At 70.7% G+C, this 115343-nt stretch carries 80 protein-coding genes, 4 pseudogenes and 1 riboswitch (2 of these 85 cut by a window edge); of the genes and pseudogenes, 54 read left to right on the top strand and 30 right to left on the bottom strand.

Annotated features, from left to right (window positions below):
* Positions 1-357: the 5' portion of a sucrase ferredoxin gene (locus tag ABZS71_RS04120; protein ID WP_356207451.1), read on the bottom strand. 621 nt of this gene lie to the left of the window's left edge; only the first 357 of its 978 coding nucleotides appear in the window; the start codon lies at positions 355-357; its stop codon lies beyond the left edge, outside the window.
* Positions 358-547: 190 nt separating this feature from the next.
* Between ABZS71_RS04120 and ABZS71_RS04115 the strand changes: the two genes are divergently transcribed.
* A complete protein-coding gene (locus tag ABZS71_RS04115; RefSeq protein WP_356207449.1) occupies positions 548-952 on the top strand; it encodes a tetratricopeptide repeat protein in 405 nt (134 codons plus the stop codon).
* Between the two features lie 83 nt (positions 953-1035).
* On the opposite strand, the gene ABZS71_RS04110 is transcribed toward ABZS71_RS04115, so the two are convergent.
* On the bottom strand, positions 1036-3486 hold the full coding sequence (locus ABZS71_RS04110; RefSeq protein ID WP_356207447.1) for a DNA topoisomerase IV subunit A: 2451 nt from the start codon (positions 3484-3486) through the stop codon (positions 1036-1038).
* A gap of 271 nt (positions 3487-3757) precedes the next feature.
* On the opposite strand from ABZS71_RS04110, the gene ABZS71_RS04105 reads away from it, so the two are divergent.
* The 4 genes from ABZS71_RS04105 (at position 3758) to ABZS71_RS04090 (ending at position 8717) form a co-directional block, all read left to right on the top strand.
* The gene (locus ABZS71_RS04105) at positions 3758-5119 is read left to right on the top strand and encodes a pitrilysin family protein (RefSeq protein WP_356207444.1); all 1362 of its coding nucleotides are present in this window, start codon (positions 3758-3760) and stop codon (positions 5117-5119) included.
* Between the two features lie 20 nt (positions 5120-5139).
* A complete protein-coding gene (locus ABZS71_RS04100; RefSeq protein WP_356207543.1) occupies positions 5140-6522 on the top strand; it encodes a pitrilysin family protein in 1383 nt (460 codons plus the stop codon).
* 218 nt (positions 6523-6740) lie between these two features.
* A riboswitch (cyclic di-AMP (ydaO/yuaA leader) is annotated at positions 6741-6904 on the top strand.
* A gap of 14 nt (positions 6905-6918) precedes the next feature.
* Entirely contained in the window at positions 6919-7713 is a 795-nt protein-coding gene (locus ABZS71_RS04095; RefSeq protein ID WP_356207442.1) for a M23 family metallopeptidase, read from the top strand.
* Positions 7714-7952: 239 nt separating this feature from the next.
* Complete coding sequence (locus tag ABZS71_RS04090) at positions 7953-8717, top strand: GntR family transcriptional regulator (RefSeq protein WP_356207440.1); 765 nt, start codon at positions 7953-7955, stop codon at positions 8715-8717.
* A 161-nt stretch (positions 8718-8878) separates the two neighbouring features.
* Here ABZS71_RS04090 and ABZS71_RS04085 read toward each other — a convergent pair whose 3' ends face one another.
* Entirely contained in the window at positions 8879-9160 is a 282-nt protein-coding gene (locus ABZS71_RS04085) for an HPr family phosphocarrier protein (RefSeq protein WP_355846019.1), read from the bottom strand.
* A gap of 197 nt (positions 9161-9357) precedes the next feature.
* Here ABZS71_RS04085 and ABZS71_RS04080 point away from each other — a divergent pair, with 197 nt between their 5' ends.
* The 4 genes from ABZS71_RS04080 to ABZS71_RS04065 all read left to right on the top strand — a co-directional run bounded on the left by ABZS71_RS04080 (position 9358) and on the right by ABZS71_RS04065 (position 14831).
* On the top strand, positions 9358-12189 hold the full coding sequence (locus ABZS71_RS04080) for a GNAT family N-acetyltransferase (protein ID WP_356207437.1): 2832 nt from the start codon (positions 9358-9360) through the stop codon (positions 12187-12189).
* 74 nt (positions 12190-12263) lie between these two features.
* Complete coding sequence (locus ABZS71_RS04075) at positions 12264-12860, top strand: DUF5998 family protein (RefSeq protein WP_356207435.1); 597 nt, start codon at positions 12264-12266, stop codon at positions 12858-12860.
* Positions 12860-14098, top strand: coding sequence for a nucleotide pyrophosphatase/phosphodiesterase family protein (locus ABZS71_RS04070; protein WP_356207433.1), 1239 nt, complete (start codon positions 12860-12862; stop codon positions 14096-14098). The genes ABZS71_RS04075 and ABZS71_RS04070 overlap by 1 nt, the downstream gene beginning before the upstream one ends.
* A 67-nt stretch (positions 14099-14165) precedes the next feature.
* Entirely contained in the window at positions 14166-14831 is a 666-nt protein-coding gene (locus ABZS71_RS04065; RefSeq protein ID WP_355846007.1) for a thymidine kinase, read from the top strand.
* 19 nt (positions 14832-14850) lie between these two features.
* Here the strand turns inward: ABZS71_RS04065 and ABZS71_RS04060 are convergent, their stop codons facing one another.
* Positions 14851-15627, bottom strand: a complete 777-nt coding sequence (locus ABZS71_RS04060) for a VOC family protein (protein WP_356207431.1) — start codon at positions 15625-15627, stop codon at positions 14851-14853.
* A gap of 286 nt (positions 15628-15913) precedes the next feature.
* On the opposite strand from ABZS71_RS04060, the gene ABZS71_RS04055 reads away from it, so the two are divergent.
* Positions 15914-16750 (top strand): sulfurtransferase, encoded by an 837-nt coding sequence (locus ABZS71_RS04055; RefSeq protein WP_356207428.1) that lies wholly within the window; start codon positions 15914-15916, stop codon positions 16748-16750.
* Between the two features lie 75 nt (positions 16751-16825).
* Here ABZS71_RS04055 and sepH read toward each other — a convergent pair whose 3' ends face one another.
* Positions 16826-17875, bottom strand: coding sequence for a septation protein SepH (gene sepH / locus ABZS71_RS04050; RefSeq protein ID WP_355845998.1), 1050 nt, complete (start codon positions 17873-17875; stop codon positions 16826-16828).
* Positions 17876-18244: 369 nt separating this feature from the next.
* On the opposite strand from sepH, the gene ABZS71_RS04045 reads away from it, so the two are divergent.
* Positions 18245-19108, top strand: a complete 864-nt coding sequence (locus ABZS71_RS04045) for a hypothetical protein (protein WP_356207425.1) — start codon at positions 18245-18247, stop codon at positions 19106-19108.
* Between the two features lie 6 nt (positions 19109-19114).
* Here ABZS71_RS04045 and ABZS71_RS04040 read toward each other — a convergent pair whose 3' ends face one another.
* Both ABZS71_RS04040 and ABZS71_RS04035 read right to left on the bottom strand, forming a co-directional pair.
* Complete coding sequence (locus ABZS71_RS04040; RefSeq protein ID WP_356207423.1) at positions 19115-20440, bottom strand: D-arabinono-1,4-lactone oxidase; 1326 nt, start codon at positions 20438-20440, stop codon at positions 19115-19117.
* A complete protein-coding gene (locus ABZS71_RS04035) occupies positions 20394-21647 on the bottom strand; it encodes an MFS transporter (RefSeq protein WP_356207421.1) in 1254 nt (417 codons plus the stop codon). Before ABZS71_RS04035 ends, ABZS71_RS04040 begins: the two co-directional genes overlap by 47 nt.
* 119 nt (positions 21648-21766) lie before the next feature.
* Between ABZS71_RS04035 and ABZS71_RS04030 the strand changes: the two genes are divergently transcribed.
* Both ABZS71_RS04030 and ABZS71_RS04025 read left to right on the top strand, forming a co-directional pair.
* Positions 21767-22909 (top strand): ferrochelatase, encoded by a 1143-nt coding sequence (locus tag ABZS71_RS04030; RefSeq protein WP_356207419.1) that lies wholly within the window; start codon positions 21767-21769, stop codon positions 22907-22909.
* A gap of 78 nt (positions 22910-22987) precedes the next feature.
* On the top strand, positions 22988-23788 hold the full coding sequence (locus ABZS71_RS04025) for an inositol monophosphatase family protein (RefSeq protein ID WP_356207416.1): 801 nt from the start codon (positions 22988-22990) through the stop codon (positions 23786-23788).
* Between the two features lie 144 nt (positions 23789-23932).
* Here the strand turns inward: ABZS71_RS04025 and ABZS71_RS04020 are convergent, their stop codons facing one another.
* Complete coding sequence (locus tag ABZS71_RS04020; RefSeq protein ID WP_167542486.1) at positions 23933-24100, bottom strand: hypothetical protein; 168 nt, start codon at positions 24098-24100, stop codon at positions 23933-23935.
* 317 nt (positions 24101-24417) lie between these two features.
* Here ABZS71_RS04020 and ABZS71_RS04015 point away from each other — a divergent pair, with 317 nt between their 5' ends.
* The 4 genes from ABZS71_RS04015 (at position 24418) to ABZS71_RS04000 (ending at position 27773) form a co-directional block, all read left to right on the top strand.
* On the top strand, positions 24418-25071 hold the full coding sequence (locus ABZS71_RS04015) for a response regulator transcription factor (protein ID WP_355845978.1): 654 nt from the start codon (positions 24418-24420) through the stop codon (positions 25069-25071).
* 6 nt (positions 25072-25077) lie between these two features.
* Entirely contained in the window at positions 25078-26319 is a 1242-nt protein-coding gene (locus tag ABZS71_RS04010; RefSeq protein ID WP_356207413.1) for an ATP-binding protein, read from the top strand.
* Positions 26320-26739: 420 nt separating this feature from the next.
* Positions 26740-27042, top strand: coding sequence for a DUF4193 domain-containing protein (locus ABZS71_RS04005; protein WP_009714537.1), 303 nt, complete (start codon positions 26740-26742; stop codon positions 27040-27042).
* Complete coding sequence (locus ABZS71_RS04000; RefSeq protein ID WP_355846201.1) at positions 26961-27773, top strand: hypothetical protein; 813 nt, start codon at positions 26961-26963, stop codon at positions 27771-27773. The genes ABZS71_RS04005 and ABZS71_RS04000 overlap by 82 nt, the downstream gene beginning before the upstream one ends.
* 22 nt (positions 27774-27795) lie before the next feature.
* On the opposite strand, the gene ABZS71_RS03995 is transcribed toward ABZS71_RS04000, so the two are convergent.
* Positions 27796-28239 (bottom strand): DUF3093 domain-containing protein, encoded by a 444-nt coding sequence (locus ABZS71_RS03995; protein ID WP_356207411.1) that lies wholly within the window; start codon positions 28237-28239, stop codon positions 27796-27798.
* 59 nt (positions 28240-28298) lie between these two features.
* On the opposite strand from ABZS71_RS03995, the gene ABZS71_RS03990 reads away from it, so the two are divergent.
* The 7 genes and pseudogenes from ABZS71_RS03990 to ABZS71_RS03960 all read left to right on the top strand — a co-directional run bounded on the left by ABZS71_RS03990 (position 28299) and on the right by ABZS71_RS03960 (position 32550).
* Positions 28299-28883: a PaaI family thioesterase gene (locus ABZS71_RS03990; protein ID WP_355845968.1), complete on the top strand. Its 585-nt coding sequence runs from the start codon at positions 28299-28301 to the stop codon at positions 28881-28883.
* Complete coding sequence (gene dut / locus ABZS71_RS03985) at positions 28880-29395, top strand: dUTP diphosphatase (RefSeq protein WP_356207408.1); 516 nt, start codon at positions 28880-28882, stop codon at positions 29393-29395. The genes ABZS71_RS03990 and dut overlap by 4 nt, the downstream gene beginning before the upstream one ends.
* A 1-nt stretch (position 29396) precedes the next feature.
* The gene (locus ABZS71_RS03980; protein WP_356207406.1) at positions 29397-30173 is read left to right on the top strand and encodes a DUF3710 domain-containing protein; all 777 of its coding nucleotides are present in this window, start codon (positions 29397-29399) and stop codon (positions 30171-30173) included.
* A gap of 205 nt (positions 30174-30378) precedes the next feature.
* Positions 30379-30537 (top strand): hypothetical protein, encoded by a 159-nt coding sequence (locus tag ABZS71_RS03975; protein ID WP_356207404.1) that lies wholly within the window; start codon positions 30379-30381, stop codon positions 30535-30537.
* Between the two features lie 311 nt (positions 30538-30848).
* A pseudogene (locus ABZS71_RS03970) lies at positions 30849-31112 on the top strand (histidine kinase); the annotation flags it as partial.
* Positions 31113-31299: 187 nt separating this feature from the next.
* Positions 31300-31710 (top strand): OB-fold nucleic acid binding domain-containing protein, encoded by a 411-nt coding sequence (locus ABZS71_RS03965; protein ID WP_355846198.1) that lies wholly within the window; start codon positions 31300-31302, stop codon positions 31708-31710.
* A gap of 3 nt (positions 31711-31713) precedes the next feature.
* A complete protein-coding gene (locus ABZS71_RS03960; protein ID WP_356207402.1) occupies positions 31714-32550 on the top strand; it encodes a DUF3159 domain-containing protein in 837 nt (278 codons plus the stop codon).
* Between the two features lie 77 nt (positions 32551-32627).
* On the opposite strand, the gene ABZS71_RS03955 is transcribed toward ABZS71_RS03960, so the two are convergent.
* The 3 genes from ABZS71_RS03955 to ABZS71_RS03945 all read right to left on the bottom strand — a co-directional run bounded on the left by ABZS71_RS03955 (position 32628) and on the right by ABZS71_RS03945 (position 34259).
* A complete protein-coding gene (locus ABZS71_RS03955) occupies positions 32628-33305 on the bottom strand; it encodes a TrkA family potassium uptake protein (protein ID WP_356207400.1) in 678 nt (225 codons plus the stop codon).
* Positions 33306-33417: 112 nt separating this feature from the next.
* Positions 33418-34086 (bottom strand): TrkA family potassium uptake protein, encoded by a 669-nt coding sequence (locus ABZS71_RS03950; RefSeq protein ID WP_355845950.1) that lies wholly within the window; start codon positions 34084-34086, stop codon positions 33418-33420.
* Between the two features lie 5 nt (positions 34087-34091).
* The gene (locus ABZS71_RS03945) at positions 34092-34259 is read right to left on the bottom strand and encodes a hypothetical protein (protein WP_355845947.1); all 168 of its coding nucleotides are present in this window, start codon (positions 34257-34259) and stop codon (positions 34092-34094) included.
* A gap of 411 nt (positions 34260-34670) precedes the next feature.
* Between ABZS71_RS03945 and ABZS71_RS03940 the strand changes: the two genes are divergently transcribed.
* From ABZS71_RS03940 to ABZS71_RS03865, 16 genes are all read left to right on the top strand, one after another.
* Positions 34671-36152, top strand: coding sequence for an ATP-binding protein (locus ABZS71_RS03940; RefSeq protein ID WP_356207397.1), 1482 nt, complete (start codon positions 34671-34673; stop codon positions 36150-36152).
* Positions 36149-36577, top strand: a complete 429-nt coding sequence (locus tag ABZS71_RS03935) for a roadblock/LC7 domain-containing protein (RefSeq protein ID WP_355845941.1) — start codon at positions 36149-36151, stop codon at positions 36575-36577. The genes ABZS71_RS03940 and ABZS71_RS03935 overlap by 4 nt, the downstream gene beginning before the upstream one ends.
* Positions 36574-36930 carry a DUF742 domain-containing protein gene (locus ABZS71_RS03930; protein ID WP_355845938.1) on the top strand — a complete coding sequence of 119 codons (357 nt, stop codon included), beginning with the start codon at positions 36574-36576 and terminating at the stop codon, positions 36928-36930. The genes ABZS71_RS03935 and ABZS71_RS03930 overlap by 4 nt, the downstream gene beginning before the upstream one ends.
* The gene (locus tag ABZS71_RS03925; RefSeq protein WP_355845935.1) at positions 36908-37519 is read left to right on the top strand and encodes an ATP/GTP-binding protein; all 612 of its coding nucleotides are present in this window, start codon (positions 36908-36910) and stop codon (positions 37517-37519) included. Before ABZS71_RS03930 ends, ABZS71_RS03925 begins: the two co-directional genes overlap by 23 nt.
* Before the next feature lie 110 nt (positions 37520-37629).
* Positions 37630-39000 carry a cytochrome P450 gene (locus ABZS71_RS03920; RefSeq protein WP_356207542.1) on the top strand — a complete coding sequence of 457 codons (1371 nt, stop codon included), beginning with the start codon at positions 37630-37632 and terminating at the stop codon, positions 38998-39000.
* On the top strand, positions 38982-40100 hold the full coding sequence (locus ABZS71_RS03915; protein ID WP_355845932.1) for a cytochrome P450: 1119 nt from the start codon (positions 38982-38984) through the stop codon (positions 40098-40100). The genes ABZS71_RS03920 and ABZS71_RS03915 overlap by 19 nt, the downstream gene beginning before the upstream one ends.
* A 76-nt stretch (positions 40101-40176) precedes the next feature.
* Positions 40177-42246 (top strand): APC family permease, encoded by a 2070-nt coding sequence (locus tag ABZS71_RS03910; protein WP_356207394.1) that lies wholly within the window; start codon positions 40177-40179, stop codon positions 42244-42246.
* Between the two features lie 97 nt (positions 42247-42343).
* Positions 42344-43687 carry a TRAM domain-containing protein gene (locus ABZS71_RS03905; protein ID WP_356207391.1) on the top strand — a complete coding sequence of 448 codons (1344 nt, stop codon included), beginning with the start codon at positions 42344-42346 and terminating at the stop codon, positions 43685-43687.
* A gap of 453 nt (positions 43688-44140) precedes the next feature.
* On the top strand, positions 44141-49429 hold the full coding sequence (locus ABZS71_RS03900; RefSeq protein WP_356207389.1) for a hypothetical protein: 5289 nt from the start codon (positions 44141-44143) through the stop codon (positions 49427-49429).
* 434 nt (positions 49430-49863) lie between these two features.
* Positions 49864-51690, top strand: a complete 1827-nt coding sequence (locus tag ABZS71_RS03895) for a DUF262 domain-containing protein (protein WP_356207386.1) — start codon at positions 49864-49866, stop codon at positions 51688-51690.
* Positions 51690-52730 (top strand): CBS domain-containing protein, encoded by a 1041-nt coding sequence (locus ABZS71_RS03890; RefSeq protein ID WP_356207384.1) that lies wholly within the window; start codon positions 51690-51692, stop codon positions 52728-52730. Before ABZS71_RS03895 ends, ABZS71_RS03890 begins: the two co-directional genes overlap by 1 nt.
* Before the next feature lie 162 nt (positions 52731-52892).
* Positions 52893-54134: a serine/threonine-protein kinase gene (locus ABZS71_RS03885; protein ID WP_356207382.1), complete on the top strand. Its 1242-nt coding sequence runs from the start codon at positions 52893-52895 to the stop codon at positions 54132-54134.
* Positions 54135-54231: 97 nt separating this feature from the next.
* Positions 54232-57486 carry a DEAD/DEAH box helicase gene (locus tag ABZS71_RS03880; RefSeq protein WP_356207380.1) on the top strand — a complete coding sequence of 1085 codons (3255 nt, stop codon included), beginning with the start codon at positions 54232-54234 and terminating at the stop codon, positions 57484-57486.
* Complete coding sequence (locus ABZS71_RS03875) at positions 57483-63122, top strand: hypothetical protein (protein WP_356207379.1); 5640 nt, start codon at positions 57483-57485, stop codon at positions 63120-63122. The genes ABZS71_RS03880 and ABZS71_RS03875 overlap by 4 nt, the downstream gene beginning before the upstream one ends.
* Positions 63119-69955, top strand: a complete 6837-nt coding sequence (locus ABZS71_RS03870) for a DEAD/DEAH box helicase (RefSeq protein WP_356207376.1) — start codon at positions 63119-63121, stop codon at positions 69953-69955. The genes ABZS71_RS03875 and ABZS71_RS03870 overlap by 4 nt, the downstream gene beginning before the upstream one ends.
* A complete protein-coding gene (locus ABZS71_RS03865; protein WP_356207374.1) occupies positions 69952-72291 on the top strand; it encodes a UvrD-helicase domain-containing protein in 2340 nt (779 codons plus the stop codon). The genes ABZS71_RS03870 and ABZS71_RS03865 overlap by 4 nt, the downstream gene beginning before the upstream one ends.
* A 62-nt stretch (positions 72292-72353) precedes the next feature.
* Here the strand turns inward: ABZS71_RS03865 and ABZS71_RS03860 are convergent, their stop codons facing one another.
* Both ABZS71_RS03860 and ABZS71_RS03855 read right to left on the bottom strand, forming a co-directional pair.
* Positions 72354-72551, bottom strand: coding sequence for a DUF397 domain-containing protein (locus tag ABZS71_RS03860; RefSeq protein ID WP_356207372.1), 198 nt, complete (start codon positions 72549-72551; stop codon positions 72354-72356).
* Positions 72548-73414, bottom strand: a complete 867-nt coding sequence (locus ABZS71_RS03855) for a helix-turn-helix transcriptional regulator (RefSeq protein ID WP_356207369.1) — start codon at positions 73412-73414, stop codon at positions 72548-72550. Before ABZS71_RS03855 ends, ABZS71_RS03860 begins: the two co-directional genes overlap by 4 nt.
* A 144-nt stretch (positions 73415-73558) precedes the next feature.
* Here ABZS71_RS03855 and ABZS71_RS03850 point away from each other — a divergent pair, with 144 nt between their 5' ends.
* The 4 genes from ABZS71_RS03850 to ABZS71_RS03835 are packed head-to-tail and all read left to right on the top strand — an operon-like array spanning position 73559 to position 82444.
* Positions 73559-75580: a TIGR02677 family protein gene (locus ABZS71_RS03850; RefSeq protein WP_356207366.1), complete on the top strand. Its 2022-nt coding sequence runs from the start codon at positions 73559-73561 to the stop codon at positions 75578-75580.
* Entirely contained in the window at positions 75577-76848 is a 1272-nt protein-coding gene (locus ABZS71_RS03845) for a TIGR02678 family protein (protein ID WP_356207364.1), read from the top strand. Before ABZS71_RS03850 ends, ABZS71_RS03845 begins: the two co-directional genes overlap by 4 nt.
* A gap of 8 nt (positions 76849-76856) precedes the next feature.
* Positions 76857-81095: a TIGR02680 family protein gene (locus tag ABZS71_RS03840; RefSeq protein WP_356207362.1), complete on the top strand. Its 4239-nt coding sequence runs from the start codon at positions 76857-76859 to the stop codon at positions 81093-81095.
* The gene (locus ABZS71_RS03835; RefSeq protein ID WP_356207359.1) at positions 81086-82444 is read left to right on the top strand and encodes a TIGR02679 family protein; all 1359 of its coding nucleotides are present in this window, start codon (positions 81086-81088) and stop codon (positions 82442-82444) included. Before ABZS71_RS03840 ends, ABZS71_RS03835 begins: the two co-directional genes overlap by 10 nt.
* An 855-nt stretch (positions 82445-83299) precedes the next feature.
* Here ABZS71_RS03835 and ABZS71_RS03830 read toward each other — a convergent pair.
* The 3 genes from ABZS71_RS03830 to ABZS71_RS03820 form a co-directional block, all read right to left on the bottom strand.
* The gene (locus ABZS71_RS03830; RefSeq protein ID WP_356207540.1) at positions 83300-84673 is read right to left on the bottom strand and encodes an NAD-dependent succinate-semialdehyde dehydrogenase; all 1374 of its coding nucleotides are present in this window, start codon (positions 84671-84673) and stop codon (positions 83300-83302) included.
* Between the two features lie 109 nt (positions 84674-84782).
* The gene (locus ABZS71_RS03825; protein ID WP_356207356.1) at positions 84783-86441 is read right to left on the bottom strand and encodes an NAD(P)/FAD-dependent oxidoreductase; all 1659 of its coding nucleotides are present in this window, start codon (positions 86439-86441) and stop codon (positions 84783-84785) included.
* Between the two features lie 46 nt (positions 86442-86487).
* Positions 86488-87411, bottom strand: coding sequence for an alpha/beta hydrolase (locus ABZS71_RS03820; RefSeq protein ID WP_356207353.1), 924 nt, complete (start codon positions 87409-87411; stop codon positions 86488-86490).
* A gap of 464 nt (positions 87412-87875) precedes the next feature.
* Between ABZS71_RS03820 and ABZS71_RS03815 the strand changes: the two genes are divergently transcribed.
* Positions 87876-88955 (top strand): alcohol dehydrogenase, encoded by a 1080-nt coding sequence (locus ABZS71_RS03815; RefSeq protein WP_356207351.1) that lies wholly within the window; start codon positions 87876-87878, stop codon positions 88953-88955.
* Positions 88955-90784: a helix-turn-helix domain-containing protein gene (locus tag ABZS71_RS03810; protein ID WP_356207348.1), complete on the top strand. Its 1830-nt coding sequence runs from the start codon at positions 88955-88957 to the stop codon at positions 90782-90784. The genes ABZS71_RS03815 and ABZS71_RS03810 overlap by 1 nt, the downstream gene beginning before the upstream one ends.
* Positions 90785-91017: 233 nt before the next feature.
* Here ABZS71_RS03810 and ABZS71_RS03805 read toward each other — a convergent pair.
* The 6 genes and pseudogenes from ABZS71_RS03805 to ABZS71_RS03780 all read right to left on the bottom strand — a co-directional run.
* Positions 91018-91755, bottom strand: a pseudogene (locus tag ABZS71_RS03805) (electron transfer flavoprotein subunit alpha/FixB family protein); the annotation flags it as partial.
* A 23-nt stretch (positions 91756-91778) separates the two neighbouring features.
* Positions 91779-91880: pseudogene (locus ABZS71_RS03800) on the bottom strand (electron transfer flavoprotein subunit beta); the annotation flags it as partial.
* Positions 91881-91942: 62 nt separating this feature from the next.
* Positions 91943-93100, bottom strand: a complete 1158-nt coding sequence (locus ABZS71_RS03795) for an acyl-CoA dehydrogenase family protein (protein WP_356207346.1) — start codon at positions 93098-93100, stop codon at positions 91943-91945.
* A gap of 41 nt (positions 93101-93141) precedes the next feature.
* Positions 93142-94683 (bottom strand): 3-hydroxyacyl-CoA dehydrogenase NAD-binding domain-containing protein, encoded by a 1542-nt coding sequence (locus ABZS71_RS03790; protein WP_356207345.1) that lies wholly within the window; start codon positions 94681-94683, stop codon positions 93142-93144.
* A 17-nt stretch (positions 94684-94700) separates the two neighbouring features.
* Positions 94701-95489: a CoA-transferase gene (locus ABZS71_RS03785; RefSeq protein WP_356207342.1), complete on the bottom strand. Its 789-nt coding sequence runs from the start codon at positions 95487-95489 to the stop codon at positions 94701-94703.
* Between the two features lie 76 nt (positions 95490-95565).
* A complete protein-coding gene (locus ABZS71_RS03780; protein WP_356207340.1) occupies positions 95566-96546 on the bottom strand; it encodes a CoA-transferase in 981 nt (326 codons plus the stop codon).
* Between the two features lie 139 nt (positions 96547-96685).
* Between ABZS71_RS03780 and ABZS71_RS03775 the strand changes: the two genes are divergently transcribed.
* The 3 genes from ABZS71_RS03775 (at position 96686) to ABZS71_RS03765 (ending at position 99454) form a co-directional block, all read left to right on the top strand.
* Positions 96686-97597, top strand: coding sequence for a LysR family transcriptional regulator (locus ABZS71_RS03775; protein WP_356207337.1), 912 nt, complete (start codon positions 96686-96688; stop codon positions 97595-97597).
* A gap of 104 nt (positions 97598-97701) precedes the next feature.
* Positions 97702-98925, top strand: a complete 1224-nt coding sequence (locus tag ABZS71_RS03770; RefSeq protein ID WP_356207335.1) for an acetyl-CoA C-acetyltransferase — start codon at positions 97702-97704, stop codon at positions 98923-98925.
* A 70-nt stretch (positions 98926-98995) separates the two neighbouring features.
* A complete protein-coding gene (locus ABZS71_RS03765; RefSeq protein ID WP_356207333.1) occupies positions 98996-99454 on the top strand; it encodes a MaoC family dehydratase in 459 nt (152 codons plus the stop codon).
* A gap of 69 nt (positions 99455-99523) precedes the next feature.
* Here the strand turns inward: ABZS71_RS03765 and ABZS71_RS03760 are convergent, their stop codons facing one another.
* Positions 99524-100732, bottom strand: a complete 1209-nt coding sequence (locus ABZS71_RS03760; RefSeq protein WP_356207330.1) for a hypothetical protein — start codon at positions 100730-100732, stop codon at positions 99524-99526.
* Positions 100733-101379: 647 nt separating this feature from the next.
* Between ABZS71_RS03760 and ABZS71_RS03755 the strand changes: the two genes are divergently transcribed.
* Complete coding sequence (locus ABZS71_RS03755; protein ID WP_356207327.1) at positions 101380-102195, top strand: SigB/SigF/SigG family RNA polymerase sigma factor; 816 nt, start codon at positions 101380-101382, stop codon at positions 102193-102195.
* Positions 102196-102408: 213 nt separating this feature from the next.
* Here the strand turns inward: ABZS71_RS03755 and ABZS71_RS03750 are convergent, their stop codons facing one another.
* Entirely contained in the window at positions 102409-102735 is a 327-nt protein-coding gene (locus tag ABZS71_RS03750) for a plasmid stabilization protein (protein WP_356207324.1), read from the bottom strand.
* Positions 102736-102927: 192 nt separating this feature from the next.
* Here ABZS71_RS03750 and ABZS71_RS03745 point away from each other — a divergent pair, with 192 nt between their 5' ends.
* Together ABZS71_RS03745 and ABZS71_RS03740 are read left to right on the top strand one after the other, a co-directional pair.
* Positions 102928-104235: an ATP-grasp domain-containing protein gene (locus ABZS71_RS03745; protein WP_356207321.1), complete on the top strand. Its 1308-nt coding sequence runs from the start codon at positions 102928-102930 to the stop codon at positions 104233-104235.
* Positions 104236-104322: 87 nt separating this feature from the next.
* A complete protein-coding gene (locus ABZS71_RS03740; protein WP_356207318.1) occupies positions 104323-106362 on the top strand; it encodes a CocE/NonD family hydrolase in 2040 nt (679 codons plus the stop codon).
* A 51-nt stretch (positions 106363-106413) separates the two neighbouring features.
* On the opposite strand, the gene ABZS71_RS03735 is transcribed toward ABZS71_RS03740, so the two are convergent.
* The 3 genes from ABZS71_RS03735 to ABZS71_RS03725 all read right to left on the bottom strand — a co-directional run bounded on the left by ABZS71_RS03735 (position 106414) and on the right by ABZS71_RS03725 (position 112687).
* The gene (locus ABZS71_RS03735; protein ID WP_356207316.1) at positions 106414-107049 is read right to left on the bottom strand and encodes a hypothetical protein; all 636 of its coding nucleotides are present in this window, start codon (positions 107047-107049) and stop codon (positions 106414-106416) included.
* Positions 107050-107216: 167 nt separating this feature from the next.
* Positions 107217-112334: a caspase family protein gene (locus ABZS71_RS03730; RefSeq protein WP_356207313.1), complete on the bottom strand. Its 5118-nt coding sequence runs from the start codon at positions 112332-112334 to the stop codon at positions 107217-107219.
* Positions 112331-112687 (bottom strand): hypothetical protein, encoded by a 357-nt coding sequence (locus ABZS71_RS03725; RefSeq protein ID WP_356207310.1) that lies wholly within the window; start codon positions 112685-112687, stop codon positions 112331-112333. The genes ABZS71_RS03730 and ABZS71_RS03725 overlap by 4 nt, the downstream gene beginning before the upstream one ends.
* A gap of 139 nt (positions 112688-112826) precedes the next feature.
* Here ABZS71_RS03725 and ABZS71_RS03720 point away from each other — a divergent pair.
* A pseudogene (locus tag ABZS71_RS03720) lies at positions 112827-113684 on the top strand (3'-5' exonuclease); the annotation flags it as partial.
* Between the two features lie 136 nt (positions 113685-113820).
* Here the strand turns inward: ABZS71_RS03720 and ABZS71_RS03715 are convergent.
* On the bottom strand, positions 113821-114345 hold the full coding sequence (locus ABZS71_RS03715; RefSeq protein WP_355850664.1) for a hypothetical protein: 525 nt from the start codon (positions 114343-114345) through the stop codon (positions 113821-113823).
* A complete protein-coding gene (locus tag ABZS71_RS03710; RefSeq protein WP_356207308.1) occupies positions 114338-114880 on the bottom strand; it encodes a DUF402 domain-containing protein in 543 nt (180 codons plus the stop codon). Before ABZS71_RS03710 ends, ABZS71_RS03715 begins: the two co-directional genes overlap by 8 nt.
* 211 nt (positions 114881-115091) lie before the next feature.
* Here ABZS71_RS03710 and ABZS71_RS03705 point away from each other — a divergent pair, with 211 nt between their 5' ends.
* Positions 115092-115343, top strand: the 5' portion of a protein-coding gene (locus ABZS71_RS03705) for an ATP-binding protein (protein ID WP_356207305.1). Its footprint extends 894 nt past the window's final position; the window shows 252 of its 1146 coding nt (coding positions 1-252); the start codon lies at positions 115092-115094; its stop codon lies off the right edge, out of view.

The raw sequence follows: 115343 nt of genomic DNA, 5'->3' as shown, positions 1-115343 counted from the left end.
CGGGTCGCCCGCGCCCAGTGCGGCGAAGTCGAGGGCGAGCAGCCGCCCGGGGTCGTCGAGGGCGGTCGTACGGATCCAGGAGCGGCCGGGCCGGGTGTGCGCGACGAATACCCGGTGCCGTGCGCCGGTGTGCAGATCGGCGTGCCGGCCCGGGCGGCGGATCAGCGCGACCCGTACGCCGGTGTCCTTGGCGGCGCGCTCCAGGGCGCGCCCGACGGCCGCGTCGAGATGGCTGGCGGTGAGGGCCTGGGTGCCCCAGGGGCCGGGCTGTTCGAGAAGCAGCCAGGTGGGGGCGGTGGCCGCCGTCCCGGCGAGCGGCTCGGACAGGTCCCGGGAGGCGGTCGCGCAGGTGCTCACGAAGGTAAGCCTAACCTCTCTCGATCGTCTTGGCGTGCGGTGCCGGGACAGGGGGAGACTTATGAGCCACACCTCATCGCCCGTGACCCATGGCCGGAGCCTTGCGATCCGTATCCGGGGGCGCACATGCGGTTCCGTGGCGCGGGGGCGAGCGGGAGAATGGCGCTCCGGGGGGCGGAGGGGGGCTCGGATGGGCGGATTGTGGGCGCGGTGGCGCGGGCGCCGGGGGAGACGAGGGGCCCGGCCGCTGGACCCCGCGCTGAAGGCGATGGTGAGGGCGGCCTACGACGAGGGGCGGCCGATCCCCGAAGCGCTCGCCCGTGAGGCGGCGCACGCCGGCGATCCGCAGGGCATGACGGTCTACGGCATCGGCCTCGGCAACCGGGGCGTGTACGACGAGGCGGTGCACTGGCTCGGCAAGGCGATCGCCGCGGGGGACGTCACGGCGATGGTGGTGCTCGGCACCCTGCACATGGATCTCGGCAATCCGGGCGAGGCCGAGCGGCACTTCCGCCGGGCGGCGGAGCGGGGCCACTCGGGCGCGCGCGTCGCCCTCCAGCAGTTGCGCGCCCGCCGCAACGGCAGCGGTCTCTGAGGCCGCCTTCAGGGCCCGGCAACGTGCAGGGGGCGCCGCACCCCGCGGTGTCGCGCCCCTGTGTGTCCGTACGACGGCCGCCGCTACACCGGCCCGGCCACCACCGCCACCGCCTTGACGAGCGGCATGCCCGAGCCGTCACGGCGCGGGTCGGGCTCCGGCAGCACCGACGGGGCGCCGCTCGCCGCCGCCGCGCGGGCCGGGGTCGCGCCCGCCCAGGCCATGACCAGGCAGTCCTCGTCCTTCAGGAACCGCTGGCAGCGCACCCCGCCCGTCGCCCGGCCCTTGCGCGGGTACTGGTCGAAGGGGGTGAGCTTGGCCGTCTGCTGCACCGAGTCGTCGAGCGTGCCCCGCGCGCCCGCGATCGTGAACACCACCGCGTCGGCCGCCGGGTCGATGGCCGTGAACGAGATCACCTTGGCGCCGGAGCCGAGCTTGATGCCCGCCATACCGCCCGCCGCGCGGCCCTGAGGCCGCACCTGGCTCGCGGGGTACCGCAGCAGTTGCGCGTCGTCGGCGATGAAGACCAGGTCCTCCTCACCGGTGCGCAGCTCCACCGCGCCCACGATCCGGTCGCCGTCCTTGAGGCTGATGATCTCCAGCTCGTCCTTGTTGGCCGGGTAGTCGGGGACCACGCGCTTGACGACGCCCTGCTCCGTGCCGATCGCGAGCCCCGGCGAGGACTCGTCCAGGGTGGTGAGACAGATCAGCTCCTCGCCCTCCTCCAGCGGGAGGAACTCGGCGATCGGCGCCCCGCCCGCCAGATTGGGGGGCCCGGCCGTCTCCGGGAGCATCGGAAGATCGATCACCGGGAGCCGCAGCAGCCGCCCGGTGGAGGTCACCGCCCCCACATCGGCGCGGGCCGTCGCCGGCACCGCCGAGACGATCACATCGTGCTTCGCCCGCTTGACCTTCTCCTCGCCCGCCAACGGCTCCCCGTTGGCCGTACGGGCCAGCAGCCCGGTGGAGGACAGCAGCACCCGGCACGGGTCGTCCGCGACCTCCAGCGGCACCGCGGTCACCGGCGCGTTCGACGACTCCAGCAGCACCGTGCGGCGCGGGGTGCCGAACTTCTTGGCCACCGAGGCCAGTTCGGCGGAGACCAGCTTGCGCAGCTCGGCGTCCGAGTCGAGGATCCGGGTGAGCTCCTCGATCTCCGTGGTGAGCCTGTCGCGCTCGGACTCCAGCTCCAGCCGGTCGAACTTGGTCAGCCGGCGAAGCGGAGTGTCCAGGATGTACTGCGTCTGGATGTCGGAGAGCCCGAAGCGGGCGATGAGCGACTGCTTCGCCTCCGCCGCGTTCTCGCTCGACCGGATCAGCCGGATGACCTCGTCGATGTCGAGGAGGGCCACCAGCAGCCCCTCGACCAGGTGCAGCCGGTTGCGCCGCTTGGTGCGGCGGAACTCGCTGCGCCGCCGGACCACCTCGAAGCGGTGGTCGAGATAGACCTCGAGCAGCTCCTTCAGCCCCAGCGTGAGCGGCTGGCCGTCGACCAGCGCCACATTGTTGATGCCGAAGGACTCCTCCATCGGCGTGAGCTTGTAGAGCTGCTCCAGCACGGCTTCCGGGTTGAAGCCGTTCTTGATCTCGATCACCAGACGCAGACCGTGCTTGCGGTCGGTCAGGTCCTTGACGTCCGCGATGCCCTGGATCTTCTTCGCGCCGACCAGGTCCTTGATCTTCGAGATGACCTTTTCGGGGCCCACGGCGAAGGGCAGCTCGGTGACGACCAGGCCCTTGCGGCGGGCCGTCACGTCCTCCACCGACACCGTGGCGCGGATCTTGAAGGTGCCGCGCCCGGTCTCGTACGCGTCCCGGACGCCGCCGAGGCCCACGATCCGGCCGCCGGTCGGCAGGTCGGGACCCGGTACGAACCGCATCAGCGTCTCGAGATCCGCGCCCGGGTGCTTGATCAGATGGCGGGCGGCCGCGATCACCTCGCCCAGATTGTGCGGCGGCATGTTCGTCGCCATGCCGACCGCGATCCCGGACGTGCCGTTGACCAGCAGGTTCGGATAGGCGGCGGGGAGGGCGACGGGCTCTTGCTCACTGCCGTCGTAGTTCGGTGAGAAGTCGACCGTGTCCTCGTCGATCGACTCGGTCATCAGCGAGGTCGCCGAGGCCATCCGGCACTCGGTGTACCGCATGGCCGCCGGCGGGTCGTCGTTCCCCAGTGAGCCGAAGTTCCCATGGCCGTCGACCATGGGCAGCCGCATCGAGAACGGCTGGGCCATGCGCACCAGCGCGTCGTAGATCGACGCGTCGCCGTGCGGGTGGAGCTTTCCCATCACCTCGCCGACGACCCGGGCGCACTTCACGAAGCCGCGCTCGGGGCGCAGCCCCATCTCGTTCATCTGGAAGAGGATGCGGCGGTGCACCGGCTTCAGCCCGTCTCGGGCGTCGGGCAACGCGCGGGAGTAGATGACCGAGTAGGCGTACTCGAGGTAGGAGCCCTGCATCTCATCGACGACGTCGATGTCGAGGATGCGCTCCTCGAAGTCGTCCGGCGGGGTCTTCGTGCTGCGGCGGGCCATCGCGCTTGCGGCTCCTTCAACTGCCGATGCGGGATCCTGACGCCGACCATTGTGGACCGGTCCACCGACAACTGTGGAACGGGCCGGGGACAAGGGCGGCCGCGAGACGCCCGGAAACCGCCCCAGAACCCCGCTGAGGGGGTCGCCGCAACGGTCCGCCGGACCTTCGCGGGACGGGAACTTCGCCAGATGTCCGTGCGCTTGCATACAGTGACAGAAGCGCTCAGCACGCGGCTCGCACGCGCTCCATCACGCGATCGAAGGGACGTACATGCCCATGGGTCACACGGCCACGCAACAGGCCGGTTCCGGCGGCCTGAAAGCGACCGAGCACCGCCTGGCCAACGGCCTGCGCGTGGTGCTCTCCGAGGACCACCTGACCCCGGTCGCCGCGGTCTGCCTCTGGTACGACGTCGGCTCGCGCCATGAAGTCAAGGGGCGTACGGGGCTGGCTCACCTCTTCGAGCACTTGATGTTCCAGGGCTCGGCGCAGGTGACGGGCAACGGCCACTTCGAGCTGGTGCAGGGGGCCGGCGGCTCGCTCAACGGCACCACCAGCTTCGAGCGCACCAACTACTTCGAGACCATGCCCACCCACCAGGTGGAGCTCGCCCTGTGGCTGGAGGCGGACCGGATGGGGTCCCTCCTGACCGCGCTGGACGAGGAGAGCCTGGAGAACCAGCGCGACGTCGTCAAGAACGAGCGCCGCCAGCGGTACGACAACGTCCCGTACGGCACGGCCTTCGAGAAGCTCGTCGCGATGGCCTACCCCGAGGGCCATCCGTACCACCACACCCCGATCGGCTCGATGGCCGACCTGGACGCCGCCTCGCTGGAGGATGCGCGGGCGTTCTTCCGTACCTACTACGCCCCGAACAACGCCGTCCTGTCGGTCGTCGGCGACATCGACCCTGAGCAGACGCTCGCCTGGGTCGAGAAGTACTTCGGCTCCATCCCGTCCCACGACGGCAAGCGGCCGCCCCGCGAGGGCACGCTCCCGGATGTGATCGGCGGGCAGCTGCGCGAGGTCGTGGAGGAGGAGGTCCCGGCCCGCGCCCTGATGGCCGCCTACCGGCTGCCGCACGACGGCACCCGTGAGGCCGACGCCGCCGACCTGGCGCTGACCGTCCTCGGCGGCGGGGAGTCCTCCCGGCTGCACAACCGCCTGGTGCGCCGCGACCGCACCGCCGTGGCCGCCGGATTCGGGCTGCTGCGGCTGGCGGGCGCGCCCTCGCTCGGCTGGCTGGACGTGAAGACCTCCGGCGGCGTCGAGGTGCCCGCCATCGAGTCCGCCGTCGACGAGGAGCTGGCCCGCTTCACCGAGGAGGGGCCGACCCCGCAGGAGATGGAGCGCGCCCAGGCCCAGATCGAGCGCGAATGGCTGGACCGGCTGTCCACGGTCGGCGGCCGGGCCGATGAGCTGTGCCGGTTCGCCGTGCTGTTCGGCGACCCCCAGCTGGCGCTGACCGCCGTGGAGCGGGTGCTCGACATCACCCCCGAGGAGGTGCGGGCCGTGGCCGCGGCGCGGCTGCGCCCCGACAACCGCGCCGTGCTGGTCTACGAGCCCGTGCAGGGCGCGGACGCCGCCGCCGAAGCCGACGACACCGACGCAGAAGGGGAGGCGGCCCAGTGAGCGACGCCGTCACCGCGACCATGACGTTCCACCCGCAGCCGCAGGGCGGTGCCCCGAAGCCGTGGGCCTTCCCGGCCCCCGAGCGCGGTGAGCTGGCCAACGGCCTCACCGTGCTGCGCTGCCACCGCCCCGGCCAGCAGGTCGTCGCCGTCGAGATCAATCTGGACGCCCCGCTCGACGCCGAGCCGGCCGGGCTCGACGGCGTCGCCACGATCATGGCGCGCGCCCTGTCCGAGGGCACCGACAAGCACGACGCCGAGGAGTTCGCCGCCGAGCTCGAGCGCTGCGGCGCCACCCTGGACGCACACGCCGACCACCCCGGCGTCCGCGTCTCGCTGGAGGTCCCGGTCTCCCGGCTGCCCAAGGCGCTCGGCCTGCTCGCCGACGCCCTGCGCGCCCCCGCCTTCCCCGACAGCGAGGTCGAGCGGGTGGTGCGCAACCGGCTGGACGAGATCCCGCACGAGCTGGCCAACCCCGCCCGCCGCGCCTCGATGGCCCTGGCCAAGGAGCTGTTCCCGGCCGAGTCGCGGATGTCCCGGCCGCGCCAGGGCACCCAGGAGACCATCGAGGGCATCGACGCCGCGGCCGTACGGGCCTTCTACGAGGCGCATGTCCGGCCCTCCACGGCGACCGCCGTCGTGGTCGGCGACCTCAGCGGCGTGGACCTCGAGAAGGCGCTCGCCGACACCCTCGGCACCTGGAAGGGCGGCGCTGCCGCGCCGCGCCCCGTCCCCCCGATCATCGCCGACGACACCGGCCGTGTGGTGATCGTCGACCGGCCGGGCGCGGTGCAGACGCAGCTGCTCATCGGGCGGATCGGCGCCGACCGCCACGACCGGATCTGGCCCGCGCAGGTGCTGGGCACGTACTGCCTGGGCGGCACCCTCACCTCCCGGCTCGACCGCGTGCTGCGCGAGGAGAAGGGCTACACCTACGGCGTGCGCGCCTTCGGCCAGGTGCTGCGCTCGTCGCCCCCGTCGCCCGCCGGCGGGTCCACGGGCGCCGCGATGCTGGCGATCAGCGGCTCGGTGGCCACCGAGGTCACCGGGCCCGCGCTGGAGGACCTCTGGAAGGTGCTGCGCACGCTGCAGGAGGAGGGTCTGACGGATGCCGAGCGCGATGTCGCCGTGCAGAACCTCGTCGGTGTCGCCCCGCTGAAGTACGAGACGGCGGCGGCCGTCGCGGGCACCCTCGCCGATCAGGTCGAGCAGCACCTTCCGGACGACTTCCAGGCGCAGTTGTACGCCCGCCTCGCGGAGGCCGGGACGGTGGAGGCGACCGCGGCGGTGGTGAGCGCCTTCCCCGCGGACCGGCTGGTCACGGTGCTGGTCGGGGACGCCTCGGTGATCGCGGAGCCGGTCAAGGCGCTGGGCATCGGCGAGGTGCGCGTCATCTCGGGCTGATTCGCCCGGAGTCGGCACGGCGGGCCGACGAGCCATCAGCGGAAGGACCCTGGCGTCGCATGAGACGCCAGGGTCCTCTCGTATGCCCGTTTTATAGAGAGATCGCTTGTTTGGTTTGTGGCGAGAGCAACAAAAACCCGGATCTGTTTGGTGATCGAAAGATGCCCCGTTTAGCGTCAGTCCGGCTGTTCGCCAGTTGCACGCCGCACCCGCGGCACGGACAGCCATCGCCGAGTCCCCGTACGGCGCGAGCCAGGGGAGCCGGGGACCCACATGTCCCCAGGGGTGAATCGTGCGCCTTCCCCGGCCGGGGGAGGGGCTCGTAGGAGACCTTCCTGCTCCGAACCCGTCAGCTAACCCGGTAGGCGAGAAGGAAGGAAAGGAGTGCGCCAGCCTATGGCGTCCACCAGTGCCGCCGGGAAGCACCGCCGTCCCCGCAGGGCCACCGTCCGCACCGGCGCGAACTTCGTGGGCATCACCACGGTCGCTTCGGGTGTCGTCGCCGGGATCGCCGGACCGGCCTTCGCGGCATCCGATGAGGCCCCCGCTCCCCAGGACACCGGTCTGCGCCAGGCGATCGTGATCGGCGACGGGCTCGCCGGCCACATCGAGGAGCAGGCGCAGGCCCAGGAGAACGCCGCCGCTCAGGCGGCGGCCAAGGCGCGGGCGGAAGCGGTCGCGCGCCAGGAGGCCGCCAGAAAGGCGGAGGCGGCGGCGAAGAAGGCCAAGGCGGAGCGCGAGGTCAAGGTGCGCGCCGCGCGGGAGGCCGAGCGCAAGCGTCTCAACACCTTCGTGTCGCCGGTCACGGGCTCCTACGTCTCCACCGGCTACCAGGCGTCCAGCGGGCTGTGGTCCTCCGGCAGCCACACCGGGATCGACTTCCACGCCGCGTCCGGTACCTCGGTGCACGCTGTCGGCTCCGGCGAGGTCGTCGAGGCGGGCTGGGGCGGCAGTTACGGCAACAACGTCGTCATCAAGATGAACGACGGCACCTACACCCAGTACGGCCACCTCTCGTCGATCGGCGTCTCGGTCGGCCAGAAGGTCACCCCCGGCCAGCAGATCGGCCTGTCGGGCGCCACCGGCAACGTCACCGGCCCGCATCTGCACTTCGAGGCCCGCACCAGCCCGGACTACGGCTCGGACATGGACCCCGTGGCGTACCTGCGCTCGCACGGCGTCAACGTCTGACCGTCGCCAGGACTCATCGCGAGCACTCACCGCGAAGACGTGACGCGAAGGCCCCGTCCGGCTCTTGGGTTCCAGGGACGGGGCCTTCCGCATGTCCACTGCACGGTGACCAAAAAATATCCATGAAATCCCTCCCGCCATCGGAAATTCCGGCCGCTTGGAATAGAGTCGTCAAACGCGTGCCAATCAGGTGCGTTTCGCGGGCATTAAGGCGGAGGTTCGACAATGCGGGTCCGTAAGTGAGCGGGGATACGACCGCGATCCAGGGCGGCCGGCGGATTTCGGCACACGCGGTGTGCACCGCGATCCGCGACGACATCGTCTCCGGAACCTTCGCGCCCGGCAGCCGGCTCACCGAGGAACTTCTCGCCCGGCGCTACGGCGTTTCGCGGGTGCCCGTCCGCGAGGCGCTGCGCACCCTGGAGTCCGAGGGCTTTGTGACGACCCGGCGCCACGCGGGCGCGTGCGTCGCGCAGCCCTCCGAGCGCGACGCGGCCGATCTGCTCGACATCCGCGCGCTGCTGGAGCCGCTGGGCGCCGCCCGCGCCGCCCAGCGGCGCACCGAGGCGCATCTGAAGGTGTTGCGCGGCCTGGTCCGGCTCGGCCAGGAGCGGGCCCAGCGCGGCCAGTTCAGTGAGGCGCGGTCGCTGGGCGACTGGTTCCACGAGACGCTCGCCCAGGCGTCCGGCAGCCCGAGCCTGGCCGGGCTCCTCGTCCAGCTGCGGCGCAAGACCGCGTGGGTGTACGCGGTCGATCCGGCCCGGCAGATCGTGCCGCCCCCGGCGCCGGGCGGTGCGGGGCGCCCCGATCCGAGGGTGCGGGCCGTCGAGTCCTGGGCGGAGCACGGCGCGCTGGTGGACGCTGTCGCGCGCGGTGACGCGGACCGGGCGCGGGCGCTCGCCACGGCGCATACCGAGCGCGCGCTGTCGGAATTCCGGTTGCGCCGCCCTGTTCCGGTGAGAACTTCGAAACATTCCGTAAACACGGCAAGCGGCCGGAATTAACAGCGGTCCCGTATACAGCTGAGGGGGGGAATTCTCGGCGCGCTATCGCGGCTCGGTCTTCGTCGCCGAGTCCGGCCGGAATGAGAAAAACAACAAATGGGGCCGCGGTGACCTGAATGGTCACCGCGGCCCCGTCCCTCCGAATGCGGATTCGGAGGGAATCAGACGGTCTCCGGAAGCTCCTCCAGGCCCTCCGCCACCAGCTTCGCCAGACGGTCGAGCGCGACCTCGGCGTCCTCGGCGTCGGACGCGAGAACGACCTCCTCGCCGCCCTGAGCGCCCAGGCTGAGCACGGCCAGCATGGAAGCGGCGTTGACCGGGGTGCCGTCAGCCTTGGCGATCGTGATGGGGACGCCGGCGGCGGTGGCCGCCCGGACGAAGATCGACGCAGGGCGGGCGTGCAGGCCCTCGGCCCAGCCGATGTTGATGCGGCGCTCAGCCATGGTGTTGCCCTTCAGGTGTGGCGGGTTGCTGTTGTCTAGACCAAAATCATACGGTGTCCGTATGCATCCGGGCCATGCCCGAGTGAGTCCGGGCATGCCCGGACCGGCCCGATACGGACCTTCCCCCGACACCCGCGCTCAACGCAAGGGTGTCCATCATTCGGACCCCCCTGTACCAGGCCCGTACCCTGGGCCGCATGCGGATCCCGTCGGACCACCACGCCTACCCGACCCACTGGGAAGCCGACGTGGTGCTCCGGGACGGCGGCACCGCCCAGATCCGCCCCATCACCCCCGACGACGCGCAGCGGCTGGTCAGCTTCTACGAGCACGTCTCGGACGAGTCGAAGTACTACCGCTTCTTCGCGCCCTACCCCCGCCTCTCCGACCGCGATGTGCACCGCTTCACGCACCACGACTACGTCGACCGGGTCGGCCTGGCGGCCATCGTCGGGGATGAGTTCATCGCCACCGTCCGCTACGACCGCATCGACGGCAACGGCCGGTCGGCCACGGCACCCGCCGACGAGGCCGAGGTCGCCTTTCTCGTCCAGGACGACCATCAGGGCCGCGGTGTCGCCTCCGCCCTCCTCGAACACATCGCCGCCGTCGCCCGCGAGCGCGCCATTCGCCGCTTCGCCGCCGAGGTGCTGCCCGCCAACGCCAAGATGATCAAGGTGTTCACGGATGCGGGCTACACCCAGAAGCGCAGCTTCGAGGACGGGGTCGTCCACCTCGAATTCGACCTCGAACCCACCGACCGCTCGCTGGCCGTCATGCGCGCCCGCGAGCAGCGGGCCGAGGCCCGCTCCGTCCAGCGGCTGCTCGCCCCCGGCTCCGTCGCCGTCATCGGCGCCGGCCGCGCCCCCGGCGGCGTCGGCCGCACCGTGCTGCGCAACGTCCTGGACGGCGGCTTCAAGGGCCGTACGTACGCCGTCAATCGCGCCTTCCCCGAAGGCCGCACGCTGCTCGACCCCGAGGGCGTCCCGGCCCACCGCTCGCTGCGCACTGTCGAGGAACCCGTCGACCTGGCCGTCGTCGCGGTCCCCGCGGAGCAGGTGCCCGCCGTCGTCGCCGACTGCGGGGAGCACGGCGTCCAGGGACTCGTCGTCCTCTCCGCCGGGTACGCCGAGAGCGGGCCCGAGGGCCGCGCCCGGCAGCGCGACCTCGTCCGCCAGGCACGGACCTACGGCATGCGCGTCATCGGCCCCAACGCTTTCGGGGTCATCAACACCTCCGACGGCGTCCAGTTGAACGCCTCCCTCTCGCCCCAGCTGCCCAACCCCGGCCGGCTCGGCCTGTTCACCCAGTCCGGGGCGATCGGCATCGCGCTGCTGTCCGGGCTGAATCGGGGCGGCGCGGGGCTGTCGAGCCTCGCCGGAATCGCGGGGATATCGACCTTCGTGTCCACCGGGAACCGCGCCGACGTCTCGGGAAACGACCTTCTGCAGTACTGGTACGACGATCCGCAGACCGACGTCGCCCTGATGTACCTCGAATCGATAGGCAACCCCCGGAAGTTCACCCGGCTCGCCAAGCGCACCGCCGCGGTCAAACCCGTGGTGGTCGTCAAGGGCGGCCGCCACAGCGGCAGCGCCCCCACCGGCCATGCCGTGCCCACCACCCGGATCCCGGACGCCACCGTCTCCGACCTGCTGCGACAGGCGGGCGTCATCCGCGTGGACACCGTCACCGAGCTGGCCGACGCCGGGGTCCTGCTCGCCTCCCAGCCGCTCCCGGCCGGCTCGCGCGTCGCCATCCTCGGCAACTCCGAGTCCCTCGGCCTGCTCACCTACGACGCCTGTCTCACCGAGGGGCTCCGCCCCCTGTCGCCCCGCGACCTCACCACGGCCGCAGAGCCGGAGGACTTCCGGCGCGCCCTCACCGAGGCGCTCGCTGACGACGCGTGCGACTCCGTCGTCGTCACCGCCATCCCGTGGGTCGGTGACACCTGTGCGGCCGGCCTCGCCGCGGCCGTGCGCGAGGCGGCGGTCGAGGCCCCCGGAGCAGGTGCGGCCAAGCCGGTGGCGGCGGTCCATCTGGAGATCCCGGAGCTCGCGGCGGCCCTGGCCGGCACGCGCGACGAGGCCGCCCCGGGGACCCCTCGGATTCCCGCGTATCCCGCCGCCGAGCGGGCCGTACGGGCTCTCGCCGAGGCCGTGCGGTACGCGCGCTGGCGGCGGGAGGCGGCCGAGCCCGGACGGGTGCCGGAGTACGACGACATCGACGAGGCCGGGGCCGCCGCCGATATCGAGGTGCTGCTCGCCCCGGCCGACGGCGCCCCGCGTCCGGAGCCCACGGCGCCGGACGGGATCCCCGGCGAGGCCGGGGCCGAGGAGACCGGTGTCGAGCTCTCCGCCGCGGACACCCAGCGCCTTCTCGCCCGCTACGGCGTCAGCGTGCTGCCCGCCCTCCCCGCGCCCGACCCCGGCACCGCCGTCCGCGCCGCCGTGCGGCTCGGCTTCCCGGTCGCGCTCAAGCCCACCGCCCCCCATCTGCGCCACCGCACCGACCTGGGCGGCGTACGGCTCGACCTCGGCAGCGAGGCGGAACTGCGCCGCGCCTACACCGAGTTGACCGACTACCTCGGCCCGCCCGAGGAGCTGGGGCTGGTCGTGCAGCGGATGGCGCCGCGCGGCATCGACACCGTCGTACGGGCCGCCATCGACCCCGCCGCCGGGGCCGTGCTCTCCTTCGGGCTGGCGGGCGCCCCCTCCGAGCTGCTCGGCGACACCGCCCACCGCCTCGTTCCCGCCACCGACCGGGACGCCGCCGGGCTGATCCGGTCCATCCGGACCGCGCCGCTCCTCTTCGGCTGGCGGGGCTCCAAGCCCGTCGACACCGCGGCGCTCGAAGAGCTGCTGCTGCGGGTGTCCCGGCTGGTGGACGACCATCCCGAGGTGGTCGCCGTCCACCTCGAACCGGTCGTCGTCGCCCAGCGGGGCCTGTCCGTGCTCGGCGCGTCCGCGCGCCTCGCGCCGCCGCCCGTGCGCACCGACCTCGGCCCGCGCCACCTGCCCGCCTACTGACAGCGCCCGCAGGCCCGTCCGGACCGTGGCGGGCATGGGCGCCGGTGTCGGTACGGGCCCGTAGGATGGTGCACATGGCGAAGACCGGTACGACGACCCAGGGGCTGCGCGCGGCGATCGAGCGCAGCGGCTATTACCCGGCACTCGTTGCCGAGGCGGTGGAGGCCGCCGTGGGCGGTGAGCCCATCGTGTCGTACCTGGTCCACCAGGAGACCACGTTCGACGCCAACGAGGTCCGCCGCCATGTCACGGTCCTCGTCCTCACCGACCATCGCTTCATCGTCAGCCACACCGACGAGCAGGCCGCGGACGGCACCTCCCCGTCGCCGTACGCCACCACCTCCACCGAGTCCGTGAAGCTCCAGCGGATCTCCTCGGTCGTGCTCAGCCGGGTCGTCGCCAACCCCGAGTCGTACACCCCGGGCACGCTGCCCCGCGAGGTCGTGCTCACCATCGGCTGGGGGGCGGTCAGCCGCCTCGACCTGGAGCCCGCCGCCTGCGGCGACCCCAACTGCGAGGCCGACCACGGCTACACCGGCTCCTCCACCGCCGACGACCTGAGCCTGCGCGTCAGCGAGGCGGGCGACGGCCCCGACAGCGTCCGCCAGACCCTCGTCTTCGCCCAGGCACTCTCCGAGGCCACCGCGGCCACGCCGGACGCCGGCCGCTGATGTCCGGCTCCGCCACCGGCCCCACCGCCACCGGCTCCCTCTGGCCCGAGCCCGCCCTGCTCGACCCCCGTTCCGCCCCCGCACCGCGCTACGGCACCGGGTCGCTCGCCGATCTGCTGCCCGCCGTCGGCACGGGCCAGGAGGTCCCGGGGCTCGCCTCCGGGCTCGCCCTCGCGCCCGCCGACCGCGTCTGCGTCTTCCTGATCGACGGCCTCGGCTGGGAGCTGCTGCGCGCCCACCCCGCCGAGGCGCCCTTTCTGACCTCGCTGCTGCCCAGCTCGCTGAACCGCACGGGGGCGCCGCTCACCGCGGGCTTCCCGTCCACCACCGCGACGTCGCTCGCCTCGGTCGGCACGGGCCTGCCCCCCGGCGCCCACGGCCTGCCCGGCTATACGGTGGTCAATCCCGCCACCGGCGCCCTGATGAACCAGCTGCGCTGGCAGCCCTGGACGGATCCGCACGCCTGGCAGCCGTATCCGACCGTCTTCCAGCGCGCCGACGCCGCGGGCGTGCACACCTGCCAGGTCTCCGCCCCGACCTTCGAGGAGACCCCGCTCACCAAGATCGCGCTGAGCGGCGGCACCTTCCACGGCCGGCTCTCCGGCGAGGAGCGGATGGATCTCGCGGCCGAGCAGCTCGGCGCCGCGGGTCGCTCGCTCGTCTACACGTACTACAGCGAAGTGGACGGCAAGGGTCATCGCTTCGGCGTGGACTCCGAAGAGTGGCGTGACCAACTGCGCTACGTCGACCGGCTGGCCCAGCGGCTCGCCGAGCGCCTCCCGCCCCGCGCCGTGCTCTACGTCACCGCCGACCACGGCATGATCGACATCCCCTTCGACCCCGAGTCGCGCATCGACTTCGACGAGGACTGGGAGCTGCGGGCGGGCGTCGCGCTGCTGGGTGGCGAGGGCCGCGCCCGGCATGTGTACGCGGTCCCCGGCGCCGCCGGCGATGTGCTGGCCGTATGGCGCGAGGTGCTGGGGGAGCGGATGTGGGTGGCGAGCCGTGACGAGGCCATCGAGGCGGGCTGGTTCGGGCGGCCCGGCGGTGGCGACGGCGGCGGCAAGGGCGTGGACGACCGGGTGTACCGGCGGATCGGCGATGTGGTGGCCGCCGCGTGTCAGGACGTCGCGATCGTCGCCTCGGAGACCGAGCCGAAGGAGTCCACGATGGTCGGGCTGCACGGTTCGATGACCCCGGTGGAGCAGCTGGTGCCGCTCCTCGAAGTACGCTCCTGAGCGGTCCCTCCCGCGCCTCTTCCCCTCGCTCCTTCCCCCGTTCCGTACGAAAGGCGCTGCCACCCCCATGCCCGAGCTGGTGTTCTTCTCCGGAACCATGGACTGCGGAAAGAGCACCCTCGCTCTGCAGATCGAGCACAACCGCTCGGCGCGCGGGCTCCAAGGGATGATCTACACCCGGGACGACCGGGCGGGGGAGGGCAAGCTCTCCTCGCGGCTCGGTCTGGTCACCGAGGCGGTCGAGGCGGGCGAGGACCTGGACTTCTATGCCCATGTGGTCGGGGTGCTGACGGCCGGGGGCCGCGCCGACTATGTGATCGTGGACGAGGCGCAGTTCCTCGCCCCGCTCCAGATCGACCAACTCGCCCGCGTCGTGGACGATCTGGACGTGGACGTCTTCGCCTTCGGTATCACCACCGACTTCCGCAGCAAACTCTTCCCGGGCTCACAGCGCCTGGTCGAGCTCGCCGACCGGGTGGAGGTGCTGCAGGTCGAGGCGTTGTGCTGGTGCGGCGCGCGGGCGACGCACAACGCCCGTACCGTCGGCGGCCGGATGGTCGTCGAGGGCGCCCAGGTCGTCGTCGGGGATGTCAACCAGCCGGAGAGCGAGGTCGGTTACGAGGTGCTGTGCCGCCGCCACCACCGGCGCCGGATGACGGCCGCAGGAGCGCACGCCGCCGCCCTGTCACCCGATGTGCTGCCGGTCGACTCGCTCTCCGGCCCGCCGGCCTAGGCCACGCGTCGCCGCGCCGTCATCGGCGACCGGCCTGGACGACGGTGAAGGCGGCGCCCTCCGGGTCCGCCACCGTGGCCGTGCGCCCGGCCCTGCCGTCCGACGGCGGTCGCACCACCCGGCCGCCCGACGAGATCACCCGGCGCACCGCGTCGTCCACGTCCGCCACCGCGAAGTGCGTCATCCAGTGCGGTCCACGGTCGCGCGGCAGGGCGCTGCCCACGCTCTGGAGCGCGCACACCGGCCGCCCGTCCAGACGCAGCGTCCGGCAGCCGGAGTCGGGCGAGGGCGCCGACTCCGCCTGGTAGCCGAAGACCATCCGGTAGAACTTCACGACCCCGGTGGAGTCGCGGGTCATCAACTCGTGCCACACCGGGGTGCCCGGCGCCCCGGACTCGCTCGCCTCCGCGTACTCGCCCTGCTGCCACACCCCGAACACGGCGCCCTCCGGATCGGAGGCGATCAGCATCCGGCCGGACTCGTCCGCGTCCAGCGGGCCCACCGCGACGGTGCCGCCGCAGGCGCGGATCATCTCCGCGGTCTCATCGGCGTCGTCGGACGCCAGATAGGTCATCCAGGCCACCGGCAGGTGGCGTTCCGGAGGCAGCTCGCTCAACCCGGCGACCGGCCGTCCGCCCTGGGCCGCCCGGACGTACGCGCCGAGCTGTTGTGGGCCCGGTGTGAACTCCCAGCCGAACAGGGCGTGATAGAAGTCCTGTGTCGCGGCAAGGCTGTGCACCATGAGACTCGTCCAGCAGGGCGTGCCCGGTGTGCGCCGAGTCGCTGCCTCGGTCATACGTCAATCTCTCCTCGGACCATCATCGTCGTGGCCGTGCGGCCCCGGGCCGGTCGGCGGCGCGGGGCGTCGTGCGGAGGTGCTGCGGGGGGCCCGACAGATATTTGCACCACCTGTCGCACAGCGCGCCCCGGCCGCACCGCAATTCGCGGGTTCCCGCAGGAGAATGCCCGATTTACCACCGCATATCCGTTTCGGCTTCATTGCGGTCGTGTGGCCATCAGCAGTACGTGGGGTGATTGGGTCGTCCAAATGTCGCAAGGATATCTACGTAAGGATGGTTCCCATGAATGCCATCATCACCGCATCCGATCTCATGAGCGAATGGGTGGGGGAGCAGCCCCCGCTCCTGCTTGACGTGCGCTGGCAGCTCGGCGGCCCACCCGGCCGCCCCGCGTACGAGGCGGGGCATCTGCCCGGTGCCGTCTACGTCGACCTCGACACCGAGCTCGCGGGCCCGGCCGGGCCGGCGGGCCGCCATCCGCTGCCCGATCTTTCCGCGTTCGCAGCCGCGATGCGTCGGGCCGGGGTCGGCCGCGAGCGGCGCGTGGTGGCGTACGACGGCGGACAGGGGTGGGCGGCGGCGCGCGCGTGGTGGCTGCTGCGCTGGGCGGGGCATCCGTCCGTACGGGTACTCGACGGAGGTCTGCCCGCCTGGACGGCGAACGGCGGCTCCCTGACCACCGACGCCCCCGCCGAGCCCGAGGGCGACTTCGTCCCGGAGCCCGGGGCCCTTCCGCTGCTGGAAGCGGACGACGCGGCGGCGCTCGCGCGGCGCGGGGTGCTGCTGGACGCACGGGCGGCCGAGCGCTACCGGGGCGACGTCGAGCCGATCGACCGCGTCGCCGGCCATATCCCGGGCGCGGTCTCGGCCCCCACGGTGGACAACGCGACCGGCGACGGTCACTTCCTGCCCGCCGACCGGCTGGCCGAGCGCTTCGCGGCGCTGGGTGCCACCCGGGACGCAGAGGTGGGGGTCTACTGCGGCTCGGGCGTCTCCGCCGCGCATGAGGTGCTGGCGCTGGCCGTCGCGGGCATTCCGGCGGCCCTGTACGTCGGTTCCTGGAGCGAGTGGTCCGCCGCCGGCGGCCGTCCGGTGGCCACGGGCCCCCAGCCGGGCTGAGCGCGTCTGTGGGCCCTGCCAGGAGATGGCAGGGCCCACAGAACGGGATACAGCGAGCGGGAGCGCGCCCGGCGGCTACTCCTGCTTCTTCCGGCGTGTACCGAAGACGATCTCGTCCCAGCTCGGCACCGCCGCCCGGCGGCCCGGACGGACGCCGTCCGCCTCCGCCTGGCGGTCGGTCGTACCGGTCAGCCGGTCGCGGTGGCCCGCAACCGAACGCGGCATCAGCACATCGGCGTACGCCGAACCCGCACTCGCCGCCGGGGCGGGCGGCTCGACGGCCTCAGCTTCCTCGGCGGGCTCGTCCGGCAGAGGCGCCGGTGCGACCGGCGCCTCGGGCACGACCATGTCCCCCCGGAAGTTGGGCACGGCCTCCAGCAGACTGGTGAGCGAGTCCCGCTCGCCGCCGAAACCGTCGTCCATCGCTGCGGACGCCGGCTCGTTCTCGTCGCCGAGGTGCTCGGGCGACGCACGGTCGCGGTCTCTTTCTCTGTCCCGGTCGCGTGGCAGCCGGGCGATGCGCGGCACGAACGGGAAGCTCGGCTCGGGCGTGTCATCGGCCTCGCCGATCAGCGCCCGCGCCTCGTCGTCCACCGCCTGGACCAGCCGCCGGGGCGGGTCGTAGGTCCAGCTCGCCGAGTGCGGCTCACCGGCGACCCGGTAGACCAGCAGCACCTCCCAGGTGCCGTCGTCGCGCCGCCAGGAGTCCCACTGCGCGGTGTCCTTCTCGGCGCCGCGCAGCAGCAGCCGCTCCGCGACGGCCTCGCCGAGCTGCGGTCCGGTGTTCTCGCCGGGGCGGCGCACGGGGGTCTTGCGGGCGCGCTCGGCCATGAAGGCGCGCTCCGCGAGCACCGGGCCCTCGAAGCGGCGCACGCGGTCGACGGGGATGCCCCCCATCTGCGCGACCTCTTCGGCCGTGGCGCCGGCGCGTATACGGGCCTGGATGTCACGGGGCCGCAGATGGCTCTCGACCTCGATCTCGATCTGGCCGAGCCGAGCGCGGTCATTGCGCACCGCGGCGCGCAGTCGCTCGTCGATGGGAAGTGTGTACTCCGTGCTGTCCGCAGCCTTGAGCACCAGCCGTGTGCCGTCGTTGCTGACGGCCACGACACGCAGTTCGGGCATGGGGACCTCCCGGGTGGTGCCTGCCGACGTCACGGTTGCGTCGCTGCTCTCCCGCTAGACGAGTGTGACCTGCCCGGGTGCAGCCTGCCACAACTTTGCCGAGTTGCCCGGGCCGGTTGGTTGCCGCCATTCGGCCCCTCCCGTTGGGTCCGGGCGGCCGGACGGGACAGCGGGACCAGGGCTCGCCACAGTACTCCATTCGGGCCGCCCGGGTGGAGCGGCGCGCCAGCCGAGTTCCCGGGCGGCACGGGGATCGGACGCCCAATCCTTCGAAGTAGCACGCGATGTGGGTGGGAAGTTTCACAGAAACGTCAGAATCGGAACGATCCGCTTCGTTTATCGGTCACTTCCCTCTGCGGGGTGGAACGAATGTCCAAGCAAGGGCGGGAGATGTACGGCAAGTCCGAGAGCGACGGGCAACACACGAACAGGCGGCTGGAGCTGAACGTCCCCCAGGTCGCCGGGAGCGCGCTGGCCGCCGTGGCCGCCGCGGTGCTCGCCTCCAAGCTCGGCGTCTACGGGACGATCATCGGCGCGGGCGTGGTGAGCGTGGTGGCGACCGCGGGCGGCACCGTCTTCCAGCATCTGTTCCGGCGCACCGGTGAGCAGATCAAGGAGGTGCGGGTCCAGACGCGGCCGAAGGGGCGTGGCCGCCGCGGCGCCGCGGCGCCCGCGCCGGGAGCGGAGCCCGTTGCTCCCGGTGAGTACGGCGAGCCGACCACGCACGGCACCCGGCTGCGCGGTGCGAAGCGCCCCATCCTCGGGGCGCTCGCCGTCTTCGCCGTCGCGATGAGCGCGATCACGGGGATCGAGTGGTTCTCCGGCGGTCCGGTCTCCAATGTCTGGGGCGGTGACGGCGGCGGTACGACCGTCAGTGAAAGCGTGACCGGTTCGTCGGGGTCATCGGGCTCGAAGCCCGCCCCGGCCTCCTCGCGCCGGGACTCGACGACGCCGTCCCCGGACTCGTCCCGGAACGGTGACGCCCCGGCCTCGCGCACCTCCCGCGGCGGCGGCGCGTCCGGTACCGCGACCTCGACGCCGAGCCCCTCCGGATCGTCCGGCACCGGCACGGGCTCCGGCGGCGGAAGCGGTGCCACGGACCGGAGCACGCCCGGCACCTCCGCGCCCGCCACCCCGGCCCCGTCCTGGACCCCGTCGGGTGGCGCCACCGACAGTGGTACGGCCGGCACGGGCAGCACCACGCCCCAGCCGGACGTCACCGCCGGGCAGTGAGCCGCCTCAGTCGCCGAGCACCCGGCGCAGATAGTCGTTGGCGAACAGCCGGTCCGGGTCGAGCCGGTCGCGTACCGCCGTGAACTCGCCGAATCGCGGATAGACCCCGGCCAGATAGGCGGCGTCGCGGCTGTGCAGCTTGCCCCAGTGCGGCCGGCCGCCGTGCGCGGTCATGATCTGCTCGGCCGCCGTGAAGTACGCCCGGTGCGGGGTGCCCCGGTAGAGATGGACGGCGATGTACGCGGTGTCCCGGCCGGAGGCGGTGGACAGCGGGATGTCGTCGGCGGGCGCGGTGCGCACCTCCACCGGGAAGCCGACCCGCAGCCCGGACCGCTCGACGGTCGCCTTGAGCTCGCGCAGTGCCGTGACCGCGGCCTCGCGCGGTACCGCGTACTCCATCTCCAGGAAGCGGACCCGGCGCGGGCTGGTGAAGACCTTGTACGGGATGTCCGTATAGCTGCGGGCGGACAGGGCGCGGCTGGAGATCTTGGCGATACCGGGGATGGTGGCGGGGACCGCCCGGCCCACCGAACAGGCCACCTGGAAGATGCCGTTGGAGAGCAGCTCGTCGTCGACCCAGCCGCTGACGCGGCCGACCGGGGCGGCGGGGCCCGTACTACGGTTGTTGCGCTTGGTGTTGCAGTTGCCGGTGTGCGGGAACCAGTAGAACTCGAAGTGCTCGTTCTCGGCCGCGAGTTGCTCGAAGTCCGCCATCACGCGGTCGAAGGGCATGGGCTCCTCGCGCGCCGTGAGCAGGAACTCCCGCTCCACGCCGAAGGTGATCGCGCTGACCACGCCGAGCGCGCCCAGCCCGATCCGGGCGGCCGCGAAGATCTCCGGGTTCTCCCGTGCCGAGCAGCGCAGCACCGAGCCGTCCGCCGTCACCAGCTCGATCCCCCTGATCTGGGCGGCGATCGAGGCGCTGTCGCGGCCGGTCCCATGGGTGCCCGTGGAGGTGGCCCCGGCCACGGTCTGCTCCATGATGTCGCCCATATTGGTGAGCGACAGACCGTGGGCCGCCAGCGTCTCGTTGAGCTGCTTGAGCGGGGTGCCGGCCGCGACGGTCACGGTTCCGGCCTCGCGGTCCAGTTCACGGACGCCCACCAGACGGTCGGGGCGTATCAGCAGACCGTCGGTGGCCGCCGCGGTGGTGAAGGAGTGGCCGGTGCCGGCCGGCTTCACCTTCAGCCCGTCCGCCGCCGCCCGGCGCACCGCCTCGGCCAGCTCCTGGGTGGACGAAGGGGCCACGCTCCGTACCGGCCGGGCGGTCACATTCCCCGCCCAGTTACGCCACACGCTGCTCCGCACGGTCTTTACGGTCCTGACGGCCATCCGCCGACCCCTCCCGCTGTGGCGCCGGCCGGAGCCGGCGGTACCCGGGGAACGCCACCGCCGCCGCGAGCGCCCCGGCCACGGCCGGCACCGCGTACCCCGCGCGGGCTCCGGCGGCGTCGACCACCCAGCCGGCGGCCGACGAGCCGAGCGCCACGCCGACCGCGAGCCCGGTGCTCACCCAGGTCATGCCCTCGGTCAGATGCGCGCGTGGTACGTGCCGTTCGACGAGGGCCATGGTGGTGACCATCGTCGGTGCGACGGACAGGCCCGCGACAAAGAGCGCCACGGCCAGGAACGGCAGATTCCCGACCAGTTGGAGGGGGATCATACTCACGGCGATCGCACAAATACCCAGCAACCACCGGCGGGACACCGATCCCCCGAGGCGCAGCAGCCCGAAGACCGCGCCCGCCAGACACGAGCCCAGCGCGTACACCGCGAGCACCAGACTCGCCGCGGCCTTGTGGCCCTCGTCCTCCGCGAAGGCGACCGTCACCACGTCCACCGCCCCGAAGATCGCGCCGATCGCCACAAAGGTGGCCACCAGCACCCGGAGCCCGCGCGAGCGCAGCGCCGAGCCGCCGGTGTGGTGCTCACGCGGATGCGGCACCGGCTCGGTGGCGCGCTGCGCGGTGAGCGAGAAGACCCCGGCGGCCAGGAAGCAGGCGGCCAGCAGCGGGCCCGCCTCCGGGAACCAGGCCGTGGACAGGCCGATCGAGATGACCGGGCCGAGGATGAAGCACGCCTCGTCGACGATGGACTCCCAGGCGTACGCGGCGTGCAGCTCACGCGGCGCGTCCTGGTGGACCGCCGCCCAGCGGGCCCGCACCATGGAGCCCACGCTCGGCACACAGCCCGCCGAGGCGGCGAAGGCGAACAGCGTCCAGTCCGGCCAGCCCCGGTGCGCGCTCAGCAGCAGCCCGGCGATGGCGGCGAGCGCGACCAGGGTCGCCGGGCGCAGCACCCGGCGCTGGCCGTGCCGGTCGACGAGCCGGGAGAGCTGCGGGCCGATGGCGGCCGCGGAGAGCGCGAGCGTGGCCGACAGCGCGCCCGCGAGCCCGTACCGGCCGGTCAGTTCGGAGACCATCGTGACCAGGCCGATGCCCGTCATCGACAGGGTCATCCGCCCCACGAAACCGGCCGCGGAAAAGGCCTTGGAGCCGGGGGCGGCGAAGATCGCGCGGTAAGGGCCGGGAGTGGACACAGCAGGGCTCCGCCGGTGAGCAGGGTAAGGATCGTAGAAGCTGATACAGCTTACGGGCATCCCGCGGGCCGCGCAGGGCCATTTCCCGCCTGTCAGAGGCTGGTGGCAGGATCGGGAGCATGCCGGATCAGTCAGTACAGCCATCTCCCGCTCCCTACGACGCCCTGCTGCTGCTCTCCTTCGGCGGGCCCGAGGGCCCGGAGGACGTCGTGCCGTTCCTGGAGAACGTGACGCGCGGGCGGGGCATCCCGCGCGAGCGGCTGAAGGAGGTCGGCCGGCACTACTTCCTCTTCGGCGGGGTCAGCCCGATCAACGCCCAGAACCGCGAGCTGCTGCAGGCGCTGCGCAAGGACTTCGCGGAGCACGGCCTGGAGCTGCCGGTCTACTGGGGCAACCGCAACTGGGCGCCTTATCTGACCGACACCCTGCGCGAGATGGTCACCGACGGTCACCGTCGCATCCTGGTGCTGGCCACCAGCGCGTACGCCTCGTACTCCGGCTGCCGTCAGTACCGCGAGAACCTCGCGGACGCGCTGGCCACCCTGGAGGGCGAGGGTCTTCCGCTGCCGCGCGTCGACAAGCTGCGGCACTACTTCAACCACCCCGGCTTCGTACAGCCCATGGTCGACGCGACGCTGGCCGCGCTCGCCGAGCTGCCCGAGGGGCTGCGCGCCGGGGCGCATCTCGCCTTCACCACGCACTCCATCCCGACCGCCGCCGCGGACACCTCCGGCCCCGTGGAGGACCACGGGGAGGGCGGCGCGTATGTGGCCCAGCACCTCGATGTCGCCCGGCTGATCGCCGGCGCGGTGCGCGAGCAGACCGGCGCCGACCACCCCTGGCGCCTCGTCTACCAGTCGCGCAGCGGCGCCCCGCACATCCCCTGGCTGGAGCCGGACATCTGCGATCACCTCGAAGAGCTGCACGGCGAGGGCGCGCCCGCCGCCGTCATGATCCCGATCGGCTTCGTCTCGGACCACATGGAGGTCAAGTACGACCTCGACACCGAGGCCACGGCCAAGGCCGCCGAGCTCGGGCTGCCGGTCGCCCGTGCCTCGACCGTCGGCGCCGATCCGCGGTTCGCTTCGGCGGTGCGCGATCTGGTGCTGGAGCGCGCGACCACCGAGCGCTTCGTCGAGGGCCGGGCGGCCGTCACCCCCGAGCGGTGCGCCCTGGGCTCCCTGGGAGCGAGCCACGACCTCTGCCCGGCGGGCTGCTGCCCGGCCCGGTCGGGGCGGCCCGCCGCCGCGGGTGCCGACTGAGCACGGCCCGCCCCCGTCCCCGGCCCGCCACCGCCGTCGGCGCCGCTCGCATATCCGGGTAATCCGCTAAGGAGCACGATGACCGACCCCCTCACGACCGAACTCCTCGATCTGGCGCTGGAGGTCGCCCGCAGGGCGGGGGACCTGCTGCGCGACGGCCGCCCGGCCGACCTCGGCGTGGCCGCCACCAAGACCAGCCCGATCGACGTCGTCACCGAGATGGACATCGCCGCCGAGAAGCTGATCACCGACTTCCTCGGCCGGCACCGTCCGCACGACGGTCTGCTGGGCGAGGAGGGCGCGGACAGTAAGGGCAGCAGCGGGATCCGCTGGGTGATCGACCCGATCGACGGGACGGTGAACTACCTCTACGGCCTGCCGTCCTGGGCGGTCAGCATCGCCGCCGAGAAGGACGGCGAGACGGTCGTCGGCGTCGTGACGGCCCCGATGCGCGGCGAGACGTACCACGCGGTCCTCGGCCAGGGCGCCCACACCAACGGGGAGCCGGTCCGCTGCCGCCCCGCGCCCGCCCTCGAGCAGTCACTGATCGCCACCGGCTTCGGCTATGTACGAGAGCGGCGCGTCGGCCAGGCCAGGGTCCTCCACGAACTGCTGCCCCAGGTGCGCGACATCCGGCGCGGCGGGTCGGCCGCCATCGATCTGTGCGATGTGGCCTGCGGCCGGCTCGACGCCTACTACGAGCGCGGGATCAATCCGTGGGACTACGCGGCCGGCGCCCTCATAGCCCGCGAGGCGGGCGCGCTCACCGGCGGGCGGCCGGGTGTCCCCGCCTCCGGGGAGCTCACGATCGCCGCACCCCCCGGCCTCTTCGAGCCGCTGCAGCGGCTTCTGGACGACCTGGGCGCCTGGCACGACTGAACCGTCACCCGGCACACGCGAAGCACCCCGGTGTCAGGAGGGCACCGGGGCGCTTCGGCGTGGTGTGACGGGTCGTTCTTCGGAAGAGCGGTCTGGATCCGGACCGGGATCCGAAGTACGAACTACAACTGGATCAAGCGTGGATCAAGCGGCGCTGACTTCGACGCCGTGCTCGGCGGCCAGCCGACGGAGGTCTTCCAGCTCCGCCAGCTCCACGTCGGCGAGGAACTCATCGCCCGTCTCGCGGGCACGAGTGAGGTCGGACTGGGTGGTCTCTATACGCTGCAGAATGCCTGCGGTGAACGCGTCCATGGTGCGCCCCCTCGTCGTGGGTCGGTGGCACGGGGGTGTGCCGACGGCGGGAGCGATCACGTGCGTGATCCCTGAGGGTGGCTGCGGCGTCATGGGATGCCACATACAGGGCGTGATCGCGGGGTGTGCAGTCGTCCTCCCCACCCCGCTCGGAGCGGAAACCTCCGGACCAAAAGAATCCTTAGTGATCATGAAGTCGGTCCCCGGGTCCCTCTTACCGCCGGTTTATGAGACTTCGAGGCAGGATGGAGGCGCCGAACGCTCATCGAGTTTGGCGAGATCACGCCCACTGCGGCAATGAGGGAAGGACTAACGACGTGCGCGTACTCGTCGTCGAGGACGAGCAACTGCTCGCCGATGCGGTGGCCACCGGATTGCGCCGGGAGGCCATGGCCGTCGACGTCGTGTATGACGGAGCCGCCGCCCTGGAGCGCATCGCCGTCAACGACTACGACGTCGTCGTCCTCGACCGGGACCTGCCCCTCGTCCACGGCGACGACGTCTGCCGCAAGATCGTCGAACTCGGCATCCCCACCCGGGTCCTGATGCTCACCGCCGCCGGCGACGTCAGCGACCGGGTCGAGGGCCTGGAGATCGGCGCGGACGACTATCTGCCCAAGCCCTTCGCCTTCAGCGAGCTGATCGCGCGCGTCCGGGCGCTCGGCCGCCGTACCACCGTCGCCCTGCCGCCCGTCCTGGAGCGCGCCGGGATCAAGCTGGACCCCAACCGCCGTGAGGTGTTCCGGGACGGCAAGGAGATTCAGCTGGCGCCGAAGGAGTTCGCGGTCCTCGAAGTGCTCATGCGCAGCGAGGGCGCCGTGGTCTCCGCCGAGCAGCTGCTGGAGAAGGCGTGGGACGAGAACACCGACCCGTTCACCAACGTCGTCCGGGTGACCGTGATGACGCTGCGCCGCAAGCTCGGCGAGCCCGCGGTGATCGTCACCGTCCCCGGCTCGGGCTACCGGATCTGATCCGGCATGGCGACGACTCCGCTTCCGCCGACGGCGCCACCGAAGCCCAGCTGGGATCCGCAGCACGGCTCGCGCCCCAACCCCTGGCTGCGCCCCACCATCCGGATACGGCTGACCCTGCTGTACGGGGGGATGTTCCTGATCGCCGGGGTGATGCTGCTGACGATCATCTATCTGCTGGCCGCGCAGGCCCTGCACGTGGGAAACGAGCTGCCGTTCAAGCTGGTCGGCGGCAGTGTGCAGCCGACCAACAACACCTGTCCCGAGATCATCGGCCAGAGCCGCTCCGACGAGTTCAACGCGGTCCTGAACACCTGCATGAAGGAGCAGCGGCAGCTGGCCCTTGACGGGCTGCTGCGCCGCTCCCTGATAGCCCTTCTGGGCCTGTCCGTCATCGCCTTCGCGTTCGGTTACGCCATGGCCGGGCGGGTGCTCTCGCCGCTCGGCCGGATCACCCGTACGGCGCGCCAGGTGGCGGGGTCGGACCTGTCCCGCCGGATCGAGCTGGACGGCCCGGACGACGAGCTCAAGGAACTGGCCGACACCTTCGACGAGATGCTGGAGCGGCTGGACCGGGCGTTCACCGCCCAGCAGCGGTTCGTCGCCAACGCCTCGCATGAGCTGCGCACCCCGCTGGCGATCAACCGCACGCTGCTGGAGGTGCAGCTCTCCGACCCGCAGGCGCCCCCGGAGCTGGTCCAGCTCGGCAAGACCCTGCTGGCCACCAACGAGCGCAGCGAGCAGCTGGTGGAGGGCCTGCTGCTACTGGCCCGCAGCGACAACGAGATCGTCGACCGCAAGCCGGTCGACCTCGCCGAGGTGGCCTCCCAGGCGCTGGAGCAGCTCCGCGCGGAGGCGGAGGCCAAGGGCGTGGAGGTACGGGGCGTCCGGGGGCCCGCGGTGGTCCAGGGCAATGGCGTCCTGCTGGAGCGGATCGCGCTGAACCTCGTCCAGAACGCGGTGCGCTACAACATCGGGGACGGCGGCTCGGTCGAGGTCACCACCGAGATGCAGCAGGGTCAGGCGGTGCTGGTGGTCTCGAACACCGGTCCGGTGGTTCCCGCCTACGAGATGGAGAACATCTTCGAGCCCTTCCGCAGGCTCCGCACCGAGCGCACCGGCAGCGACAAGGGCGTCGGCCTCGGGCTGTCGATCGCGCGCTCCGTGGCGCGCGCCCACGGCGGCAGGATCGTGGCGGAGCCGCGCGAGGGCGGGGGGCTCGTGATGCGGGTGGTGCTGCCGGTCTGAGGCCAGGAGCCGAGGCCGGGAGCCGGAAGCTGCGGTACCGTCGGGGATGTCTTCGCTTTGGGCGGAATTTTCGTGATCCGCCCACCAGCGGTATCGTGTGTGATCGATCACATGGACGATTTTCCAGCCATATACTCTGCGTGACCGTCACGGTTGACGGAAAGCCGGGAAAATCCGGGTTTTCAGGGGCCGTGATCACGGGAAGTACACGTCATGGCGCGCGCGAGTGCCACATTCGGACCGTGTACGGTCCCGATGGCCATCCAACCCGATCACCTCTTCAGGGGTGCGGTTGGGTGTCGATTGAGTAACAGACCTTGATGTGAGGCAAAATCTCCGCCTCAGGTCGGGCACAAGTCCGGCCTCTCACGCGTTACGTGCGCTGGAGACACCGCAGACACCCAGAGGGGGAGAGGCGACATGGCAACGGATTACGACACTCCACGCAAGACCGATGATGATGTCAACGAGGACAGCATCGAGGAACTGAAGGCCCGGAGGAACGACAAGTCCGCGTCGACCGTCGACGTGGATGAGTTCGAGCAGGCCGAGGGGCTCGAACTGCCCGGTGCGGACCTCTCGAACGAGGAGCTGTCCGTACGGGTGCTGCCCCGCCAAGCGGACGAGTTCACCTGCATGAGCTGCTTCCTGGTCCACCACCGCAGCCAGCTGGCCGCCGAGACCAAGAACGGCCAGCCGATCTGCCGCGACTGCGCGGCATAAGCCGCGGAGCAGGCGTGGAGGCGGAGCACGGCGACGTGAGCGAGGCGCATGTCGAGCGAGGCCGGATGGCCTCGCTCGCGACCGCCATCGGCCGTGGCGTCCGACGGGGTGGTGAGCGTGCGAGAGCGGGGGTTTACGCGGTCGCCGACCGGATCATCGCGAACGCTCCACGCATTCCGGTCCGCGACCTCGCGACCCTGCGCAAGCAGTTCCCCGGACTCGGCCCGGAGGAGATCGCGGACAAGTTGGTGGCCGGTGCCGCGAACGGCACCTCCACCGTGGGTGCGGGCGTCGGTGCCGCGGCGATGCTGCCGGCCCCGCCCGCCATGCCCACCGAGCTGGCCGCCGAGATCGTCGGCGTCGCCACCATAGAGATCAAGCTCATCGCCGAGCTGCACGAGGTCTACGGCCTGCGTGCGCCCGGCACCGTGCGCCAGCGCGCCACGGCCTATCTCGGCGCGTGGGCCGAGGAGCGCGGTATCGACGTCACCGTGCCGGCGACCGTCAACGCCGCCCTGGGCGTCCAGATGAAGCGCGAGCTGCGCCAGCAGGTCCTCAAGCGCAGTTTCCGGAATCTGCCGGTCCTGGCGCCCTTCATGGTCGGCGCGGCCGTCGGCGCCGCGATGAACCGGCGCGACACCAGGAAGCTCGCGGGCAAGGTCCGCAAGGATCTGCGCGTCCAGCAGGTCCCCTGGGGCGCCCTGGGCGCCCTGGAGCCCCCGGCCGAGTGAGCCCCCGGGGGGTTTGACCCCGCTAGGAGCGCACGGCCGCGAGCGCGGCGGCGAGGCCCTCGGGGTCCCGCGTCGAGACATAGACGTACGGGGTCGGGTCCTCGGGATCGGTGACGTCCACCCGCAGCGCGGTCGGGATATAGCTGCGCAGCAGCATGAAGGCCCGCGGATCGGCCTTGTGCGTGCGCCAGGCGGCCGCCTCGGCGGCGTCCAGCACCTCGGAGGTCCCCAGGGCCGACACCGGGATCCGGGCGTCTCCCGCCACCAGCGAGCCCGCCACCACCCGCACCCGTGCCGAGCCGTACGAACTCACCGCGACACTGGCCAGCGCCGCACCGCCGATCAGCCCGCCGAGCATCGGCAGGGTGCCGAACGGCAGCATGATCAACGCCATGGAGACCCCGATCAAAAAGGCGATGAACCACCAGGAACGGGGCGCGGTGAGGCGTTCGTCGTAAGGCTCCATGCGTATCAGCTTGGCATGGCCGCCAACCCGGGCTGTTCGCGCGGGTAAGGTCAGCCGTTGTGAGTGGAAGAACGACAGTGCTGACGCCGCCGGACGGTGCCACGGCACCCGTGCGCCACCCCGGCGCGCCCGCGCCCGGGGAGCTCCTCGACGCGCACAACGACCAGTGCTTCGGATGCGGCGACAGCCAGCCGGACGGTCTGCGCCTGCGGGCGCGGGCGGGCGAGGGCGTGAGCACCACCGCCGAGTTCACGGTGCGCACCGCCCACCAGGGCGCTCCCGGTCTGGCCCACGGCGGAGTGCTGGCCACGGCGCTGGACGAGACGCTCGGGGCGCTGTGCTGGATCCAGCGGGTGATCGCCGTGACCGGGCGGCTGGAGACGGACTTCCTCCGGCCCGTGCCCGTCGGCACGGTGCTGCACCTGGAAGCACGGGTGACCGCCGTGTACGGCCGCAAGATCTACTGCGTGGCCACGGGCCGGACCGGCGGCCCGGACGGCCCGCTCGCGCTGCGTGCACAGGCGCTCTTCATAGAGGTGCGGGTCGACCACATCATCGAGAACGGCCGGTCGGAGGAGATCAACGCGGCGCTCGCCGATCCGGACCAGGTCAAGGTCGCGCGCGCTTTCGAGGTGAAGCCATGAGCCCCGATCCCGTGGATGTGCTGATCCGCAGGGTGGACCCCCAGGTGCCCGTCCCCGCATACGCCCACCCCGGTGACGCCGGCGCCGACCTCGTCACCACGCAGGCCGCGGAACTGGCCCCCGGCGAGCGGGCCGTTCTGCCCACCGGAGTGTCTATCGCGCTCCCGGAGGGGTATGCCGCTTTCGTGCATCCGAGGTCCGGACTCGCCGCCCGCTGCGGGGTAGCCATGGTGAATGCCCCGGGGACCATCGATGCCGGGTACCGTGGAGAGATCAAGGTGATCGTGGTCAATCTCGACCCGCGCGAGAGCGTACGGTTCGAGCGCTTCGACCGCGTCGCCCAATTGGTCGTCCAGCAGGTCGAGAAGGTGCGCTTCCACGAGGTGGCGGAGCTTCCCGGGTCGGCGCGGGCCGAGGGGGGCTTCGGGTCCACCGGCGGTCATGCCGCCGTGGACGGCACAACGGGTGGGAATGGATACGCTTCGGTCGGTTCCGACCGGGAAGGACGATGACGTGTTCGGACGTCGCCGCAAGCGCAGCAAGGAGGACGTCGAGTCGATCGACGTCACCTCCGAGGAGTTGGCCGAGGACGCGGAAGACGCGGCGGACACCGCTGAGGAGGCGGACGCCGGCCGGGTGAGCCTGCCGCCGGCGCCGCGCCCCGACGGCCCATGGGATGTATCCGAGGTGCGCGAGCCCGGCGAGGGCCGGGTGGACCTGGGCGGCCTGTTCGTGCCCGGTGTCGAGGGCATGGAGCTGCGGGTGGAGGTCGCGGGCGACGCGATTGTCGCCGCGACCGTGGTGCTGCGGGACAGCGCCGTGCAGCTCCAGGGGTTCGCCGCACCCAAGAAGGAAGGCATCTGGGCCGAGGTACGGGACGAGATCGCCACCGGCATCACCCAGCAGGGCGGCGTCGTGGACGAGGTCGAGGGCCCGCTCGGCTGGGAGCTGCGGGCCCAGGTGCCGGTGCAGCTGCCGGACGGCACGAACGGTGTGCAGGTGGTTCGCTTCATCGGCGTCGACGGACCGCGCTGGTTCCTGCGCGGAGTGATCTCCGGGCAGGGCGCGGTGCAGCCCGAGACCGGCAGTCTGCTGGAGGCGATCTTCCAGGACACGGTCGTGGTGCGCGGCGAGGGCCCGATGGCCCCGCGCGATCCGATCGTGCTCAAGCTGCCGGACGACGCGCAGATGGTGCCCGACGGGGTGCAGCAGGAGGAGGCGCAGGGCTCGCGGTTCGCGGGCGGCGCCGACCGGCTCCAGCGCGGCCCGGAGATCAGCGAGGTGCGCTGACCCGCTTCCGCGAGGTACGACAGCCAAGGCCCGAAGGGGCCCGGGGCCAAGCCGCCGGGCCCCTTCGGCATTTTTCCCGGGCCGCGTTGAACACTCGGTTCACACGGCCCGTACTGATGGGCGCGAGACCTTGAGCACGCCCGGCGCCGGGGAGCGGGCAGAACAAATACGCCCCCTGTCAGACCTCAATGAGGTGAGTGATCAGATGTCGCGTGGCCTTCCGTTGCAGAACGCCATCCTCGGCCCGCTGAAGGACAGGCGGGTCTCGACGATCGACCGCATCGTCCTCTCCATCTCCCGCCAGGGCTCGACCGCCCCCTCCGGTCTTGACGCCCTGGCGGGCTGCTCGCTCGCATCCGGCTGAGCCCCGGCGCAGGGCCTGGCCTGATACGGGCGTTTACCGGTGGGCCGTACTCTTCTCTGCGGAGTACGGCCCACCGCTGTGCGCAGGTAGGGGGCGTCGGCCTCAGCAATGCGTCAAGAGGGCGCCCATGGCCGTATGGGAGCCGTCAACGCCAGGCCGGGCGCCGTCCGGTCGGGGGTTTCCTGTAGAGGTCCGTTCACCCCCGAGCCTCTAGGAGCACACGATGGCCGACCTGGCCTTCGTCGTCGCCACGATCGCGGTCTTCGCGCTGGTGGCACTCGTCGCCAAAGGGGTGAACGGAAACCCGTTGCCTGGTCGCCATGGCGATCTTCGTGGCGGTGGCCGTCTCCGTGGCCTCCGTCGTCGACCTCGGCGCCCGCCGCACCCACCAGGCCGCCCGGCTGCGCGCCGAGTCCGAGGTGCTGTCCTTCCTCGCGGGCAGTGTGCTGCGCGGCGAGACGATCCTGGAGGCGCTGCTGGAGCGGGTCCGCGAGACCCTCGCCATGGACGCGGTGGCGCTGCTGGAGCGGGAGAGCGACGTCGCCCCCTGGACCTGCGCGGGCGGCGTCGGCGGCCACGGGGGGAGCCCCGCCGCTCGGCGGCCACGGGGGAGCCCCGCCGCCCGAGCGCCCCGAGGACGCGTCAGCTGCGCCGCAAGCTGGAGGCCGACCCCTCCTATCCGCGCCAGCGGGATGGGCTAACGGTTCGAGCGGTGAGCGGCGGGACGGGGTCCTGGCGGGGGCTCACCGGTACGCTGGCCGTATGAGTTCCGTACGCCAGCCCTCCGACAAGGGCGACAAGCCGGCCGGCCGCCTCCGGCGGATATTCGACCGGCTGTCGACTTCCCAAGAGGAGCTTCACTCTGCCGAGCTGCAGCAGGACGCGGAGGCCGCGGGCTGCACCAAGATCGGTGAATGCGGCGACCGTCAGATCGTCAAGGTGACGGGCACGCTGCGCACCGTGACGCTGCGGCCGCGGGCCGGGGTGCCGGCGCTGGAGGCGGAGCTCTTCGACGGCAGCGCCGCGTTGGATGTGGTGTGGCTGGGCCGTCGCTCCATCATCGGGATAGAACCCGGCCGCAAGCTGATCGCCAGCGGCCGGATCTCCATGAGCCACGGGCGCCGGGTGCTGTTCAATCCGAAATACGAACTCCGACCACTCGGACAGGAGTAGCCGGTGACGTCAGACGACACGACGACCCCGACCGATCATCAGGACGCCGCCGCCCACAGCAGAGCGGCGGCGGACACCGCGCTCCTGGAGGCGTTCGGCGGGGTGCGGGGCATGGTGGACACCACCGTCCCCGGTCTGGTCTTCGTCCTGCTGTACACCATCAAGCGCGATATCCACCTCGCCGCGCTCGCCTCGCTCGGGCTCACCGTGCTGCTGGCGGTGGCCCGGCTGGTGCGCAAGGAGACGCTGAAGCACGCCTTCAGCGGGGTCCTCGGGGTCGCGTTCGGCGCGATCTTCGCGATGATGTCCGGCGACGCCAAGAACTTCTATCTGCCGGGCATGCTCTACACCCTGGGCCTGGCGATCGCGTACATCGTCTCGGCGATCTTCCGCTACCCGCTGATCGGTGTGCTGCTCGGGCCGATGCTCAAGGAGAACCTCTCCTGGCGCACCCGCAACCCGGGCCGGTTGCGCGCGTACACCAAGTCCACCTGGGCGTGGGGGCTGATCCTGCTGGCCAAGTCGGCGGTGCTCTTCCCGCTCTACTGGTGGGGGGACGCCACCCAGCTCGGCTGGGTCAAGGTGGCGCTCGGCATTCCGCCGTTCCTGCTCTGCGTCTATCTCACCTGGATCTTCCTCGCCAAGGCCCCGCCGCCGATCGACGTGATCGCGGAGATGGAGGCGGAGGAGAAGGCCGAGCGGGAGCGGGAGCGCACGAAGGCCGAGGCCGAGAGGATCGCCGAGCCGGTGATCGCGGAGTGGACGGACCAGATCGTCAGCGAGGCCCGGACCCGGCCCGACGCCGTCGACCGCCGTCGGCCGCCGCGGCACCGCCGCTGACCGACGATCCGCGTACGCGAGGGCCCCGGGAACCGAAGAGGTTCCTGGGGCCCTCGCCCACGCGGACATCGCGGTGCTCAGCTCTCGGCCGACGCGCGCTTGACGGACAGCAGATCCTCCAGCTGCTCCTCGCGCGCCTGCGCCGCGACGAACAGCAGCTCGTCGCCGGCCTCCAGGACGTCGTCCTTGTTCGGGGTCAGCACACGGGTGCCGCGGATGATGGTGACCAGCGTGGTGTCCTCCGGCCACTCCACATCGCCGACCCGGGTGCCGACCAGCGCCGCCTCCGGCGGCAGCGTCAGCTCCACCAGGTTGGCGTCGCCATGGCTGAAACGCAGCAGCCGCACCAGATCGCCGACGCTCACCGCCTCCTCGACCAGCGCCGACATCAGCCGCGGGGTGGAGACGGCGACATCGACGCCCCAGGCCTCGTTGAACAGCCACTCGTTCTTGGGGTTGTTGACCCGGGCGACCACCCGGGGCACCCCGTACTCGGTCTTGGCGAGCAGCGAGACGACCAGATTGACCTTGTCGTCGCCGGTGGCCGCGATGACCACATTGCAGCGCTGAAGCGCCGCCTCGTCCAGTGAGGTGATCTCGCACGCGTCGGCCAGCAGCCACTCGGCCTGCGGCACCCGCTCCACCGAGATGGCGGTCGGCGCCTTGTCGATGAGGAGCACCTCGTGCCCGTTCTCCAGCAGCTCGCCCGCGATGGAGCGCCCCACGGCGCCCGCTCCGGCAATGGCAACCCTCACGGTGCCTCCTCGTTCGCCCCGCCGCGCCAGCGGCTGATGTCACTGCCGCCCATCCGGCGCACAGGTGCGGCCTTCGCTGTCCTGCGCGGCCCGGCGGCCGTGCGCGCGTCGCTCACCGACTGCCCTCCTCGGGTCCCTTGTCGAAGGCCGCCTCGACCTTTTCGACCTCATCGGTGCGCATCATCACATGCACGAGGTCGCCCTCCTGCAGCACCGTCTGGGAGGTCGGCAGCATTGCCTCGCCGAGCCGGGTCAAAAACGCCACCCGCACCCCGGTCTCCTCCTGGAGCTTGCTGACCTTGTGCCCCACCCACGCGGGGGAGGTGTGCACCTCGGCCAGCTGCACCCCGCCGCTCGGATCCCGCCACAGCGGCTCCGCGCCGGACGGCAGCAGCCGCCGCAGCATCTGGTCGGCGGTCCACCGCACGGTGGCCACGGTGGGGATGCCGAGGCGCTGGTAGACCTCGGCGCGCCGGGGGTCGTAGATACGGGCCGCCACGTTCTCCACGCCGAACATCTCCCGGGCCACCCGGGCCGCGATGATGTTGGAGTTGTCGCCGCTGCTGACCGCGGCGAAGGCCCCGGCCTCCTCGATGCCCGCTTCGCGCAGGGTGTCCTGGTCGAAGCCGACACCGGTGACCCGGCGCCCGCCGAAGCCCGCGCCGAGGCGGCGGAAGGCGGTGGGGTCCTGATCGACCACCGCGACCGTGTGTCCCTGCTGCTCCAGGGTCTGGGCGAGCGCCGCACCCACCCGGCCGCAGCCCATGATCACGATATGCATGCGTCCTACCCCGCACTCCCGACGACCGTGCTGATCTGCACAAACACCCTGTTCACATCTTCCTTCCAGGACCTACGGGGCGACAGCGGGGCGAAGACCCCGGTGGTGCCGGTGCCGCTGGGGACGCCGAAGTCGTCCGCCGCGGCGCCTGTCCCCACCGTATCCGTACCCATGGCGCGGACCTGCGCCCGCGCACGGCGGTCCCGAAATGAACGGGGTGACGTATGACATAGCGGCAAGTTCCCGCGGTGACCGGACTGGGGCCGGGGGTGGTGGAAGACTGATCATTTCCGGATGAGGACGAGACGCGAAAATGCTGTGGACGATCGCCCCAGGCCACTACCGTGGGGTGGCAATGGCGGTCCATCTGTGGTCCCGTTCTTCCATCTTCGCCCGGCATCCAGGACCTTCACTGAATCATCACGGCAAGCACCCCTGGCATCACGTGAGTTCGAACTCGGTTACGGTCGTCGGACACTCGGTCACGACGTGACTAAGATGATCGCTGTATTCCGTTTCCGGACGGGACATCAGGGCACTGAATCGTTCCCTCCGCGCCCGCGTTCTCCTGCACGAGGTTCCTGATGACTGATCACATAACCGAGGCGGTGAGTTGGTGTCTGGCCGTCGTCCTCCTCGTCGTTCTGGTGCTTCTGATACGCCAGCGACAGATCACCGCCGGCGTGCGCAGGCGCAACGCCACGCTCGAGGACAGCCTGCGGGCTCGTGACGAGGAGGTGAAGCACCTTGTCGAGGCGCGCCTTCCGGCGATCGGGGACGCGCTGAGCCAGCCCACCCCGCTGCCGGGGCTGCGCGACGAGAAGCTGGCCGGTACCGCCTACGCGCAGAGCCTGCACGCCGTCATGGAGCTGTTCGCGCGGGCGGTGGACAAGGCCCAGTCGAGGGCCGACGCGTCCGCCAAGGCGGCGCTCAAGGCGTCGATGCGGGCCGTCCAGGGGCTCGCCAACGAGCAGCAGGTGTCCATCTCCCAGATGCAGGACCGGCACGACAACCCCGATGTGCTCCGGGACCTCCTGGAGATCGATCACGCCAACGCGCAGTTCGGCCGCCGTGCCCAGGCCATCGCCGTGCTCTGCGGATCCTGGCCCGGACGCCAGCGGATGGCCTCCTCGCTGACCGATGTCGTCCGCGGTTCGAAGTCGCGCATCCGCGACTACCAGCGCGTCCAGGTGCACAGTCTGATCGACGTCGCCGTGGTGAGCCGGGCCGTGGAGCCCATCGTGCTCGCGGTCGCGGAGCTGCTGGACAACGCCGCCCGCCACTCACAGCCCAACACCAGCGTCGAGGTCAGCCTGCAGCCGGTGCACAACGGCGCCTGCATCGTGATCGACGACGCCGGGGTCGGCATGGACGGCCTGGAGGTCCAGCGGGCCGCCACCCTGCTGTCCGGGCAGCGCGCCGTGGACGTCTCCCGGCTCGGCGACCCGCCGCAGTTCGGCTTCGCCGTCGTGGGTCTGCTCGCCGCGCGGTACGGCTTCAGCGTCTCGGTGGACACCAGGTCCCCGTACGGCGGTGTGCGCGCCGTCCTGTTCCTGCCCAACGCGCTGCTCACGCACATCGACCCGGACATGCCGGGGACCGCCGCGGCCGCCACCGCCCAGGATGCCCAGGGGGCTGCCCCGCTGCGCACCCTCCCCTCCCGGCCGACCCGCGCCCGCCGCGCCGAGGCCCAGGCTCCGGCCCAGGCCCAGGCCCAGGCTCCGGCTCAGGAGCAGGAGCAGGAGCAGGTTCCGGCCCAGGCTCCCGCCTCGGCCCCCGCCCAGCCGGCCGTGGACGAGGACGCCACCCGCGTCCACGGCTCGACGGCGGGCGGTCTGCCCAAGCGCCGCCGCCGACAGCACCCCGCCGCCCCGCCGGTCGACGACTGGCCCACCGCGCCCGGACCGCAGTCCGGCGCGCCCGAACCCGGCACGGGGTCGCACCGTGTCCGCTCGGCCGAGGAAACTGCCCAGCGTATGGGCGCCTTCGCGCGCGGTACGCGCTCCGGACGCGCCCGTAAGCAGGACGCCGCCCCCCACAACGAAGAAGGGAATCGCCAGGCATGAACGACCACATGAACAACGAGCTCGGATGGATGCTCGACGAGGTCGTCAAGATGCCGGAGGCACGCCACGCGATCCTGCTCTCCGCGGACGGGATGCTGCGGGCACACTCCCAGGGCATCCCCCGCGACGAGGCCGAACGCCAGGCCGCCGCGCTCTCCGGGCTTCAGTCGATCAGCCGCAGCACCTCCGAGTTCTGCGACCGCGAGGAAACTCCGTGGCAGCAGACGCTCGTCGAGTTCGTCGGTGGGTATGTCTTCCTGATCGCCGCCGGTCCCGGCGCGTATCTCGCGGTCTCCGCCACCGAGGCGGTGGACATGGAGGGGGTCAGCTACCGGATGCAGAAACTGGTCGACAGGCTCGGCAAGGAGCTCACCAGCCCGCCGCGGCAGGGCATCGCACGGCAGGGCATCGGCAGCCCCGCATGAGTCCGGGGAGGCGCGAACGAGGATTGGTACGGCCGTATGTCGTGACCGACGGCCGTGCCTACCCGACCCGAAACACCTTCGACCTGGTGACGCTGGTCATGGCCCACACCGACCGGCCGCTGTCCGGGCTCAGCCCGGAGAAGCGGCGGGTCATGGAGCTCTGTCTCGGCGGGGCGCTCTCGGTCGCCGAGGTCGCCGGATATCTGGAGCTCCCCGTCAGCGTCACCAAGGTCCTGCTCGGCGATCTCGTGGACAGCGGCCACCTCACCACCCGGTCCCCCATTCCCTCGGCCGACCTGCCCGACACCCAGCTGCTGCAGGAGGTGCTCGATGGACTCCGCGCTCGCCTCTGAGAACGCGGTCTATCTGCCCCGGACCGTGCGAGTGGCGGCGAAGCTCCTGGTCGTCGGGCACTTCGCCGTCGGCAAGACGACCTTCGTCGGCTCGCTGTCCGAGATCCGCCCCCTGCGCACCGAGGAGACGATGACGCAGGCCGGTGCCGACATCGACGACCTCGCGGGCACCGAGGAGAAGACGACCACCACGGTCGCCATGGACTTCGGCCGGCTGACCCTCAGCGAGTCCCTGGTGCTGTATCTGTTCGGCGCCCCCGGACAGCAGCGCTTCACCCGGCTGTGGCGGGACATGACGTGGGGGGCGCTGGGCGCGCTCGTCCTCGCCGACACCCGGCGGCTGGAGCAGTCCTTCCCCGTGATGGCCGTCCTGGAGGAGCACGGACTGCCGTACGCGGTCGCCGTCAACCATTTCGAGGGCGCCCCCCGGTTCGCCGAGGCGGAGGTCAGGGAGGCCCTCGATCTGCTCCCGGAGACCCCGCTGGTGACCTGCGACGCCCGCGACCGGATCTCCTCGACCCACGCCCTGATCGCCCTCGTCCAGTATCTGCAGGCCCGACAGGCCCGCACCGCCCAGGAGAACGTGTGACCCACCGCCCAGTCACCGACACGACCGACCTCGTCCCGCCACAGGGCTGCCCCGCGCACGCGGCGCCGGCCGATGCCTCAGACGGCGCCGGGCCCGGTGCGAGCGTGCCGATGTACGGAGCCGACTTCGCCGCGGACCCGCACGCCGCCTATGAGCGGATGCGCACCCTCTACGGGCCGATCGCGCCGGTCGAGCTCTCGCCCGGGGTGTTCGGCTCGCTCGTCACCAGCTACCCGCTCGGTCTGGAGATCCTGCGCGACACCGAGCGGTTCGCCAAGGACCCGCGCGGCTGGCGGGCGGTGCACGACGGGACCGTCCAGCCGGACAGCCCGGTGGCCCCCATGATGATGTACCGGCCGAACGCCCTGTTCTGCGACGGCGAGGCGCACGCCCGGCTGCGCGGGGCGATCACCGACAGCCTGGACCGGGTGGACCCGCACGCGCTCAGCGAGTACGTCGAGCGCAGCGCGGAGACGCTCATCGACGCCTTCGCCTCCAAGGGCGAGGCCGACCTGCTGAGCGAGTACGCCGCGGTCATCCCGCTGCTCGTCTTCAACCAGCTCTTCGGCGCGCTCGCCGCGGACGGGCCCAAGCTGGTCGAGACCATGGGGAAGCTCTTTGACAGCGGCGAGGACGCCGCGCAGGCCAACGACGAGCTGCTGCGCTGGATCTCGGGCCTCGTGGCGAGCAAGCGCCAGCAGCCCTCGGCCGACGTCACCTCCTGGCTGATCGCTCACCCCTCGCGGCTGGCCGACGACGAGCTGATGCAGCAGATCATCCTGCTGATGGCCGCCGGCACCGACCCCCAGCAGAACCTGATCGCCAACTCGCTGCGGCTGCTGCTGGCGGACGACCGCTTCGCCGGTGAGCTGTCCGGGGGCAGCATGCCCGTACAGGACGCGCTCGACGAGGTCCTGTGGAGCGACCCGCCGCTGGCCAACTTCGGCACCCGGTACCCCCGGTACGACGTCGACCTCGCGGGCGTACGGCTGCGCAAGGGCGAACCGGTGGTCATCAGCTACGCCGCGGCCAACAAAGACGCCGCCCTCACCTCCGACCGCCGCTCCGGCAACCGGGCCCATCTGGCCTGGAGCGCCGGGGCCCACCGCTGCCCCGCGGAGCGGCCGGCCCGGGTGATCGCCTCGGTCGCGATCGAGCGGCTCCTCGACCGCCTCCCGGACATCGAGCTGGCCGTCCCGGTCGAGCAGCTGGTCTGGCGGACCGGCCCCTTCCACCGCGCCCTCGCCGCGCTTCCCGTGCGTTTCCCCGCCCAAGTTGCCACTCCAGCCGAACCGCTCCCAGCATCCGCCTCCGCATCGCACCGATTCGCTGAGACCCCTGGAGACAGCCGATGGAATCCGCCCGCCCCATTGCCCTCGACCCCACCGGCAGGGATATCCACGCCGAGGCAACCAGAGTCCGAGAGTCCGGAGAAGCGACGCCTGTTGAACTCCCTCACGGCGTGGTGGCGTGGGCAATAAGCCGCCAGGCACTGCTCAAACAACTGCTGACCGATCCCCGCGTCTCCAAGGACCCCCGGCAGCACTGGTCCGCGTGGATCAACGGTGAGATCTCGCCCGAGTGGCCCCTGATCACCTGGGTCGCCGTGGAGAACATGTTCACGGCCTACGGCACCGAGCACAAACGGCTGCGCACCCTGGTCTCCAAGGCGTTCACCGCGCGCCGCACCACCGCCTTACGGCCGCGCATCGAGCAGATCTGCGCCGACCTCCTCGACCAGCTGGCGGCCACCCCGCCGGGAGAGGCGGTCGACCTGCGGGAGGGGTACGCGTACCCGCTGCCCATCCAGGTGATCTCCGAGCTCTTCGGACTCTCCGACGAGGCCCTGCGCACGCGGATGCGCCACGTCGTCGACAGCATCTTCCACACCTCCGCCACGCCGGAGGAGGTCACGGCCACCTACGCCGAGATGTACGCCGTCCTCGGGGAGCTGGTCGCCACCAAGCGCGAGCGGCCGGGCGACGACCTGACCAGCGGCCTGATCGCCGTGCAGGAGGAGGAGAGCGACTCCAGGCTGAACGAGAAGGAGCTGGTCGACACCCTCGCCCTGATGCTCAGCGCCGGCCACGAGACCACCGTCAACCTCCTGGACAACGCCATCCACGCGCTGCTCACCCACCCCGAGCAGCTGGAGCATGTGCGGGCCGGCCGGGCCTCGTGGGACGACGTGATCGAGGAAACGCTGCGGTACGCCGCCCCCGTCGCCAACCTGCCGCTGCGGTACGCCGTCGAGGACATCGAGCTCGAGGACGGCACGGTGCTGCGCAAGGGCGACGCCATCCTCGCCGCCTACGCGGCCGCCGGACGCGATCCACAGGTGCACGGCGAGAGCGCCGAGCGCTTCGACATCACCCGGGACCTCAAGAACCATCTTGCCTTCGGCCACGGCGTCCATCTGTGCCTCGGTGCCCCGCTGGGCCGGATGGAGGCCGCCGTCGCGCTCCCGGCGCTGTTCGACCGCTTCCCTCGACTTTCCCTCGCGGTCGGGCAGGACGGGCTGCAGCCCGTTGAATCGTTCATTTCCAACGGTCACCGCACCCTGCCCGCCCGGCTGAGCTGACGGCCTCCCCGCCCGGCCGCCGCCCTGGGGGTAGGCGGCTGGGCGGGGGCCGGACCTACCGCTTACGATCCTCTGCGTGTCCAAACTGACCGACCTCCCGAAACGGATCCTCATCGGGCGGGCGCTGCGCAGCGACAAGCTGGGGGAGACCCTCCTTCCGAAGCGCATCGCACTGCCCGTCTTCGCGTCCGACCCGCTGTCCTCCGTCGCGTATGCGCCGGGGCAGGTGATGATCGTTCTGTCCGTGGCGGGTGCGTCGGCCTACCACTACAGCCCGTGGATCACGATCGCGATCGTCGTGCTGATGTTCACGGTCGTCGCCTCGTACCGCCAGAACGTGCACGCCTACCCCAGCGGAGGCGGTGACTACGAGGTCGCCACCACCAACCTCGGTGCCAAGGCGGGCCTGACCGTCGCCAGCGCCCTGCTGGTCGACTACGTCCTCACGGTCGCCGTGTCCATCTCCTCCGGTGTGGAGAACCTCGGCTCGGCCATCCCCTTCGTCGTCGAGCACAAGACGCTGTGCGCGGTCGGCATCATCGTGCTGCTGACCCTGATGAACCTGCGGGGCGTACGGGAGTCGGGCAAGCTCTTCGCGATCCCCACCTATGTCTTCGTCACCGGCGTCTTCGCGATGATCCTGTGGGGCGCCTACCGCGGGTTCGTCCTGGGCGACGACATGAAGGCCCCCACCGCCGGGTACGAGGTCCACGCCGAGCACACCGGGCTGGCCGGCTTCGCGCTCGTCTTCCTGCTGCTGCGCGCCTTCTCCGACGGCTGTGCCGCGCTGACCGGCGTCGAGGCGATCAGCAACGGCGTGCCCGCCTTCCGCAAGCCCAAGAGCCGGAACGCCGCCACCACGCTGGCGCTGATGGGCGGTCTCGCCGTCGCCATGTTCTGCGGCATCATCACGCTGGCCCTCGCCACCGACGTGAAGATGGCCGAGAACCCGGCGCGGGACCTCCTGGACAAGGGAGTGGCGCTCGGCGCCGACTACACCCAGAACCCGGTGATCTCGCAGGTCGCGGCCGCGGTCTTCGGCGACGGCTCGTTCATGTTCGTGCTGCTCGCCGCGGCCACCGCACTGGTCCTCTTCCTGGCCGCCAACACCGCGTACAACGGCTTCCCGCTGCTCGGCTCGATCCTCGCCCAGGACCGCTATCTGCCCCGGCAGCTGCACACCCGCGGCGACCGCCTCGCCTTCTCCAACGGCATCGTGCTGCTCGCCTCGGCCGCCGCCGTCCTCGTCTACCTCTACGGCGCGGACTCGACCCGGCTGATCCAGCTCTACATCGTCGGCGTCTTCGTCTCCTTCACCCTCAGCCAGACCGGCATGGTGCGGCACTGGAACCGCCATCTGGCGACCGAGCGCGACCCTGCCGTGCGCCGCCATATGGTCCGCTCCCGCGCCATCAACGCCTTCGGCGCCTTCTTCACCGGTCTGGTGCTGGTCGTGGTGCTGCTCACGAAGCTCACCCACGGCGCCTGGGTGGCCCTGCTCGGTATGGTCATCTTCTACGCCACCATGACGGCCATCCGGCGCCACTACGACGGCGTCTCGGAGGAGCTCGCGGCGGCCACCGAGGAGCCCGACGAGGAGGAGGTGCGCCCCTCCCGGGTGCACTCCATCGTCCTGGTCTCCAAGATCCACAAGCCCACGCTGCGGGCCCTGGCCTACGCCAAGCTGATGCGGTCCCACCGGCTGGAGGCGCTGAGCATCAGCGTCGACCCCGTCGAGACCAAGGCGCTGCGGGAGGAGTGGACCGAGCGCGGCATCGACGTCCCGCTGAAGATCCTCGACTCGCCCTACCGCGAGATCACCCGGCCGGTCATCGACTACGTCAAGGGGCTGCGCCGGGAGAGCCCGCGCGATGTGGTCTCCGTCTACATCCCCGAGTACGTGGTCGGCCACTGGTACGAGCATCTGCTGCACAACCAGAGCGCGCTGCGGCTCAAGGGCCGGCTGCTGTTCACCCCGGGCGTGATGGTGACGTCCGTGCCCTGGCAGCTGGACTCCTCGGAGCCGGCGCGGCAGCGGGCGCGCAAGCGGGCCGAGTGGAACGCGCCCGGCGCGGTGCGGCGCGGCCCGGTGACCCCGGTGAAGCGCGAGAAGCAGGGCGTCAAGTCGCAGGTTCCGGGCCGGTAGGCCCCGGAACCCGGCCGGGACGGGGTGAGGGCCGCGGCACGTAGACTGGTGGGCTGTTGTCCCCTCACCCCCTCACCCCTCTGGAGCCGAGCCCGCCATGCACAGTGAATCCAAGGCGTCGCTGGTCGGCGAGGAGTACGAGGTCGAGGTCGGCCCGGTGGCGCACGGCGGCCACTGCGTCGCCCGCACCGCCGAGGGCCAGGTGCTGTTCGTACGGCACGCGCTGCCCGGGGAGCGGATCGTCGCCAAGGTGACCGAGGGCGAGGAGGGCGCGCGCTTCCTGCGCGCCGACGCGGTGCGGGTGCTGGATGCCTCCAAGGACCGGGTCGAGGCGCCGTGCCCGTTCGCCGGACCCGGCAAATGCGGCGGCTGCGACTGGCAGCACGCGGCCCCGGGCGCCCAGCGCAGGCTGAAGGCCGACGTGATCACCGAACAGCTGAGCCGGCTCGCCGGCCTCACCCCCGAGGCGGCGGGCTGGGACGGCACGGTCGAGCCCGCGCCCGGCGACAAGGTGTCCCGCGGCGAGGTCCCGGCGTGGCGCACCCGGGTGCAGTACGCGGTGGACGAGCAGGGGCGGCCGGGGCTGCGCCGCCACCGCTCCCACGAGGTCGAACCGGTCGACCACTGTCTGATCGCCGCCCCCGGCGTCACCGAACTCGGCATCGAGAAGCGTGAATGGCCGCAGATCGCCTCAGTGGAGGCGATCGCCGCCACCGGCTCCCTGGACCGGCAGGTCGTCCTCACTCCGCGCCCCGGCGGCCGGCTGCCGATCGTGGAGCTGGACCGGCCGGTCTCCGTACTACGGGTCGGCGAACCGCGCGGCCGTGAGCGTGCCCGGACCGTGCACCGCGTCCACGGCCGCCCCTTCGTCCGCGAGCGCGCCGCGGGCCGCACCTGGCGGGTCGGCGAGGGAGGCTTCTGGCAGGTCCACCTCAAGGCGGCGGATCTGCTGGTCGAAGCCGTCATGCAGGGCCTGATGCCGCGCAAGGGCGAGACCGCCCTCGATCTGTACTGCGGGGTCGGGCTCTTCGCGGGGGCGCTCGGCGAGCGGGTCGGGGAGCGCGGCGCGGTGCTGGGCATCGAGTCCGGCAAGCGCGCGGCCGAGGACGCCCGGCACAACCTCCAGGACCTCGACCGGGTCCGGATCGAGCACGGCAAGGTCGAGCAGGTGCTGCCCCGTACCGGCATCACCGAGGCCGATCTGATCGTCCTGGACCCGCCCCGCGCGGGGGCGGGCAAGGAGACCGTCACCCGGCTGGCCGGCCTGGGCGCACGCCGTATCGCCTACGTCGCCTGCGACCCGGCGGCGCTCGCCCGCGATCTGGCGTACTTCCGGGAGGCGGGCTACTCCCCGCGGCGGCTGCGCGCCTTCGACCTCTTCCCGGTGACGCATCACGTGGAGTGCGTGGCGATTCTGGAGCCAGCCGCGAAGGGGGTCTGACCTGCGGTTTTGGGGGAAGTGATGATCGCTTTGACATGTTTCCCGAGCAACATCAGGTGGACTGGGGCGAAGATTATCGAGAACCGCGTGACCAGCTGCTTCCTTCAGCACGGGGGATGAAGAGCAGGTGCGTGTCCCGTGTTCGTCGGCTTGCGACTGACCACCCTGACGCTCTTTCGACGCTGGTGCTGACGGTGGATCAGGTCGAACCCGCACACCGCTTCCCTGGACGCAATCGCTTGCTACCGGTGACCCGATTTGAGTGGAGCCTTCGGTGCGAAGGCGATGAGGCAGCGCGCTTGAGTGCGAGTAGAGCAGTGAGGGTGGCCGGGTACCTATGTGCCGCTCGATATGGAATTCACCAGATTTCATGCCCCCTTATTCGGTTGGATGACACTGCCAGGTCTGGCTTCTGGCGGGCACAGGGCTGTGCACGAACGAGGGGGAACAGCCATGACATCGATGTGGGATGCCGCGGAGAGCGACGGATTCCGGGCGGCCGTACTCGCTCTGACCCGGCGGCGAGTCGAGATCTACCGGGACGCCGGCGAGACGTGGCGCTTCGCTGAGAGCCTGAAGTCCGTCAGCGAGGACACCGCCCAGGAGTATGAGGGCCGCACGATCCTCGAACTCGTCCAGAACGGCCACGACGCACTCGGTCAGGCCGCCCCGGGAAGGATCGCCGTCCTGGCGGTCGCCCGGGAGGAGGGCGGCGTCCTCTACGTCGCCAACGAAGGGGCGATGTTCGCCGAGGAGAACTTCCGCGCCATCACTGAGCTGGCCCTGTCGAGCAAGGCGGCGGGTGAGGGGATCGGCAACAAGGGCCTCGGCTTCCGCAGCGTGCTGCAACTGACGGACTGGCCGGAGATCTACTCGAAGTCCTCACCCGATTCCCCGGTGTTCGACGGCTACTGCTTCCGCTTCGCCAGGCCCGAGGACGTGCGCACCCTGGTGGACGACCCGGCACTCGCGGCCCGGGTGATCGAGGACGTCTCCCCGCTGGCACTACCGGTACCGGCCGACGTCACCGACCCCGTACTCAAGGAACTCGCCGAGGACGGGTACTCCACGGTCGTACGGCTGCCGCTGCGCGACCGGCACGCCTGGGGACGCGCCGTGGCGCAGGCGCAGGACATGGTGAACGGCGAAGCGCCGCTCCTGCTCTTCCTCGACCGGGTGGCCGAACTCCTCGTCGAGATGCGCGACGGCTCCGACACCGCTTTCCGGCAGGCCCTCTCGCGTACCGAGCGCACATCGGACCTGGTCACCGCAGGCGACAACGACTGGGTACGGGAGGTCGACCTCGCCGGGGCGGGCCGCTACCTGCTGGCGCGTCGCACGCTCGATCCCGAGGCCCTGAGCGGAGCGATCAGCCGCAGTGTCCAGGCGCGCGAGATCGACGCCGCCTGGGAGAACTGGGACGCCGAGGCCTGGGTGGCGGTCGCGCTGCGCCTCGACGCACCGCTCCCCAACGGCCGCATGTACACCTTCCTGCCGATGGCCGACGGCGTCCACGCCCCCTTCCCCGGCCACGCCCATGCCCCGTTCTTCACCAAACTGGCCCGCCTCGACATCAGCGAGACGGTGGCCCTCAACGCCTTCCTCCTCGACCAGCTCGCCGTACTGACATGCGAACTGAGCAGGCGCATCCGCTCGGAGACCCCGCACCTTCTCGCCGCGGACCTCGTGCTCGACCTCACGTGCTGGGACGTACCGGACCGGCTGGACGCGGCCCTGGACGGAAGGCTCGCCGCCGAACCGATCGTGCCCCTGCACGGCAGGGAGGCGTGGGGCTCGTTGCAGGACTCCTACGGATGGCCCGACGGCAAGCGTTCCTGGCGCGTCCTCACCGCCGAGGCGCTCACGAGGGCCGGAGCCGACCTGCTGACCCCGTCCGTCGGCCCTGTCCGCCACACGCGCCTGGACAAGCTGTGCAGAGCCGTCACCTCCAGGGCCTTCCGTCCGCCGCCGCTCCTGGCCGCCGAGTGGACCGAAACCGTGGCCCGGTCACTGCTCGGCGGCACCGAACCGGCAGGACAGGTATGGGCGGACTTCTACAGCGACCTGTCCCATGCGTTCGCCCGGGACCAAGGCGTGTTGCGGGGCCGACGCATCATTCTCGACCAGGACATGCGGCTGAGAAGCGCCCTCGGCGGCCGGACCGAGTCCGGCAGGCAGGACGCGACCGTCTTCTTCCACCCCGAGCCCGACGACATCGCGGACGGCGACGCTGCCGCCCGGGTCCCGGGTGACCTCAAGGCGCTCCGGCGCCGTATCTCCTTCACTCACCCGGCGATCGCCTGGGACAGCGCCGGGCGCGGATTCCTCGAGCGCAACGAACTGGTGCGCCCCTACCAACTGGACCGCGTCTTCGACGCCCTGGACGACCTGCTCTCCGGCCATCCCTCGGAGGCGCTCGGCCGCGACGCCCTCACCTTCGCCTTCCGGCAGTACTCACTGCTCACCCAGGCCCAGCGTCGGCGGCTGGCCCGTATCCCCTTCCGGCTGCCGCTGGCCGACACCGGCCGGTGGGGCAGAGCCGCACGCTGCTCCTTCTCACCCGCCTGGGGCACCGAGGGGGCGCGGCGACTGGAGCGGTTCCTCGCCGAGGGAGGATCCCGGATCCCGGCTCTGGCCGCGCAGCGGGACCAGTGGATCAGTGTCCCCGACGACTGGCCCGCGCCGGTACGGGACCGGGCGGCCTACACCGAGTTCCTGGAATCCCTCGGTGTGTGCGACGGCCTGAGGCCGGGAGCCGTCGGGGAACGACTCGGAGCCCGCCAGGGACACGAACTGCGGCTCGCGGGACTCGCCGCGGGCTTCGGGCTCGGGGACACGCTCGCCGATGCCTGGTGTGCCGATGTCAGGAGCGGATGGACCAAATTCCAACACCCTTACACGCTCTATGAGTTCACGCACCCGCCTGCCCACCTGGCGGGAGCGGCCGAAGTGGCCGGGCTCGGCCCGGCCGCTCGACGCGAGTTCGCCGAGCTGTTGATGCACGGGCTGCGCACCTGGGGTGAGGAGGTCTTCACCGTCATCGTGCACAGGCCCACCTACACCTTCAAGGACGCGCACACCTGGCCCACTCCTCTCGCCTCCTACCTCCGAGACATGGCCTGGCTTCCCGTGGAGGAGCCGGACGGCCCGTCCTGCGTCGCACCCCGGCGGGCCTGGTTCAGCACCGACGGTGAACTCCCGGCCTTCGTCCCCGCGTTGCCCTTGTCGACGCGCCGCCTGCTCACCGACAGGGGTGTCGTCGAGCGGATGCTCCGGCTGGGCCTCCGCAGGTGGGAAGATCCGCAGCACGCAGGGGCGGCGGTGAAACAGCTGGCTGACGTGCTCGACAAGGGCGACGTGCCCGAGTACCTCAGTGTCTCCTTCAAACGGCATTACGAGCGGGCGTGGTCGAACATCGCGCGGACCGGCCGGTGGCCCTGGGCGCCGGGTGAGCAGGTCCGTCTCGCGGTCAGCCGCACCAACGTGCTCGGCGCCTTCAGCCCGTCGTCCGACGAGGTGCCGGTCATCGTCTGCGACGAGGCGGACCCCTTGAAGGAAGCGCTCATCGAGCCGGCGGGGCATCCTGTCCTCGTCGCCCCGGCGGAGTCCGGTGACGTCGTCGTCCGCCTGGCCGAGGCGAACGGGCTGAGGGCGCAGCGCACGTCGGCCACCCACGTGCAGGTACGTCATCGTGACGGCGCCCCCATCACGCCGTCGGGTCAGGCGGCGGTGTTCATCAGGGGGCGGGAGTGGCTGGTCACCGTGGTCGCGCTGGCCATGGAGCTCAAGTCCGGGGCGTTCGTGCGCCGCAGCGAGCGCGGTGTGCGCGCCGCACTCGAACGGCTTCGCGCCCTCCGCGTCGTACACGCCGACGACGTGGAGATCACCGTCTCCGGGACGCCGGCCGAACCGCCGTCGTCGACGCGAGCCCTGCCGCTGCCGGACGACGAGCACCCCACGGTGGTCGTCTGGAGGAGCGACGAGGGCTGGGACGAGCTACAGGCGGCGACGCCCGCCGTCGCACAGCTGCTGGGCAGGCCGTGGCTGCAGGATGCGCTGGAACTGGTCCTCGTCAAACTCGAGCGGAGCTTCGGCGGCAACAGCCCGGCGCTCATCGACGACAGCACCCTCGCGGCGGCGCTGGACACGACCGAGGCCAAGGTCACCGAGATCCGGCGCAACCTCACCGGTGACGTGCAGGACACGGTGAGGCTGCTCCGGCCAGTGCTGACGTGCCTGGCCGCCGACGCCTGGAGCGAGGAGGCCGCCCACCTCCTCGGCCGCGCGGCCGGCGAGCGCGAACTCGCCGGGTTAATTGACCGGTTCGCGCCCGGTCTGCCGCTGCCGTCGGCGGAACTGGTGGCACTGGCCCGCTCCTGCACCAAGCCGGCGGAACTCAGGGACGAACTGGGGATCGACTTCCAGCAGTTCAACGCCGCACTGGCCGCCCTCGGCCCCGGGTACGCCCCGGAGTACTACCCCGACCGCCATGAACAGGTTTTCGGCGACTTCGTGCGTGCTCGTTCCGGGAGCCTCCTCGACCGGCTCCGCGAGCGGTACGCCGTCGCCGCGCAGCGGGGCGAGGACATCTCCGGCTACGCCACGGCCCGCGGTCTGCACGACCTCCAGCCGGACCCGGACTGGCTTCCTCGCTTCATCACCCCGCCCGAGGAGGCGATGCGCGAAAGGGTCCGGGAATGGCTTCGGGGGCACGGAGCCGACGACGACTTCGAGCGGCCCACCGAACTGGAGCCCGTTGACCGGCTCCGCGCACGCAACGCGGCCGCACTCGACGCGCTTGTGCCGACACTGGCCCCCCTGGTGACCGCCTGGTGCCGCCGTCACGGCGTCCAGGTGCCCGGGGGGTGGCACGGGGCGGTGCTGCTGGAATGCAGGAGCCTCATCGAGGGAACCGGGCTCGGCGACCTGCTGCCGTTGAGCGAGGAGCAACTGCTCGACGCGGTGGAACGTGCCGTAGGGTGGCCCGCCGGAATGCCGCACGCCGCGGATCCCGCGGCGCTGGGCCTCACCGACAAGGACCTCGCGCAGACGGCGGCACGGGCCCGGGACTCCGGTGGGTCCGCCGTCGCCGCTCCGCGCACGATCACCATCGGGGAGGCCGAGGTCAGGGTCGGAAACGACCAGCTCTCCACCATCGCAGACATCGCCTCCAAGACCATCGACGAGGCATTCCTCGCCCAGTCGGGCAGGGTGCGCCTCGACACCGTGGGCGGTGTTCCCCGGCCACGAACCGGAGGTGGTTCCTCCGCCAAGCCGCGCATCGTCGTCGCGAAGACGAAGCGGACCAGCGAGGACCAGCGGTCCGCCATCGGCCTGGTCGGAGAGGTGTCGGCGCGCGCCTGGCTCCAACGCCACTACGCCGACGTGAGGTGGGTCTCGGGCTACGCGGCCGTCGTCAACCGTGACGGTGAGGCGTCCGACTCCCTGGGTTACGACTTCGAGGTCGCGTGGCAGGACACCACCCGCCTGTACGAGGTGAAGGCGTTGAGTGAGCCGTACGCCGAGCGGGTGGAGTTCGAACTCGGACCGTCCGAGGTGGACGCGGCCCGCCGCCACGCCCGGGGCAACCGCTACCGCATCCTGTTGATCACCTCGGCGCTCGTCCCGGAGGGACGGCGCGTGTTCGACCTGCCGAACCCGTTCTCCACCCAGGGGCGTGACCGTTTCAGGATGGTGAGCCGGGGGGTGCGCTATCAGTGCTCGCCCTTGGGGAAGGGGTAGCGCGCGGACCGGCACAGGCAAGGCTCAGTCGGCCGGCGAACGGCCGCTGCATCCGGGAATGGGCATGGCCTTCCGGGTGGTGCCGCCCCCCGGGGTGCTGGCCTGGGTGACCGTTCGCCGGCAGCGTCTCACGCAGATGGCAGCGACTTCGCGCAGCGCCTCCATGAGGAACATCGGTGGCTGCGCGAGCAGCCACCGAACGCGTGACAGTGGCGAACTCGGTGGTAGACACTCAGCGTAAGCCGGATCTCACCTATCCCGGGCAGACGAAGCGGCCGTCTCGACGCACCCTCGGCACTGGACCCATGTGACGGCGACTTTCAGCCCGGCCCGGCTACCCACATGTGACGTTGCGTCAAGTACCTGTTGACGGCGCAAGTTTCCCTTGGTGCAATGCCTTGTCCGCGAAGACGCGAGGGTGGGGAACGGGGCACGTGGCAGGGCTGGACAGTGCAAATCTCAAGACGCTTCTCGGTGACGTCGCCTCAGGAAGGCTTCAACTCCCCGACTTCCAGAGGGATTGGAAGTGGGACGACGACCGCATCAGGGCCATCATCGCGACCGTGACGCTCGATTACCCCCTGGGTGTCACGATGACGCTGGAGACCGGTGGTGCCTCCCGCTTCCGTACCAGGCCGCTCACGGGTGCGGAGTCGGTCGCCGAGCGGGATCCCAGTCTCCTGCTGCTGGACGGCCAGCAGCGTCTGACGTCCCTCTTCCAAGCTCTGCACGTGGCAGATACGCCAGTCCGGACCGTGGACACACGGGGTAAGTCGGTCCGCCGCTGGTACTACGTCGACATAGCGAAGGCGACCGGTTCACCGTCCGACCGCGACGAGGCGATCGTCTCTGTGCCGGAGGACCGCATCCTGCGCAGGGATTTCGGGCGCAAGGTCGTGCACGACCTCAGCGACACCGCGGGTGAATGCGCTGCGGGGCTGTTCCCCCTGCGGATCGTCTTCGACACCCAGAGGGTCAATGCATGGCGTCGCGAGTACGAGAGGGCGGACGAGGCGCAGAACTTCGATCTGTGGATCAAGTTCGAGGACCAGGTGCTGCACCCCGTCAGGTCGTTCCAGGTGCCGATGATCAATCTGTCCTCGTCGACGTCCATGGACGCCGTTTGTGCTGTCTTCGAACGAGTCAACACCGGAGGCGTCCCGCTCAACGTCTTCGAATTGCTGACTGCTACCTATGCCGGTGATCGTGGGTACACGAGTCGCACGGGGGATTACTACGACCTACCCTCCGTATGGCGTTCGATCAAGGAGCATGTGGCGGAGCGGTACCCCGTGCTCGGCCGCCTGGAGGTGGACCTCGACGACGGTCTGACCAACAGCGACTTTCTCCAGGCAGTGGCCCTGGTGCGGACGTGGAACCGCAAGCTGCTCGATTCCACGGTGGGCGTCTCCTGCAAGCGGCGCGATCTATTGGAGCTCCCACTGGAGGACTTCCAGGAGCTCGCCCCCCGTCTTCGAGATGCTTTCGAATGGGTCGGGGAGTTTCTGTTCACACAGTGCATCGTCCAGGCCGCGGACCTGCCGTACCGGACGCAGGTGGTTCCACTGGCCGCGGTCCGGGCGATCCTCGGTGAAGAACTCGACAACCCGGGCGCGACTCAGAAGATCACACAGTGGTACTGGTGCGGCGTTCTCGGTGAGATGTACGGCGGCTCGACGGAGACCCGGTTCACCCGTGACGTGGAGCAACTGATCGCGTGGGTCCGTGACGACGGCGAAGTCCCCGACACGATCACCGACTCCTTCTTCGTCCCTGAGCGCCTGTTCAGCCTCAAGACCCGCAACAGTGCCGCGTACAAGGGCATTTTCGCGCTCCTGATCCGCCAGGGTGCTGTGGACTGGCACTACACCGAGAGCCCGATGGCTCCGGGCCGGCTGGTGGAGTACGGCGTCGACGTGCACCAGATCTTCCCGAAGAACTGGGTGCGCCGGAATCTCGACGAGCGCTTCCCGGCCAGCTCCATCATCAACAAAACGCCGTTGTCACTTCGGGCAGCCCAGGCCCTCAGTGGTGCCCCGGCTGCGTACTTGGAGCCCCTTGCGGCGGCGGCCGACATGCGCTCCGAGTGGTTCGACGACGTGATCTCGACCCATCTCATCGATGCCAAGGCGCTGCGGGCCAACGACTACGTCGCGTTCTTCGAGGCGCGCGCCTCTGCGCTGGAGGACCTGGTCTTCCAGGCCATGGGCAAGCGCACCACGGTCGTCCGCGGCACTGCTGACGAAGAGGGGGAGCGCTGATGAAGAAGCCGACGACGGCAGAGCTGATCGCCCTCAAGGGGGCGGAACTCGCGCTCTCCGACCTGCTGGCCTTGTACGAAGTGCGGGTGCGGCAGACCGGCATCATCCGGGAGATGAACGAGTCACTGGCAGCTGCCGGACTGACGACGCTTCCCGACTTCTCCACCTGTCCGACCCTCGCCCGGGTGCGGCTCGTGCCGGTCGCGGCCACCACGACTGTGGCACCCGAGGAAGATCCCGCCGTGCCGGCTGATCCGCTGCCGCCGGGAGCGCTGCCGCAGCGCCTGCTGCTGGGGGAACTGCCCTCGGCCGTGGTCGGTCTCGAGTGCGTCCCCCCTGGTGCCGAGCTGAGCCAGGCCACCTATCTCATGCGCTACGAGGGTTACAACCAGATCCCCGTGGTCAGCAACATGACCGAGCTCCACGGAGTGGTCACCTGGAAGTCGATCGCCCTCATGTACGAGAACGGCTGGGAGACGACTCTGGAGAACGCCATGCAGCAGGAGTCCCTGCCGGTGTTCGACAGCAGGGAGGATCTGTTCAGCTGTCTGCCCATGCTCGTCGATCAAGGGTACGTGCTGGTGCGAGGGCAGGACGGCCGAATATCCGGCATTGTCACGTATCAGGAGATCGTCCGCCGGTTCCAGAACACCGCCCGGCCGTTCTTCCTTCTCGGTGAGATCGAGTCGCTGCTCCGTCGCTGGCTGGGTGCCCGTCTGGACGCAGAAGCGGTCATCGCCGTGCAGGCGACCAACCGTAAGCCGGAGCACCGCACCGGCAAGGTGGAGGACCTTATGTTCGGCGACTACGTCCTGCTCCTGGACGGCACTCAGAGAAGGACCGCACTGGCTCAGCGTGCCGACGCCAACTGGCTCGCCCTGGGCCGCCCTGCACTGGACCGCGGCCAGTTCGTCCACCATCTCCAGCGTGTGCAGATCATCAGGAACAGGATCGCTCACTTCGACGACGATCCGCTGCCGCGGGAGGACATGAGGGACCTGACCTCGTTCGCCCGGCAGCTTCGGGACTGCGTACGGTGAGCAGTGGTTCGAAAACGGGCGCCGTTCCTGGCCGGCTCCGCGTTCGCCGATGTCAGAGCCCGCGAACCCGATGACGGCACTCCGGCCGCAGCGATAAGGTGAACCTTCGGTGAAAGTGTGACGTGCCGGGACAGGTGGGCACGAGAGGGTGACGCGGCAGAGATGACTGAGGTGCCCGCGCAGATCGGCCGGTACACGGTTGAGCGCGAGCTGGGCGCGGGGGGCATGGGACAGGTCTATCTGGCCTACTCGCCCGGCGGCGACCCGGTCGCGGTGAAGGTGATCAGGAACGACAGACTCGATCAGGCGACCCGAGCGCGGTTCGAGAGAGAGGCGCTGATCGCCCGGACGGTCGTCGGAACCAACCGGGTGGCCCGTTTCCTTGACGCCGACCCTTACGCCGACGAGCCGTGGATGGCCGTCGAGTATGTGCCCGGGCTGACCGTCCACGAGCAGGTGGAGAGGGCAGGGACCCTCCCGGTGCCGCTGGTCGCCAGCCTCGGCGCGCTGCTCGCCGAGGGACTGGAGGCGGTGCACGCCGTCGATCTGCTGCACCGCGACCTCAAGCCGCAGAACGTGATGCTCGGCGAGTACGGCCCGATCCTGATCGACTTCGGGCTGGGCGCGTTCCTGGACGCGGGCAAGGACACCCTCACGCACGACGGCATGATCATCGGCACGGTCCGCTGCATGCCGCCGGAGCAGGCACTCGGCCGTTCCCGGGTGAGGACGCCGGCCGACGTGTACGGCCTGGGCACGGTCCTGCTGTACGCCGCGACCGGCCACTACCCGTACGACGGCCGCGGCTGGCCGGCGATCGTCGCCCAGGTGACCGACGAGACCCAGCCGCCGGACCTCTCAGGGCTGCCCAAGGCGCTCGTCCAGTTGGTCACGGCGATGCTCGCCCACGCTCCGGAGAACCGGCCCGCGCTCGCGGAGGTCGCGGACCGGTGCGTGGCGCTGATGAAGGACGCGGGGTTCACCCCTGTCGAGGCGCGATACGCACTGATCGACGTAGCGGCTCCCTCCGGCGGAGGGGACGGTCGCGCCGGGCCCTCGCCATCGGTGTGGGAGCGCATCGCAGTCCAGTACGGCGATGCGCCCGACGTGCACACCCAGGTCGTGGACGAGGACGGCGTTGACAGCCCGTTGGACCGCCCTGCCCGCCCCGACGCCGCCGAGGACGGGGCGGAACCCGAGTCCTCCGGTGCGGCAGGGGTGGACGAGACCCACACCGGGTCCGCGGTCGTGCCGTCGGACGCCAGTGCGGATCGTGGGGACGCCGCCTCCCGTCCTGCCGAGCGGGCGCCTGTCGAGCCGCCCCGCAGGCCCGGCCGGAAACCGGCGTCGCAGAAGGTGGCCGAGGAACTGAGAGCCCGGTACGCGATGCAACCGGCCCTGTGACATGCGGTGAGCAGGCAGGGCGGTTCACAGGAGTGCCGAGGCGGCGCGTCAGCACCGGCGGCGGGCGAGAACACCGGAAAGCGGCAGTGAGAACGGTATGCGGGACGTCAGGGACGACGAGGGAACGGAGCGGTTCGTGAGCGGTGCGGGGGCGGGCGACGGCACGACGGTTACGGGTCAGGGGACCTTCGATTCGGTGGACGGCTCGACGGTCCGTGAGCGGACCGCACCGGACGCCCCGTCCGAGGCCGGGCCGCGCTCGCGCCGTCCCAGGTTCGCCCCCGGTTCCCAGGTCGTGGTGCGCAACGAGCAGTGGCTGGTCAAGAAGGTTGCCGACACCAAATACGACGGCTGGATGGTCGAGGTCACCGGCGTCTCCTCCCTGGTGCGCGGCATGGACGCCGTCTTCTACGAGAAGCTGGACCACATCGAGCCGATCGACCCGGACAAGACCCGTCTGGTTTCCGACGCCTCGCCGAACCACCGCAAGGCGCGCCTCTACCTGGAGGCGGTGATCCGCAAGACCGCGCTGCCGCAGACCGAGCACGGGCTCGCGCTGGTCGGCAACTTCCTCATGGACCAGCAGACGCACCAGCTCCGCCCCGCCGAGCTGGCCCTGTCGAAGGACAACCCCCAGCCGCGTGTGCTCATCGCGGACGTGGTGGGTCTCGGCAAGACCCTGGAGATCGGCGTCCTCCTCGCCGAGCTGATCCGCCGGGGCCGCGGTGAGCGCATCCTCGTGGTCACCCCCGCGCACGTCCTGGAGCAGTTCCAGCGTGAGCTGTGGACCCGTTTCTCCATCCCGCTCGTCCGCCTCGACTCCACCGGCATCCAGCGCATCCAGCAGGACATCCCGGCCGGCCGGAACCCGTTCGCCTACTTCAAGCGGGCGATCATCTCCGTGGACACCCTCAAGAGCGACGTCTACGCCCACCACCTGGAGAACACCGAGTGGGACGCCGTCGTCATCGACGAGTCGCACAACCTGGTCAACCGGAACACGAAGAACAACGGCCTGGCCCGGCTCCTCGCCCGCCGCAGCGACGCCTTCGTGCTGGCCTCCGCCACCCCCCACAACGGGGACGGCGAGTCCTTCGCCGAACTGATCGGCATGCTGGACGACGCGGCGATCGCCGACTCCTCGTCGTACGACGTGAAGGACCTCAAGCACCTGTACATCCGCCGCACCAAGACGGACCGTGAGGTGCGCGACTCCCTCAAGGGCGAATGGGCGGACCGCGGTCCGTCCAAGCCGGTGTTCGCCGAGGCGACCGAGAAGGAAGAGGCAGTCCTGGCGGAGCTGGCCGCGCGTTGGATCCCGCGCGACCCGGCGGCCTCCTCCGTGTGCGTGGACTCGATGGTCGCCTACAACCTGCTGAAGGCGTTCCTCTCCTCCCACCGCGCCTTCCAGGTCTCCGTCGCTGCCCGGACCAAGACCCTTGAGAAGCCCCTGAAGGGCCGCAAGGGCCAGGACCCGGCCCAGCTGGAGGCGGCGCGGCAGATCGAGCGGAAGGCGATCGTCGACCTGGCCCGCCTCGCCGACGACCTCGTCGACGACGACTCGTCCAAGCTCGAAGCCCTGGTCAAGGTCCTGGAGGACATCGGTGTCGGTCCCGGTTCGGACACCCGTGTCGTGGTCTTCTCCGAGCGCATCCCCACCCTGAAATGGCTGGCCGAGACCGTCCCGGCCCGGCTCGGATTCCCGCGGGCGAAGCAGTCGGACCAGGGCGAGAAGGAATCCAAGCCCTGGAAGGCGTACGGCGGGGTCGTCGAGGTCATGCACGGCGACGCCACCGGCGAGCAGGAGCAGCAGCGCATCGTCGAGGAGTTCGGCCTGGCCACGAAGCACGTCCGGCTGCTGTTCACCGGCGACGTGGCCTCCGAGGGCGTCAACCTGCACCAGCAGTGCCACGAGCTGATCCACTACGACCTTCCCTGGTCGCTGATCCGCATCGAGCAGCGCAACGGCCGCATCGACCGCTACGGGCAGAAGAAGAATCCCCGGTTCCGGGCCCTGGTGCTCACCAGCGACGTGGAGTGGCGCACCGACGACGCGACCGGTGAGCCCCTGCCGCTCGACGACCGCCTCGTCGGCGCGAAGCTGCTCGCCCGCGAGGAGGAGGCCCACCGCATCGAGGGCACCGCGGAAGCGGTCACCGGGATCTACAAGGCGAAGGAGGAGGAGGACCGGCTCACCCGCGACCTCATCGCCGGACGCACCGTCGAGGAGTCGATCGAGCAGTCGTCGTCGACGTCGGGCGGCGGAGCGAAGGCCATGCTGGCCAGGGCGATGGGCAACGTCGGAGCGAAGAAGCCGACGGACGACGTGCCGCGCGCCACCGTGCCCAGCCTGTTCGGCACGGTCGGCAGCGCCACCGCCACCTCCGACTACTTCGACGAGGCCCTCCGCCAGGTCTGCCACCCCATCAGCCCCGACATCGCCCTCAAGCTCCGGCGCGAAGGTGACGGAACCCTCGCCTTCCAGCCGCCGCCGGACCTCCTCCACCGTCTGAAGGCCCTGCCCAAGTCCTATCTGGCCGAGCAGGAGATCCTCCCCACGGCGAACAAGGAGGCGCGCATCCGCCTCACGTTCGACAAGGGCCTCGCCGGCAAGCGACTGAAGGTGGCCCGCGAGGAGTCCGACAGCCAGTGGCCGAACGTCAGTTACGTCTCCGATGTGCACCCTGTGCTGGACTGGGTCACCGACAAGGCGCTCGCCGCGCTCCGCCACGACGAGGCCTTCGTGCTCGCCTTCGACCCGGACCGTGACAAGGCAGCGGACATCGATCCGGAGCTGCCCGCCGCGCTCGACGGCCCGGTCTACCTCCTCCAGGGCATCTACTCGAACAAGGCCGGACGTCCCACCGTCGTCGAGTGGATGGCCGTCACCGGCCTGCCCGACGCCCCGCGCACCTACCGCATGGACAACGCCTTCCTCGCCGTCTGCCGGGTCGGCCCGAGCATGCCGGGGCGTGGCGCTCCGGTGAACAAGGACGTGCTCCAGCGCGGGGTGCCGTCCGCGGTCGCCGAGGCGCGGCGCTTCCTGGAGGGGCGCGAAGCCGAGTACGCGCAGCAGATCGAGGCCGTGCTCGCACCGTTCGAGAAGCGCGTCACCGAGTGGAAGCAGGCCGCGCTGTTCACCGCGGAGGCCCGCCGCTCCCAGAAGAAGAAGAACGACGTGAACCTCACGGCCGACCGGCGCCGGACGCTGATCCGCTCCCTGCGGACCTCCGGCGCCCCGCTGCTGCGGCTTCTCGCCGTCCTCGAACCGCTCGCCGCCACTCCCGTACCGCCCACCGCCGGGTCCGCCGCGACCGACCTGCCCGACGCCGGAGAGGCGACCGCCCGATGAGCACCGACTTCGACTCCTTCTCCAACCGCGGCGAGTACCTGTCCGCGCACTACTTCGCCGAGCAGCTCGCCGACGGCCTGAAGAAGGGCGTGTTCGCGGCCTGGACGTACCGCGAGTCCGACGAGAACGACAAGCGCATCACACCGCGCGTCGCCCTGCGCGGTCTGCGCTCCGTCTACCTCGACGAGAAGTTCCGGGGGTTCTTCGCCGAGCAGGCCAAGGCGGACGCCGAGGACGACGAGCACCCCGACAAGGAGGGCTTCGAGGAGCGCCTCAACACCTACGAGGACGAGGAGTGGTGCGGGCGCGTCGCCGCATGGCACCGCAAGGTGCTCGCCGCCCTCGGCTACCCGGGTGCCGACGCCGCGGACGGTCCGCTCGAACTTCCCGTCCACCGCGCCGGACGCGACCACACGGTCAAGGTCGCCTGGCACGGAGACGGCATCGTCGCCGTCGACTGCGGCTGGTCCGCGAGCAACGACACCGCCCTGGACGCCGACGGCTACGGCCGTCTGCTCCACCCGCTGAGGACGGTGGGCAACGGCGAGACCTACGAGTCCGGCCACGCGCTCGCCACCTGGCTGTTCCAGAGCGAACTGGGCGGCGAGGGCGGCAGCGCCCCGCGCTTCGTCCTGCTGCTCTGCGGCGGCGTGATCGTCCTCGCCGACCGGCAGGCATGGGGCGAGGGCCGCTACCTCGCCGCCAATGTCGACGCCGCCCTGGAGCGCTACGACCGCCGCCAGACCGGCGAACTCGCCACCATCGCCGGCCTGTTCAGCCACGACGCCCTCGTGCCGGCCGAGGACGGCAAGGGCCCCGCCATCGACGCCCTGGTCAAGGCGTCCCGGGACAACGCGGTCGGGGTCTCCGGCGAGCTGCGCCAGGGGCTCCAGAAGTCCGTCGAGATCATCGCCAACGAGGTCCTGGCCCGGCTGGAGAAAGCCGGTCTCGAACCGCGCGACCTCGAAAAGCCGGGGGAGCCCTTCGCCCGGCAGCTCACCCGCGAGGCACTGCGCTACCTCTACCGCATCCTGTTCCTCCTGTACGCCGAGGCCCGCCCCGAACTGGGCATCCTCCCCGCCGACGACGGCACCTACGAGGCCGGCTACTCGGTGGCGCGGCTCCGGGAGATCGTCGAGCGGGACGCCCAGCTCACGGACGAGACCGCCCGCAACGGCACCCACCTGCACGACTCCCTCGACCTCCTCTTCAACAAGGTCAACTACGGGCACCGCGAGTACGGCACCGAACCGTGGGACGAGCGCGACGGCGACGACGCCGAGACCCGCAAGAAGAAGGCCAAGCAGCGCAGCGAGGGCCGCGGCCTGCGCTTCGAACCGCTGCGCAGCGAGCTCTTCGAACCGGCGGCGGTACGGCTCATCGGCCGCGGCACCCGCGACCCCCGCCACGACGAGGACAGCCCCGACGGCCCGGTCTGGCTCGACCTGTGCCTGCGCAACAGCGCCCTGCACGAGGTGCTGCGCCTGCTCACCATGAAGAAAGCCAAGCGGCGCGGTGAGCGCGGCGGCTTCATCTCGTACCGCAACCTCGGCATCAACCAGCTCGGCGCGGTCTACGAGGGCCTGATGTCGTACACCGGCATCATCGCCGAGGAGGAGCTGTCGGAGGTCGCCAAGGGTGGCGACCCGGAGAAGGGGTCGTGGCTCGTCCCCGCCCACCGGCTCAAGGAGTACGACGAGAAGACCTGGGTCCTGTACGACGAGGGGGACCGCGAGCAGAAGGGCCTACGCGGGCCGAAGAAGTACCCGGCGGGGACGTTCGTCTACCGCCTCGCCGGACGTGACCGGGAGACCTCCGCCTCCTACTACACCCCCGAATCGCTGACGAAGGTCACCGTCGAACTGGCCCTGAAGCACCGCCTCGACCAGGAGAAGGACGAGGCGGGAAACGTCGTCAAGACCCGCGCCTCCGAGCTGCTGAAGTACCGCATCTGCGAGCCGGCGCTCGGCTCCGGGGCGTTCCTCAACGAGGCGATCAACCAGGTCGCCGAGGAGTATCTGCGGCGGCGGCAGGACGAGCTGGGCCGCTCGATCCCGACCTCGCAAGCGCTGACGGAGAAGCAGAAGGTCAAGGCGTACGTCGCCCTGCACAACGCGTACGGCGTCGACCTGAACCGGACGGGCGTCGAGCTGGCGGAGGTCTCGCTGTGGCTCAACACCATGCACCCCGGGATGCGGGCGCCGTGGTTCGGGCTGCACCTGCGGCGCGGCAACTCGCTGATCGGCGGGCGGCGGGCGGTGTACGCGGCGGGGGACGTGGCGCCGCACAAGGGCAAGCCCAGGTGGCTGATGGACAACGGCACCCAGGCGCCGACGCGGCTGCCGTTCCGGGACAACGAGGCGGGCGGACAGTGGTTGCCGCTGCCGGACGGGGCGGTGCACCAGTTCCTGCTGCCGACACCGGGCTGGGCCGCGGTGACACGGGCGGGCGGTGATGCGAAGAAGCTGCTGGGGCAGCTGGCCGGGGACGGCGTCGAGCAGCTGAAGGACTGGAAGAAGGGCGTCCTCCAGAAGCCGGAGCGGAAGTACACGCAGGCCGGTACGCCGAGGATCGACCGGAAGACCGGTGACGAGGCCGCCTCCCAGTACACGCGGCTGCGGGACGCGTCACGGCGCGCGGAGTTCCTGTGGAAGCTCGTCGTCAGGCGGATGGAGCTGTCCGAGCGGGAGATCGCCCGCAGCATCGACGTATGGGAAGCCGACCCGGCGGACGACGAGTTCGGGTTCCTGCGCCGGGCCGAGAACGGTGCCGGTGCGACGCGGCTGTCCAAGGAGAAGGTCTACGCGGACCTCTTCAACGCCGTGGACACGCCGTACTGGCGGCTCAAGCAGGTGATGGACGCCTGGTGCGCGCTGTGGTTCTGGCCGGTGGACAAGGCCGGTCTGCTCGACGGCACGGACGGGGAGTACGCGACGGAGTCCGTCGACGTGGAGGAGTTGCTGGGCGGGTTCGGGGAGTTGCAGACGCCCCAGGTGGCGCCAGAGGAGGCGCGGCCGAGCAGCGAACCTGCGCCTGCTCCTGCGGCGAGCGGGCCCGCGCCCCGGTTCGCTCAGGCGGGCCTGCTCTTCCAGATGGTCGGTGACCAGCCCTCCCTCGACGATGCGGACATGGAGGCGGAGGGTGACTACTTCTACGAGGTGCAGAAGTCAGGCGGCGTACCGAAGCAGCGGAGGAAGCCGACCGGTCCGGCTCCGAAGCGCCGCCGCCCTGTCATTCCGCTCAAGGACCTGAACGACTGGCTGGACTTCCTGGAGTCCATGCTCGGGGTGGGCTCGGTCCCCGACGGCAGTATTGGATCTGACCTCGACAACCTCAAAGATTTGGGAGAGTACGAGAAGCTGCTCCTGGACGAGATGTGGATGGACCGCACCGACCCGGAGGCACGCTACCCCTGGATGGGGGTCGTGAGGGAAATTGCGGAGGAACAGGGTTTCCTGCACTGGGAGTTGGACTTCGCGCTCGCCTTCGCGGAGGGGGGCGGGTTCGATCTTCAGGTGGGGAACCCGCCCTGGGTTCAGCCGCGGTGGAAGGAGAACGCGGTCCTCGCGGAGTTCGAGCCATGGTTCATGCTCACGGAGAAGCCCCCAGCGACCGAGAAGTATCGGCGGCGTATAGCTGAGCTGGCCAGGGCGGAAGTGGTGGCGTACACACTGGCGGAGCTGACGGCCACGGCAACGCTGGCTGACTACCTGGCGGCGCCGCAGGTGTATCCGCTTGTTTCGGGTGGTCAGCCAGACCTGTACCGGGCTTTCATGTGCCAGGCGTGGGACCACACGGCAGCGTTCGGTAGCGCTGGCTTGGTCCACCCGGATACCCACTTCAACGGGGACACGGAGGCCGCGCTTCGTGAGGCCGCTTATCGCAGACTGCGGATGCACGGTGACTTCGTTAATGCGGGCAACCGATTCTTTCCGCCACCCGTCGGCCGGTCCAGCCACTTCGGCGTACACATCTACGGCACGCGTGGGGAGATCGACTTCCAGCACCTGTCCTGGCTCTTCTCCGTTGACGCATTCCGCCTGTCAGCGGCGCACGACGGCAAGGGGGACGCGCCTGGTGTGAAGTTCGACGGCGACTGGGACGAGCGACCCCACGGTAAGCGTGTCGTTCGGGTTACCAACGACACCTTGGCGCGCTGGCAGAGGCTCTCGGGGGAGCAGGATGTGCCCGTCGAACGAGCGCATTTGTTGACGCCGGTCAGCACGGCCGAGAACCTGGCTATCGACGCACTTGCGGAGCATCCGCTGCGCTTTGGCGCGCTCTCTCCACAGATCACACGCGGATTTGATGAGAGTGGAGCCAAGAAGCCTATCTATGGGCCTGATGAAGACACGCCGCTTATCGACTACAACAAGGACCTTAGGGATCGCGATGACTACCGGGCGGACACCTGGGAGGACGTCGTTCTCAAGGGACCGCAGATCGGCGTCGCCAACCCGTTCTTCAAGCAGCCCAGTCAGGGCGGTGGAGAAGTGCGCGGGCTGAACCACCTCGCGCTGCCGTCAGACGCGGTCCCAGAGTCGGAGTACCGGCGGGTCGCGGACAGGGCCGCGTATCGGAGTGAGCAGCGACGGTGGCTGGACCGTGAGGAATTGGAGCGACTGCGGGCTTCAGGTCAGGAGATCTGGGCCGTGAAAGCAGTACTTGCGAAGAAACTGGGATGCCAGCCCAGGGAAGTCTCGTACGAGTCGGTGGATGAAATCTTCGCAGCGCGGTCCATGAAACCGTATACGGCGTTCTATAGGCTTGCCTGGCGCCGTCAGATTGCTCCTGACACGGAACGGGCGCTCTATGCGGCTATTATTCCTCCGCGTGCCGCTCACGTAGAGGGCCTCCGGAGCGCCGTATCCAACAGCACCCTCAGCACCTCTTTGGTGGCTGGGATGTGGTCGTCCTTGCCGCTGGACTATTTTCTCCGTACAAGTGGTACGTCGGACTTGCATGAAAATCGATCCCACGCGCTTCCCGCTCCGCCGTCGTCACACCCCCTAGCCCCCGCCCTCCTCCTCCGCACCCTCCGCCTCAACTGCCTCACCACCGCCTACGCCGACCTCTGGAAGGAACTCCACGACCCCACATGGGCCGACAAGGAGCCCTGGGCGCGTCCCTGGCCCCTGATGTCTACGCGACTTAACGACACCACCCCCACCTGGCAGCGCGACACCCCCCTCCGCACGGAGTACTCCCGCCGTGCCGCCCTCGTCGAGATCGACGCCCTCGTGGCCGTATGGCTCGGCATCGATGCCGACACGCTCATCACCATGTACCGGGCCCGCTTCCCGATCATGCAGGACTTCGACCGCGTGACCTGGTTCGACGCCACCGAGCGCAAGATCGCCGGTGACCGCTATACCTACGGCCACGGCCAGGACAAGGACCACTGGAAGCAGTTCGAGAAGTACCAGGCCGACCCCGCCTTCAAAGCCCACCAGGCCGACCCCGCCAACAACCCCGCCCCCCAAACCCCCATCCCCGACGGCTACACCGCCCCCTTCTACAAAGCCGACCGCGAGACCGAGATGCGCGAAGCTCACGCCTACTTCCAGAAGCGGCTGGATGATGCCGTCGCCGCCGGTGAGTGGGACCCGGTCAAGCAGGAGGTGCCGAAGCCGTGAGGCCGACGCTCGAAGCAGAGGGGTTGAAGGAGAGCCTGCTCCAGTACCTCTCCACCACCTACGCGCTGACCGACGAGGGCGCGCGGAAGGCGCTGCACCGGTTCCTGGGGGACGACAACTCCGGCATGTTCCGGGGGCCGTTTCTCCGACTGCGCACGCCCTTCGTCCCGGCGGACCCCTCGTGGGAGCAGTACCTCGACTGGCGACGCACGGACGGCTGGACGCCGTACGCCCACCAGGCTGTGGCCTTCGAGCGACTGTCCTCCGCAGGCGGCCGGACCCCTCGGCCGACCCTCGTCACCACCGGTACCGGCTCCGGTAAGACGGAGTCGTTTCTCTACCCGGTACTCGACCACTGCGCCCGCGAGAGGGCGGCCGGGCGCGGCGGCGTCAAAGCCGTGTTCCTGTACCCCATGAACGCCCTCGCCACCGACCAGGCGCAGCGCATCAACGGGCTTCTCACCGACCACCCGGAGCTGAGCAAGGTCCGGGCCGGTCTCTACATCGGTGAGCGCGCGGCCACCCGGTACGGGCGGGTGCTCACCGACCGGTACGACATGCAGGTCACGCCGCCGGACATCCTGATCACCAACTACAAGATGCTGGACCTGCTGCTCCAGCGCGCCGACGACGCGGCGATGTGGGCGGGCTCCGACATCCGGTACGTCGTCGTCGACGAGTTCCACACCTACGACGGTGCCCAGGGCACCGACGTGGCGATGCTCCTGCGTCGGCTCGCCTCCGCCGTCGGTGCCTCGGAGAAGGGACGGCCGCTCGGTCGTATCTGCCCGGTCGCCACCTCGGCGACCCTCGCCTCCGGGACGGACGCCGACGGAGCGCGGCAGTTGCTCGACGTGGCGACCCAGGTGTTCGGCACCGAGTTCACCGCCGACGCCATCGTCGGCGAACAGCGGTTGACCGTGGACGAGTTCGTGCCCAGCGGCGACTTCGATCCGATTCTGCCCGTGCCCACCCCCGACGAACTGGCGGCCCTGCCCGACCCCACGCTCGGCGAGGAGGAGTTCGCCGCTCTCGCCGAGGTCGTCACCGGCAGTCGGGACACCGATCCGTTCGCGCTCGGCCTGGTGCTGAAGCGGCATCCGCTGACCGCCGCCGTGCTGCACGCCCTGGACGGGCAGGTGCGTTCCATGCCGGAGGTCCTGGACCTAATGTGGCGCCGGGGCGCCCAGGCGTGGGGCCGGACCATCACCCTGCGCCCCGAGGTGGCGGCGAAGGCACTCGCCCGCTTCGTCGCGTTGCTCTCGGTGGCCCGTGATCCGGCGTCCACGCCCAAGGAACCGCGTCCCTTCGTGCAGGTCGAGGTCCACCAGTGGGCCCGGTCGGTGTCCCGCCTGGTACGAGGTGTACTGCCGTGGCCCAAGGCCGAGTTCCAGTGGGACACAGCCGGCGCGCCCGAGACTTCCGAGGAGGCGGCGGCGCGCACCGCGCCCGTCACCACGGCGACCGAGGGGCAGTCGGCGAACCTGTTCCTGCCCGCCGTCTACTGCCGTGACTGTGGGCGTTCCGGGTGGGCGGTCTTCACCCCGGAGTCCGACGACCTGGACGTCGAGGTCGACACGCACAAGATCCGGCGGGCTTCGGTCAGCCAGGACAAGATGCGGGTGCGCAATCTCATCGCCGCCACCGACGGCGAGGCCCGGGAAGGTTCCGGAGCCGCGCCCATGGAAGGGGCAGGTCGCGCTGCCCAACGTGCCGACGCCAACGCGCTCAGTGTGGCCGGAGCGGGCCAGCTCCGCGTCCTGGACGGGCCGAAGCGCAGGCTGCGGCTGCCCGACCCGGTGGCCGACTACGAACCGGAGACCGGGAGCCCTCGGCTGGCCGGCGCCGACTCGGCGTTCGTCCTCGTCTACCTGGGGGAGACCGCGACCACCGCTGCCGAGGAGGACTGGTGTCCGGCCTGCGGCTCGCGCAACACGATCCGCTTCCTCGGTACCGGCGCCGCCGCGCTCGCCGCCGCCTCCGTCACCCAGTTGTTCACGGGCGGGGAACTGGATGAGAAGCAGGGCGAGACGAAGACCCTGATGTTCAACGACTCGGTGCAGGACGCCGCGCACCGCGCCGGCTTCGTCGCCAGCCGGTCGTACACGTTCTCCCTGCGCGCCCTGTTCAAGAGCCACCTCTCCGAGGACGCCCCGACAGCGCTGAACGACCTGATCGCCGACGTGGTCGCCGCGACCACCGACCGGACGACGCTCGCCGCCGTCGTCCCCACCGACCTGCACGACATCAAGGGCGTCAAAAAGCTCCTCTCGGGTCAGGGCCGGGGAGGGGACTACAAGACCTGGCAGTTGATCGGCGAGCGGTTCGCGTTCGAGGCGCTGATGGAGTTCGGGTTCCGCTCCCGCAACGGCCGCACCCTCGAACTCACCCGCACCGCTGCCGCCCAGGTCCGCATAGCCGACCCGACGGCCGCTGTCGGCATCGTCCGCACCGCGCACACCGCCCCCTACGGCAAGGGCGGCCAACTGCCCGTCCCCGACGCACTGGACGACGACCGGTACCTCGGGTTCCTCCGGATCTTCCTGGAGCGGCTGCGGACCCGCGGCGCCATCGGCCACCGCTGGCTGGACGGCTACCTGAAGGAAGCCGGCACCAGCCGCTACTTCATCTGGGGCAGGCGGCCCGTCGGCATGAGGGCCTTCCCCAAGGGCATAGCCGCGCCCGTCTTCCTGCTGAGCGCGCCGAAGTCGAGGAGCGAGTTCGACTTCGCCACCGGACGCCTCTCCTGGTACGAGCGGTGGGCACAGCGCAGCCTCGGCCTGCCCCGCGAGCAGGCCGCCGAGTTCTGGTCCCGGCTGCTGCCCGAACTCGTCGCCGCCGGACTGCTCGCCGCACGCACGCCCGAGGACAGCAGCCTGAGGATCTACGGGCTCAAGCCGGGTGCCGTCGACGTCCAGCTTCTGAAGGACGGCGAGGTCAACGAGGCGTTCGTCCGCTGCCCGTACTGCTTCTGGGAGCAGACCGTTCACCCGTCCCTGCTCGGCCAGTGGGACGGCCAGAAGTGCCCCGCCTACCGCTGCCGCACCGGCCGTCTCGTCGCCGGAACCCGGCCGGAAGGGCTCGGGCGGCACCAGCGCGACCGGGACCACCGCGAGGACTACTACCGGAGGTTGTACCGCAAGGCCGGCACCTACCAGGTGATCACCGCCGAGCACACCGGCATGCTCACCCGCCCGGAACGCGAACGGGTCGAGGCGGCGTTCCGGGACGGCAGCGGGTTCAAGGATCCCAACGTGCTGTCCTGCACGCCCACCCTGGAGATGGGCATCGACATCGGCGACCTGTCGGCCGTCGTGCTGGCCGCGCTGCCCCGCCGCGCCGCCAACTACGTCCAGCAGGTCGGCCGTGCGGGACGGCGTACGGGCAACGCCTTCCTCCTCACCATCCCCGACCGCAGTCGCCGGGACCTGTACTACCTCGACCAGCCCCGCGAGATGATCGCCGGGCAGATCGTGCCGCCGGGCAGCTACCTGTCGGCCATCGAGATCCTGCGCCGGCAGTACCTCGCCCACCTTCTCGACCTCGCCGCGCAGGGCCGGCTGAAGCGCGCCGACGGGCGGACGCTCGCCGCGATCCCCCGTGAAGCGCCCGCCCTCTTCGGCCCCACCGGATACCTCGAAGACCTCGTGGAGGCCGCCCTCGCCGGTGCCGCCGAGCACGTGGAGGCCTTCCTCGGTCTCTTCCCCACCGGCGTCAGCCCCCAGGCCGCCGACGAACTGCGCGCCTACGCCCGGCGCGAGTTGCGCGGCACCGTCGAGGAGGCCGCACGGCAGTGGAAGCGCGGGGAGGAGGAACTGCGGCGCAGGCTCACCTTCATCGACGAGGCCGTCCGCGAACTGCACGAGGACGACGACGAGCAGCGCGTCCGCAAGGCCGAACTCGAGGCGGAGCACCGGGCCGTCGGCCGACGCCTGATGAAGCGCGGCAACGTGACCGCCCAGCAGGCCCTCTGCGACCTCGGCCTGCTGCCGAACTACGCGCTCCTCGACGCCGTCACCACGCTCAACGGCACGCTGTACTGGTTCGACGGCCCCGACCCGAAGACGGGGCGGGAACGCTTCGACTCCAAGGTGCGCCCGTACGAGCGGCCCCAGCGCTACGCCCTGTCCGAACTCGCGCCTGGCAACACGTTCTACGTCAACGGCTACAAGCACCAGATCACCGGCATCGAGATCGGCAGCTCCACCCGACCCGACTGGACGCCCTGGCGCTTCTGCCGAGAGTGCGGCTACGTCCGCACCGAGGACGCCGCCGAGGACCGCAGCCCGTGCCCGCGCTGCCACAGCACCGGCATCGCCGACGACGGCTCCTGCCTCCACCACGTGATCGAACCGACCGTCGTCACCTCCCGCGACAAGCGCGACGACGCCCGCATCGGAGACGACAAGGACGACCGCGAGCAGCGCTTCTACACCGTCATCGACGCGGTCGACTTCCCGGCGGAGCACATCCAGGCCAAAGCGTCCTGGCGGCACACCCGTGAGACCTTCGGCGTCGACTACTCCCGCAAGGCGGTCATCCGGAGGATCAACGTCGGCCCGATGCGGTTCGACGCCCGCGCCGAGGAGGAACTGGCCGGACACGACGTCCGGCTGGCGCCCTTCCATGTCTGCACCGCCTGCGGGGCGGCGAGCGCCGACGGCAAGCCCGTCTTCGACCACGACACCGACGCCCTCGACACCTCCGCCGTACGCAACCCCGCCGTCAAACACCACCAGCCCTGGTGCCCGCTGCGCCGGGGCAAGAGGGGGCCGGACGCGCCGAAGCAGGAACCGGTGCTTCTCGCCCACCAGCTCACCACCGAGGCCCTGCGCATCCTGCTCCCGGCCGCGACCGTCCTCGTCGACGAGAAGGTCCACTCCTTCCGGGCCGCGCTACGGCTCGGCGTCGACCGGCACTTCGGCGGCGACCCCGTCCACCTGGACACCACCCTCGCCACGATGCCCGACGCGGCCACCGGCGAGAGGCGGCACTTCCTCGTCCTGTACGACCGGCTCCCCGGCGGCACCGGCTACCTGGACCGGCTCAAGAAGCCCGACGCCTTCCGTGACACCCTCGCCGAAGCGCGAGAGATGCTGATGGCCTGCCCCTGCAAGGAAGAGGGGCGGCGCGCCTGTCACCGCTGCCTGCACCGGCACGCGGAGGAGCGGTACCAGGACGCGGTCTCGCGCAAGGACGCGCTGGAGATCATCAACAGCCTGCTCGGTCCCGTCGACGAGGACGGCCGTCCGCTCACCGACGACGAGGGAAACCCGGTCAGCCACTGGGCCACCAAGGAAATTCCGACGACCGCGGCGATCGGCCTGGACCGGCAGGTCGAGTCCGACCTGGAGGCCCGCTTCCTCGCCGCCCTGCGTACCTGGAGCGCCGGTCAGGACGACGCCGCTCTGGAGGAGAGCGGCGCGCACAGCGGCCTCCTGCGGTTCGCAGGGACCGCGGCATGGCGCATGACAGCCCAGCGCGACGAGGAGTTCACCCGGACCGACTTCACCTTCGAGAGGACCGACGGCACACCCCAGAAGGTGCACGTCTTCCTCGACGGTCACCGCTTCCACGCGACCCGCACGCACAACCGGATCGCTTCCGACTGCAGGAAGCGGGACGAGCTGCGAGCCGGTGGAGCCCTCGTCTTCCAGGTCACCTGGGACGACCTCGAACTCTTCGAGAAGGGTGAACGCGCCAAGGGCCGCCCGGTATGGCCGCCTTACCGGCGCACCGGCCAGGACACCGCCAAGGACTGGTACGAGGAACTCGGCGGCGACCGCGCCGACCTCGCCGACGCCGTCTTCGCCAACCCCATCGACACGCTCCTCGGCTACCTCCGCGACCCCTCCCGCGCCCGCTGGGGGCGGCGGGCCCAGGCGCTGGTCGGCGGACTCCTCAGCGCGCCCGAACCGCTGGCCCAGAACGTCGACCCCGCGCAGGCCCGCGCAACCCTGCGCAGTGCCCTGGGCTCCCTCGCGAAGGGCGGGAACCCGGCGGCCGGCGTCGAACCCGTCACCGGAAACGGCGAGATCCTCGTCCTGTCGGCCACCGACGAACACGGCCTGCCGCTGCTCTACACCGTCGACCCGTCCGGCGGACCGGACGGCACCGCCGGGGTCGGCTGGGGCGCCCTCGCCGTACTCGACGACCAGGACGGCGACCAGCTCGGGACCGCCGCACACAAACTCCGCTGGCGGTCCTGGCTCTACTGGTCCAACCTCCTCCAGTTCCTGGCCTTCACGGGCGGCGACGGCGTGCAGCTGGCCAGCAGCCTGGCCGCCGACTTCGCCGTGGAGGCACTGCGGGTCGGAGGCGGTCCCGGGGAACTGGAGACGCTCATCGCGCGGCTGCACCCCGAGACGCCCCCGACGGGGCCATCGGCGGACGGTACGACGGCCGCGGCGGAGAGCACCGGGCCAGCAGTGGTGCCGGACCGGGCCACGGCCTCCTCCTCGCTGGAGCAGGCGGTCGAAGGGCTGCTCCGCGACGCGGTCTGGGACGAGGACATCCTCGAACTCCTCGAAGAGGACGAGCCCGACTCCGACCTCACCCGGCTGGCCAAGGCACTCGCCGCACGGGGCAAGAAAGCCCCGGTCTTCGGCCATGAGCTCGGCGACCGCGGCTGGCAGGCCGACTTCGCCTGGCCCGGCGCCACCAAGGTGGCGGTGTTCGTGGACTCCGACGCCCACGACGGCGAGGAACGCCAGAAGCGGGACGACGCGTACACCGGCGACGGCTGGACCGTGCGCACGGCAGCCGACTGGCTCGACCACCTCGACACCCTGCTCACCCTGCTCCCGGACACGGAAGGCGCCACCCACCGATGACCGCACGGCTCAGCCTGTACGAGAAGGCCGAACAGGAGCTGTACAAGCTCGACCGCTCGGTCAAGGGCAAGTTCTACGACTTCTGCCACCGCTTCCGGCAGAACCCCGACCACCCCGGTCTCGACCTCAAGCCGCTCAAGGGCGACGGCCGCGTCTACCGCGCCAAGATCGACCAGTCCTACCGTGCGCTCCTCGCCAAGATCGGCATCGACGGTGCGGGCCGCGAGAAGTGGCTGGTCGTCGCCGTCCGACACCGCAAGCACGTCTACGAAGAACTCTCCGTCGCGATCAACCGCATCACCGGAGAGATCGAGTTCGTCGACCTCTCCGTGGTGGGCCAGAGCGTTCTGCAGCGGGCCGGGATGACGCTCACCCCGGCCGAGCAGCTGGAAGCCGCGGACGAGCCGGAGACGTCCGCCGCCGTACCGGCCACCGCCGAACCCGCGGACGGCACGATCGCCGTTCCCAAGGCCGAGCCGCTTCTCGCCGACGTCACCGCCGAAGACCTCCGTGGCCTCGGTGTCGCCGAACAGCTCATCGATCTCGCCCTCGCGGTCACCGAGAGCACCGAACTCGACGCTCTCGTCTCCGGTGCCCCCCTCCTCACCAAGGACATCCTGTACGGCCTCGCCGCGGGCCTGTCCATCGCGGACGTGCGCAAGGAGATCACCGCTCCCGTCGACGTCGAACTCGACGAATCCGAGCGGCACGACCTGGACGCGGCGCTCGCCCGCACCACGGTCACCACCATCGACGACGCCCTCAAGGACATCATCGAAGAGGGCGACTTCCGTGCCTGGAAGGTTTTCCTCCACCCCGCCCAGGCCAAGCTCGTGGACCGCCGCTGCAGCGGCCCGTTCAGGGTGTCCGGCGGCCCCGGCACCGGCAAGACCATCGTCGCCCTGCACCGCGTCAAGCACCTCGCCGAACAGCTGCCCCCCGGCCACAACAAGCCGATCCTGCTCACCACCTTCACCAAGAACCTCACCACCGACCTGCGGGCCCGCCTGGCGTCCCTGCTCGAACCCGAGCAGTTGGCCCGCGTCGACATCACGCACATCGACCAGCTCGCCGCCCGCGTCCTCAACGAGAACACCGTCGCCGGCGCCGGAAAGCAGCGCATCTACGACAACGTCGCGCTGGGCACGCTCCGCCAGGTTCTTCTGGAACTCGACGAGAAGCGTTGGGACGCGGAGTTCCTCTACGAGGAATGGGAGCAGGTGATCCTCGGTCAGTCCCTCGGCACGCGCAAGGCGTACTTCGACGCCCGTCGAGCCGGACGGGGGCGGTCCGTCAGCCGACCCGACCGCGCGCAGATCTGGAAGATCCTGGAGCAGTTCACCACCCGTCTCGACAAGGAGGGCCGCGAAACCTGGGGCCAGGCCGCCGAGCGCGCCGCCCGCTTCGAGATGCAGCGTGCCGTCAAGATCGAGCAACGGCAGGAGTACAAGGACGCGATCGGCGGCAAGGACCTCATCCACCGCGACGACAGCTCCGGCATGTACCACCTGGGCCACCGGTACAAGCACGTCGTCGTCGACGAGGCGCAGGACCTCAGGCCCGCCCACTGGAAGATGCTCCGTGCCATGGTCGCGCCCGGTGAGGACGACATGTTCATCGCCGGCGACACCCACCAGCGCATCTACGACCAACAGGTCACCCTGGGGACCGTCGGCGTCAACATCCGCGGTCGCGCGGCCCGCCTCACCCTCAGCTACCGCACCACCCGCGAGATCCTGAACCGGGCCATGGAAGTGGTGAACCCCAAGAGCGACCAGATCACCTTCGACGACCTCGACGACGGCACCGACACCCTCGACGGCTACCGCTCGGTTCTGCGTGGTCCGGCCCCCGAGCTCGTCCGTTGCGAGAGCTGGGACGACGAACTCGCCCAGCTCGCCACCACCCTGCGAGCCTGGCGCCAGGAACTCGCCACCGGCGGAGCCGACGGCAAGGTCCGCGATCCCCGCGGCACCATCGCGGTGTGCGTCGCCGACCGCGAAGCCGTCAACCAGGTCATGTACCACCTGGCTACCGAGGCCGAGCTGACCGTCGCCGAACTCACCAAGGAGGGAGCCAAGGGAGACGGCGACATCCACGTCGGCACCATGCACCGCTTCAAGGGCCTCGAATACCAGAGGCTCGCCATCGTCGGTGCCCGCGACGGCGTCATCCCCCGCGCGTCCGTCGTCCAGCGCTACCGCGACACGGACCCTCGGCGCCTCGCCCGCGAGGAACTGAAGGCCCGGTCACTGCTGTTCGTCGCGGCCACCCGCGCCCGCGACACCCTGCGGATCAGCTGGTACGGCAAACCGAGCCCGTACCTGCCCAAGTAGAGGTGTGCGGGAGCCCTGCCGTCCTTGATCGGGCGGCAGGGCTCCCGCTGGACGTACGACCGTCAGGCCTCCCCGACGAACCCCGCCCATGCCTCACGTGACACCCGGATGACGGGTCCGGCCGCCGTCTTGGAGTCGCGGATGTGCACAACTCCCGTGTCCGCAGCTACCTCGACGCACTGACCGCCTTCGGTTCCGCTGTAGCTGCTCTTGAACCAAGCGAGGTCGGACGCGACGGTTGAGGACTCAGCGTTGCTCATAGCGATCCCAACAACCCTTCGATCAACTTCAGCGACTCTCGCGGAGTGAGAGCCTGCGATCGGATAATCCCATAACGGGCGGCGGCGAGAACCGTCTGCTCCGAGTCGGTCTCGAGGGTGCTGGTCGCATGTGCCTCGGAGTACACGAACCTCTTGCTGTCCTTATACGTGAGGACCGTGAACGGTCCGTTCACACCCGCGTTGTCCTCGCAATCGACCGGCATGACTTGGATCTCCACGTTCCGCTTGTCGCCGATCAGTAGAAGGTGCCCCAACTGCCCCCGTAGTACGTCCTTGCCTCCGTAGCGGTGTCGCAACACCGCCTCGTCCATCACGAAGCTCAGCAAGGGTGCGGGCCGACGGTCGAAGATGTCCTGCCGGGCCAGTCGGGCGGTCACCCGCTGCTCGATCGTTTCCTGGTCAAGGGGATGCCGCATGGCGAGTAGGGCCCTCATGTACTCCTCGGTCTGCAGCAGGCCGTTGACGACATGGGTGTCGTACATAAGCAGCTCCAGAGCCCCCTTCTCCAGCGTCGCCATCCCCTGGAAGAACACCGGATACTGAGCCCGCTCCACCTGCTCCTTCCACACCGTCAGCAACCCGCCCGCGTCCAGGACCTCGTCCGCCCGCTCGATGGTCCTGGGTGAGGGGATCCGTCGTCCCTGCTCGTACGACGCGACCGTGGACGCCGAGTATCCGATCCGCCGTCCGAAGTCCTCGCGCTCCAGGCCCGCCCGCACCCGCAGCGTCTTCATCGTCTGGCCGAACGCGATGACCACAGCCTGACCGGACGTGTCCGCCGTCGCCCGTCCCGCGTCGTCCGCCACCACGGTCTCGGCCCCCTCGTCCGTACCCTCGGTCATCGCTACCGCCTCCCTGGCTCAACGCCGTCCCGGCGGCCTCGTCATGCCGCGCACCTCGTACACGTTCCGACACGACGCGTACAACCGGTCGCGTCGGTGCGTCACCGCTGGTCTCGCTACGCGACCGCGGACACCGTTGTCGGCATGACGAGCCAACTCGCCAGCCCCATCAGCGTCTCCCAACCCGTGTGCCCCAGCGACGACTTGAGTCGCACCTTCGAAATGTGTTTCACCTCCACTCCGCGGGGCGCCCGCCTCGCCCGCCGACTGGCCGCGTGCCGGCTGGACACCTGGGGCATCCCGTACGGCACCGGCCCGCACGATGAGATCGTGCTGGTCCTCGGCGAGCTGACCGCCAACGCCGTACGGCACGGCCACGTCCCCAGCCGGGACTTCCATCTGCTCCTGCACGTCAGCGAACCCGCCCACACGGTCAGAATCGAGGTCACCGACACCCGTACCGAGCGCACGCCGCCTCAGCCGGAAGCGCTGCCCGCCCCCGGCTCAGAGGCCACCAGCGGCCGAGGGCTGCTACTGGTCGCGGGTCTCGCCACCCGCTGGGGCTGGCATCTCCGGCCCGGAGGCCCGGGCAAGACCGCCCCCCTCTACCGTCAGGTGATGCGGGCCTTCCTCGCCGCCAAGGAGCGATTCGCGGTGCATCTGCGGCCGGAGGACGTGCACGCCGCCCTGGAAGTGGGGGACCGGCCCGCCGACCTCGAAGCGGTGACGCAGGCGCTGGACAAGCTCGTGGAGTGGGGCAATCTGCGGGCCGACCCGGACCACGCGCACGTCACGACGGTCGAGGACTTCTACCGCAGGCGGTTCATCTACCAGCTCACCCGGGCCGGTGAGGCCGCCGAGGCGGCGCTGGGGACGTATGACGAGGTGCTGGGGCGGCACGGCGAACTCCAGGCGGTCGCGCTGCACGACATCGTCACGCAACTGCGGGCGCTCCTCGTGATCGCCGCCGAGGACGAGCCCGACCCGGCCAAGACGTACGTCGCGCTGTCCGTGCTGACGGCGCGGTTCACCGACCTCGCCGACAACGCCCGCGCCTTCATGGGCTCGCTCCAGCGCACCATCGACCTGCACGACATCGAGGTCGAGGCGTTCCTCGCCTACAAGGACCGGCTGATCCAGTACCTGGAGCGCTTCATTCAGGACCTCATCACCCTCGGCGGGCGGGTCGCCCTGCTGATCGGGGAGCTGGAGGAGCAGCAACGGGTCGGTCCGCTGCTGCGGCTGGCCGCCGCCCGCGAGGCCACCGACGCCGCTCCCGAGGACGCCGAGCGGGCGGAGGCGGTGGCGTACGCGCGGTGGTCCGCGCGGTGGTCCGGGCTCGCCGAATGGTTCGTGTCGGGGGAGGGACGGGAGTCGCAGGCCAGACTGCTGCGCGGGCGGGCGCTCAATTCGATCCCGCAGCTCCTGGCCGTCGTGCGGCAGCTCAACGAGCGGCGGGCCGGACGCTCGGACCGTTCGGCCGACTTCCGCACCCTGGCGCGCTGGTTCGCCCAGGCGCCGGACGATGCGGCACGGCACAGGCTGTGGCGGGTGGCGTTCGGGCTGCACTCCTCCCGGCACCTCACCGTCGACGCCGACACCCTCACCGAGCGGGCGGCCTCACCGGAGCCGGCCTCGACGCCGTGGGGCGGGGCACGGCCGCTGCGGATCAGCCCGCAGCTGCGCCGGACCGGCAGCTACGAACGGCGCGGCAAGCCACGCAAGGTGGCGGACCGGGGCGAGGCGAAACGCAGACTCGCCGAAATCGCCGCCCGGCAGATGGAGGAGACCAGGCGGGCCCGGGACCGCCTCGTGACGGGCGGACCGGTGAGGCTGTCCCGGCTCGGCGAACTCGACCCGATCGCCTTCCAGTTGTTCCTGCGGCTGCTCGGCGACGCACTCGCCGCCTGGCGGCCGGGCACGACCACCACCGCGGTTACCAGCGGGGACGGTTCGATGGAGATCCGGCTGACCGCCCTCGACGACGGATCGACGGCCGAAGTGCACACCCCTGACGGCGTGTTCAGCGGCCCCGACCACCTGATCGACATCGTCGACCTCACGTCGGGGCACGGCGACCGCGCCGAACCGGCACCCGTCCCCATCCCCGTCCCCGTCCCCGTCCCGCGACGGGACACCGCTCCCCAGCTCACGGAGGACCGATGAGCGGCCCCCTCGCCGAGGTTTTGGACGGCCAGCGGCAGGCCGATCTTCAGAAGGCCGCACGCGCCCTGCTGAAGGAGCCGCTGCTCACCGCCGACGGACCGTACGCCGACGAGTTCCGGCTGGTGCGCCGGCACACCGCCGAGCTGCGGGAGTGGTTCGAACGCAACGTCGGCTGGACGCTGCGCACGGACGCCGACGCCGCACGGCTGCGCAAGACGCCGGGCACCCTCACCGACGCCACGCACCCGGCGCGCGAGGCCGCCCGCAGCGCCCTGCCCTTCACCCGCCGCCGCTACGTCCTGCTCTGCCTGGCCCTGGCCGCGCTGGAACGGGGCGAGTCGCAGGTGGCGCTCGGACGCCTCGCCGAGCAGGTCGTTCTGGCCGCCGCGGATCCCGAACTCGTCGCCGCCGGGATCACGTTCACCCTGGAGCGGCGCGAAGAGCGCCTCGACCTCGCGGCCGTCGTCCGCCTGCTGCTGCGGCTCGGGGTGCTGCGGCGGGTGGCCGGCGACGAGGACGCCTACGTCAGCGGATCGGGCGACGTGCTGTACGACGTACGGCGGCGCGTGCTGGCCGGGATGCCGGCGTCCCTGCGGGGCCCCTCCATCGTCGAGGCCGAGGGCTTCGAGGAGCGCCTGGTGGAGATGACCGCGTGGTCCGCGCTCGACAGCGACGAGCTCAGGTTCCGGGCGGTCCGCTGGAAGCTGACCCGCATCCTCCTGGACGACCCGGTGCTGTACTACGACGACCTGACCGACGAAGAACTGGCCTACCTCACCCGGCAGCGCGGCTTCATCACCGCCCGCATCAACGAACTGACGGGACTCGTCCCGGAGGTCCGGGCCGAGGGCATCGCCAAGGTCGACCCGATGGACCACCTGACGGACGCGCGCATGCCGGAACAGGGCACCCACGGCCACATCACCCTGCTGCTGGCGGGGCACCTGGCCCGGGCGGCCGGGCCCGTCGAACCGGCGGAGCTGGCGGCCCGCGTACGGGAACTGGCCGCGGAGCACGGCGGGTTCTGGTCCAAGACGGCGAGGGAACCGGGAGCGGAACCCGAACTCGTCGAGCAGGCGCTGACCAAGCTGGTGGCGCTCGGACTCGCCCAGCGCACCGAACGGGGCGTCGTCCCGCGGCCGGCCCTCGCGCGGTACGCGGTCGGCGAGCCCGCCGTCAGGGAACCCGGACGGGGCCGCCGGCCCACCACGACCGAGCAACCCGTGCCACTCGTGCAGCCCGTGCAGCCCGTGCAGGACGAAAGGTGAACCCCTCCGTGACCGCGCTCTCCCGCCCCGAGCTGCCCGGCCCCGCGCTCCCCGCTCCCGCGCCCGGCCGGTGGCGGCCCCTGCGCATCGGACTCGTTGACCTCTTCCACTACGACATCGAGGAGTTCTGGTTCCGCGACGGCCGGCTGCTGCTGCGCGGCAACAACGGCACCGGCAAGTCGAAGGTGCTCGCCCTCACCCTCCCGTTCCTCCTGGACGGCGACCTCTCCGCCCGCCGCGTGGAACCCGACGGCGACCCGGGCAAGCGCATGGAGTGGAACCTGCTCCTGAACGGCGCGCACCCGCACCCCGAACGGCTCGGCTACACCTGGATCGAGTTCGGACGGCTCGACGGCACCACGGGCGAGGCGCACTTCCGCACGCTGCTGTGCGGACTGAAGGCGGTCGCCGGACGCGGTATCGCCCGCCACTGGTTCGCGGTCACCGACCAGCGGATCGGCGCCGGCCTCGACCTGCTGGACGCGACCGGCACGGCACTGTCCCGGGACCGGCTCGCCGAAGCGGTCGGCGGTCACGGCCTGGTGTACGACACGGCGAAGGCCTACCGCAGGGCGGTCGACGAAGCCCTCTTCGGGCTCGGGGAGCGGCGCTACGGCGCCCTCGTCGACCTCCTGATCCAGCTGCGCCAGCCCCAGCTGTCCAAGCGCCCCAGCGAGGCCGCCCTGTCCCGGGCACTGACCGAGGCGCTGCCGCCGATGGACCAGGCGGTCGTCGCCGACGCGGCGGAGGCGTTCCGCTCGCTTGACGAGGAGAAGGAGGAACTGCGGGCGGCCCGCGAGGCCGACCAGGCGTCCTCGGCGTTCCTCGACCACTACCGCCGCTACGCCCGCCTCGCCTCCCGGCGCCGCGCCCGCCTGCCCCGCCGCGAACACGCCCGGTACGAGAACCTGCAACGGGAGCTCGCCCGGGCGCAGGCGGACCGGGACCGGGCTGCGGCGGACCGCGAGGAGGCCCGGGCGAGGGGCGCCTCGCTCGACGAGCGGGCCGCGCGGCTGGCCGCCCAGGACGCCGCGCTGCGGGCCCGGCCCGAGATGCGCGACGCCCGCGCGCTCGACCGGGCGGCGGACGACGCCTCCCGCACGGCCGGGGAGCTGAAGCGGGCCGAGGCGGACCGGCGTACGGCGGCCGAGGCGCACACCCGGGCCCTGGGCCGGATCGCCACCGCGGACAACCGGCTCACGGCCGCCCGGGAGGCTCTGGACGGCATCCGGGACCGGGTGGCCGAGAGCGCCGCGGCCGCCCGGCTCGACGCCCCCAGGACCGAGGGAGCCCCCGACGCGGTCCTGCGCCGGGAGGCCGACGAGGCGACGGCGAGCAGGCGGCGCGCCGTCGAGCACGTGACGGAACTCGCCGCGCAGGCCGAGCGGGCCGGGGAACAGCACCGGGCCGCCCGGCTGCGCGCCGACGAGGCCGACGAGGAGGTCGTACACGCAGAGGAGCGGCTGACCGAGGCGGAGGAGGCCGTCGCCGGGGCGGGGCGCGCGCTGGTCACGACCGTGCGGGAGCACCTCTCCGGGTGCGCGGAGCTGCGGGTGCCCGGGCTGCCGGGGGTCCTGGACGCCGTACAGGACTGGGTGGGCTCTCTGGACGGCCCGATGCCGGCCCGTACGGCGGCGACCGAGGCGCATCGTGCCGCCACCTCACGGCTGGCCGACCGGGCGGCCTTGCTGGCTCACCGCGAGGAGGCGATGGCGGAGCGGCAGCGACTGGCGGCGGAGGAACTGACCGCCCTCGAAACGGGCGGGGAGCGCGGGCCGTCGGCCCCTCGCACGCGCACACCCGGCGTGCGGGACCGGGATTTCGGTGCTCCGCTGTGGCGGTTGGTCGACTTCCGACCGCACGTCGCCGAGGCCGACCGCGCGGGACTGGAAGCCGCGTTGGAGGCGTCGGGGCTCCTGGACGCCTGGGTGCGGCCGGACGGCTCCGTGGCAGCGGCGTACGGCCACGACGTGCTGCTCGACCCGGTCGGGCTGCTGGGCGGGACCGGCCTCGACCGCGCGCTGTGCCCGGCGGTCGACCCCGCGGACGCCGCGGCCGCCGCCGTGGGGGAGGAGACGGTGGCACGTCTGCTCGCGTCGATCGGGCTGGCCACGGGCGACGACGGGCCGGCGGAGGGCTCCTGGGACGCCGGCGGCCACGACACCTGGGTCTGTGCGGACGGCCGCTTCCGCGTCGGGGCGCTCACCGGTAGCTGGGCCAAGGACAGCGCCCAGTACGTGGGAGAAGGAGCACGGGAACAGGCGCGTCGCGTCCGGGTCGGGGAACTGCGCGCCGAGATCGACGACTTGACGGCGGAACGGGGACGGCTGACCGAGGAGTTCCGCACCGTGGCCGAGCGCCGCGCTGTGCTGGACGCCGAACTCGACACACTGGAGGAGGTCGACGACGACCTGCGGCACGCCCACGCACGCGTCACCGCCGCGGCCGAGACGGTCCGCCGCGCCCGCGTCCGGAGCGACGAACGGGCTGCGGAACTCGCTCCGGCGACGTCGAGCGCCGAGCGCGCGGCGGCCGAACTGGCCGACACGGCGGCCGTCCTGAACCTCCCCACCGACCACACGGCACTGGGCGCCGTTCGCCAGGCGCTCGCCGACCACACCGCCCTCCTGGCGGCCCTGTGGCCCGCGCTGCGCGAGCGCGCGGCAGCCGAGCGCGCGGTGTCCGGCGAGCGGGAGGAGACCCGTCGGACCGAACTCCTCGTGTCCGAACTCGCCAAGCGCGCCGCGGAGGCAGCCCGGACCGCCGCGGCGGCGGACGAACACCTGGCGACGCTCCGCTCCACCGTCGGGGCGGCCGTCGCCGAACTCCAGCGGCAGTTGGAGGAGACGTCCCAGGCGGCCCAGGTCTGCGAGGACGAACAGGAACAGGCCCGGGCGGAGTACGGTGACGCAGACCGGCGGGCCAGCCGCGCCGAGGGACGCATCGAGCGCCTCGCCGAGGACGTCACCGAGGCGACCGCCGCGCGTGAGGAAGCCGTCGCGGCGCTCCAGCGGTTCGCCGCGACGGGGCTGCTCGCCGTCGCGCTGCCCGACATCGATGTACCGGACGACGGCGGAGCGACGTGGGCGGCGACCCCCGCCATCGCCCTCGCGCGAGCGGTGGAGTCCCGGCTCTCCTCGATCGACGACACCGACGCGGCCTGGGAGCGCGTGCAGAAGCAGCTGAGCGAGGAGTTCGGCAGGCTCCAGGACGCGCTGTCGCGGCACGGCCACACCGCCACCGCCCGCCCGAGCGAGGACGGCATGCGGGTCGACATCGTCTACCAGGGCCGGGAACGGGCCGTGCCCGAACTCGCCGAGGCACTGGCCGTGGAGGTCGCGGAACTGACCCGCATCCTGTCCGCACGCGAGCGCGAGATCCTCCAGACCCATCTGATCACCGAGGTCGCCGGGACGCTCCAGGACCTGATCGGGGCGGCCGAACGGCAGGTGGCCGCCATGAACAGGGAGCTGGAGGAGCGCCCGACCTCCACGGGCATGAAGCTGCGGCTGGTGTGGAGAGCGTCCCGCCGGGCCCCGCAGGGACTGGCCCAGGCCCGCGAGCGGCTGCGTCAGTCCGCTGACGCATGGTCGCCCGAGGACCGGGCCGCGGTCGGCGCGTTCCTCCAGGAGCAGATCGCCCACCGGCAGGCCGACGACAGCGCCGGCAGCTGGCTGGAGGACCTCACCGCCGCCCTCGACTACCGGTCCTGGCACGAGTTCGGCGTCGAACGCCACCAGCACGGCAAGTGGGTGCCGGCCACCGGACCCGCCTCGGGCGGGGAGCGGGTGCTGGCCGCGTCCGTGCCCCTGTTCGCCGCCGCGTCCTCGCACTACGCGAGCGCGGGCGGCGCGCACGCCCCGCGCCTGGTCACCCTGGACGAGGCGTTCGCCGGCGTCGACGACGATTCACGCGCCAAGTGCCTCGGTCTGCTAAGCGCCTTCGACCTCGACGTCGTCATGACCAGCGAACGCGAATGGGCCTGCTACCCCCAGGTGCCGGGCATCGCCATCGCCCAGCTCTCCCGCGTCGACGACATCGACGCCGTACTGGTGACGCGGTGGGAATGGGACGGCGGCGAACGGCGGCGCGCCACGGAGCCCGGAGCCTGGCCGGACGTGCTCGGGGCGGCTGCCGGTGTCGGTGACCCCCGCGAGGGGGCCGACGGGCCGGTGGGCCCATTCGGTGCGCCCGGGCGGACCGCCGTCGTCGACAGCGCCGGCGGGCAGGGGTCCCCGTGGACGTGAACCATGCGACGACCCCGCCTGACCGTGACGGAGGCCGGGCGGCGGCCGGACGCACGACACCGCCGGACGCCACCACGGACGCGGCGCCGACTGCGCAGCCACCGGGAGAAGCCCAGACCGACGTCGACGCCGAGCGCCTCGGACGATTGCTCGGAGATCCCGGCCTTGCCTGGTTCGTGGACCGCGTGCGGCAGCGCATGGCACGCGGCCGGCCGCTCACCGGCTCCGTCGCCTTGTCCGGCCCCGAGGAATTCCAACGCCGCGCCGCCGATCGCCTGCTGGGACGGGCGCCACGATCCAGCGGCTCCCTCAGCATTCGCCTCGCCGGCGTGGAGGAGATCCTGCGTCGCTCCGGTGTCAGCCCCCACGGACTGGCGGTGGCCGTCGTTGCCCTCACCGGCCCGGTCATACTCCTCGCCGAGACGCGGAACAGAGAGGAACGGGCCTGGGAGGAGGCGTACGCCCCCCTCGGCATCCTCGACGCGGAGCTGGCCCGCTGGGCCGAGCGCATCCGCAGCGACGGTCTCGTACGGCGTCTCGCCCGTACACCGGAGGCCGCGGGCCCCCTGGTGGAGGCTGCCGTGCGCGCGTTGCGTGCGCTGCCCGCGTCACCTCCGACATCGCGGGCGACGTTCGCTGCACGGTACCTCTGGGGCGCCCATGCCCTGGACGAGGGGACGCCGCTCGCCACTCTCGTCCTGTCCGGCATCCGTTGCCTCACCGGCTACCCCGACGGCTCCGGTGCGCAATGGCGGAGGGAGGCGTGGGCCTCGGCGGGCTTGCTCAAGGACGACCTGTCATCGACCGTCCTCACCCTCAACCTGCGCGGTACTCCACCCCTCGACTGGATGGCCGACGCGGGGGAGCCGGCGGTGCTGACGCTCCGCTCCCTCACCCGACGCGTACCGGTTGCCTCCGTTGCCACGACGGGAACCGTTTACATCTGCGAGAACCCGGCCGTGCTGTCCGCCGCCGCCGACACCCTCGGCCCGGCGTGCCCGCCCATGGTGTGCCTCCAGGGGCAACCGTCGGCCGCCGCGCTCACGTTGCTGCGCGACCTGTCCATGCGGGGAGGCCGCCTTCTCTACCACGGCGATTTCGACTGGGGCGGTGTGCGCATCGCCGCAGTACTGGCGCGAAGCGTCCCTTGGCGGCCGTGGCGCTACACGGCCGCCGATTACCGAGCAGCAGTGACCGCAGCCGGCGAAGCCCCGGACCTGGCGGGCCCGCCCGCCGCCACTCCCTGGGACCCTGCCCTGGCCGTCGCACTCGCCGAGTGCGGTGTCCGGGTCGAGGAAGAAATGGTGCTGGACGACTTGCTCACGGACCTGGGACCGGGGTCCCGCTGAGGCGCATCCCGAGAGCGCGGCGGGCGCAGATCCGACGAGTACCTAGCCATTGGCGAGCAGAGCTCTGTCGTCCTGGATGTCATGACGCTCGTTCGACGCTCCAGGACCTCAGCAGCCCACTCGAAGGAGCGATGAACGCCCTCTGAACCGGTACTTTCTCCACTCCCTCGTCATGCGACATCTTTTCGGTGACCTCGCACGTGGAGTGTGTGGCGATTTTGGAGCCGACTGAAAAGGTCCGCTGACCTGCGGTTATAAGATTTCGGTAGTTCGGCCTTTCTCCGGACAACCATCACGTGGACTGCACCGGATGCTCTGGATGAGCCGTCTGACCTGGTGCTTCGTTCCACGTGCGCGTCGAGCGGCCGGTGCGTCTCCCCTGCTTGCCAGGCGGCTGGGCGGCCTTGACGCTCGTTCGACGCTGGTACTGATGGCGTGTCAGGCAATGAGGTGCGCTTCCAGAAGTGGTCCTGGTGCGCTCGGCGCGTCCGGTCTGCAGACGTGGGCGGGCTCCGCCGCCCCTGGGGGGAGCGGCGGAGCCCGAGGCGGATGGTGCGGTCAGTGCAGTGCAGTGCGCTGACTTCGGTCGCTGCCAGGGCTCGCGGGTAGACGTGGACGTCGGCCACGGAGCCGGGGAAGGCCAGGTACGGGGTCGCGGCTGAGGCGCTGTTGACCCAGCCGCCGATGGTCAGAGGGAGGGAGGAGCTGTACAGGGGGACGACGCCGGTGCTGCTGCCGTCGCAGGACGCCGTGCCGGCGCCGGCGTTGACCGTGTCCGGTGGCGTACGCGGGGAGCACTGACCGGGGCCCGGGACCTGGTTCCGGGCCACGACCGCGGACAGTCCCGGGCACCGGTCAGTGAGGGATACGGACGAGCTTCTTGTTGGCGAACTCGTTGATGCCGTACCTGGCGAGCTCGCGCCCCACACCTGAGCGCTTGACGCCACCGAAGGGGAGGTCCGGGGCGCTTCTGCTGACGCCGTTGATCCAGACCATGCCGGTCTCCAGGCGCTCGGCCACTTCCCGGGCCTGCCCGAGGTCCGAGGTGAACACGGAGGCCGCCAACCCGTAGGGGGAGCTGTTCGCGAGGGCGACGGCCTCCTCCGCCGAAGCGACCTTGTGGACGACGGCGACAGGGCCGAATAGCTCTTCGGAGTAGGCGCGCATGCCGGGGGTCACCCCGGCCAGGACGGTCGCCTCGAAGAAGGCGCCCGCGCCCTCGATCCGATGACCGCCGGTGAGCAGTGCGGCTCCCTTGGCGACCGCGTCCTCGACCTGTTCGGCCAGCTCGTCCACCGCGCTGTGCGAGGCGAGCGGTCCGAACCCGGTCGCCGGGTCGGTCGGGTCACCGGGCTCGCACTGCCGCATGGCCTCGACGAACCGGTCCAGGAAGGCGTCGTGGACGTCCTCCAGCACGATGAAGCGCTTGGAGGCGGTGCATGCCTGCCCCGCGTTGTACATACGGTTCTTGACGGCGGCGGCGACGGTCCGTTCGAGATTGTCGGCGTCGAGGACGATGAACGGGTCGGAGCCGCCGAGTTCGAGCACGTACTTCTTCATGTGGCGACCGGCGATCTCGCCGATCGCCGAACCGGCGCGCTCGGACCCGGTCAGCGACACTCCCTGTACCCGCGGGTCCGCGATCATCCGGGAGATCTGCCGGTTGTCGGCGAACACGTTGGTGTACACGCCGTCGGGCAGTCCTGCCTCGGCCAGCGCCGCCTCGGTCGCGAGGGCCGACTGCGGGCAGTTCCGGGAGTGCTTGAGGACGATCGTGTTGCCGAGCGCGATGTTCGGCGCGGCGAAGCGGGCCACCTGGTAGTAGGGGAAGTTCCACGGCATGATCCCGACGAGGACCCCGATGGGCTCCGTCCGTACGACCGCCTCGCCGCCGCCGGCGATCTGCAGCTGCTCGTCCTCGAGGAACTTCGGGGCGTTCTCGGCGTAGTACTCGTAGATGGAGGCGACCAGGGCGACCTCACCCCGTGCCTCGGCGATCGGCTTCCCCATCTCCAGCGTCAGCAGCCGGGCGAGATCGTCCGCGCGCTTCCTGTGCAGCTCGGCCACGCGGCGCAGCGCGTCGGTGCGCTGCCGGAGCGGTGTCCTGCGCCAGTCGCGGTAAGCGGAGTGGGCGCGGGTCAGGGTGTTCTCGACCTCCTCGTCGGAGGCGACGGGGTACTCGTTGACGCGCTCCCCGGTTGCTGGGTTCACGGTGGCGTAGTAGCTCATGCCTTCCTCACTGGTTCGCATGGTGGCGTGCTGGTGCGGAGGCCCGGCAGGGTCCCCGGCGACCCGGCCGGACGGTGTGGCCATGGCGATTCCGAGTGCCGTGATCGTGCTACTGCGCGGCGGCGAGGCTCCCGGAGGCGGGCTCGTCGGCCGGGACGGAGCGCCTGGTGTACCGGAATCCCCGATAGCCGTCGCTTGCGACGTCCTCCAGGACGGCCCGGTAGCTCTTCAGCCCGGCCAGGTAGAACATCACCGTGTTGGTCTTGCCCGGGATGTTCGCACCGAAGATCCACGACTGGGCCTTGGGAAACAGGGTCATGTCGGCGATCTCCTTGCAGGTGGCCGTCCAGCCGTCCTCCGCCTCCCGGGTCGCTTCCACGCTCGCGGCGTCGCCCTGTTCCGCGTCCTTGACCAGGTCGGAGATCCACTCGACCTGGGTCTCGATGCTCGGAGGCAGGTTGGTGAAGGGCCCGTTCGGTCCCAGGATCATGAACATGTTGGGGAAGCCCGCCGTGGCGACTCCGAGATAGCTGGTGGGCCCGGTGCGCCACTGCTCGGTGATGTGCCGGCCATCCCGCCCGCGCAGGTTCATCCGGGTGTAGTTGCCGTCCACGGCGTCGAATCCGGTCGCGAAGACCAGGACGTCCAGTTCGTGTTCGGCGCCGTCCGCGGTCCGCACGCCCTTGGGCGTGATCTCGGTGATCGGGTGCTCCTTGATGTCGACCAGCGAGACGTTGTCACGGTTGAACGTCTCGAAGTAGTCCTTGTTGCACAGAGGGCGCTTGGCGTAGAGATCGGTCGGGGTGAGCTTGCGCGCGGTCTCGGGGTCCTTGACGATCTCGGCGATCTTCGAGCGGATGAACGAGGCCGCGGCCTCGTTCGCCTCGGGGTGTGTCGCGATGTCGGAGAAGGTCCCGAACATGAAGCGGAAGCCGCCGCCGATTTCCCAGTTCTCCTGGAACACGCGCCGGCGCTCCTCCTCGGAGATGCTCATCGCCGGAACGTCGCTCTCCTTGAACCCGAAGGCGACGGCCGAGTTGCGCACGTCCTGCCAGATCCGGTCGTAGTTCGCCTTGATCTCGTCGATCTCGGCGGCGCTGACCGGACGGTTGCCGGAGGGCACGCTGTACTGGGCCGAGCGCTGGAAGACCGTCAGGTGCTCCACCACGGGGGCGACGCCGCAGATGAACTGCGTTCCGGTGGAACCGGTGCCGATCACGCCGACCCGCTTGCCCGCGAGGTCGAGCCCCTCGGGCCAGGCGCCGGTGTGGACCAACTCGCCGGTGAACGTGTCGCGCCCCGGGATGTCGGGGAGGTTGGTCTTCGACAGCAGCCCGAGCGCGGTCACCAGGTAACGCGCGGTGAAGGTCTCGCCGGTGTCGGTACGGAGCTCCCACACTGCGCGGGCTTCGTCGTACACGGCGTCCTCGACGGCGGTGTTGAGCTGGATGTCGCGGCGCAGGTCGTAGCGCTCCACGACGTCCTCGAAGTACGCGAGGATCTCCGGCTGGGTCAGGTAGCTGCGGCGCCAGCTCCCCTCCTGGAGCAGATCCTTGTCGAAGGAGTAGCGGTACACGAAGCTCTCGGTGTCCGACAGGGCGCCGGGGTACCGGTTCCAGTACCAGGTGCCGCCGACGCCTCCCGCCTTGTCGAAGACCCGGACGTTGAGCCCGAGCTCGTCGCGCAGTTTGAGCAGCGTGTGGAGGCCGCCGAATCCGGCGCCGATGACGGCCGCGTCGAGATCGGTTCCTGCCTGGGTGTCAGTCACGGAGCAACTCCTCTGTTCTGGTTCGGTTCTCGTCGGAAGGCAGGCGTCAGCCGCGGTACCACTGGGCGATGCGCTGGATCTCGGCGTCGGCCTCGGGCGCGCGGCCGGCGAGGATGGGGAAGACGTGCTGCATCCCGTCGACGACGGAGAGAGTGACGTCCACGCCGGCGGCCCGGGCCCGGTCGGCGAGGCGGGTCGCGTTGTCCACCAGGCACTCGACGGAGCCGGCGTCGATGTAGAGCTTGGGGAAACCGGTGAAGTCCGCGTACAGCGGGTTGGCCAACGGCGTGGTCGGGCCGACCTTGTCGCCGAGCACGCCGGCGATCATGCCGGAGAGCAGCTCGGGGGTGATCAGCGCGTCGGTGGCCTGGTTGGTGATCAGAGTGTCGCCGGAGTTCTCCATGTCCAGCCACGGCGAGAAGGCGATGACACGGCCGGGCAGCGGCTGCCCCTGCTCGCGCAGGGCGAGCGGGATGGCGACGGCCAGGTTGCCGCCCGCGGAGTCACCGATGGTGGTGATGTCCCGCGGTGCGATGCCGCGTTCCAGCAGCGCCCGGAAGACGGCGACTCCGTCTTCGATCTGCGCCGGGTGCGGATGCTCCGGGGCGCGGCGGTAGTCCAGGACGAACGACACCGCGCCCAGGGCCTTGGCCACGTGGCCGGCGAGCTTGCGGTGGCTGGCCGCGGAGCCGACGGCGAAGCCGCCACCATGGGTGAACAGCAGCACCTTCGCCGGATCGGCATCGACGGGCAGGGCCCAGATGCCCGGAACGCCGCCGACGACCTCCTTCCGGTAGGTCACGCCTTCGGGCTCGCGGGTCGGCTGGTGCCACTCGTCGAAGAGACTGCGGAGCAGCCGGACGGACATGTCGGGCGTGCTCTCCATGAGCTGCGCCCAGTCCGCGTAGAGGACCTGTAGGGCGCTGGACTCGGATGACACGGCGGGTGCGGCGGAAGCGGAGGTGGTCACCTCAATACCCCTTCGTACGAGGACGGAACCGGAAGGACCGCGGAGGTCAGAACCCGCCGGCGGTCCCCCTGAGAGCCCGGGGGCCTCGGCGGGGCACCTGACGGCCGGTGGCGTCCAGCGTGGGGGTGAGCGCGGCCCGATGGAGTGTTCCGAAGTGAAACACCGTGGACACGCGCTGTTAACTACGCTGAATTCAGGCGTCGAGGGAACGACGGTTCAGCGAAGCGCTCGCCGCGGCGGCCCGGTTCCCCGCGCTCGTCCGGCCGAGGGGCACGGGACAGCGGGGCCCGGCGTGCTCGCGGTCCGGCACCTGCCTTCCACACCCTGGGCGGCAGTCGGGGATCACATCGTCCCCAAAGTATGAAAAGCGGTTCACAACTCGCGTTTCCTGAATTCTTCCTGCCCGCGTCGTAGGCCCTCGACATGCAGGGCGGCTGCGCGGCAGGCCGAGGCGGAGGAGAGACATGCACGCGTTCGCGGTCCCCGAGGACAGCTCGGCTGTCATCGACATCGAGTTGCCGACACCGAAGCCCGTGGGTGCCCAGGTGCTGCTGAAGGTGCTCCGTTCCGGTGTCTGCCACACCGACACCCACCTGCGCGAGGGTGGTTACGACCTCGGCAGCCGCGGCAGCATGCGGTTGGCGGACCGGGGTGTGACCTACCCCCTCGTCATGGGCCACGAGGTCGTCGGCGTGGTCGACCAGGTGGGCGACGGAGTCGTCGGACACGCCCCAGGCGATGTGCGCCTGGTCTATCCGTGGATCGGATGCGGTCAGTGCCCGCAGTGCCGCACCGGGCGGGACAACCACTGCCCGAACGGCAAGAACCTCGGAGTCGCCCGCCACGGCGGCTATGCCGATCACATCCTCGTCCCCGACGAGGAGTACCTGGTGGACATCGGCGGGCTTGATCTGTCCTGGGCGGCCACCCTTGCCTGCTCCGGTCTGACTGCCTACAGTGCGGTGAGCAAGGTGCTGCCGCAGTCCCCGGACGACCCTGTGGTGGTCATGGGCGCAGGCGGAGTCGGTCTCACCGCGGTCGCCACGCTCAAGGCCCTCGGCCACCGGGCGACCTGCGCAGTGGACGTCTCACAACGCAACCTGGATGTGGCTCGTGAACTCGGTGCCACAACGACAGTCCTGTCCACCGAGGACGGAGTGAGCAAGAAGATCATCGAAACCTGCGGCGGCCCGGTCCCGGCGGTGATCGACTTCGTCAACAACAGCGCGACCGCGCAGGCGGCCTTCGACGCCCTGCAGAAGGCCGGCCAGCTGGTCCAGGTGGGCCTGTTCGGCGGCGAACTGACCGTGCCGACCGCCCTGATGGCCCTCAAGATGCTGACCGTCCGCGGCAGCTTCGTCGGCTCCCCGGAGGAACTCCGGTCGCTGGTGGAACTGGCCAAGCGGGATGAACTGCCGCGCATCCCGATCATCGACGCGGTGCTCAGCGCCGAGTCGGTGCAGTCCTCCCTGGACCGTCTGACACAGGGCGGCGTATCGGGCCGCATCGTGCTGAGCGCAAGGAACGTGGAGGTGCCTGCCTGATGAACCCGGCTCCAGCCCCCGTCTCGGACGCAACCGTTCGCCTGGCCCGCGAGACCTTGATGAGTTCCGGACTGCATACGGCGGTGGAGCTGCAGGTGCCCGCGGAGATCGAGAGCAGCTGGCGCCGGTCCATCTGCCACGCCGCAGCGAACCAGGGCCTGCCCTCCCGTCGCACCAACGCCATCGATCCGGAGAGCGAGCTGCTGCGCGCCGCCCGGCCGATCCTGGACCGGTGGCAGCAGCGGCTGGGCGACATGCGGGTCGCCGTCTTCCTGAGCGACAAGTGCGGCCACATCGTCGACCGCCGCATCAGCGATCCCACCGAACGGAACAGGTTCGACAGCGCCTCGGCGGCCGAGGGCTTCGACTTCTCCGAGGTCGCCATCGGGACCAACGGCCTGGGCACGGTCATCGAGGCCAGGCAGCCTCTGTTCGTGCGGGGGAGCGAGCACTTCAACGACGCGTTGGCGAACCTCGCCTGCGCCGGCGCGCCCATCCGGCACCCGTTCACCGGGCGGCCCGTCGGGTCGCTCGCCCTGGCCAGCCTGCTGAAGGTCTCCCACCCGCTGATGCTCAGCATGGCGCGGGAGGCGGCCGCCCAGATCGAACAGCACCTCACCGAGACGGCGGGCTCCCGGGAGATCGCGCTGACCATGTCGTACTTCCGGCACCGGTCCACGCGCAACCCCATGTTCGTCCTCGACCGGGACACCGTGCTGGCGAACGTCGCCGGCCTGTCCTTCCTCAGCGGCGATGTGCACGCCCTACTCTGGGAAGCACTGCGTGACGCGGAACTGAGCCCGGGCCAGCAACATCTGGACGTCGACTTCCCGACGTTCAAAGGACCGGTACTGGCCCGACGCATCGACGGACTCGGGGACGGCTCGGCGTTCCTCGTGGAGGTGCCGACCGAGTCCGGGAAGAAGCGGATATCCGAAGCGCGTCGGCCCGGAGGCGACCGAACTGCCACGAGCCCTGCGCCGGTGTCCTGGGAAGCGGCTCTGGAAGGCGCGATCGAGCACGCCGCGCACGGCACCGGAACCGTCGCGCTGACCGGACCGGGCGGCGCCGGCAAGCTGTTCGCCGCCCGGTCCTGGATCCGCCGGCACGACCCGGAGCGTGAGCCGCTCGTCGTGGACGCTGCCCTGCTCCCCGACCCCGGCACGGGCGTTCGCAGACTGGGAGAGACCCTCGATGCCCTCCGGGAAGGTCGCAGCGTGATCGTGCGGCATCTGGAGAGCCTTCCCGGCGAGGAGGTCAACCGGATCAAGGCCCTGGACTCCTTCGTCCGTGAAGCCGTCGCCACGGCGGGCCCTGTGCATCCGCGGCCCCGGCTCGTACTCACCCTCGATCCGGAGGCATGTCCGCCGGCGGTCGCCGACCTCGTCTCCCAGATCGCCGCATGCGTGGAAGTCCCGGCGCTGGCCGTCACCCCGGACAGAATCCCGGAGCTGATCCGCTCCCTTCTCGAATCGTCGTCTGGCCCCGAGCACCGCTGCATGCTGTCCTCCGCGGCCCTGCAGGCCTTCCTGCGCTGGAACTGGCCCGGTAACGTGGCCGAGTTGCGAAGGACCTTGACGGGGGTGGCGCGGCAGCGTCCCGGCCAGGTGATCCAGCACGAACATCTGCCACCGCACCTGCGCACGGCTGTGCAACGCCGACGACTCACACGGATCGAATCCATGGAGCGCGAGGCCATCCTGGGCGCGCTGGCCGAAGCGGGGGGCAACCGGTCCCGGGCCGCGGAACTGCTGGGGATGGGCCGGACCACGCTCTACCGGAAACTGCGCGCGCTCGGTATCGACGTCCCGGAGCAGATGGCGCCGTGAGGGCATCCCTTGCTTCCTCGCCCGGGACCGACCGGACGTGCGGGCACGTGCCGGGTGGACCGTACCGCAAGCGGTACGGTCCACCCGGCACTGCTCGTAGGACAGTCACGGCACCGGGGTCTTGACGGAGCCCAGCAAGAGTTGGGCGACGTCGACGACCTGGACCCTCTTCCCGCCGAAGGGCCGCTGAGCCACTCACCCGTGCACCCCTCGGCACGACGCGATGGTGGGTGTCAGTTCCGCCGGGCCCGGACTTCGGCGAGGAGCTGGGGCAGCACGTCGAAGAGGTCACCGACGACGCCATAGTCCGCCAGGTCGAAGATCGGTGCCTCGGCGTCCTTGTTGATCGCGACGATGGTCCTCGACGTCTGCATGCCCGCCCGGTGCTGGATGGCGCCGGAGATGCCGGCCGCGACGTACAGCTGGGGGCTGACCTGCTTGCCGGTCTGCCCGATCTGGTTGCCGTGCGGATACCAGCCGGCGTCGACCGCGGCGCGGGACGCTCCCACGGCGGCGCCCATCGCGTCCGCGAGTTCCTCAATCAGCCGGAAGCCCTCGGCCGACCCCAGGCCGCGGCCACCGGAGACGACGACGGCGGCCTCGGTGGGGTCGGGCCGGCCGGAGGTCACGCGTTCGGTGCGTGAGACGACCTCGGCGGCCGAGTCGCTCGGGTAAAACTCAACGGTGACCGGCACCACCATGCCGGCGGCCTGCGCGGGTTCCGGGCTGGCGGAATTCGGCTTGACCGCGATGACGGGAATCTGGCGCCGGACAACGGATTTCACCGCATACGCCCCGGCGAAGGCGGACTGCGTGGCCGGGCCGTGCTCGCCGGCCTCCAGGTCGACGGCGTCCGTGATGAGGCCCGACCCCAGCCGGAGGGCAGCGCGTGCGGCGATCTCCTTGTTCTCGACCGTGGAGGTCACGAGGACGGCGTCCGCCGCGGAGCTGGAACTCCTGACTCTGGCCCGTCGTCTGGGCACCCCCCCGCCGTGCCGTCCGAGGACTCCCGATCGGTGGTCATGTCCGCCGTGAAGCCCCGTTCGCCGCCCGCATCGGGGACGTGCTTCACGCAGACGACAATGCTCAAGCCCATGATGCGCGTCCTTGATCACTGGTTCCGGTCTCCGAAGGGGTGGCCCGGCCGCGCCGGCGGGGTCACACCATGGCGTTCACCCCGGTCAGGGCGCGGCCGATGATGAGCTTCTGGACCTGGCTGGTGCCCTCGTAGAGGGTGAGGACACGGGCGTCACGGACGTACTTGCCGAGCGGGTACTCGTCGATGTATCCGTAACCGCCGAACACCTGGAGGCAGTTGTTGCTCACACGGACGGCGGTCTCACTGGCGTGGTACTTCGCGACGGAGGCGTCCACCGCGTACTCCTTGGGGCCGGCTCCGGCGTCGGCTATGCGGGCGACCTGGTGGGTCAGCAGCCGGGAGGCACGTACGTCGACCGCGGAGTCGGCGAGCAGTTCCTGTACCAGTTGGAAGGAGGCGATGGGCCTGCCGAACTGGGTGCGCTCGGTGGAGTAGCGCACGGCCGCGTCCAGCGCCGCCTGCGCGACGCCCACGGCCCCGGCGGCCACGGAGACGCGGCCGCGTGACAGCGCGCCCAGGGCGATGCCCATGCCCTTTTCGACCTGGCCCAGTCGTGTGGAATCCGGCACGCGTACGGAGTCGTAGGTGAGCTCGGCGGTCGCCTGCCCCCGCAGACCGAGCTTGCCGTGGATCTCGGTGGCCGTGAAGCCGGGGGTGTCGGTCGGCACCAGGAAGGCGGTGACGCCCTCGTCGGTGCGCGCGAACGTCAGGGCGACCTTTGCCCAGGTGCCGTTCGTGATGAACATCTTGCTGCCGTCGATCACCCAGTCGCCGCCCGACCGCACCGCACGCGTGGCCAGGGATCCCGCGTCCGAGCCGGTTCCGGGCTCCGTCAGGGCGAAACAGCCCAGGGCGTCACCGCTGACCAGTTGCGGCAACCATTGCTGCTTCTGCTCTTCCGAGCCGTGCGCGGCGATGGTCTTGGTGACCAGTCCCAGCGAGACGGAGACGATTCCGCGGACCGAGGAGTCACCGCGCCCCAGTTCCTCGGTGACCAGCGTGTACGACAGCATGTCGGCGTCCACGCCGCCGTACTGCTCCGGCACCGTCAGCCCCAGGAAGCCGAGCTCACCGAGCCTCTTCACGATCACGGGGTCGACCTGCTCGGCCCGGTCCCATGCGCGGGCGTGCGGGGCGATCTCCGTATCGACGAATTCGGCGGCCATGGCCTTGATGTCGCGTTGCGTCTCGGTGAGGCCGAAGTCCTGGGGGTACATCGCTGGTTCTCCTTGGGAGGGTACGGAGCACGGGGCGTGCGTCAGACGAGGTCGCCGGGGGCGACGGCGGGCCGCGTGAGCGGCAGTGCGAGCTGGGCCCGCTCGGTGAGCCAGCGGGTGGGCCGGTACCGCGGGTCGCCGGTCGTGGCGTACAGCCGCCGCTGCAGGGTGAGCAGGTGGGAAGGGCCGATCCGGTCGCCCCACTCCAGCGGGCCCACGGGGTAGCCGAGGCCCGCCACGACCGCCGTGTCGATGGCGTCCGGGGTGGCGATGCCCTGTTCGGCGATGGAGGCCGCCACCGAGGTGATGGACGCCAGGAGCCGTTGGGCGACCGATCCGGCGGTGTCGCAGACCACGGACACACTGCGCGGATCGCCGCCTTCCCCGCGGTCGCCTCCCGCGAGGACGGCGCGCGCGTGCCGGATCGCCTGGCGCTCCGCCGCGGGGGTCACGGCCAGGACGCGCCGGCCCGTGGTGACGGACAGGGGATCGACCCCGAACGTGCGCTGGGCGGGCAGTCCCTCGCGCTCCACCGCGTCGGCGACGGTCGTGCCCCAGGTGGGCACGAGCACCACCGCTTCGGGCGGGATCTGCCCGGGCCCGGTCCGCAGGTCCGCGCCCTGCCCGGCCAGGGCCCGCCGCAGCAGGTCGGCGTCCGGTCCGTCACCGGCGACCCGGACGGGGCGCCGGGCGTCTCCGGTGACCGGCGGCTCGGCCGGGATCACGGCGCGGCCGTCGGTGTAGGGGTGGAAACCGCGTCCGGTCTTGCGCCCGTGCAGGCCGGCGACCACCCGGTTGGGGGTGAGGTACGAGGGGCGCAGCCGTTCCGAGTGCTGGAAACCCTGCCAGATGGAGTCGATGACGGCGGATGTGACGTCCAGGCCCGTGAGGTCCATCAGCTCGAACGGGCCCATGCGCAGGCCGAGTACGTCGCGGGCGATCCGGTCGATGCCCACCGCGTCGGACACGGACTCCTCCAGCAGGGCCAGTGCCTCGGTGACGAGTCCGCGGCCCGCGTGGTTGATCAGGAAGCCGGGGGTGTCCGCCACGACGACGGCCTTGTGTCCGGTGGCGCGGACGAGGTCGGCCAGCCGCGGCGGGATGTCCGGCCGGGTCAGCGCTCCCGGGACGACTTCCACGATCCTCATCAGCGGCACCGGGTTGAAGAAGTGCAGCCCCACCAGCCGGGACGGATCGGTCAGGCCGGCGGCGATGCGGGTGACCGGCAGCGAAGACGTGTTGGTGGCGAAGACGGTCCCGGCCGGCATGGTGCGCTCGAGTCGGCGGAAGAGCTCGGTCTTCGTCTCCAGGTCCTCGCGGACCGCCTCGATGACGAGGTCCACCTTCTCGCCGTCCGAGGTGGGCGGGTCCACAGCCACAATCCGACGTTCGGCGGCCCGGGCCTCGTCGTCGGTCAGCCGCCGCTTGTCCACCGCCCGGCGGAGCATGTCCCGGATGAAGGCGAGCGCGTCGTCCACCGACTCCGGGCGGGCGTCGCACAGTTCCACGTCGTGGCCCGCGGTCGCGGCCCACTGGGCGATGCCACGGCCCATGACGCCGGCACCGATGATCCTGATACGCATGGGAGGTCCTCGTTTCTTCAGCGCAGATAGACACGACGGGGATCGACGTCCTCGCGCAGCAGGCGGAGTTCGGCCTCGGTCGGAGGCTCGACGGTGTCCACGGCCTCGGCGACCCGCAGGTCCCAACCGGTGGCCGCCCGGACCTGGTCGACGGTGACCCCAGGGTGCACGGCCACGAGCCGCAGTTCCTCCCCGATGCCTTCCCTCGCGAGGATGCCCAGATCAGTGATCACCCGGGTCACCCCGGCCCCTCGTGGCCGGATGCCGTCGGCCTGCGCGCGGTCCGGTCCCGGAGAGGTACAGAAGTCGAGTTCGGCGGGGAACGACCGCACCTCGTGCCGTCGCATCACCACGAAGACCTCGCGCGAGTTGGCCATGACCTCCATGGCGCCGCCCGACCCGGGGAGCCGGACCGCGGGCCGGTGCCAGTCCCCGATGACCGAGGAGTTGAGGTTGCCCCACCGGTCGATCTGCGCCGCCCCGAGGAATCCGACGTCGATGTGGCCTCCCTGGAGGACATAGCCAAAGAGCGCGGGAATGGAGAGGACCGCTTCGGCGTCGGTGATCAGGACCGAGTCGGCGATGGTCTCCGGCAGGTGGGAGGGGTGCGCGCCGCACACGCCGGACTCGTACACGATCTCCAGCCCGGGGGCCACGGTGAGATGCGCGAGCGAGGCCGCGAGGGTGGGGAGGCCGATGCCCGCGAAGACGGTCCGTCTGCCGGCGAGTTCGCGCGAGGCGATGACGGACAGCAACTCCGAGGACGTGATGTCCGCGGTGACGGCCCGGTGCGGTGCGGCGGTCACGTCGCATTCCTCCTTCTCGTGCCGTGCACGTCGGGGCGGGCACGGCTGCTTGTACGGAGCGTGTTCCTGGTGGAGTTCATCGGCGGCGTCCGTAGTTCACCGGGAGGCTGAGCGCCTCGCCGACGGCCAGGCGGGAACGCAGCCCGGCGCCGAGCTTCGCGACGTATTCGGCGTGGTCACGGGTGCCGAGGATCCACTCCGCGATCCACGACCGCAGACGGCCGGGATCCCTGCTGATCTCCGACCAGGTCCGGTAGAAGTCGTTGTCCCGGTCGTAGTAGCCCTGGGCGAACGAAGGGTGCGCGCCCCAGGGGCAGGCGACGACGGCGTCCACGGCGTGGGCCGGGATGATGGTGCGGTTCGGGTCCGAGCGCACGACCTCGTCGGGCACGACCTCTTCTACGACGACGACGGCTCGCCGGGCCGCGAAGACGGCTTCCGCCTGGACTCCGGTCAGTCCCCAGACCTGGGTGTTGCCCAGCCGGTCGGCGCGCTGTGCGTGGACGATCGTCACGTCCGGATGAATGGGCGGCACGACGTAGAGCGCTTCGGGCTCCCCTCCCTCCGCCGCGTACGGTGACATCACCTTGCGGATGGCGGGGTTGACGGAAGGCAGATCGCTGCCGGCGTAGGAGCGCAGGGGATAGAAGGGCAGCCGCTGGGCCCCCGCCAGGTAGCGGCCCACCATCCCGTAGTGGCTGTACTCCTCGAACTCGAGCGGCTCCGGCACGCCCTTCTCGACGCGCCGGCGCAGCTCGCCCAGCGATCCGGCGGAGGAGTTGCCGACGAAGGACGAGACCAGCTTGGTGACGCAGCCGGCGGCGAGCATCTGGTCGACCACGATGTCGGCGGTCATCCGGACGACCGTGAGGTGCCTGCGCCGCTGCCGGATGATCTCGTGGCCCGCGGCCGTCGGGATGAGGTGGGTGAACCCCTCGATGCAGACCGTGTCTCCGTCGTGGACGTAGGCGGCGATGGCCTCGCGCATCGTCATGACCTTGTCCCCGGCGGGACGGTGGGGTTCGGCGGGCTGACTCTCCGGAACGACCGGTCCCATGCGTGCTCCTCCGGCGGGCTCGAGGTTGACGCCTTCACCGTGGCACTGGTCATTGAGTAGAGTCCAATACCGAATTTGCGTTGAACTAAGACGTCTGATTAATGAGAACCGGCGCCCGGCGCCAGAAACGGAGCCGTCGATGGAACTGCGTCATCTCGTCGCCTTCATCACCGTGGCGGAGGAACTGCACTTCGGCCGCGCCGCCCAGCGGCTGCAGATGGCCCAGCCGCCGCTCAGTCAGCAGGTCCGCAGGCTGGAAAAGGAGCTGGGCGTCCAGCTCTTCGAGCGCAACACCCGATCGGTACGGCTGACCAGCGCCGGCCGCTCGTTCCTGGAGCCGGCCCGGACCGTCCTCCAGGACCTCGACCAGGCACGTCGTGCGGCCAAGGCGGCCGGTCGGGGCGAATACGGCCGGGTCAGCGTGGGCTTCGCGGGGGCGTCCAGCCACGAAACCCTGCCGCGGCTGACCAGGGCGCTGCGCGCCGCGCACCCGGGGATCGAGCTCGTCCTGGAGGGGCAGACCTACGCCAATGTCGCCCTGTCCCGGGTCGCCGACGGCTCACTCGACCTGGGCTTCGTGCGTCTGCCGGTCACCCAGCCGGGCGTGGCCACCCGCGTCATCGGCGAGGAGGAACTGGTGAGCGCGCTCCCCCTGGACCATCCGCTCGCGGACCGCGAAACCATCACGATCGAAGCGCTGAAGGACGAGCCGTTCGTGAGCTTTCCCGCGAACGCGGGATCTTCGCTGCGCGACGCCACCTTCCGGGCATGTGAGGACGTGGGATTCACGCCCCGCGTCGTGCAGGAGGCGCCGGACTCCTACACCATTCTCGCCCTGGTCGCCGCCGGGGTCGGTGTGACCCTGACCCTCACGTCCTGCCAGCACATCCAGCAGACCGGGCTGGTGTACCGACCCCTGGCCGGCAGTCCCGTCCGGCTGCAGGCCGCCCTGGCGTGGCGCAGGGACAATCCGTCGGCGACGCTGCGGACAGTCCTCGCGGTGGCCGAGCAGGCGCTGCCCACCCCCGCGCAGCGGACCGGCCAGGACTGAGACGAATCACATATCGGCTCACCTCTGATTGAGTATTGGACGTTCTCAGTCGCCTCATGTGAAGGTCGAGACACCCCCCGCCGCCACCCGGGAAGGTCCTCGACATGCCCGCACTGCCCGACGTCGTCATCACCGAGCCGCTGCGCACCCCCATCGGCCGCTTCGGAGGCGTGTTCGCCGGCCGGCGGCCGGCCGCGCTCGCCGCCACGGTCATCGCCGAGATCGTGCGCCGTACGGGCATCGATCCGAGCCGGATCGACGAAGTGATCCTCGGTCACGCCTACCCGACCTCCGACGCCCCGGCGATCGGGCGGGTCGCCGCCCTCGACGCGGGTCTGCCCGACTCGGTCACGGGGACCCAGGTCGACCGCCGTTGCGGTTCCGGACTGCAGGCCATCCTGGACGCGGCCATGCAGATCAGCACCGGGTTCAGCGACGTGGTGATCGCCGGCGGCGTGGACGTCATGAGCTCCGCGCCCTTCTACACGCACGAGGGCCGCTGGGGCATCAGGACCCCCTCGCTGCACCTGCACGATGCACTGGCACGCGGACGCACCACCGCCGGAGGAGCGAACCACCCGATCCCGGGCGGCATGATCGAGACCGCCGAGAACCTGCGCCGCCGTTACGGCATCTCCCGCGAGGCCCAGGACGCGCTCGCCCTGCGCTCGCAGCAGCGCACCGTGCAGGCGATGGAGGCCGGCCGGTTCGCGCAGGAGATCGTCCCGGTCGACGTGACCGGCCGGAAGGGTACGGTCACGGTCCGGACCGACGAGCACCCGCGTCCCGAGACCACGGCCCAGAAGCTGGCGGCCCTGCGCCCCGTCCTGCTCGACACCGACCCGGAGGCGACCGTCACCGCCGGCAACGCGAGCGGGCAGAACGACGCGGCCGCCGCGTGTCTGGTGACCAGCGCGTCCACCGCGGCGGCCCTGGGCCTCGCACCGCTGGTCCGCCTCGTCTCGTGCGCCCGGACCGGTGTGGCGCCGGAGACGATGGGACTGGGGCCGGTGGCCGCCACGCGGACCGCGCTGGCCCGGGTGGACCTCGATCTGTCGGAGGTGGACCTCATCGAGATCAATGAGGCCTTCGCCGCGCAGGTGCTCGCCTGCACCCAGGAACTCGGCCTCACCGACGCCGACCACGACCGCATCAACGTCAACGGCTCCGGCATCTCGCTGGGTCATCCGGTGGGGGCCACGGGAGCCAGGATCACGGCCACGCTGGCTCACGAGATGTGCCGCAGGCAGGCGCGCTACGGACTCGCGACGATGTGCATCGGCGGTGGCCAGGGGCTCGCGGCCGTCTTCGAGCGCATCACCCCGTGACCCCGCCCGAACACCTGGAGCCCTTGGCTTCCGGCCGTCGCACGCAACCATCGAAGAAGGAGCTGCCACCATGCCCTTGACCGTCAACGGCATTCCCGAGATCACCGCGCTCGCGGGGCGCGACCTCGGCCGCTCCGCATGGAAGGAGGTGACGCAGCCACTGATCGACGCCTTCGCCGACGTGTCCGGCGATCACCAGTGGATCCACACGGACGTCGACCGGGCCGCACAGGGCCCGTTCGGGCGAACCATCGCCCACGGTTACATGATCCTCAGCTGGGGCGTCCCGATGTTCGCCGAGTTGCTGAGAGTCACCGGGGTCGGCATGGCGCTCAACTACGGTGTTAACAAGGTCCGTTTCCCGGCTCCCGTCCCCATCGGCAGCAGGGTGCGTCTGCACGCCGTGGTGTCGGAGGTGCGCGAAGTCAGCCGGGGCGGTGTGCAGATGCACCGTCAGTTCACCTTCGAACTCGAAGGTTCCGAAAAGCCGGCGTGCGCGGCGGAGTCGCTCACGCATTTCTACCCCTGACGAGTGAACCGTTCCGGCTTCGGTAAGGACTCGATTGGTGGCGGCGCGGTGCTGGCCGGGGCATCGCGATCAGGCGGTGCTTTCTGCTGGCCTTCCGCTGGTTTTGTGTGTGCAGTCGGTGATGTGGCCGAGCACGTCGCAGGAGTGCTCGGCTTCCTCCGTCAGCCGGACGGCTTCTGCCAGGAGGATGCTGTAGGGGCGGGAGGGGTCGTGCAAGGCGAGTGAGGTGTTCTGGGCACGGTCGACCAGCCGCTCACGCTTGTCTTGGACCGTCTTGGCGGCTTCGCACAGCTCTTCTGCCTGGCGGGGCAGCCGCTTCTCGTCGATCTCGATGAAGGGGCGGGTGAACTGGGCGAACGCTTCGAGCAGGTCGGCATAGTCACGCAGGAAACTGACGCACTCGTTTCCTTCTTCGCTCTGTGGCCACTGGTGGAGGGTGCGGGTGAGGGAAGCGAGCTGGTGGGTGACGCGTTCCAGCGCGTCGATGACGTCCCGGTAGCCGGAGAAGTCCTTGTGCCAGTTGTTGCCGGGAAGCAGTCGGCGGGGGTTGTAGTAACGGCTCTCGACCGCGGTGTGCAGTGCTGTGCGGGCCTGGCTGACCAGCCAGGCGATTTCGGCGGCGCGTTGCCGCCACTGCTGGGCCCGCTCTTTGTCGAAGCCATGCTCGCGCAAGGCGGGGTGGATGTCCGCCAGGAGGTCGGACAGGTCCTGTGCGAGGGTGTGGATACCGGTCTCGGCGCTGCGGCAGCGCATCGGCGGCCACAGCAGGAGGTTGACCGCCACGCCGATCGTGCAGCCGATCGCGACCAGCAGGATGATCTGGCCGAGTTGCTCGGCGCTTTGCCGCATGCCGGCAGAGGCCGAATAGGTGGAGAAGGCGAAGAACGCCGCCGTCGCCACCTGGGCCCCCTGGGCTCCCAGGTGCCGCCACCGGCCGATAGCCAGCGCGATGAGCGCCACGAGCACGAACGTGGTCAGGCCGGGCCCAGCGACGAAGCCCAGCCCGGCCTGCACGAAGACCCCGGCGCAGACCGCAGCCAGATAGCGCAACGCCTGCAGCAGAGACTGGTAGACGGTCACCTGCATGATCAGCACAGCCGAGAACGGCGCGAAGGCGGGGGTCTGCGCCGCCACCAGGTCATGTGCCACATACCACGAGGCGCTCGCCGCCAGAGTGCTCTTGCCGATCAACTCCAGGGCCTGCAGGGTAAGTCCCCCCGGGAATTTGGCCCGTCCCAGCCACTGCCGCCCCCGCGCCCACCTCTCATGCGGCACCATGATCTCCTCTCGCGTTGTCACCTGCAGTGCTCGCCGACCGGTGAACGCCGAGATACGCGGGCCCTCCCGATCGCATGCCCCAGTTCCCCATTTCGTGGTTGTTGCACCGAACGAGAGCCGAAGCACCGTCCTTGAGCGCTGCCGGGCTGACTCGGTGACTGCGCGATGCCTAGGCCGGCCGGGCGCGAGCCACGCCGACGACCACCCTGCGGCGCTTCGCGCGCGGCCTCCGGCCGCCCAGCGCCGCAACGCAGGCCGCTCCGTCGATCGCAGGGTCTTCGTTCTTGCTCGTCGCCCTGCTGGGGATGCTCCTCCGTAAACCGGTGCGGCGTTATAGGGGCACCCTGGAGCGCCCCGGACCACTCGGCAGGGGGCTCCTGGGTACCAGAGGGCTCTGAGTGCCGTGTCGTACTGCCATTCACCCGGCTTGCGGCTCCGATGCGATGGCAGATCCGGGAGAAGTTGCCAAGAGCTGAAAGACAACGGTTTGACGTCAGTGTGCTGGGCTAGAAGAGTCAGTGACTGAGGTGCTTCGGAAAGCAGGCACACCTGGCGGGAGCCACGCGTACGCGTAGTGGGCCCCAGATGTGCCGTGCTGGCTCCCGCCGCTGCTGGACAGCAACGAGCAGGGAGCAGAGATGACACCGATGAGCGCCGCACCCGCCCGCCACCGTCACGACGACGCCCCTGACACCGCGGCCGACTTCGAGCGGCTGGCCGTGGCGTCCGATGGGCCCGAGCGGGAGGTCCTGGTCGAGGAGCTAGTCGCCGCGTGGCTGCCAATGGCCCACCGCCTCGCCAGCCGCTACCGCAACCGCGGAGAGAACCTGGATGACCTGAAACAGGTGGCGGCTGTGGGCCTGGTGAAGGCCGTAGAGCGCTACGAGCCGCAGCGCGGAGGCGCGTTCGAGTCGTTTGCCGTCCCCACGATCGTGGGGGAGCTGAGGCGGTACTTCCGTGACTGCAGCTGGGATGTGCACGTGCCCCGGCGGGTTCAGGAGCTGCGGAACAAGGTCCGCGCCACCATTCATGAGCTGGCCAACGCGGAAGGCGCCGACCGTTCCCCGACCGTGGCGCAGGTCGCCGAAGCCGCCGGTATGGACGAAGAGGACGTACTCGTCGGCATGGAAGCCATGGACAGTTACCGTTCCCTGTCCCTGGATGCCGAGTTGACCGGTGCGGACGATGGCTACTCGCTGGCCGACACTCTCGGCCGGCCCGAGGCCCGCTACGAGACGGTCATCGCCCGGGAAGCGGTCAAGCCCTGCCTGCACCGGCTGCCGGAGCGGGAGCAGCACATCCTGTACCTGCGATTCTTCCGCGACATGACCCAAGCCGATATCGGCGAGGAGCTGGGCATCTCCCAGATGCATGTCTCCCGCCTCATCTCCCGCAGCTGCCGCACCATCCGCGAACAGGTCGAGGCCGAGCCGCAGCCCCAGCGGCTCCCGGCCGCCGCTTGACGCCTCGCGCCCCGCGCCGCGGCGCCCGACGGCACAGCGCCGCGCGCACGCCACGTGCGCAGTGGGCGGTCGAGCGGGATTCCGCGCTGCTCCATTGGGTTGAACGGCATGCGGGCTCCTACGGCGATGGGAATCTCTTCCGTACCCGGCCTGCGTGCCCGAAATGCGAATATCTTACATTTCCATCTGTCGGCGGAGGCGGTGCGGTGCCGGTCAGCGGCCGAGTGCCTTGGCCAGCTGTTGCTTGTTCATGTTCGAGCGGCCCTCGATGCCACGCTGCTTGGCCTCGTTGTACAGCTGGTCGCGGGTCGGGCCCTTGGGGCCGCGGTGGGAGCGCTCGCCGCCGCGCTGCGGCGCGGACTTCCGGTCCTGCGTCGACGTCTTGCTGGCGGACTTCGCTTCTCCCGAACGAGCACGTTCCTTATTGACGGTACGGGAGGCGATTTCCTTGGCCCGGCCGGTAGACGTACCGCGCTTTTCCGCGCCTTCCTTGATGTGCTCGTACTGCCGTTCCCGCTTGCGGCTGGATCCTGCAGGCATGGTTCGACCTCTCTCGCGCGTCTGCCGTGTCATGGCCCGGGTTCCCCTCGATTCCCGCCCTATAACCAGCATGCTGCGAGGACCGCTGACCGCATTCCGGTGCCGTCCGTTCGCGTGTCACCTGCTGGGGATTAAAGACACGCAGAGGGGTACTGGGCCGCCAGACATCGGGGCACGACCGAGGGAGAGCCGGTGAGCGTGAAGAACATCTTTGTGGTGGGCCTGGACGAGGCCAATCTGCCCAGTCTGCACGAGGTGCCCAATGCGGGTGAGTACCGCTTTCACTCCCTCCTTACTGTTGCGGAGTTGCAGGTCGGTGAGGTCTCCGTGGCCGACCTCATGGAGAAGGCGGAGAAGGTACTGGACGCCTTTGACGGCCGTATCGACGCGATCGTCGGCTACTGGGACTTCCCGGTGAGCACCCTCGTACCGCTCTTGAGCGAGCGCTATGGCACGCACAGCACGAGCCTGGAGTCGGTCGTCAAGTGCGAGCACAAGTACTGGAGTCGGCTTGAACAGCAGAAGGTCATCGACGAGCATCCCCGTTTCGGCCGGGTCGACCTGGCGGCGCGGGATCCGCGCCCGCCCGAGGGCGTCCGCTTTCCCATGTGGCTCAAGCCCGCCCTGGCGTACTCCTCGGAGCTGGCCTTCGGGGTGAAGGATCAGGAGGAGTTCCGAGCGGCGGTCGCCGAGATCCGCGAGGGCATCGGCCGGGTCGGCCGACCGTTCAACTACATCCTGGACCGGCTGGAACTCCCGCCGGAGATGGACGGGGTCGGCGGCGAGGTGTGTTTGGCCGAGGAGGCGCTGTCCGGTATTCAGGTCGCCGTGGAGGGCTACGTGTGGGGCGGTGAGGTCACCGTCTACGGGGCGCTGGACTCCATCGACTACCCCGACAGCCCGTGCTTCCTGCGCCACCAGTACCCCTCCACGCTGCCGGAGCCGGTGGTGCGGCGGCTGCACGACGTCTCAAAGCGGGTCATGCGGCAGATCGGCATGGACTCGGCGACGTTCAGCATCGAGTACTTCTACGACCCGCAGACCGACGAGATCAACCTGCTGGAGATCAACCCCCGGCACTCCCAGTCGCACGCCGAGCTGTTCGAGTACGTCGACGGAGTGCCCAACCACCACTGCATGCTCAGCCTCGCCCTGGGCAAGGACCCGAGCCTGCCCAAGCGCGAGGGCCCCTCCAGGATGGCCGCCAAGTGGTACCACCGGTGGTTCGCCGACGGTGTGGCGCGCGGCGTGCCCACTCAGGAGGACATCGAGCGCATCGAGCGCGAGATCCCCGAGGTGCGCATCGAGGTGGTGCCCGAGGAGGGCCAGCGGCTCTCGGAGATGGACCAGCAGGACAGCTACAGCTTTGAGCTGGCCCACATCTTCACCGGCGGAGACAGCGAGGAGGAGATGCGGGAGAAGTACGACCGGTGTGTCGCGGCCCTGAACCTCACGTTCGAGGAGACCACGCCGGGCGGCCGGGACCAGAAGAACACCTGACTCCGGCTGGTCGCGGTCGGCCCGTGTGCCGACCGCGACACCGGGCACCCATCGAGTCGTGCCGCAGTGAAAGGAGTAGCCGGCCGCATGCGTTTCCTGAGCAACCTGCCCTGTGAGACCAAGGAAGAAGACCACGTCACCATCCCCATGGGCGACGGCACCCGCCTGTCGGCGCGCATCTGGCGCCCCACGTCCTCGGACGAGGAGCCGGTGCCGGCGGTGCTGGAGTACATCCCTTATCGGAAGCGCGATCTGACGTCGGTGCGCGACTCCATCCACCATCCGTACATCGCGGGCCACGGCTACGCCTGCGTCCGTGTCGACCTGCGCGGCACCGGGGAGTCGGAGGGGGTTCTGCGGGACGAATACCTGGAGCAGGAGCAGGCCGACGCCGAGGAGATCCTGGCCTGGCTCGCGGAGCAGCCCTGGTGTGACGGCACGACCGGCATGATGGGGATTTCCTGGGGCGCGTTCGCCGCCCTCCAGGTCGCCGCCCGGCAGCCGGAGAGCCTGCGCGCCATCGTCATCGCCTCCTTCACCGACGACCGGTACGCCGACGACATGCACTACATGGGTGGCGCTCTGCTGTCGGACAACCTGGCCGAGGCGGGCACCATGTTCGCCTACGCCACCTGCCCGCCCGACCCGGTCGTGGTCGGCGAGCGCTGGCGCGAGATGTGGCATGAACGGCTGGAGCAGACCCGCCCCTGGGTGCTGGAGTGGCTGCGCCACCAGCGCCGCGACGACTACTGGCGCCACGCCTCGGTGTGCGAGGACTACCAGGCCGTGCGCTGTCCGGTGCTGGCCTCCAGCGGCTGGGCGGACGGCTACTCCAACGCCGTCACCCGGCTGCTGGGCCACCTGGACGTACCGCGCAAGGGGCTGATCGGTCCCTGGTCGCACAAGTTCCCGCACCTGGGCGAGCCCGGCCCGGCCATCGGCTACCTCCAGGAGGTCGTGCGCTGGTGGGACCACTGGCTCAAGGGCGCCGACAACGGTGCCATGGACGGCCCCATGCTGCGGGCGTGGATGCAGGACAGTGTGCCGCCGTCCACGTCGTACGAGGAGCGGCCGGGCCGCTGGGTCGGCGAGCCCGACTGGCCCTCACCGCACGTCGAACCGGCCGCTCACCCGCTCACCCGGCACCGCATCGGCGCCGCCGGTGAGCCGCCGGCGGACGAGGCGGGGCGCGGCGGGGAGCTGACGGTGCAGTCGCCCCTGTCGGTCGGCCAGTTCGCCGGAAAGTGGGCGTCGTACAACGCCCCGCCGGACCTGCCGTACGACCAGCGCGAGGAGGACGGGGGCTCGATGGTGTTCGACACCGATGTGCTCACCGAGCCCGTGGAGATCCTCGGCTCGCCCTCCGTCGAGCTGGAGCTGTCGGTCAGCGAACCGGTGGCCATGGTGGCCGCCCGGCTCTCCGACGTGGCGCCCGACGGGCGTGCCACCCGTGTCACCTACGGCCTGCTGAACCTCACCCACCGCGATGGCATCGGCGCCCTCGAACCGCTGGAACCCGGGCGCCGCTACCGGGCCACGGTGCAGCTCAACGGCGTGGCCCAGGCGTTTCCGCCCGGGCACCGCATCCGGCTGTCGCTGTCCACGTCGTACTGGCCCCTCGCCTGGCCACCGCCGCGGCCGGTCCTGCTGACCGTGTACGAGGGCTCCAGCACCCTCACCCTGCCGCTGCGCGGAACCGACGAGCCCGACGAGGCTCCCCAGCGCCCGTTCGGCGAGCCGGAGGGCACCCCGCCCGTCGCCACCACACAGCTGCACCCGCCGGAGATGCGGTGGGATGTCACCCGCGATCTGGTGGGCTACCGGTCCGCGCTGGAGATCGTCAAGGACGCCGGTACGGTGCGTTACGAGGACACCGGGCTCGATGTCCACCGCCGCGCCTACGAGCGCTACACGGCCGTGGCGGACGACTTCACGTCGGTCAGCGGCGAGTCGGCCTGGACCATGCGTTTCCGGCGCGACGACTGGGACGTACGGGTCGTCACCCACACCGTGCTGCGCTCCAGCGAGACGGAGCTTTTCGTCGACGCCACGCTGGACGGCTACGAAAACGACCGGCGGGTGTTTTCCCGTACCTGGAACGAGACACTCCCCCGCGACCAGCTGTAAGCGCGACCCCGTTGGAGAAGAATTACGCCTGGGGCACCCGGTTTCCTTTGCCTATCGGGAGGACATCACATGAGCGACCAGGACCAGCGCCATCCGGGAAAGCAGTATCCTCAGCCGGAATTCCCCCAACAGGACCAACCGCATCCTGGCGCCACGGACGAAATGGAACCGCGGCCCGACCACGGTGAAAGCAGCTACCAGGGCCATGGACTGCTGGAGGACCGGCATTCCAAGGTGTAGCAACTGGCCGTCTGAGGCGATCAGGCCGTGTTCGGGCAGGATGCGCTCCAGTGCGGCGGACACCCGCTCGGCATGGGCTGCCAGCTGCTGGCACGCCGTGGTGATCCTTTCCGCGTTGAAGGGCTGTCCGGGATAGAGGGGAACAGCCGGGTCCGGCCATGCCGCCTTCACGCACATCGCGGACACAAGTGTCACCAACCGCGGCAGCGGGGCGGGGACTTGGTTGCCCAGATGTTCCTCATTGGGGGCGTTGCCCACCGGCCAGCCCAACCGCAGGGTGGACCGTGTCTCCCCGGCTGCGCGCAGTTCCAGCAGTGCGCGTCCCGCCAGTGCCGCTGCCTGCGCGGACTGCGCCGTGACAGAAGCGTCGCGCGGAGCGACGACCTGGCCGGCGGCGCGGATGGCGGCGAGCAGCAGCCCTGCCGTGTACGAGGGCTCATCAGACATCTTCGCCTCCGTTAGGCAGCTCCTGGCGGACAGTCACCTGGTGGAGATAGGTGACCGACGCGGTGGAGTCGACGCGCACCGGGGCGTGGACGCGGACCAGGCCACGCGCAGCGGCGGCTCCGGAACCCCCAGGGCCGGGCCCCCACGGGAGAGAGCTCTACGCGGCTTCACGGCCGGGGCCCGGACCTTGGCCTCGGTACGGGGGGCTTGCGCAGGCCGAGGCGGGTTTGCACGTCGTAGTTGTCGCCGACCGCTCGGGAGCAGACCCGGTTGAAGCCGCCCACGCTGTGCCCGCGGGCGGTCAGCAGGAGGTTGGCCGCCAGGAGGATCTGGTCCCTTCGCCCGCGCATCAGGGTGCGGGGGAACGGATTGGCGTTGTGCACGTAGCGGGCGGCCAGGGTGACGGCGCGGCCCCGCTCGAACTTGATCACGATGGACTCATTGCCGTGGGCCTCCTGCAGCAGGCGGCAGGCGTCGAAGCAGTCGTAGGCGCGGCGGGCGTGCTCGGCGGCCGTACGGGCGGTGTCGGAGGTGGGGTCGAGCGGCCTGCCCTCGCCCTGCTCCCACCGCTCCACCACGTCACGTGCCCGGTCGAGGTAGAGCTTGCCCAGGCCATCGAGCAGCTGGACGCTGGTGAAGTCGGTGAGCAGCAGCTCGCCCACGAACTCCGAGTTGTACTGCCCCATGTCCTGGTCGGCCGGGGTGGCAGGGGTCGGACAGTTCGCGTCGGTGGTCGTCTCGGCGGACTCCGGGGCGGCCGGCGCCTCCTCATCGCCGAGGTAGTCGGTGAAGAGGCTGGAGAGCGAATTGCCCCCGGAGCCGCCGCCCTTGACGGTGATGCGCGCCAGGTTGCTCAGCCGAGAAGGGCCGCGTTCCTCCCCGTAGTGGCGGCGGTCCAGGAAACGGCCGACGGTGCCGGCGTAGTCGCCGCCGACCACCGACTCGAACGCCTCGTCGATGGGCTCCCACCGCACCGGCTGGTTGAGCCGCAGCGCGACCCGGGCGCCGAGGACCGCGGCCAGGCTGAAGCGGCTGCCGCCGCCCATGACGGAGCTGAGGCGCTGGTGGGCCGACGCGAGCTGGTCCTGCACCTGCGCGGAGTAGCGGTTCGGGGCGTCCGCGACCTCCGCCAGCATCGCCTCGGCCGAGGACAGCCGGGCCATCCGGCGGACCTCGCCGTTGGGGGCGGTGCGGGCCAGGTGCTCGTAGCGCTCGATCGCCTTCTCGTATCTCCATACGTACCGGTGGAAGGCGGCCTCAGCGGAGATCAGCCGCGCGTCGCCGGGCCAGAGGCGGGACGCCTCCTCGAAGAGGGCGAGGACGGGGCTGTTGTCGACGACAGGCGCCTTGGTGCGCGGCCCAGGGCCTCTGCCCTCCTTGTGCTGCTTCCGGGCGACGTTGTACTCCAAGATGCCCGTCCAGCGGCGGTACTCGCGCTCCAGCCGGGTCTCGATCGCGCACAGCTCGATCGACGGACCGTAGCGGTGGCGGTGGTCCCGCAGCTTGCGGCTGCGCTCGCCGTAGATCCGCTCGATTTCCCGCTGCTGGGTCTCCGGCGGCGCCATCAGGAAGTCTTTGCCGGGCGCCTGGGCGGCGCCGCGCAGGCTGCCCTGGGACATCCAGTCGGAATCCAGGCAGGCCAGGTCGAGCATGCCATGGGGGCGGGAGTGGTCGTTCTCCTGCGACAGCCAGGTACGGACCGCCCGGACGCACGTCTTACGGCGCCGCTCCGCCGCCTCGCCGGCCTCGCTGGTCCGCGCCGTGGTCCGCCAGATGTCCGTGACCTGCCGCAGCCACACCGAGTACGCGAACGGGCTGGGCGCCAGCTCGACGGCGGCCAGGGCACGGTCCGCCGCCCTGGTCCGCCGGGCGCGCGCGGCGCCGTGCTTCTGGCAGTCGCGCAGCGCGCGTGCTAGGAAGCCGTAACACTGGGCCAGTGCGCTCAGGACGGCCGCGGTGTCCTGGTCGTGCAGGGAGGGCGTCCGGGCGTCCGGGTCGCGCGGGGCGGGCAGTTCGTGGGGGCCGCGGTCGCCGAGGTCGCATCGGTCGAGCAGGGGGAGCCGCTCCAGGAGGAACACCGCCTCCTGGGCACCACGCCGTGTCTTCTCCGGCTCCGAGTACCAGGCGTGGACCTTTCGCAGGAAGCGTGCCACCGCCACACAGAGGTTGGGCGGCCAGGTCCGCCGGTCGCCCCAACATGCGTCCAGGGCGTCCATCACCAGGGATCGGGTCTCGTCGAGTTCCTCGTCGTCGGTGCTCTGGTGCAGCAGGAGCACGGCCGTGTCGAGCAGGCGCATCGACCATAGGGAGAGCGGCTCATGCTGCTCATAGGTGATCCGCAGCCCGGCGACCGCGTTCCGTACCGCCTGGACGAGCTCCCGGCGGCACTCCGCCGGGTCGGTTAGCAGGCGGCTGCGGGCGCGGGAGACACGGCTGTTCATCTGCAGGCGCGCCTGGATGTTGCGCGGGATGTCGTCCTGCCGGAGCGTCTCGGTCACCAGCCGGTGCGCCCGGTTGACGAGGTCCTTGGCCTCGTCGAGCCGGTTGTCGTCGATCAGCGCCTCGGCGGTGTTGAGCAGCCAGGAGACGGCCAGGGTGACCCGGCCGGCCTGCCCGGGGCCCCACTCCAGGGCGCCCTCGTACACCAGGTCGGTGGCCTGCATCCGTACCGGGAGGAGCCGGACGGTCAGGCACAGCCGCTTGCCGGTGTAGTCGAGCGAGGTGTCGACGGAACGCAGCAGGGTGTGCGGGACCTGCCCCGGGCGGCAGGCGGCCAGGGCGGTGGAGACTTCCTCGGCGGCCGCCATGAACATCTCGCCCCGCTCGGCGACCGCGCCCTCCAGGCGGGCGGCGAAGGTGAGGGTGGCCACCGAGTGGTAGAGCGGGAAGAGCGGGTGCGGCGTGGGGGCGGTGGCGGGGCCCTCGACCGTGGCCGGGACCGGCTCGGCGGCGGGCGTGGGCCGGGGCTCGGCGGGCCTGGTGGGGGTGAACTCGGTGGTCTCTTCCTGCGCGGGGAGCGGGGTCTCCTTCGAGCCGGGCAGGTACAGCGCGTCGCCCTTGGGGGCGACGACCAGGTCGCAGACCACTTCGTGCAGCGCTGGCAACCGCTTCTCGGCGTCGTCCTCGATCCAGCCCAGGGCGGTGCGCAGTTGGGCTTGGAAGACGTCGTCGGTCTGTTCGTCGTCCTTGTCCAGCACGGTGGCGGCGGTGGGGAAGAGGACACTCGCCGCAGCGGCGAGGCGGCGGTCGAGGTCGCCGTTCTCGGTCAGCCCCGGCGGTATCAGGAGTTTCACGCGCTTCCGGGCGAGCACGGGACGTGTGAACGGGTCGTTGTGGGGGTCGGTGAGCGCGGTGAGGAGGAGGGTCCGCAGGGCATGTTCGCTTGCCTGGCCGATGGTGAGGGAGCCCGAGGTGTCGGCCGACAGAATCCGGGAGTCCAAGAGCATCCTCAGGGTCGTGCTCGGGAAGGCGACAGCCGGGTACTCCAGCACCTGGCGGGGCAGTGACAGCCGGTCGGCGAGGCTCCACACCGCGAGCAGGGCGAGCGTTTCCGGCGTGGCCGGCTGCTCGCCAGGCGGGGCGAAGGAGCAGCCCAGTTCCGAGAGGGTGAGGGCCAGGTTCGGGGTGGCGCCTTCCACCAGTGCGGTGGCCACGGCCTCCGGGTCGGGAGTCGGGGTGCCGGATGCGGAGCCGGTGACGGAATCCTTGGTAGTGCGGTAACCGTTGGCGCCGCGGTAGAGCTCACCCGGCAGCCGCAGCCGTCCGTCCTCGATACGACGGAGAACGCTCGCGCCGTCAACGGCAACCCGCTCCGAAGCCAGGAGCTTGGTGAGGAATTCGGCTGCCTCGTCGTCCGTCAGCTCGGCCAGCGGTATCGGGGCTTTCTGGGTCAGTTGTTGCCCGCCCTCGACCTCGACGGGCACCCGCGAGATGACGATGTTCGCCGTGTCGCGGAAATAGGGGTGGGCGAGGAGCTCGTCGAGTTCGTCGCTGATTCGCTCGGAGTCGTAGCCGAGGCGGCCGCAGTCGATGACCAGGAGCAGGGTGTAGCCGCGGGCGTGCTCCCGCAACCGGTCGATGACCAGTTGGCGGCGCGGATCGTCGGCGCCGCCGGTCGTGGCGGGGTCGACGTCCTGCAGGCCGACCTGGAGCGCATCGGCGAGGGCACCGAGGACGGGGGACTCGGCGCTGGGGTTGGGGATGACCATCTCCATCAGCAGCCAGGGCTGTCCGGGCGGTGCGGCCTCCTTGATGCCGGGTGAAGAGAGCAACTGGCGGACGAAGGCCGACTTGCCCGCGTACTGCGGACCGTGCACGGGGAGCACCACCCGCTGCCCGAACCTCCGGCGGGCATCGTCGAGTTCCAGGTCCCGTCCTGTGAAGTCCGGCACGGGGGAGGGCCACGCGCGGAAGCCGTCCGGGCGCGGAACCGTCACCGAACCCTGCGCGGAGCCTGGCCGGGCGGCCGGGGAGGTGTAGGTGTGCGGGACGGGTGGCGGCGCCACGTGTTTGCGGTTGCGCAGCCAGGGGCGGTCCGCCCAGGTAGCGGCGGACTGCTGGGGCTGTTGGAGCGTGGTGCCGTCGGCTTCGGGGGAGCCCTTCAGGATGTCACCGACCGTGTCGAAGACCCACTGGGCGGACAGGCTCGGCCGGTTCTCCGCGACCCCTTCGAGGGCGGTGAGCAGCGCGCCGGTGAAGAAGGTGGTCTCCTTGCCGGAGTCGCCGAGTGCCGTCTGGTACTTCGCGGCGGCGGACATCACGAACCAGCCCCGCTCGGTGTCCGCGTTCGACGCCTCAGTTGGCACGGAATCGATCGCGCCACCGGAGAAGCAGCAGTCCAGGATCAGGAGTTTACGCTCGGCCAGCGGTTCCTCCTCGGCGACCGTGCGGAAGATGTCGGCGACCGACACCATGGAGTTCTGCGGGGTCAGCACGTCGCCGGTGTCGTGCGGTGCCAGGTAGAGCGTCTCGGTGCGACGGTCGTAGTGACCGTGGCCCGCGAAGTAGAGGACGTAGAGCCCGCCCGGCTTGCTCGTCCTGTAACTGGCGCCGATGGCGTCCAGCATTTGGGCGCGGGTCATGTCCTTCGCGTCGAACAGGTGCATGAAACCCAGACCCCAGACGTCTGCGTTCGCGAACACCTCCTTCAGCCGCTCGATGTTGGTGGCCGCGGCGCGCACCGGGGCGAACGTGCTCCAGGGGTAGTTGACACCGCCGAGGAGCAGGGCGGTGGACAGGGCGGGAGCGACCTTCTCCTCGTCCGGATTCCCCTGGACCCCGCTCACTGCAGTTCCTTCAGGGCGGCGGCGACGTCCTTCGGCTCCCCCTCCATGGTGAGTTCGGTGCGGCGGGTGCCGTCCGGGAGGTCCGTCCGGACCACCTCGAACTTGAGCCCGCCGCGCCGCGGACCGCGCAGGCGGTCGGTCACGTATTGCTGGAGGGCCGCGAGCACCACCGGCAGCGCGACGTTCTCCCCGAAGAACTGCAGCACCTCGATGGCGCCCAGAGCGCCCTGCTCGACCTCGCCGGTGGTGCGGACTGTGCGCACGCCCTGACGCCTCAGGTCGTCCTTCACCGCCCGTTCCAGAGTGCCCAGTTCGTCGGCCAGGCCGCCCTCGATACTCAGAAGAATGCGCATGAACTTCCCCCTACGTGCTGACCCGGGGCGACCGGAGTCGCCGTGACGGACCTGTCCCCCTACGGTGCGTAGACCTCTCTCCGTATCATAGGTGATGATGAGTCAGGTGACGTCCGTACCGGACAGGACGCGCCCCGGGCGGCAGGGGGAGGAGCGCGGTGGTCCGGGCAACGTCCACGTGGAGTCCGGGACCGGCGCATGGCTGCGCTACCGCTACCGGCACATCGTCGTCGACGAGGCCCAGGACCTCAGCGCCGCGCACTGGAAGATGCTGCGCGCGATGGCGCCGCAGCAGCCGAACGACATCTTCCTCGTCGGCGACACCCACCAGAGGATCTACGACAACCAGGTCACCCTCGGCAGCCTGGGCGTCAACATCCGGGGCCGTTCGGCCAAGCTGACCCTCAGCTACCGCACGACGCGGGAGATCCTGGGGTCCGCGATCGGCGTCCTGGAGGGGACGACTACGACGACCTCGACGGCAGCACCGAAGACCTGGCCGGATACCGGTCGGTGCTGCATGGTATGCGTCCGTCGCTGCGAGATGCCGCGAGCTGGGACGAGGAGCTCGACCTTGTGGTGGAGCAGCTTCAGGCGTGGCACGACATCCCGCGTGAGTCCGTCGCGGTCTGTGTCCCTACCAACGAGATGGTGGACGACGTCGTCTCCCGGCTCAGCCGCCGGGGCATCATGTCCGCGAGATCACTCCAGAGGGACCGAGGCGCGACGAGGGCGTGCACGTCGGCACCATGTACCGCTTCAAGGGACTCGAGTACCGCCGCGTGATCACCGCCGGTGTCTCCGAGGGTCTTGTCCCGCGCTCGTCCGTGGACGCGTGGGAACAGACCGACCGGTCCCGTCACAAGCGTGAACTGCAACGGGCGCGCTCCTGTTGTTCGTCGCCGCGACCAGGTCGCGCGACGCTCTCACCATCTCCTGGAACGGGGAACCCAGCCGGTTCCTCCGCCCTCTGGGGGCGCGCCGCACGCGGGGGTGACCCACCGGGGTTCTTCTCGGCCGCTGGTTGACCGCAGGGCGGAGTTCCGGGCACTCGATGCCTCCGGCTCGCCTCGTCGGCGCGGTCCAGGAGCGAGGGAGCGCGCCCCGGCTGGGCGTCGTCTCTGGCGCCGCGTCTACACCTCGTGGAGGGCCGCCTTCGCGGCGTCGACGAAGTCCGTGAGGGTGGCCCAGAATGGTCTGAAAGCGTCGTGGAAGCGCTGCAGCGCCTCCGGCTCGTCGGAGCGCATGGCGCCAAGAGCCCGGTGGAACGGGCCGGTCGCCTTCTGCAGCGCGTTCGCCGCGGCGGCTGCGGCGGCTGGGCCCTCCAGCTCGACCACGCGTACGCAGCGGCGCAGCTTGCCGTACTCGTCGCGCTCGCGCTCGGCCAGCTCGTCCAGGACGGCGGGGCGGCGCTGGGCCTCGCCGGTCCGCTGGACGGCGGCGACTTCCCAGTACAACTCGGCGATGCTGTGGGTCTGTTCGACCAGGTCAAGGTAGGCCGTGCGCCTGCTCTCGCGCAGCCGCTCCGTCTGCTGGGCGCGCGCCGCGGTGTCCGCCTGTATCCGGGCGGCCCGGGTGTTGCCCCGGCTGGTGACCCAGCTGGCCAGGACGGCGGTGCCGCCGGTGAGGGCGGCGATCCAGAAGGTGTTGTCAGCCACGGCCGTCCTGTGAGTTGTCCAGGGCGAGGAGGGCGTCGAAGCCGCCGCCGCGGGCGAGCCGTTCGAGCTCGTCGAGGGCGCGGCGGGCCTGGTCGGCGGCGGCCGGGTCGCGGTCGGCGAGGCCGCTCTCCAGGAACTCGTCCTCGTCGAGGCGCAGCACCGTCCCCCGGTCCGCCGAGAGCCACAGGTCGAGGTCCAGGTCCGTGACGGCGAGGGTTCCGGCTTCGACGACGACGGGGCGGGTCACATCGCAGTACCAGCCCTTGAGCGCACCGGACACGGTGCGGACCTCCTTGACCGCGTACCAGCGGTCGCGCCAGAAGTGCTCGGTGAAGACGTCACCGTGCTCGAAGCGGACGAACCCGAAGTCCCGGACCGCCGCTCCGGCCCACGGTGCGCGCACGGTGACGCGGGTCCCGTCGTCGGCGACGACGGTCGCGGGGTAGCGGACGTCGGGGCGGGGGTGTTTGACGAGTCCGACCGTGACTTCGCCGCCCGGCGCCAGTATGCCGTGCGCCCTGTCCGTCCCGCCCATGTGCTTCTCGCTTCCCGATTGGCGTGATCAGCCGGTCGTTCCGGCGTTCCTGAGGGGAGCCTTTCGTACGCGCGGTCGCACGGGCCACTCCATTTTCTCGGGGCATCTCCTTGCCCAGGGTCATCATCGGCCACCGCGGCTATCCCCCGATGGTAGGAAGATACGGAAGGCGTAACGGTTCCGCGCTATGTCCCACAGATATGTTCCAGGCATGAGCGCATCCGGGCTGCTGCCCGCCAGGACCGAACTGCGGCCCGTTGTCTCCGAGTTGAGGCTGTCGGCCTTCAAGAGGCACCGCCGTGCCGCCTTCCCGCTGGGGCCGCTGACCCTGATCTCCGGGCCCAGCGGCAGCGGTAAGTCCGGTGTGCTGGAGGCGTACGCGGCGCTCGCGCGGCTCGCGGGCGGCGCCCGGCTCGCGGAGGTGTTCCGCGATCCGGCGGCGTACATCCCGCGCTGGGCCCGG

Origin of the sequence: Streptomyces sp. NPDC005393, assembly GCF_040606675.1 — a bacterium.
In the GTDB taxonomy this organism is placed as follows: domain Bacteria; phylum Actinomycetota; class Actinomycetes; order Streptomycetales; family Streptomycetaceae; genus Streptomyces.
Note: the sequence above shows the minus strand (reverse complement) of the source record. Positions and strands in the feature narration are given on the sequence as shown.

What these genes read in the sequence shown, in the direction of transcription:
- ABZS71_RS04020 (WP_167542486.1), bottom strand. Translation starts at nt 24,100, where the DNA reads ATGGACGCGTTCACCGCAGGCATTCTGCAGCGTATAGAGACCACCCAG.
- ABZS71_RS03740 (WP_356207318.1), top strand. Translation starts at nt 104,323, where the DNA reads ATGCGTTTCCTGAGCAACCTGCCCTGTGAGACCAAGGAAGAAGACCAC.
- ABZS71_RS03810 (WP_356207348.1), top strand. Translation starts at nt 88,955, where the DNA reads ATGAACCCGGCTCCAGCCCCCGTCTCGGACGCAACCGTTCGCCTGGCC.
- ABZS71_RS03875 (WP_356207379.1), top strand. Translation starts at nt 57,483, where the DNA reads ATGAGCACCGACTTCGACTCCTTCTCCAACCGCGGCGAGTACCTGTCC.
- ABZS71_RS04045 (WP_356207425.1), top strand. Translation starts at nt 18,245, where the DNA reads ATGTCCAAGCAAGGGCGGGAGATGTACGGCAAGTCCGAGAGCGACGGG.
- ABZS71_RS03940 (WP_356207397.1), top strand. Translation starts at nt 34,671, where the DNA reads ATGACTGATCACATAACCGAGGCGGTGAGTTGGTGTCTGGCCGTCGTC.
- ABZS71_RS04095 (WP_356207442.1), top strand. Translation starts at nt 6,919, where the DNA reads ATGGCGTCCACCAGTGCCGCCGGGAAGCACCGCCGTCCCCGCAGGGCC.
- ABZS71_RS04030 (WP_356207419.1), top strand. Translation starts at nt 21,767, where the DNA reads ATGCCGGATCAGTCAGTACAGCCATCTCCCGCTCCCTACGACGCCCTG.
- ABZS71_RS04070 (WP_356207433.1), top strand. Translation starts at nt 12,860, where the DNA reads ATGTCCGGCTCCGCCACCGGCCCCACCGCCACCGGCTCCCTCTGGCCC.
- ABZS71_RS03950 (WP_355845950.1), bottom strand. Translation starts at nt 34,086, where the DNA reads ATGCATATCGTGATCATGGGCTGCGGCCGGGTGGGTGCGGCGCTCGCC.
- ABZS71_RS04105 (WP_356207444.1), top strand. Translation starts at nt 3,758, where the DNA reads ATGCCCATGGGTCACACGGCCACGCAACAGGCCGGTTCCGGCGGCCTG.
- ABZS71_RS04080 (WP_356207437.1), top strand. Translation starts at nt 9,358, where the DNA reads ATGCGGATCCCGTCGGACCACCACGCCTACCCGACCCACTGGGAAGCC.
- ABZS71_RS03710 (WP_356207308.1), bottom strand. Translation starts at nt 114,880, where the DNA reads ATGGGCGGGACGGACAGGGCGCACGGCATACTGGCGCCGGGCGGCGAA.
- ABZS71_RS03905 (WP_356207391.1), top strand. Translation starts at nt 42,344, where the DNA reads ATGCACAGTGAATCCAAGGCGTCGCTGGTCGGCGAGGAGTACGAGGTC.
- sepH (WP_355845998.1), bottom strand. Translation starts at nt 17,875, where the DNA reads ATGCCCGAACTGCGTGTCGTGGCCGTCAGCAACGACGGCACACGGCTG.
- ABZS71_RS03780 (WP_356207340.1), bottom strand. Translation starts at nt 96,546, where the DNA reads ATGGGACCGGTCGTTCCGGAGAGTCAGCCCGCCGAACCCCACCGTCCC.
- ABZS71_RS03880 (WP_356207380.1), top strand. Translation starts at nt 54,232, where the DNA reads ATGCGGGACGTCAGGGACGACGAGGGAACGGAGCGGTTCGTGAGCGGT.
- dut (WP_356207408.1), top strand. Translation starts at nt 28,880, where the DNA reads ATGAGCCCCGATCCCGTGGATGTGCTGATCCGCAGGGTGGACCCCCAG.
- ABZS71_RS03850 (WP_356207366.1), top strand. Translation starts at nt 73,559, where the DNA reads ATGACGAGCCAACTCGCCAGCCCCATCAGCGTCTCCCAACCCGTGTGC.
- ABZS71_RS03815 (WP_356207351.1), top strand. Translation starts at nt 87,876, where the DNA reads ATGCACGCGTTCGCGGTCCCCGAGGACAGCTCGGCTGTCATCGACATC.
- ABZS71_RS03890 (WP_356207384.1), top strand. Translation starts at nt 51,690, where the DNA reads ATGAAGAAGCCGACGACGGCAGAGCTGATCGCCCTCAAGGGGGCGGAA.
- ABZS71_RS03900 (WP_356207389.1), top strand. Translation starts at nt 44,141, where the DNA reads ATGACATCGATGTGGGATGCCGCGGAGAGCGACGGATTCCGGGCGGCC.
- ABZS71_RS03790 (WP_356207345.1), bottom strand. Translation starts at nt 94,683, where the DNA reads ATGCGTATCAGGATCATCGGTGCCGGCGTCATGGGCCGTGGCATCGCC.
- ABZS71_RS03945 (WP_355845947.1), bottom strand. Translation starts at nt 34,259, where the DNA reads ATGGGTACGGATACGGTGGGGACAGGCGCCGCGGCGGACGACTTCGGC.
- ABZS71_RS04085 (WP_355846019.1), bottom strand. Translation starts at nt 9,160, where the DNA reads ATGGCTGAGCGCCGCATCAACATCGGCTGGGCCGAGGGCCTGCACGCC.
- ABZS71_RS03930 (WP_355845938.1), top strand. Translation starts at nt 36,574, where the DNA reads ATGAGTCCGGGGAGGCGCGAACGAGGATTGGTACGGCCGTATGTCGTG.
- ABZS71_RS04010 (WP_356207413.1), top strand. Translation starts at nt 25,078, where the DNA reads ATGGCGACGACTCCGCTTCCGCCGACGGCGCCACCGAAGCCCAGCTGG.
- ABZS71_RS03830 (WP_356207540.1), bottom strand. Translation starts at nt 84,673, where the DNA reads ATGAGCTACTACGCCACCGTGAACCCAGCAACCGGGGAGCGCGTCAAC.
- ABZS71_RS04060 (WP_356207431.1), bottom strand. Translation starts at nt 15,627, where the DNA reads ATGACCGAGGCAGCGACTCGGCGCACACCGGGCACGCCCTGCTGGACG.
- ABZS71_RS04005 (WP_009714537.1), top strand. Translation starts at nt 26,740, where the DNA reads ATGGCAACGGATTACGACACTCCACGCAAGACCGATGATGATGTCAAC.
- ABZS71_RS03965 (WP_355846198.1), top strand. Translation starts at nt 31,300, where the DNA reads ATGAGTTCCGTACGCCAGCCCTCCGACAAGGGCGACAAGCCGGCCGGC.
- ABZS71_RS03855 (WP_356207369.1), bottom strand. Translation starts at nt 73,414, where the DNA reads ATGACCGAGGGTACGGACGAGGGGGCCGAGACCGTGGTGGCGGACGAC.
- ABZS71_RS03760 (WP_356207330.1), bottom strand. Translation starts at nt 100,732, where the DNA reads ATGGTGCCGCATGAGAGGTGGGCGCGGGGGCGGCAGTGGCTGGGACGG.
- ABZS71_RS03975 (WP_356207404.1), top strand. Translation starts at nt 30,379, where the DNA reads ATGTCGCGTGGCCTTCCGTTGCAGAACGCCATCCTCGGCCCGCTGAAG.
- ABZS71_RS03750 (WP_356207324.1), bottom strand. Translation starts at nt 102,735, where the DNA reads ATGCCTGCAGGATCCAGCCGCAAGCGGGAACGGCAGTACGAGCACATC.
- ABZS71_RS03725 (WP_356207310.1), bottom strand. Translation starts at nt 112,687, where the DNA reads ATGCGCATTCTTCTGAGTATCGAGGGCGGCCTGGCCGACGAACTGGGC.
- ABZS71_RS03735 (WP_356207316.1), bottom strand. Translation starts at nt 107,049, where the DNA reads ATGTCTGATGAGCCCTCGTACACGGCAGGGCTGCTGCTCGCCGCCATC.
- ABZS71_RS04065 (WP_355846007.1), top strand. Translation starts at nt 14,166, where the DNA reads ATGCCCGAGCTGGTGTTCTTCTCCGGAACCATGGACTGCGGAAAGAGC.
- ABZS71_RS03775 (WP_356207337.1), top strand. Translation starts at nt 96,686, where the DNA reads ATGGAACTGCGTCATCTCGTCGCCTTCATCACCGTGGCGGAGGAACTG.
- ABZS71_RS04100 (WP_356207543.1), top strand. Translation starts at nt 5,140, where the DNA reads ATGACGTTCCACCCGCAGCCGCAGGGCGGTGCCCCGAAGCCGTGGGCC.
- ABZS71_RS03795 (WP_356207346.1), bottom strand. Translation starts at nt 93,100, where the DNA reads ATGTACCCCCAGGACTTCGGCCTCACCGAGACGCAACGCGACATCAAG.
- ABZS71_RS03920 (WP_356207542.1), top strand. Translation starts at nt 37,630, where the DNA reads ATGTACGGAGCCGACTTCGCCGCGGACCCGCACGCCGCCTATGAGCGG.
- ABZS71_RS03755 (WP_356207327.1), top strand. Translation starts at nt 101,380, where the DNA reads ATGAGCGCCGCACCCGCCCGCCACCGTCACGACGACGCCCCTGACACC.
- ABZS71_RS03860 (WP_356207372.1), bottom strand. Translation starts at nt 72,551, where the DNA reads ATGAGCAACGCTGAGTCCTCAACCGTCGCGTCCGACCTCGCTTGGTTC.
- ABZS71_RS03770 (WP_356207335.1), top strand. Translation starts at nt 97,702, where the DNA reads ATGCCCGCACTGCCCGACGTCGTCATCACCGAGCCGCTGCGCACCCCC.
- ABZS71_RS03925 (WP_355845935.1), top strand. Translation starts at nt 36,908, where the DNA reads ATGGACTCCGCGCTCGCCTCTGAGAACGCGGTCTATCTGCCCCGGACC.
- ABZS71_RS04075 (WP_356207435.1), top strand. Translation starts at nt 12,264, where the DNA reads ATGGCGAAGACCGGTACGACGACCCAGGGGCTGCGCGCGGCGATCGAG.
- ABZS71_RS04025 (WP_356207416.1), top strand. Translation starts at nt 22,988, where the DNA reads ATGACCGACCCCCTCACGACCGAACTCCTCGATCTGGCGCTGGAGGTC.
- ABZS71_RS04055 (WP_356207428.1), top strand. Translation starts at nt 15,914, where the DNA reads ATGAATGCCATCATCACCGCATCCGATCTCATGAGCGAATGGGTGGGG.
- ABZS71_RS04040 (WP_356207423.1), bottom strand. Translation starts at nt 20,440, where the DNA reads ATGGCCGTCAGGACCGTAAAGACCGTGCGGAGCAGCGTGTGGCGTAAC.
- ABZS71_RS03885 (WP_356207382.1), top strand. Translation starts at nt 52,893, where the DNA reads ATGACTGAGGTGCCCGCGCAGATCGGCCGGTACACGGTTGAGCGCGAG.
- ABZS71_RS04115 (WP_356207449.1), top strand. Translation starts at nt 548, where the DNA reads ATGGGCGGATTGTGGGCGCGGTGGCGCGGGCGCCGGGGGAGACGAGGG.
- ABZS71_RS03935 (WP_355845941.1), top strand. Translation starts at nt 36,149, where the DNA reads ATGAACGACCACATGAACAACGAGCTCGGATGGATGCTCGACGAGGTC.
- ABZS71_RS03865 (WP_356207374.1), top strand. Translation starts at nt 69,952, where the DNA reads ATGACCGCACGGCTCAGCCTGTACGAGAAGGCCGAACAGGAGCTGTAC.
- ABZS71_RS03995 (WP_356207411.1), bottom strand. Translation starts at nt 28,239, where the DNA reads ATGGAGCCTTACGACGAACGCCTCACCGCGCCCCGTTCCTGGTGGTTC.
- ABZS71_RS04110 (WP_356207447.1), bottom strand. Translation starts at nt 3,486, where the DNA reads ATGGCCCGCCGCAGCACGAAGACCCCGCCGGACGACTTCGAGGAGCGC.
- ABZS71_RS03845 (WP_356207364.1), top strand. Translation starts at nt 75,577, where the DNA reads ATGAGCGGCCCCCTCGCCGAGGTTTTGGACGGCCAGCGGCAGGCCGAT.
- ABZS71_RS03765 (WP_356207333.1), top strand. Translation starts at nt 98,996, where the DNA reads ATGCCCTTGACCGTCAACGGCATTCCCGAGATCACCGCGCTCGCGGGG.